A 115,343-nucleotide genomic window follows, 5' to 3' on the forward strand; every position below is an offset into this window, starting at 1 on the left:
TCGTCAGCGACAGCGGTCCGGCCGTCGCGAAGGCCATCGAGGGCCTGACCACGGAAGGCGCCCTCGGTCTGCTCTTCGCCGTCCTCGTCATCCTGGTCTTCCTGGCGTCGATCCGTTCGACGCTGGTGACGGCGGTCAGCATCCCGCTCTCCGTGGTGCTGGCGCTGATCGTCCTGTGGACGCGCGACCTCTCGCTGAACATGCTGACGCTGGGCGCGCTGACCATCGCGATCGGCCGGGTCGTCGACGACTCGATCGTCGTCCTGGAGAACATCAAGCGCCACCTCGGCTACGGCGAGGAGCGGCAGTCCGCGATCATCACGGCCGTGCGCGAGGTGGCCGGGGCGGTCACCTCCTCCACCCTCACCACGGTCGCCGTGTTCCTGCCGATCGGCCTGGTCGGCGGCATGGTGGGCGCCCTGTTCGGCGCCTTCTCGCTCACCGTGACGGCGGCCCTGCTGGCCTCCCTGCTGGTCTCGCTGACGGTCGTCCCCGTCCTGTCGTACTGGTTCCTGCGCGCCCCCAAGGGCACCCCCGAGGACGCCGAGGAAGCCCGCCGCGCGGCCGAGGAGAAGGAGGCGAAGAGCCGCCTCCAGCGCTTCTACGTCCCCGTGCTGCGCTTCGCCACCCGGCGCCGCCTCACCAGCGTGGCGATCGCGGTCGTCGTGCTGATCGCCACCTTCGCCATGGCTCCCCTGCTGAAGACCAACTTCTTCGACCAGGGCGAGCAGCAGGTCCTGACGGTCAAGCAGGAGCTGAAGCCGGGCACCAGCCTGGCCGCGACCGACGCCCAGGCGAAGAAGGTCGAACAACTCCTCGCCGCCACCGAGGGCGTGAAGGACTACCAGGTCACCATCGGCTCCTCCGGCTTCATGGCGGCCTTCGGCGGCGGCACCGACACCAACCAGGCCTCCTACCAGGTGATGATCGAGGACTCCGCCTCGCACAAGGACGTCCAGAAGCGGGTCGAGGACGGGCTGAAGAAGCTCGACGGCATCGGCACGACCACCGTCGCCGCCGGTGACGGCTTCGGCAGCCAGGACCTGAGCGTCGTCGTGAAGGCGGCCGACGCGGGGGTGCTGCGCACGGCAGCCGAGCAGGTCCGGGAGGCCGTGGCCGGCCTCGACGACGTCACGGACGTGACCAGCGACCTCTCGCAGAGCGTGCCGCGCATCTCGGTCAAGGCGAACGCCAAGGCCGCAGCGGCCGGCTTCGACGACCAGACGCTGGGCGCGGCGGTCGCCCAGGCGGTCCGCGGGACGACGGCCGCGAAGGCGGTCCTGGACGACACCGAGCGCGATGTCGTCATCACCTCGGCGAAGCCCGCCACGACGCTCGCCCAGCTCGAGGCCCTGCCCCTGGGCGCGGTGAAGCTCGGCGACATCGCCACCGTGGAACTGGTCGACGGCCCGGTCGCGATGACCCGCATCGACGGCCGTCGGGCGGCCACCGTCACCGCGAAGCCGACCGGCGACAACACCGGCGCGGTGAGTGCCGAGCTCACCTCGAAGCTCGACGCGCTGAAGCTCCCGGCGGGTGCCACGGCCGAGATCGGCGGGGTCTCGCAGGACCAGGACGACGCGTTCAAGAACCTCGCCCTGGCGATGCTCGCGGCGATCGCGATCGTCTTCATGCTGCTGGTGGCGACTTTCCGGTCGCTGGTCCAGCCGCTGATCCTGCTGGTCTCCATCCCCTTCGCGGCGACCGGCGCGATCGGGCTGCTGCTCGTCACCGGCACCCCGATGGGCGTCCCGGCGATGATCGGCATGCTGATGCTCATCGGCATCGTGGTGACCAACGCGATCGTCCTGATCGACCTCGTCAACCAGTACCGCAAGCAGGGGTACGGCGTGGTCGAGGCCGTGGTCGAGGGCGGGCGGCACCGGCTGCGCCCCATCCTCATGACGGCGCTGGCGACCATCTTCGCCCTGCTCCCGATGGCCCTGGGCGTCACCGGCGAGGGCGGCTTCATCGCCCAGCCGCTGGCGGTGGTCGTGATCGGCGGTCTGATCACCTCGACCCTGCTCACCCTGCTGCTCGTCCCGACGCTGTACGCGATGCTCGAACTCCGCAAGGAGCGCCGGGCGACGAAGCGTGCCGCGAAGCGACAGCCGGCGCAGCCCGAGAAGACCCCGGAACCTGCCGGGGTCTGACCCCGCAGCGCCGGTGCCCTTCCCCCGTACGGGTTCCCTATCCTGTGAACTCGAACTGCTCGGCGGGGGAAGGGGACCGGGGCGTTGGCGCTGCACAAGGACGACCCGAAGGCGCTCGGGGGGTACCGGATCGTGGACCGGATCGGATCCGGTGGCATGGGCGTCGTCTACCTGGGCCGGTCCCGTTCGGGGCGTGAGGTCGCCGTCAAGGTGGTGCACGCCCAGTACGCGGAGGACACGGTCTTCCGGGCCCGCTTCCGGCAGGAGATCGACGCCGTCCGCAAGGTGAGCGGTGCCTTCACCGCCCCGGTCGTGGATGCCGACCCGGAGGCCGAACGGCCCTGGATGGCCACCCAGTACGTGCCCGGACAGGCGCTCTCCGCCCGGATCCGGAGCGGCGGCCCGCTGAAGGGCGCGGAGCTGCGACGGCTGGCCCTGGGCCTGGTGGAGGCGCTGCGGGACATCCACCGGGCCGGGGTGGTCCACCGCGACCTCAAGCCCTCCAACGTCCTGATGGCGCAGGACGGCCCCCGGGTCATCGACTTCGGCATCTCCCGGGCCACCGAGAACCAGACCCTCACCGAGACCGGCCACGCCATCGGTACCCCGCCGTTCATGTCCCCGGAGCAGTTCAAGGACGCCCGGTCGGTCGGCCCCGCCTCGGACGTGTTCTCCCTAGGCGCGCTGCTGGTGTTCGCCGCGACAGGCCGCGGCCCCTTCGACGCCGACAGCCCCTACCTGACGGCGTGGCGGGTGATGCACGAGGAACCGAAGGTGGACGCGGTCGCCGAACCGCTGCGCGCGATCATGACCCGCTGCCTGGCCAAGGACGCCGGCGACCGGCCCGGACTCGACGAGCTGGCCGGGGAGTTCGCGGAGGCGCTGCCCGAACCGGCGGCGGGCGACATGGAGACGGTGACCCTGCGTCTGCCGCCCGCGCCCGAGGCGGGCGAGGAGCCGGGACCGGCCGCGGCCCCGCCCCGCACGGGCCGCCGCTCCCGGCTGCGTCGGTGGCCGGTCCTCGCCGGGGTGGCGGGCCTGCTGGCCGTGTCGCTCACCGGCTACCTCCTGTTCGACCCCTTCAAGGGGAACGACAAGGCGGCGGACTCGGACGTCACCGGCTCCGAGGCACCCGTCTGGGATCCGCTGCCCGACGGCTGGGAGCCCTGGCGGACCTCGGTGTTCGGGACCGCCGCGAGCGGGGTGAAGAAGCCGCTGGGCGGCGGGGCCTCCGACGGCGGCAACACCTCCCTGTCCTGCGCCATGGGGGAGGGTGCCCTGTACTGCGGCGGCAACGGCACCCTCCCGGTCCGCGTCGACGGGGCGACGGGCCGGCTCGTCTGGCGGGCCGACTCCCTGCCCTCGGGTGTGGGCCGGGAGAGGTACGACAGCACGGTCCTCGGGGTGCACGACGGCGTGCTGCTGGTCTCCCAGTCGGTCCGGAACAGCGCGGGCACCGACCAGAGCAGCACCGCCGTGGCCCTCGACTCCGCCACCGGCAAGCGGCTCTGGTCGCGCACGCTGAACGAGACGGGCCCTGTCGAACCCGCGGTCGTGGGCGATCTGCTGATGACCGCGGACGGCTACCGCGTGACCGCCCGCGAACTGCGCGACGGCACCACGCGCTGGACGGCCACCCTGCCCGTGGCGTCCAGCTACGGCTGCCGGTTCCACGATGTCGACAGCGTCCCGTACGCCGGCTGTGGCGACGCGGGTACGCCGTCGCGCACCGTGTTCTACGCCGTGGACCCGGCCGACGGCTCGACCCGGAAGGTGAGCGTGCCGGACGGCGACGCCGTCCACGTCGGCGCCGTCGGCGGCGATCTCGCCTTCGTGATGTACACCCCGCGGGACGCCGGGCGTTCCGCGGAGTCGGCGTACCGCGAGGTCCTGCTGATCGACCCGGACACCGGCGCCGTACGCACGAGGAAGCTGGCGGGCGACCCGCGCGGCGAGGTGGCGCTGGTGGGCGGAGTGCTCTGCTTCGCCTCCTCCGCGGGGCAGTTGGCCGCCCACTCGCCCGAGACGGGCGAGCGGCTGTGGCAGACCTCGACGACCCTTCAGCAGCCCGGCACACCCGTCGCCGACGGGCAGGGGCAGGCGGTGTTCGCAGCCAGCGCCTCCGGACGGGTCGCCGCCCTCGACCTCGGGACCGGCGACCTGCTGTGGGAGTCCCCCGCGCGGGCCGAGCAGGTCGTCGGGCTCGGCTACGACACGGCACGGGTGTTCCTCGACGAGGGCGCCCTGGTGGTGCTCAGCCCCGACGGGACCGTTTTCACGCTGGACCCGGCCCACCCCGACCAGGAGCCGCTGTCGGGGTGATCCGGGCTCCTGGCGTCCGGCCGGCCACGGCGGCAGGGGAGGGGCCGGGGCAGTGCGGCTACGGCAGGGCCAGCATCCGCTCCAGCGCCAGCTTCGCGAACGCCTCGGTCTCCTGGTCGACCTGGATCCGGTTGACCAGCTTGCCCTCGGCGAGGGACTCCAGGGTCCAGACCAGGTGGGGGAGGTCGATCCGGTTCATCGTCGAGCAGAAGCAGACCGTCTTGTCGAGGAAGACGATCTCCTTGCCCTCGGGCGCGAAGCGGTTCGCCAGCCGGCGCACCAGGTTCAGTTCCGTGCCGATGGCCCACTTCGAGCCGGCCGGGGCCGCCTCCAGCGCCTTGATGATGTACTCGGTCGAGCCGACGTAGTCCGCCGCGGCCACGACCTCGTGCCGGCACTCGGGGTGCACGAGCACGTTCACGCCGGGGATCCGGGCGCGGACGTCCTCGACCGAATCCAGGCTGAAACGGCCGTGCACCGAGCAGTGGCCCCGCCACAGGATCATCTTCGCGTCGCGCAGCTGCTCGGCGGTCAGCCCGCCGTTGGGCTTGTGCGGGTTGTACAGGACGCAGTCCTCGAGGGACAGGCCCAGGTCGCGTACGGCGGTGTTGCGGCCGAGGTGCTGGTCCGGCAGGAAGAGGATCTTCTCGCCCTGCTCGAAGGCCCACTCCAGGGCCCGCTGGGCGTTGGAGGAGGTGCAGATCGTGCCGCCGTGCTTGCCCGTGAACGCCTTGATGTCCGCGGACGAGTTCATGTACGAGACGGGCACGACCTGCTCGGCTATGCCGGCCTCGGTCAGCACGTCCCAGCACTCGGCGACCTGCTCGGCGGTGGCCATGTCGGCCATCGAACACCCGGCGGCGAGGTCGGGGAGGACCACCTTCTGGTCGTCGGACGTCAGGATGTCCGCGGACTCGGCCATGAAGTGCACACCGCAGAACACGATGTACTCGGCCTCTGGGCGGGCGGCCGCGTCCTTGGCCAGCTTGAAGGAGTCGCCCGTGACGTCGGCGAACTGGATGACCTCGTCGCGCTGGTAGTGGTGGCCGAGCACGAAGACCTTGTCACCGAGCTTCTCCTTGGCGGCGCGGGCCCGCTCGACCAGGTCCGGGTCCGAGGGCGAGGGCAGGTCGCCGGGGCACTCGACGCCCCGCTCACTCTTCGGGTCGGCCTCACGGCCGAGCAGCAACAGGGCGAGCGGAGTCGGCTGTACGTCGAGCTCCGTGGTCTGGGCGGTGGTCACGGCACGCACCCTTTCTACTTTTCGTCGATCTGACGTTATCTATCATAACCCGCTTCATGTCACTTTGACGATGGTCATCGCGTCGATGTGACGTGAATCCCGCGCCCCGGCCGACGCCGCTCCGCAGGGCGCTGTCCGCCGCTTCGCGCGTGTGCGAGCATGAAGGGCAAGAAGAGGAAAGAAGTGGAAACACGACTCCTCGGCGCGGAATGAATCCGCGGCCCCGACGGTTGGAAACGTCGGCAAGCAGTCTCCGTACAACCCGGGAGAGATGTAGATGTCCGTATCGGACGAGAAGACCACTGTCAGCGACGGCATCCTCCTGTCCGACGCCGCCGCGGCGAAGGTCAAGGCCCTGCTCGACCAGGAAGGCCGCGAGGACCTGGCACTGCGCGTCGCCGTTCAGCCCGGCGGCTGCTCCGGCCTGCGCTACCAGCTCTTCTTCGACGAGCGCTCGCTCGACGGGGACGTGGTGAAGGACTTCGACGGCGTCAAGGTCGTCACCGACCGGATGAGCGCCCCGTACCTGGGCGGCGCCTCCATCGACTTCGTCGACACCATCGAGAAGCAGGGCTTCACGATCGACAACCCGAACGCGACGGGCTCCTGCGCCTGCGGCGACTCCTTCAGCTAGGTCGCCCGTTCGCACCGCTGAACGACATGAAGGCGGCGGCCCCCTCCAACGGGGCCGCCGCCTTCGCGTTCGCGCCGCGCGAACCGCTGCCGGGCGTTACCGGACCTGCGGCAGCCGGGCGCCCGGCTTCTCCAGCGGGATCGCCGCGCCGTCCGACCCGACGACCTTCCGGCTGCCCAGCGACTCGTCCAGGTGCACGGTCTGGTGGTACTCCTTGGCGATCAGGATGCAGACCTTGTCCTTCCACGGCGTCTCGGTCACGGTGACCTTCACCTCGTCACCGCTCTCGGTCGCCGTGGCCTTGTAGTCGCCGCACACCCCGCCGGTGAAGCTCACGACCAGATCGTCGCCCTCGGCGGTGTAGCCGTCCACCTTCACGTCCCGCGTCCCCGACGAGGCGGTCGGCGACGGCGTCGGCGTCGCGGCGGACTTCAGATACGCCGGCTCCACGGCCGGCTGCGTCACCGTGTAGCCGCCCGCGACCCCTGCGGCCTGCACGTCGAACAGCCAGGACGGGACGAGCACCTGCCGTCCGCCCGAGGTGTGCGGAGCCAGCCCGAGCACCGCGTCCTCGACCGTCGCCGTCTGCGCCTGGGGGGCCGCCGTGGACGCACCGCACGGACTCTCCAGCCGGTCCTTCAGCGGCACCGGACTGGCGCAGCCGCCGATGCCCATCCGGTGGTCCGTCCCCGGTGCCGCGTTCAACGCGTCCAGCGCCTCCCGCGCGCTCAGCACGGGGTACGTGTCGCCCTTCACGGGCGGTTCCAGCTGCCCGTTCCCGCCGACCACCGCACCCTGGGCGTCGACGCTGATCCCGGTCGTCCAGCCGTAGGTGGGCAGCTCGCCGAACACCGGGTCGGCGTTCACCACCCGCTGGCTCCCCATGACCTGACTCGCGTCCACCCGGGCGCCGTCCTGTCCGACCGCCTCGAGAACCGGCGCCGCCGCCTTCTTCGCGGCCGCCTCGCTCACCGGGGCGCCGGATCCGGCCAGGGGGGTCACCGTGCACTTGTCGGTGCCGGCCGTGCAGTTGTCGGTGCCGGGCGCGTACCGGGTGAACGTCCACATCCCCGGCGCCTGCCGGTTCACCCGCAGCACCGGGCCGGAGCCGTCGTTCCCGGCGCCGACCTTCCACGCCTCGCCGTCGACGACCGGCGTCCCCTCGGCCCCCAGCGCCTTCGCCAGCCGGGCCACCTCGTCCTTCGTGACCTCGCCCTTCGCCCAGTACACGGGCGCGGAGCCGGGGCCGTCGGGAAGGGTGCCGGCGGCCTTGTAGGTCACCCCGTAGGGGTTCGGCTCACCGGGCGCGATGCCGCTCGTACCGCCCTCGGGGGTACTCGTATCCGTACCCGTACCCGTGGAGTAGCCGTCCAGGAGGAGCGCCGCGGGCGTGCCGTCACCGGACGGTGAACCGGCGTCGGCACCCCCACCGGAGCCGCCGACCGTACTGGAGGTCAGATAGGCCCCGCCCCCGCCCACCAGCAGCACGGCGGCCGCGACGGAGGCGATGAGAACGGGGGAGCGGCGGCGCGGGCCGGCCGGGGGCGCGTCGGCGGCCACCGGCCCGACGACGTGCTCGTCCGGCCCCTCGCCCGCGCCGGAGCCGGAATCGGCCGGCACCTCACCGACCTCGGCCCCGACCTCGGCGCCGACGCCGGCCTCGGACGCGGCGGCCCGCTCACCGGCGTCGCTGCCGGTGTCCGTGGCGGTGGTGTCCGCGGTGCCGGTGCCGGTGCCGGTGGCTGCGGTGTCGGTGTCCGCGGTGGTGTCGGCCTCGGAAACGGCGGGAGCCCCGGCATCGGAGCCGGCGGGAGTGTCGGCAGGGCCGGCCTCCTCGTCCGGAACGCCGGCCTCCGTGGCCGGCGCGTCCTCGGCCCGCGCCTCCTGGACCTCGGTCTCCCGGACCTCGGCCTCGGCCGTCTTTGAACCCGTCTCCTCCGGCTCGCGCGCGGCGTCGTCGTTCTCGGGTCGCTCGGTGTTCACCGCATCGCTCCTTCGGCTGCCCTGCTGGCGTACCCCACATCCCCTTTACGGGGGACGGCGATGGGACGCGACGGGGGAGCGCACGGTTCCCTCCCGAGCGCCGTTCCGAAGGAAAACGAGGGTTTACCCCTAGTTGCCGTAGTCCGGCATCGCCTCCAGGAGCCGCGCCGACGTCGCCGGAACGATCACGCCGAGGATGAGTGACGGGGAGACCGGACGGGAAGTGATCTTCTCGGGGGCGGCCCAGTGCCGAGCCATCCGGGCGCCGTCACCGCGCAGCGACGCCAGGTCGCCGTCGAGGTCGGCCGGAGCGGGGGCGTGGACCTTGAGGTTCGTCATAGCCGAACCGTATGCACGCCGGAGGCCGCGAAGAAAGATCTACTATCGGGTAGTTTCGGCTGCTTCAGTGGCGCGGGTCGACCGGGTAGCGTGAACTGTCAATCCCCCTCCCCTCAGGAGAGTCCACGCCGTGCGCATCGCAGTCACCGGCTCCATCGCCACCGACCACCTCATGACGTTCCCCGGCCGCTTCGCCGACCAGCTCGTCGCGGACCAGCTGCACACGGTCTCGCTCTCCTTCCTGGTCGACAACCTGGACGTGCGCCGGGGCGGCGTGGGCGCGAACATCGCCTTCGGCATGGGTCAGCTGGGGACCGACCCGATCCTGGTCGGCGCCGCGGGCGCGGACTTCGACGAGTACCGGGCCTGGCTCGACCGGCACGGCGTCGACACCGGGTCGGTCCGTATCTCCGAGACCCTGCACACCGCCCGCTTCGTGTGCACCACCGACGCCGACCACAACCAGATCGGCTCCTTCTACACCGGTGCGATGAGCGAGGCCCGCCTCATCGAGCTGAAGACCGTCGCCGACCGGGTGGGCGGCCTGGACCTGGTCCTGATCGGCGCCGACGACCCGGAGGCGATGCTCCGGCACACCGAGGAGTGCCGTACCCGCTCGATCCCCTTCGCGGCCGACTTCTCCCAGCAGATCGCCCGAATGAACGGCGACGAGATCCGGATACTGCTGGAGGGCGCGACGTACCTGTTCTCCAACGAGTACGAGAAGGGCCTCATCGAGTCCAAGACGGGCTGGACGGACGCCGAGATCCTCTCCAAGGTCGGCCACCGCGTCACCACCCTCGGCTCGCGCGGCGTCCGTATCGAGCGGGCCGGCGAGGACCCGATCGAGGTCGGCTGCCCGGAGGAGGAGGCCAAGGTCGAGCCCACGGGCGTCGGTGACGCATTCCGCGCCGGCTTCCTCTCCGGCCTGGCCTGGGGCGTCTCCCACGAGCGCGCCGCGCAGATCGGCTGCATGCTCGCCACCCTCGTGATCGAGACGGTCGGCACCCAGGAGTACCAGCTGCGCCGCGCCCACTTCATGGACCGCTTCACCAAGGCCTACGGCGACGAGGCCGCCACCGAGGTCCGCAAGCACCTGGCCTGACTCAGGACAGCCGGCGGACCACATAGGCCGAGCCGCGGTCCGCCGGCTCCTCACCGACGTACTCCTGGTCCCGCATCTCGCACCAGGCGGGGATGTCCAGACGGGCCGCCTCGTCGTCGGACAGCACCCGCACCGTGCCCCCGACCGGCACCTCCCCGATGACCTTCGCCAGCTCGATGACGGGAATCGGACACCGCTTGCCCAGCGCGTCCACGACGAGCTCCTCGCCGCGTACGGCGGCAGCGGTCGGCGCGACGGGCGCCCCGAGCTTCTCCCGCACCCCCGCCACCGCCCCCGGCAGCACGGCGAGGAACCGTTCGACATCCTCCTCGGCGACGCCCGTCGGCAACGAAACCCGCACGTTTCCCTCACTCAGCACCCCCATCGCCTTCAGCACATGGCTGGGCGTCAGCGTGCTGCTGGTGCAGGACGACCCGGAGGAGACGGAGAACCCCTCCCGGTCCAACTCGTGCAGCAGCGCCTCCCCGTCGACGTACAGACAGGAGAAGGTGACGATCCCCGGCAGCCGCCGCAGCGGGTCCCCGACGACCTCCACGTCCGGTACGACGGCCGCCACCCGCGCCCGGATCCGTGCCGTCAGCTCCCGCAGCCGTACCGCCTCGGCCGCCGCCTCCGCCCGCACCGCCCGCAGCGAGGCAGCCGCGGCCACGATCGCCGGAATGTTCTCGAACCCGGCCGCTCGCCCCGACTCACGCTCGTCCACCGGCCCTTGGACGGCGAACCGCACCCCCTTGCGCACCGCGAGAAGCCCCACCCCGGACGGCCCGCCCCACTTGTGCGCGCTCGCCGCCAGCAGCGACCAGGGCCCCTCCACCGGCCCCCAGCCGAGCGACTGCGCCGCGTCCACCAGCAGCGGCACCCCCGCCTCCCGGCACAGCTCGGCCACGGCCGCCACCGGCTGCTCGGTCCCCACCTCGTGGTTGGCCGACTGCAGACAGGCCAGCGCGGTGTCGGCCCGCAGGGCGTCGCCGTACGACTCGACGGCGACGGCACCGGTCCTGACCACCGGGACCCGGGTCACCGCCCCGCCCTCCGCCTCGAACGCCTCTGCCGAATGGAGTACCGAGGAGTGTTCGACGGCTGACACGATCAGGTGACGCCCGACCCGTCGGCGCCCGGCCAGCGCGCCCGCGATCCCGGTGTGCACGGCCCGCGTTCCGGAAGCGGTGAAGACCAGTTCGTCCGGCCGGCAGCCCACCGCCTCGGCGGCCGCCTCCCGGGCGGCGTCCAGCAGCATCCGCGCCCGCCTCCCCTCCCGGTACAGCCGGGCGGGATCGGCCCACCCCTCGTCGAGCGAGGCCAACAGGGCCTGGCGGGCCACGGGATGCAGGGGAGCGGCGGAAGCGGCGTCGAAGTAGGACACACGGCAACGGTAGAGCGCTGGTGAGGCCGGCACCCCAGGGACGCGGGGAACTGCGCGACAGGCCACAGCAGGCCCGCAGCCGCCACACATGCCGCATTGACGAGCTATTAGGCGCTATCAGACGCTCATCCCACCCCTTCGGGGTGACCCGCGGCGCGTATGCCACCCTCCCCGCGAACCCCCGGAAGGCGTCGGCTAGGGTTTGGTCCGCATAAACATCCAAACCCCTGCCCGACGCAGGGCGGCGACCGACCCGCGAGAAGGCAGGCCGCAGCCAACCGCGCGGGCGAGACTCTCGGGAAGGCGCTACGTGAGTCCCAACGGCTCCGACCGCTCGCCGCGGCGCCCGATGCGGCGGAAGCTGCTCCAGGCAATGACCGCGGGCCTGGTCCTGGCGACCGCCACCGGTTGCACATACAAGGACTTCCCCCGCCTTGGTATGCCCACCCCGGTCACAGAAGAGGCTCCGCGGATCCTCTCCCTGTGGCAGGGATCCTGGGCAGCCGCGCTGGCCACCGGCGTGCTGGTGTGGGGCCTGATCCTGTGGAGTGCTTTCTTCCACCGGCGCAGCCGCACCAAGGTCGAAGTTCCTCCGCAGACCCGGTACAACATGCCCATCGAGGCGCTGTACACGGTGGTTCCGATCATCATCGTCTCGGTGCTGTTCTATTTCACGGCCCGTGACGAGTCGAAGCTGCTGAGCCTCGACAAGAAGCCCGATGTCACGGTGAACGTGGTCGGCTTCCAGTGGAGCTGGTGCTTCAACTACATCGAGAACGTCGACGGTTCCGACGGGAACGCGAAGACCGACAAGAACCTGGCCGCGATCCCGGACCGGTTCAAGGCGGACTTCCCCGACAACGCCGGCGGCGTCTACACCTGCGGTACTCCCGGTGAGCGGAACCCGCAGACCAACAACCCCGGCCCGACCCTCTGGCTCCCTGAGGGCAAGACGGTCCGCTTCGTCCTCACCTCGCGTGACGTCATCCACTCCTTCTGGGTGGTGCCGTTCCTGATGAAGCAGGACGTCATCCCGGGCCACACCAACTCCTTCCAGGTGACCCCCAACAAGGAGGGCACCTACCTGGGCAAGTGCGCCGAACTCTGCGGCGTCGACCACTCCCGGATGCTCTTCAACGTGAAGGTCGTCTCCCAGGAGCGCTACGAGCAGCACCTCAAGGACCTCGTGAAGAAGGGGCAGACCGGTTACGTTCCCGCGGGCATCGAGCAGACGAGCCACGAGAAGAACCGGGAGACGAACAACCTGTGAGCATCCTCAACGAACCCCAGGGTGCCTCCGCAGCTGAGGACTCGTACGAGAACGAGCTGCCGGTCAGGCGCAAGCAGCCCGGCAACGTCGTGGTGAAGTGGCTGACGACCACCGACCACAAGACCATCGGTACGTTGTACCTGGTCACGTCGTTCGCGTTCTTCTGCATCGGTGGCGTCATGGCGCTCCTCATGCGCGCCGAGCTCGCCCGACCGGGCTTGCAGATCATGTCGAACGAGCAGTTCAACCAAGCGTTCACGATGCACGGCACGATCATGCTGCTGATGTTCGCGACGCCGCTGTTCGCCGGCTTCACGAACTGGATCATGCCGCTCCAGATCGGCGCGCCGGACGTCGCCTTCCCGCGGCTGAACATGTTCGCCTACTGGCTCTACCTGTTCGGCTCGCTGATCGCCGTCGCCGGTTTCCTCACCCCGCAGGGTGCGGCCGACTTCGGCTGGTTCGCCTACGCCCCGCTGTCGGACGCGGTCCGCAGCCCGGGTATCGGCGCCGACATGTGGATCATGGGTCTGGCCTTCTCCGGCTTCGGCACCATCCTCGGCTCGGTCAACTTCATCACCACGATCATCTGCATGCGCGCGCCCGGCATGACGATGTTCCGGATGCCGATCTTCACCTGGAACGTCCTGCTGACCGGTGTCCTGGTCCTGCTGGCCTTCCCGGTCCTGGCGGCCGCGCTGTTCGCCCTGGAGGCGGACCGCAAGTTCGGTGCCCATGTCTTCGACGCGGCCAACGGCGGCGCGTTGCTGTGGCAACACCTCTTCTGGTTCTTCGGCCATCCAGAGGTGTACATCATCGCCTTGCCGTTCTTCGGGATCATCTCCGAAGTGATCCCGGTGTTCTCCCGCAAGCCGATGTTCGGTTACATGGGCCTGATCGCGGCCACCATCTCGATCGCCGGTCTCTCGGTGACGGTGTGGGCGCACCACATGTACGTCACGGGTGGCGTGCTGCTGCCGTTCTTCTCCTTCATGACGTTCCTCATCGCCGTGCCGACGGGCGTGAAGTTCTTCAACTGGATCGGAACGATGTGGAAGGGCTCACTGTCCTTCGAGACACCGATGCTGTGGGCGACGGGCTTCCTCATCACCTTCACCTTCGGTGGTCTGACCGGCGTCATCCTGGCCTCGCCGCCGATGGACTTCCACGTGTCCGACTCGTACTTCGTGGTGGCGCACTTCCACTACGTCGTCTTCGGCACCGTCGTCTTCGCGATGTTCTCCGGCTTCCACTTCTGGTGGCCGAAGTTCACCGGCAAGATGCTCGACGAGCGCCTCGGCAAGATCACCTTCTGGACGCTGTTCGTCGGCTTCCATGGCACCTTCCTCGTCCAGCACTGGCTGGGCGCCGAGGGCATGCCGCGTCGGTACGCCGACTACCTGGCGGCCGACGGCTTCACCGCCCTGAACACGATCTCGACGATCAGCTCGTTCGTCCTCGGTCTGTCCGTGCTGCCGTTCTTCTACAACGTGTGGAAGACCGCCAAGTACGGCAAGCCGGTCGGCGTCGACGACCCGTGGGGCTACGGCCGCTCCCTGGAGTGGGCCACCTCCTGCCCGCCGCCGCGCCACAACTTCCTCACCCTGCCGCGGATCCGCAGTGAATCCCCGGCGTTCGACCTGCACCACCCCGAGATCGCCGCGCTCGAGCAGCTGGAGCACGCCGGCCACGGTGCCAGTGCCATCTCGGGCAGCAAGGAGGCCGGCAAGTGAAGATCCAGGGCAAGATGTTCGTCTGGCTGAGCGTCTTCGTCCTCGTCATGGCGATCGTCTATGGCGTGTGGTCGAAGGAGCCGGCCGGTACCACGGCCCTCTTCCTGGCCTTCGGCCTGTGCATCATGATCGGCTTCTACCTGGGCTTCACCGCCCGGCGGGTCGACGCGGGCGCGCAGGACAACAAGGAGGCGGACGTCGCGGACGACGCCGGCGAGCTGGGCTTCTTCAGCCCGCACAGCTGGCAGCCGCTGTCGCTGGGCATCGGCGGCGCCCTGGCCTTCCTGGGGGTCGCTGTCGGCTGGTGGCTGCTGTACTTCTCCCTGCCGCTGATCCTCATCGGTCTGTGGGGCTGGGTCTTCGAGTACTACCGCGGTGAGAGCCGCACCCAGTAGCACGCACTGAACACAGGCTGAGCCCGGACACTCCGTCAGGAGGGTCCGGGCTCACGCTTTTGCCGCAACGGTGCTCCTCCGTCCGTGTCACTCAGCGCGCCGCGGCCGACCCGGCTCCCTAGCGTGAAGCCATGAGCCACGAACCCCGCCCTCGCACCGTCGTGGGCTGCACCCTGCTGGTGATCGCCCTGGGCGCGGTTGCAAGCGCCTGCGGCTCGGACGGCAACCCGCTCTCCGCGCGTCCCTACGACGCGACGGACCAGATCTCCTTCAACAACCTCGGTGGCGACGGGAAGAAGTCCGACCCGGACAAGCCCCTGGAGGTCACCGCGCAGGACGACGACCGCATCACGGACGTCACCGCCGTGGACGGCGCAGGCCGTTACGTGGCGGGCGAACTCGCCGCCGACGGCAGCCGCTGGCACAGCACCGAGCCGCTGGCGGCGAACGCCCACTACACGGTCCGCGTGAGCACCGAGGACGACGACGGTGCCCCCGGCCGCCGGGTGCTCACCTTCGACACCGGCAAGCCCACCTCCAAGAAGCGCCTGGGCGTCGAGTTCGGCCCCGACGCGGGCGAGTACGGCGTCGGCCAGCCCGTCACCGCCAAGCTGGACCAGCCCATCAAGGACCCCGCCCAGCGGGCCGTCGTCGAACGCGCCCTCAAGGTCGACTCGACGCCGTCCGTGCAGGGTGGCTGGCACTGGGTGGACGACAAGGAACTCCACTACCGGCCGCAGGAGTACTGGCCCGCCCACGCCAGCCTCCGGGTGCACAGCAACCTGGACGGCATCAAGATCAGCGACCGGCTGTGGGGCGGTCCCACGAAGGACCTCAAGCTCACGATCGGCGACCGGGTCATCGCCGTCACCGACGCGTCGTCGCACTCCATGACGGTCTTCAAGAACAACGAGGAGATCAACCAGATCCCCGTCACCACCGGCAAGCCCGGCTTCGAGACCCGCAACGGCGTCAAGGTCGTCCTGGGCAAGGAGTACTTCGTACGGATGCGCGGCACCACCGTCGGTATCGCGGAGGGCTCCTCGGAGTCCTACGACCTGCCCGTGTACTACGCGACCCGCGTCACCTGGAGCGGCGAGTACGTCCACGCGGCCCCCTGGTCCGTGGGCTCCCAGGGGTACGCGAACGTCAGCCACGGCTGCACCGGCATGAGCACGGGCAACGCCGAGTGGTTCTTCGACAACATCCGCCAGGGCGACGTCGTCCAGGTCGTCAACAGCTACGGCGACACGATGGAGACCTTCGGCAACGGCTTCGGCGACTGGAACCTGGACTGGAAGAAGTGGACCAAGGGCAGCGCGCTGACGGGCGGCAAGCAGAAGGCGGAGCAGGACACGTCGAGACTGCGGCCCGCTGCGGTGTAGGCACTGCCGGGAGCGCGGCTGCCGGGGGCGCGGGGAACCCCACGCCCCTGTGCCCCCGCTAGGCGCTCTGTGTAAGGCTCTTGCGCCGCATCAGGGACGCCAGGGCCGAAGCGAACTCCACGGGCTCCACAGGCAGCGTCACAGCCGCGTCAGCGCGGCTCCAGGTGGCGAGCCAGGCGTCCTGGGGCCGCCCGATGAGCAGAAGCACCGGCGGGCACCGGAAGACCTCGTCCTTGATCTGCCGGCACAGCCCCATGCCGCCCATGGGCGCGGCCTCGCCGTCCAGGACGACGACGTCGACGCCGCCCCTGTCCAGCTCCCGCAGCACCGCCGCATGCGTCGCGCACTCCAGGAACTCCACCACGGGGACGTCCGGCGCGGGCCTGCGCCCGGTCGCGAGCCGGACCTGCTCGCGGGTGTTGGCGTCGTCGCTGTAGACCAGCACCGTGGCGGTCGCCTGCATGCTTCCTCCGTGACATCAGCGTCGTACGGACAGAACCGATGCCGCGGATGCTACTCCCTTGAACACGTCGTCAACACCGCTTGGAACACCACTTCGATGGGCCATACGGGCAGTACACACGGTGCGAACACTCCGAACGGCACCCCCCGGAGTGAGGGCGGGATAAGGGACCGACATAATGTCGGTCGTGGCGACAGCAACGACAGTAGAAACCGGGCACGCGCACCCGTCGGTCAATCGGCCGAACCTCACCAGTGTCGGAACCATCATCTGGCTGAGTTCCGAGCTGATGTTCTTCGCGGCCCTCTTCGCGATGTACTTCACCCTGCGATCGGTGACGGGTCCTGATCACTGGAAGGAAATGGCCGAGGCCCTGAACTTCCCGTTCTCGGCCACCAACACCACGATCCTGGTGCTCTCCTCGCTCACCTGCCAGCTCGGCGTCTTCGCCGCCGAGCGCGGGGACGTGAAGAAGCTCAGGATGTGGTTCATCGTCACCTTCATCATGGGTGCGATCTTCATCGGCGGTCAGGTCTTCGAGTACACGGAGCTGGTGAAGAAGGACGGGCTCTCGCTCTCCTCCGACCCGTACGGCTCGGTGTTCTACCTGACCACCGGCTTCCACGGCATGCACGTGACGGGCGGCCTCATCGCCTTCCTGTTCGTCCTCGGGCGCACCTACGCGGCCAAGAGGTTCACCCACGAGCAGGCGACCGCGGCCATCGTCGTGTCCTACTACTGGCACTTCGTCGACGTCGTCTGGATCGGCCTCTTCGCCACGATCTACATGATCAAGTAGCCGGGCACGCTCGCTCCCGCACATACCAAGCATCGACGCAGAAGATCCTGACACCGGGGTAATCCGTGAAAAAGCTCTCCGCACGACGACGCCATCCGCTGGCGGCGCTCGTCGTCCTACTCCTCGCGCTGGCGGCTACCGGGGGGCTGTACGCCGCGTTTGCGCCCGCGAGCAAGGCGCAGGCAGACGACACCGCCCAGTCCCTCGCCATCGACGAGGGCAAGAAGCTCTACGCCGTTGGCTGCGCAAGCTGCCACGGCACCGGCGGTCAGGGGACCTCCGACGGCCCGAGCCTGGTCGGCGTGGGCGCCGCGGCCGTCGACTTCCAGGTCGGCACCGGGCGCATGCCCGCTGCCACCTCCCAGGGCGCCCAGGTGCCCTCGAAGAAGGTCATCTACACGCAGGCCGAGATCGACCAGCTCGCCGCGTTCATCTCCTCCCTGGGCGCCGGTCCGTCCGTCCCGACCGACGCCGAGTACGGCCCGGAAGGTGCGGACATCGCCAAGGGTGGCGAGCTGTTCCGCACCAACTGCGCGCAGTGCCACAACTTCACCGGCAAGGGCGGTGCCCTCACCAAGGGCAAGTACGCTCCGACCCTCGAGGGCGTGGACCCGAAGCACATCTACGAGGCCATGCAGACCGGCCCGCAGAACATGCCTTCCTTCCCCGACACCACCCTGTCGGAGCAGAACAAGAAGGACATCATCGCGTACCTGCACGCGGTCAACAGCGACGAGACGAACAACCCCGGTGGTCTGGAGCTGGGCGGCCTCGGGCCGGTCAGTGAGGGCCTGTTCGCGTGGATCTTCGGTCTCGGTGCCCTGATCGCGGTAGCCGTCTGGGTCGCCGCTCGGACCGCAAAGGCCAAGAAGTCATGAGTAGCCAAGACATTCCAGAAGAGAACCTGCCTGCTGAGCAGGGCCACGCGCACGGCAGCGCCGTAGGCGTCGCGGACGAGCAGAACCCGTTCGCGGACCCGGGGCTGCCGCCTCACGAGCATCGCATCCAGGACATCGACGAGCGGGCCGCCAAGCGGTCCGAGCGTGCGGTCGCCTTCATGTTCACGCTGTCGATGCTCGCCACGGTCGGCTTCATCGCCTCGTACGTGGCGATCCCCGCCGACAAGTCGATCTTCGTGTTCCCGATCGGCCACCTCAGCGCGCTGAACTTCGCGCTGGGTCTGACGCTGGGCACGGCGCTGTTCACCATCGGCGCCGGCGCGGTCCACTGGGCCCGCACCCTGATGTCCGACGTGGAGGTCGCCGACGAGCGGCACGCGATCGCCGCGCCCCCCGAGGTCCGTGCGAAGGTCCACGCGGACTTCAAGCAGGGTGCCAAGGAGTCCGGGCTCGGCCGTCGCAAGCTGATCCGCAACACGATGTTCGGCGCGCTCACCCTGGTGCCGCTGTCCGGTGTCGTGCTGCTGCGCGACCTCGGCCCGCTGCCCGAGGACAAGCTGCGTCACACGCTGTGGGCCAAGGGCAAGCTGCTCGTCAACATGAACACGAACGAGCCGCTGCGTCCCTCGGACGTCGCCGTCGGTTCGCTCACCTTCGCCAAGCCCGAGGGCCTGGAGGAGCACGACGAGGAGTTCCAGAACGAGATCGCCAAGGCGGCCCTGATGATCGTCCGGCTCCAGCCGGACAACATCAAGGACAAGCAGGAACTCGACTGGTCCTACCAGGGCATCGTGGCGTACTCGAAGATCTGCACCCACGTCGGTTGCCCGATCTCGCTGTACGAGCAGCAGACGCACCACGTGCTGTGCCCCTGCCACCAGTCCACCTTCGACCTCTCCGACGGTGCCCGAGTGATCTTCGGCCCCGCCGGCCACGCCCTGCCGCAGCTGCGCATCGGTGTGAACGACGAGGGCTATCTCGAGGCGCTCGGCGACTTCGAAGAGCCCGTCGGTCCTGCTTTCTGGGAGCGCGGATGAGCACGAACGAGAACACCGAGAGCAACGAGTCCCGCGACCGCGGGAAGGCTCCGGCGGGCGAGCGGATCGCCGACTGGACCGACGGCCGGCTGGGGATCTACTCCCTGGCCAAGGCCAACATGCGCAAGATCTTCCCCGACCACTGGTCGTTCATGCTGGGTGAGATCTGCCTCTACAGCTTCATCATCATCATCCTCACGGGTGTGTACCTGACGCTGTTCTTCCACCCGTCGATGAACGAGGTGGAGTACCACGGCAGCTACGTCCCGCTCCAGGGACAGCTGATGTCCGAGGCGTTCAGCTCGACCCTGCACATCTCGTTCGACGTGCGCGGCGGTCTGCTCATCCGGCAGATCCACCACTGGGCGGCGCTGATCTTCCTCGCCGGCATGTTCGTGCACATGATGCGGGTGTTCTTCACGGGCGCGTTCCGCAAGCCGCGTGAGATCAACTGGCTGTTCGGCTTCCTGCTGTTCGTCCTCGGCATGTTCACCGGTTTCACCGGTTACTCGCTCCCGGACGACCTGCTCTCCGGCACCGGTGTCCGCTTCACCCAGGGCGCGATCCTGTCGATGCCGATCGTCGGCACGTACATCTCGATGTTCCTGTTCGGCGGGGAGTTCCCGGGCCACGACTTCGTGGCGCGGTTCTACTCGATCCACATCCTGCTGCTGCCGGGCATCATGCTCGGGCTCGTGGTCGGCCACCTGATCCTGGTCTTCTACCACAAGCACACGCAGTTCGCGGGCCCCGGAAAGAGCAACAAGAACGTCGTCGGCATGCCGCTGCTGCCGGTGTACATGGCCAAGGCCGGAGGCTTCTTCTTCCTGGTCTTCGGTGTCATCGGGGTCATCGCGGGCATCGCGCAGATCAACCCGATCTGGGCCATGGGCCCCTACCGTCCGGACCAGGTGTCCACCGGCGCCCAGCCCGACTGGTACATGGGCTTCGCCGAGGGTCTGATCCGCTTCATGCCGGGCTGGGAGATCAACATCTGGGGCCACACCCTGGTCCTGGGCGTGTTCATCCCGCTGGTCCTGTTCGGTGTTCTGCTCGCGATCCTCGCGCTCTACCCCTTCATCGAGTCGTGGGTCACGGGCGACAAGCGCGAGCACCACATCCTGGACCGGCCGCGCAACGCCCCGACGCGCACCGCGCTGGGCGTCGCCTGGGTCACGATGTACATGATCATGCTGGTCGGCGGTGGCAACGACCTGTGGGCCACCCACCTCCACCTGTCGATCAACTCGATCACCTGGTTCGTCCGGATCTTCTTCATCGCCGGACCGGTCATCGCGTACATCGTCACCAAGCGGATCTGCCTCGGCCTCCAGCGCCGGGACCGGGACAAGGTGCTGCACGGTCGCGAGACCGGCACCATCAAGCGCCTGCCGCACGGTGAGTTCATCGAGATCCACGAGCCGCTCAGCCAGGAGCAGCTGCACACCCTCACGGCGCACGAGCAGTACGAGCCGGCCGCGATCGGCGCCGCCGTCGACGAGAACGGCGTCGAGCGCAAGGTGCAGGGCAAGGAGAAGCTCCGCGCCAAGATCAGCGGGGCGTACTTCGGTGAGGACCAGCAGATTCCGAAGCCCACCGCCGAGGAGTACAAGGAGATCACGAGCGGCCACGGCCACCACTGATCGCTGAGGCGTCGCCACGCCACAGGAAAGGGCCCCGTCCGGTCTTCGGACGGGGCCCTTTGCCGTGCCCACGGGCTGGATAGGGTGGGGTGCACCTTGTCACGAGGTGCGCGACGGCACACGACGTACCCGATGTACCCGACGAACACGACGACACACGCAGGAGCGGCTATGAGCGCTGTGACCCCCGCTGGAGGCGACACCGCGGCGGGCCGTTCCTGGCCCGAGGTACTGAACGGTCTGCTGTACGGTCGCGACCAGGACGCCGACGCCACGTTCTGGGCGCTGGACCGGATCATGCGCGGCGAGGCGACCGACGCGCAGATCGCCGGGTTCGTGGTGGCGCTGCGGGCCAAGGGCGAGACCGTCGCGGAGATCAACGGGCTCGTCCGGGCGATGTACGAGCACGCCAACCTGATCGAGGTGCCCGGCCGGACCGTCGACATCGTCGGCACCGGCGGCGACGGCGCGAAGACGGTCAACATCTCCACGATGTCGGCGATCGTCGTGGCCGGCACGGGCGCCACGGTCGTCAAGCACGGCAACCGGGCGGCGTCCTCCGCGTCCGGCGCCTCCGACGTCCTGGAGAAGCTCGGCGTCAATCTGGAGCTGACCCCGCGGCGGGTGGCCGAGGTGGCCCAGGAAGCCGGGATCACCTTCTGCTTCGCGATCAAGTTCCACCCGGCGCTGCGTCATGTGGGCGCCGCGCGCGGCCAGTTGGGCATCCGCACGGTGTTCAACGTGCTCGGCCCGCTGACCAACCCCGCCAAGGTGCGGGCCCAGGCGGTCGGGGTCGCGGACCCGCGGATGGCGCCGGTCGTCGCGGGCGTCTTCGCCGAGCGCGGCAACTCGTCCCTGGTCTTCCGGGGCGACGACGGCCTCGACGAGCTGACCACGACGGCCACCTCCCATGTGTGGGTCGTCCGCGACGGCAAGGTCACCGAGGAGACCTTCGACCCGCGTGACGTCGGGCTCGAGCTGGTCCCGGTCGAGGCTCTGCGGGGCGGGGACCCGTCGTACAACGCGGAGGTCGCCCGCCGCCTCCTGGAGGGCGAGACGGGCCCGGTGCGGGACGCCGTGCTGCTGAACTCGGCGGCGGCGCTGGTGGCCCTGGAGCCGGGCTCCGGGACCCTTGCCGGGCAACTGCGCGACGGCATGGACAAGGCGGCCGAGTCGATCGACTCGGGTGCGGCCAAGCGGGCGCTGGAGCGCTGGGTCGCCGCCACCCGGGCGTGACGCCCCACCGCTGACGGCCGTCCCGCGATCCGGACACGGGTTGCGGGACGGCGATCACTTCACGTACGTTCCTGTATCAGGTCATGAGTGACAGTCATGAGGCCCCGGCCGACTGTCCGGCAACCCTCCGTCCGTGGCGGGGTGCCCCGGGTGAAGACCAGGTCGTAGGCAGCGAGGTCTACGGCAAGCGCGGACCCCTCGCACTCTTCTGAGTGAGTACCGCCAGGGGTCCTGGTCGTCGAGGGAGCCTTCCGTGAGCAAGCGAATGCGATAGGGCGTAGAGCCCCGCCTCCGCACACCCCTTTCACCTTCCTCCGTGCTCGAGCCATGTCCGCTCGCACGGCGGTTCCCCCTTGCCTCTCACGGGAGTTCGCCATGTCTGTCTCCACCGCTGCCGCCACCCGTACCGTTTGTGCACCGCTGCCCGTTCTCGGCCGGGATGTCACGGTCCCGCTCGTCACGGGCGGCGAGGTCACCTACGCGGCGCTCGACTACGCGGCCAGCGCCCCCGCCCTCCAGCGCGTCTGGGACGACGTGGCGGCCTACGCCCCGTACTACGGCAGCGTCCACCGGGGCGCCGGCTACCTCTCGCAGCTGTCCACGGACCTCTTCGAGAACGCCCGCAGGACGGTGACCGAGTTCCTGGACTGCCGCCCCGACGACCAGCTGGTCTTCACCCGCTCGACGACGGACTCCCTCAACCTGCTGGCGCGGGCCCTCCCGGCCGGCTGCCAGGTCTTCGTCTTCGAGACCGAGCACCACGCCTCGCTGCTGCCCTGGCAGGACGCCCGGGTCACCTACCTGAACGCCCCGCGCACCCCGCGCCAGGCCGTCGAGACGCTGGAGCGGGCCCTCGCCGACCGTGACCCGCACGGCCCGGCCCTGGTCTGTGTCACCGGCGCCTCGAACGTCACCGGCGAGCTGTGGCCGGTGCGCGAGCTGGCGGCCGCCGCGCACGCCCACGGCGCCCGGATCGTCCTGGACGCGGCCCAGCTGGCCCCGCACCACCCGGTCTCCGTGCGGGAGCTCGACGTCGACTGGGTCGCCTTCTCCGGTCACAAGCTGTACGCGCCCTTCGGCGCCGGCGTGCTGGCCGGCCGCGCCGACTGGCTGGTGGCGGCCGACCCGTACCTCGCCGGCGGCGGCGCCAGCCGCAAGGTCACGCGGCGCGAGGACGGGGGAGTGGACGTGGAGTGGCACGAGAGCGCCGCCCGCCACGAGGCCGGCTCCCCGAACGTGATCGGCGCCTACTCCATCGCCTCGGCGTGCAAGGCCCTCACCGAGGCGGGCTTCGACAGCCTGGTCGCCCGGGAGGAGTGCCTGATCGCGAAGGTGCGGGCCGGTCTGGCCGAGGTCCCGCAGGTGAAGGTGCTGTCCCTGTTCGGCGACGACGCCCCGCGGGTCGGCGTGATCTCCTTCGTCGTCGAGGGCTGGAACAGCTCCCACTTCGCCGCCGCCCTCTCCGCCGAGTACGGCATCGGGGTCCGCGACGGCCTCTTCTGCGCCCACCCCCTGGTCCGCACCCTGCTGGGCAGCGACCCCCAGACCCAGGGCGAGTGCGGCGCCCCCGAGGCGGCTCCCGGCGAGAAGTCCCTCAACGCGATCCGGGTGAGCTTCGGCGCGGGAACCCCGGACGAGCACGTGGAGCGCTTCGTGAACGCGGTGCGCGAGCTGGTGAGCGAGGGCGCGCAGTGGCAGTACCGGACGGAAGACGGCCGCTGCGTGCCCGCGGTCTGAGCGACGGTCCGCCGGAGGCGGTGTTCAGCCGGTCAGGAGTCCAGCCCGATCGCGAACGCCGCCTCCAGGTCGTGCTGCGAGTAGGTGCGGAAGGCGACGTGCGTGTCCGTGCCCTCCACCCCGGGGATCTTGCTGATGCTGCCCGGGATGACCTCCGCCAGGTCCTCGTGCTCCTTCACCCGCACCATGGCGATCAGGTCGTACGTCCCGGTGACGGAGAAGACCTCGCTGACGGAGTCCAGCGAAGCGATCCGCTCCGCGATCTCGGGAATCCGGTCCACGCTGGTCTTGATGAGGACGATCGCGGTGATCACGGCTGGTTCTCTCCCTCGGGGGCCGGAGCTGGGGCGGGCTTCACTCTAGTCGCCCGCCCGTCACCCGCCGCCGCCCCTTCGAGGCCGTCCTTCGGGCCCGGCTTCCTCCCGAAACGGGCCCACGCGTAGAGGAGCCCCAGGCCGAAGCCCACCAGGTGCGCCAGATAGGCCACCCCCGGCCCCTGGGCGGCCCGCCCCGCCGCCACCCACTGCAGGGCCGCCCAGAAGGGCAGCACGACCCACGCGGGGAAGCGCAGCGGCAGGAAGAACAGGAGCGGCAGGAGACTGGTCACCCGCGCCCGGGGGAACAGGTACAGAAACGCGCCGAGGACCGCGGAGATCGCTCCGGAGGCGCCGACCAGGGACTGCGACGACTCGGCGTTGGCGGCGGCGTAGCCCAGCAGGGCCAGGTAGCCGCAGCCGAGGTAGAAGAGCGTGAACTCGACGCGGCCCATCCGGTCCTCGGTCATCGTCCCGAAGACGTAGAGGAAGAGCATGTTGCCCAGCAGGTGCACCCAGCTGCCGTGGACGAAGAGAGCCGTGGCCGGGGTCAGGGCGGCCCGTGGCGCGCCCTCGAAGAGCTCGCCGGGCACCACGCCCCAGCGCCGGAAGTAGGCGCGCTGTGCCGCCAGCAGCTCGTCGCCGGAGCCGTACGCCGGATTGAAGCCCGAGGCGGGCCCGATCAGGAAGATCAGGCAGCACAGGGCGATCAGTGCGTAGGTCACCGGCGCCGGGCGGTTGCGGACCACCCTGCCGACCGTCCCGTTCCAGTCGCCGATCATGAGAACAAAGCATGACGTAATCGGACGCACTCGTCCGGACCGCCTCGCCGCCGCGGACGGATGGGCGGCGAGTACCCGCCAGGCCGTAGGGTTACGAGCCATACGCGCGGGGGAGCCTCCGGCCCGACCCCGGCAACCGGAAGCACGACACTAGAAGGAAGCGGATAGCCACGATGACGGTTCCCCTGCCGACCGCCGCGACGCGGTGGCGCTGCACGCTCTGCGGCAACCTCACGCGGTTCGACGTGACGCGCTCGTCGAAGGTCGTCGAGTACGTGCACCTCGACCTCGCCGGTGAGCCGAAGGTCGAGGAGCGCGAGGTGGTCAGTGAGACCATCGAGTCGGTGCGGTGCCGCTGGTGCAACGCCGTGGACCAGGTGGAACTCGTGGATCGGCCGGGCGCCGGTTCCTGACGATGGGGGTCCCCCGCTCGAGCGAAGCCGAGAGTGGGCGAGGCCCGCACAGTATTGGGGTGTGACGGATGGTGGAGAGCGCAGGCGGGGGGCCGGGCGACGGCGCCGCCGAGATGCTCGACCGTCCGCTGCCGGACGGCGTGCGGCGCAGGGTCGTACAGATCGTCTCCGACGGCTTCGGCGGGCTGACCGTCGGCGAACTGCCCGTCCAGTTGCGGCAGTACGCCCGGTTCGCACCGAACCGGCGGGCGAAGTTCGCGGGCAACGCGATGGCCGCCGCGCTGGAGACCGATCCGCTCTTCCGGCAGCGCATCGCCGAGAAGTTCAGAGAGGCCCAGCCGGAGCTCGCCGGCGCTCTCGACTCCGGCTCGCCGACCCCGGCCGCGGACCCGCACGAAGTGGCGGCCGCGGCCTATGTGCTGCGGCCCACCGGCTGGGTGAAGCTGGTCACCGCGGCCGGTGAGGAGGCCCAGCGGGCGGACGCCGAGCGGGCCGGCGAGGAGAGCCGGGCCGAACTGGAGCGGCTGCGCGAGGAGCTCGACCGGGCCCGTGAGCAGTCCCGGGCGGGCACCGAGGGGCTGCGCGCCGAACTGGACGCCGCGAAGAAGGAAACGGAATCGCTCCATCGCAAGCTGCGTTCGGCCCTCAGTGACGTGAAGCGGGGCGAGGCCGCGCTGCGCAAGGTGCGCGGCGAGCTGGAGACCGTGCGCGCCGAGGGGCAGACCCAGGTGTCGGCCGCGGAGAGCGAGACCCGGCGGCTGAAGGCGCGGCTCGGCGAGGTGGAGGCGGCGCTGGAGGCCACCCGGCGGGCGGCGCGCGAGGGGCGCAGCGTCGAGGACATGCGGGTGCGGCTGCTGCTGGACACGGTGCTCGACGCGGCCCAAGGGCTGCGGCGGGAACTGGCGTTGCCGCCGGTGTCGGTGCGTCCGGCGGCAACCGTCGACGCGGTCGAACCGGGACGAATGACCCCGAAGGACATCGCCACGCGTGCTCTGTCGGAGAACGATCCGGCCATTCTCGACCAGTTGCTCGCGCTGCCCCAGGCCCATCTCGTCGTCGACGGCTACAACGTCACCAAGACCGGCTATCCGCAGATGCCGTTGGAGAAGCAGCGGCTCCGGCTGCTCGGGCAGCTCTCGCAGCTCGCCGCGCAGACCGGCGCCGAGGTCACCTGTGTCTTCGACGGGGCCGAACTGGCCGCTCCGGTGCTGCTCGCGCCGCCGCGAGGGGTGCGGGTGCTGTTCTCCAAGCCGGGTGTCACGGCGGACGAGCTGATCCGTCAGCTGGTGCGGGCCGAGCCGCCGGGCCGGCCGGTCATCGTCGCCTCGACCGACCGTGAGGTGGCCGACGGGATCGCCAAGGCGGGTGCCCGACCGGTGGCTTCCGCGGTACTTCTGAAGCGGCTGTCCTAAACGTCGAAGTTCCAGGTTTATTGCCCGAATTGGCGGGATCGTCACGCAACGTAGCGTCAATCGAGCATGACTACACGTGAGTTGATTGAAAAAACTGCGTTGCGTGGTGGGTTTTTTTCTCCTGAGGATTTGAACTGATCACGGCGAGGTCACTAAGGTCAGGGCTCGCATCTCCAAACGGGTGATCACTCAAAAGAAGGAGCCCGTCTCCGTGGCGTCCCACCGTCGACCGAAGCAGCCGAGTCGCGCACGCGTGACCGTGCTGACCACCGCAGCCGCCGCTGCCGTCGTACTGAGCTCGCAGGCCGCCAACGCGGCGCCCAGCGAGAAGCTCACCAAGGACGAGGTCAAGACCAAGGTCGACAAGCTCTACGAGGACGCGGAGCAGGCCACCGAGAAGTACAACGGTGCCAAGGAGAAGCAGGAGAAGCTCCAGAAGGAGATCTCCACCATCCAGGACAACGTCGCTCGCGGTCAGGCCGACCTCAACGAGCTGCGCGACTCCATGGGTCTGGCGGCCGCGGCCCAGTACCGCACCGGGTCCATAGACCCCTCCCTGCAGCTGCTCCTCTCCTCGGACCCGGACGACTACCTGGACAAGGCGTCCGCCGCCGACCAGCTCAGCGCCCAGCAGGTCGAGGCGCTGAAGAAGATCCAGGAGAAGCAGCGCGAGCTCGCCCAGGAGCGCAGCGAGGCCTCCACCAAGCTCAAGGACCTCGCCACCACCCGCACCGAACTGGGCAAGAAGAAGAAGGAAGTCCAGGCCAAGCTCACCGAGGCGCGCAAGCTCCTCAACACGCTGACGGCCAAGGAGCAGGAGTCCCTCGCGGCCGCCGACGCCCGCGCCAGCCGCGACGCCGGCGACCGGGTGGACCTCGGCGACTCCCCGACGGGCTCCGGCCGGGCCATGGCCGCCTTCCAGGCCGCCCAGAGCCAGCTCGGCAAGCCCTACCAGTACGGCGCCACCGGCACCGCCACGTACGACTGCTCGGGTCTGACCTCCTGGGCCTACGCCCAGGCCGGCGTCTCCATCCCGCGCACCTCGCAGGCGCAGGCCAACGCCGGTACGCGCATCTACTCCCAGAGCGCCCTCAAGGTCGGCGACCTGGTCATCTTCTACGGCGACCAGCACCACGTCGGCTTCTACGCGGGCAACGGCCAGGTGCTGCACGCCCCGCGCACCGGCACCGTCGTGCGCTACGAGTCGATCAACAACATGCCCTTCCAGTTCGGCGTCCGGATCTGATCGGTCCCCGGACCGGGACACCATGCCGCCCGAACGGGCGAATTACGACAACGAGAAGTGACCCCACGCCCCGCCGGTGACCTGCGTCAGCGGCGGGGCGTCACTGTGCGTTGCCGCCGAGGTCTTTGGCCGACCCCCCACCTCGGGGCTACTGTCTGCCGCGTTTCCCTGTCCGCCAGCGGAAGGAGCGCGGCATCCCGTGGGGTCCCATCGCCGCCTTGCACAGTCCGGGTTCGACCGGGGCGCCACCAGCGCCCTGAGCGTGCTGTCCGTCGCGGCCGCCGCACTCGGCGCCGTGTCCGCCGTACCGGCCACGGCCGCTCCGCACGACGACACCCGCGCCGAGGTGGACCGTCTCTACGAGGAGGCCGAGAAGGCCACCGAGGCCTACAACACGGCCGACGAGCGCGCCGACACCCTGCGGGGGCAGGTCGGTGTGGCCCAGGACCACATCGCCCGGCAGCAGGAGCGCATCAACGGCCTGCGTGAGCAGCTCGGTTCGCTGGCCGGTGCCCAGTACCGCTCCGGCGGCCTCGACCCCTCCCTGGCGCTGCTGTTCTCCGACGACCCGGAGGAGTACCTCGCCAAGGCGTCCGTCCTCGACCGGATCACCGCCCACCAGGCCGGCGAGCTGAGGGAACTCCAGGGCGCCATGCGGGAACTCACCCAGGAGCGCGCCGAGGCCGCGGGCCAGCTCGCCGAACTGGAGAAGAGCCGCAAGGCCGTGGTGCGGCACAAGCGGACCGTGGAGCAGAAGCTCGCCAAAGCGCGGCAGCTGCTCAACGCCCTGCCGTCCGCCGAACGCGCCGCCTTCGACCGGGCCTCCCGCTCCGGCCGGGACACGATGTCCGACCTGTCGGGCGCCGTCCCGGCCTCGGGCCGTGCGGGCGCCGCCGTGGCCGCCGTGCGCTCCGCGCTCGGCAAGCCGTACGTCTGGGGCGCCAACGGGCCCACCGGGTTCGACTGTTCGGGCCTCATGCAGTGGTCGTACGCGCAGGCCGGGATCTCGCTGCCGCGCACCTCGCAGGCCCAGGCGCACGCGGGCCGGCGGGTGCCGCTCTCGCAGGCCCGGCCCGGCGACATCGTCACCTACCGCTCCGACGCCAGCCATGTCGGCATGTACGTCGGCAACGGTCAGGTCATCCACGCCCCCTATCCGGGTGCGCCGGTGCGTTACGACCCGGTCGGGATGATGCCGGTCTCGTCCGTCACCCGGCCCTGAGCGGAGCCCGCGCGGGGCCGCCGCCGTACGATCGGGAGGATGGCTGGTCGAGGGCGGGCGCGCGGACCCGGGGTCCTGGGGCTCTGTCTGCTGCTCGTCTCGCTCCTCGGCTGTCTGGTCGGCTGCGGCGGGCGGGCCACGTCGGACCAGGCGAAGGCCGATGTGCAGCGGGTCCTCGACCGGCGGGCCGCCGCGGTCCTGGACCATGACCAGGGTGCCTACGCGGCCACCGGCGCCGCCACCGGGTACGCCGCGGTGCGGGCCGTTCCGCTGGCGGCCTGGTCGTACCGCGTGACGGCGCTCCACCGCAGCGGGGACACCGCCACCGCCGACGCCGAACTGAGCTACCGCGTCGACGGCTACGACAAGGCCCCGGTGACCACGGCCCGCGTGCTGCGTCTGACCCGTGACGGGGCCGGCCGGTGGTCGGTGGCCTCGGACAAGCCCGCGACGAAGGCCGGTCAGCAGCTGTGGGACCAGGGCACGGTGCGTGTCGTACGGGGCGCGCACAGTCTGGTGCTGGGGGTCGGGCAGTCCGAGGCGCGGCTGCGGTCCTTCGCCGACCTGGCCGACGACGCCGTCCCGGAGGTCTCGGCGGCCTGGGGCACCGGCTGGGCGGGGCACCTCGTCGTCCTCGTACCGAAGTCGCTTGAAGGCATGGCGGGGCTGCTCGGCTCGCCCGCCTCCTCCTACCGGGGGATCGCCGCGGTCACCACGGGCGAGACGGGCGGCGGGGCCTGGACGCCCGCGGACCGGATCATCGTCAACCCGGACGCGTACGGCATGCTCGGCCGGGTCGGCCGGCAGGTGGTCCTCACCCACGAGGCCACCCATGTCGCGACCCGAGCGCACACCAACGCGGCCACCCCGCTGTGGCTGTCCGAGGGGTACGCCGACTGGGTGGGCTACCGCGGCACCGGCCGTACCCCCGCCGAGGTCGCCCCGGAGCTCCAGCACGCCGTCACGGACGGCGCCGTCCCGGCGGCGCTGCCCACCGACGGCGACTTCGGCTTCTCCGGCGACGCCGACCGGCTCGCCCAGGCGTACGAGGGCGGCTGGCTGGCCTGCCGGATGATCGCCGAGCGGTGGGGCGAGGTGAAGCTGGACGCGTTCTACCGGGCCGTGGGGGAGCACCGGGAGCGGCCGGGGGCGGTGGAGGGCGCGCTGAAGAGCGTGCTGGGCACCTCCCTCGCGGAGTTCACCGCGGACTGGCAGGGCTATCTGAAGATTCAGCTCGCCTGAGTCAGCTGCTCGATCGCCTCGCGCAGCCAGGCTCGCTCCGCCTCGCCCGTCGCCCGGGCGACCCGCAGCATGCCCTGCCGGAACAGGTCCCCGGTCTCCTCCGCCCGTACGGGCTTGCCCTCGGCGTAGAAGAAGCTCGTGGGCGTCTCGAGGAAGTCCAGCCGGCGCCGTAGGACGGCTGCCTGCTCCCCTCGGTCGGGCAGGTGCCGCAGGAACGCCAGGACCGTGTTGAAGCGGACGTGGTCGGTGATCTCCGGCTGCCGGGGGTGACGGAGGCGTTCCAGCAGGTCCGCCCGGCCCTCGTCGGTGAGGGAGAGCACCCGGCGGGGGGCCGCGCCCGCGCCGTCCTCCCGGTGCTGGTCGAGCTTGCCCGCGGTGACGAGACGGGTGATCGCCGGATAGAGCGCGCCGTCGCTGACCGGGCGGACATGGCCGGTCAGCGCCTTGATCCGCTCCTTCAGCTCATAGCCGTGCAACGGCTCTTCGGCCAGGAATCCGAGGATCGACAGCTCGAGCATGGCCCTCCCTTGCGGACACGATGACGCCATGCTACCTCTTATCGAGCTACCTCGTTTAGAGGTAACTCGACAAGAGGCAATCCGTTCGGAGGCAGCGCGTTCGGAGCTGCTTCGTTCGAGGGGGATCCGTCATGACCGCTCATCGCACGCAGCTCGTCTCGCTCGCCCGCCCCGTCTACTTCTCGCTGCTCGCCTCCGTCGCCGCCGGGATCATCAACACGGTCTGGGTGTCCCGGCTCGGCGGGCCCGCGGTGGCCGCCGTCGCGGTCGCCACCAACGCCGAGAACGTGCTGCTCGGGGTCGCGCTGGTCTTCGCCTCCGGGACGACGGTGCTGGTCGCACACGCCAGAGGGGCACGGGACCCGGGGGCCCTGCGGGCGGCCGTGCGGGGCGGCTGGGCGCTGTGCGCGGTGGTCACGCCGGTCGTCGCGGGCGGGGGCTTCCTGCTGCGTGAACCGCTGGCCCGGCTGGTCCTCGGCGGGCACGGCGGCCCCGCCCTGCCCCTCGCCGTCTCCTACTTCGCGATCTCGATGCCGGGCATCGCCGTCTTCTTCGGCCAGCAGCTCGTGGACGGCATCCTCAAGGGGGCCGGGGACACCAGGACCCCGATGCGGCTGGCGCTGCTCGCGAACGGTCTGATCCTGGTCTGCGACCCACTGTTCATCCACCGCTACGGCGTCCGGGGCGCCGCCGTCTCCACGGTGCTGTGCCGTTGCGTGGCGCTCGGGGCCGGACTGCTGGCGCTGCGGCGCGACGCCGTGCTGCGGACGGCCGCCGGGGTGGCGCCCGCGCTCTCCACCGGCGCCTCGCTGCGGCGCACCCTGACGACCGGGCTGCCGATGTCGGCCGACTTCACCCTGCGCCAGGGCGGCGCGCTCGCCCTGGTCGCCGTGGTGGCCCGGCTCGGCGTGACGGCGGTGGCCGCCTACTCGATCGCGTACAAGGTCATGTACGTGGCGACCATGGCCTTCTACGCCGTCCGCCAGGCCGCCTCCATCCACACCGCGCACACCCGGGGCGAGGGCCGGGAGGAGCGCCGGGCGATCGGGCGGCAGGCCGTGCTCGTCTCCGGGACCGTCGGCCTCGCGGCGGCCGTGCTGCTGTGCGCGACGGCCCCCTGGATCATGGCCGCCTTCGGCGCCGGGCCCGCCGTGGCCCGTGAGGGCGTGCTGTTCCTGCGCTGTGCCGGGCCGTATCTGCTCCTCATGGCCGGGTTCATCGCCCTGGGCGGGGTCTTCGAGGGAAGCGGGGGCGCGCCCGTGCTGCTGCGGGTGACCGTGCTCGGCACGGCCGTCCAACTGCCGTCGGCGTACGCGCTGTCGGGGCTCGGGCTGCCGGGGGTGTGTCTGGCGCTGGCGCTCGGCATGGCGGTGCAGTGCCTGGTGGTGGGGGTGGTGCTGCGGCGGGCGTGGCCCGGGCGTCAGGGCGAGACCGCGGGCTCGCTGGTGCGGGCGGCCTGACCGGCCGGGGGAGCGGGGACGGCGCCCGGCACCGTCGAGCGCCACAGCCGGACGGCCGCGACGATCGTGGCGGCCACCAGCAGGCCGTTGCGCAGGAACAGGAGGCTGACGCCGAGCGGGCTGCTCGTGACGACGTCCGCGAAGAAGACGGGGAACTCCAGCACCGTCACGAAGGACGCGGCCAGGACCAGGACGGCGGGCAGGGCCATACAGCCGGCACGGAAGCACAGGCAGACCGCCGCGAGCCCGATCAGCCACACCAGGTACTGCGGGCTGATCACCCGGCTGGTGACGGTGAACAGCAGGACCGCCGTGAACGCCGCCTCCGCGAGCGTCTGCGGCGCGAAGCGCCTCGCCGTCAGCCGCCACAGCAGCAGCCAGCCGAACGTGACCGCGGTCAGCCCCAGGGCCACGTCGCTCACCACGCCGACGTACGGGCCGAGGAACTCCAGCGAGCCGTAGTTGAGCAGCACCCGGCCCTGCCAGCCGAACTGCCGGGCCACATGCAGGGCGAGCGCGCCCAGCGACTCCACCTCGGTGCCCCGGTCGCGCTGGAAGGTCAGAAAAGCGAAGGCGCCGGGCATGGTCAGGGCGAACAGCGCGGCCAGCGCGCCGACGGTCACCACCGCCGCGCCCCAGGCCCGCCTGCGCACGGCGCCCGCCAGCAGCAGCACGGGCCACACCTTCAGCAGCACCGCGAGACCCGTCAGCGCGCCCATCATCCGGGGCCGCCGGACGCCGGCCACCAGCGCGGCGACCGCCACCGCCGTCACCATCACGTCGTAGCGGGAGTAGACGGTGGGGCCTAGCAGGGGGACGCCCGCCACCCACATCCAGGCGCCGCGCAGCGACCGGCCGGGGCGCAGCCCCGTGTTCAGCAGCAGCATGAGGACGGCCAGGTCGGCGAGGAAGGCCAGGACGAAGAAGGCCGACGCGTAGTCGAGGAAGGGCAGCAGGCCGGGGGAGAGGATCGCGAGGGCGGCGGCGGGCGGGTACTGCCAGGTGACGTCGGCGGCCGGGAACGTGCCGCCGCTCAGCACCTCGTACCAGCCCTGATAGGTGACGGAGATGTCGCTGGTGACGTCCGGGCCGGGGAAGAGGAACACCTTGAAGACGAAGAGCAGCAGCGCGAGCCGGGTCACGCCCCAGGTCGTCAGCAGGCATGTCAGGGGCCGTCCCGCGGCCGTCGTCTCCATGGCCCACATGATCTCCCGCGGGGCTGTGAAGCGCGGTCGGGCGCGGCTGTGAATGGCGTTTGGATAAGGTCGGCTGCGATGCACAAGACCCTGATCGTGACGAACGACTTCCCGCCCCGCCCGGGCGGCATCCAGGCGTTCCTGCACAACATGGCGCTCCGGCTCGACCCCGACCGACTCGTCGTCTACGCGTCCACCTGGAAGCGTTCACGCGAGGGTGTCGAGGCGACGGCCGCCTTCGACGCCGAGCAGCCCTTCACCGTCGTGCGGGACTCCACGACGATGCTGCTGCCGACGCCCGGGGCGACCCGCAGGGCCGTCGGGCTGCTGCGGGAGCACGGGTGCACGTCGGTGTGGTTCGGGGCCGCCGCGCCGCTCGGGCTGATGGCGCCGGCGCTGCGCAGGGCGGGCGCCGAGCGGCTGGTGGCCACCACCCACGGGCACGAGGCCGGGTGGGCGCAGCTGCCCGCCGCCCGGCAGCTGCTCGGGCGGATCGGCGAGAGCACGGACACGATCACCTACCTCGGCGAGTACACCCGCTCGCGGATCGCGACCGCGCTGAGCGCCGGGGCGGCCGGGCGGATGGTGCAGCTGCCGCCGGGCGTCGACGAGAAGACCTTCCACCCGGGGTCGGGCGGCGAGGAGGTGCGGGCGCGGCTCGGGCTGACCGACCGGCCGGTGGTGGTGTGCGTGTCGCGGCTCGTGCCGCGCAAGGGCCAGGACACGCTGATCCTCGCCATGCCGCGGATCCTGGCCGCCGAGCCGGAGGCGGTCCTGCTGATCGTCGGGGGCGGGCCGTACGAGAAGGATCTGCGCAGGCTCGCCCACGAGCGCGGGGTGGCGAACGCGGTGCGCTTCACCGGTCCGGTGCCCTGGTCGGAGCTGCCCGCCCACTACGGCGCCGGGGACGTCTTCGCGATGCCGTGCCGGACGCGACGGGGCGGACTGGACGTCGAGGGGCTCGGGATCGTCTATCTGGAGGCGTCGGCGACCGGGCTGCCCGTCGTCGCCGGGGACTCGGGCGGGGCGCCCGACGCCGTGCTCGACGGGGAGACGGGGTGGGTCGTGCGGGGCGGTTCCCCGGCCGACGCGGCCGAGCGCATCGTCGCCCTGCTCGGGGACGCGGAGCTGCGCCGCCGGATGGGGGAGCGCGGGCGCGCCTGGGTGGAGGAGAAGTGGCGGTGGGACCTGCTGGCGGAGAAGCTGAAGACGTTGCTCTAGCTTTGGCGACCGACAACTTTGGCGACCGACAACCGCGGCCGGGTGAAGGGGCATTCGAAGCCGTAGGTCACCGACGGCTCGCTGGTGCCGGGCGCCAGCGCGGTGAACCCGTTCGTCACCATCACCATCACCGTCACCGCCCTCGCCGAACGCACGACGGCGCGGGTCCTCGTGGAGGACACCGCGCCATGACGCTTCGTCAGGAGATGCTGAACAGCCGCTACCTGGCGTAGATCGCCTCGATCTCGCCCGCGTAGTCCTTCGCCACGACATTGCGCTTGAGCTTCAGCGACGGCGTGAGGTGGCCCGAGTCCTCCGTGAACTGGGCGGAGAGAATACGGAACTTCCGCACCGATTCCGCCTTCGACACCGCGGCGTTGCCGTCGTCGATCGCCGACTGGATGGCGGCCTGAAGGTCGGCGTCCCCGTGCAGCGACGCAGCGGTCGAACCCGCCGGCTTGCCGTGGTCGGAGGCCCAGCGGCCCAGGAACTCCTCGTCGATGGTGACCAGCGCGCCCACGAACGGCCGTCCGTCGCCCACCACCATGCACTCCGCCACCAGCGCGTGCGCCCGGATCCGGTCCTCGATCACGGCCGGCGCGACGTTCTTGCCGCCCGCGGTGACGATGATCTCCTTCTTGCGCCCGGTGATCCGGAGGTAGCCGTCCTCGTCGAGGGTGCCGATGTCACCGGTGTGGAACCAGCCGTCGGCCAGCGCCTCGGCGGTCGCGGCCGGGTTGTTCCAGTACTCCTTGAAGAGGTGCTCGCCGTGCAGCAGCACCTCCCCGTCGTCCGCGATCCGCACGACCGAGCCGGGCAGCGGCTGACCGACCGTGCCGATCTTCTGCCGGTCCCAGGGGTTGAAGGCGGTGGCGGCGCAGGACTCCGTCAGGCCGTAGCCCTCCAGGACGGTGAAGCCGATGCCGCGGAAGAAGTGACCGAGGCGCTCGCCCAGCGGGGCGCCGCCGGAGATCGCGTACTCGCCCTTGCCGCCGAGGACCGCGCGCAGCTTGCTGTAGACGAGCCGGTCGAAGACCTTGTGCTTGATCTTCAGCTTCAGCGGCGGGCCCGCCGGGAGCTCCAGCGCCTTGCTGTAGGCGATCGCGGTGTCGGCCGCCTTGTCGAAGATCGCGCCCTTGCCGTCCGCCTGCGCCTTGGCGCGCGCCGAGTTGTAGACCTTCTCGAAGACCCGCGGCACGCCCAGGATGAGCGTCGGGCGGAAGGCGGCCAGCTCGTCGGTGAGGTTCTTGATGTCCGGGACGGTGCCCAGCTTGATCGGCGCCATCATCGGGGCGATCTGCACCAGCCGGCCGAAGACGTGCGCGAGCGGGAGGAAGAGCAGCACGCTGCACTCGCCCGTGCGGAACAGCGGCCGCAGCCGCTCCACGACGTTCCCGCACTCGGCGAAGAAGCTGCGGTGGGTCAGCACACAGCCCTTGGGGCGGCCGGTCGTACCGGACGTGTAGACGATGGTCGCCGGGTCGTCGGCCTTGGCCTGCGAGCTGCGCTCCTCGACGACCGCGTCGGAGACGTCCCTGCCGAGCCGCCCGAGCTCCTCGACACCCCCGGCCTCGATCTGCCAGACGTGCTTGAGCGCCGGCAGCGACTCGCGCACCGACTCCACGGCCGCCGTGTGGCTGTCCAGCTCGACGACGACGGCGGTCGCGCCCGAGTCGGAGAGGATCCACTGCACCTGCTCCGGGGAGCTGGTCTCGTACACCGGCACGGTGACCGCGCCGGCGCACCAGATCGCGAAGTCGAGCAGCGTCCACTCGTAGCGGGTGCGCGACATCAGGCCGACCCGGTCGCCGGGCTGGACGCCGGAGGCGATGAGGCCCTTGGCGGCGGCGTGCACCTCGGCCAGGAAGGCGGTGGCCGTCACGTCCTGCCAGACGCCGCCCACCTTGCGGGCGATGACGGCGACGTCGGGATGCTGCGCGGCGTTTCTGCGGACGATGTCGGTCAGATTGCCGTCCGCAGGGACCTCGTACAAAGCCGGAAGGCTGAACTCGCGCAAGACTGCTGCTCCTCATAGGGCGCCGGCGCCACGACGTTGTGTGCTGCGACGATGCGGTCCAAGGCTCGGGACTGTGCTCGGGACCTCGGCGGATCTCGATGGTTGAAATCCTGAGCACGACTGGACTGCCCGGACGTTACCCGTCGGTATGGCGTCTTCGACAGGGGGGTCCGGCGAGATGTTCGCTGCGTCACACAGATTGGTGTTTCCCGGCCGACAGTAGTCCACCGCTTTACTGACTGGCCAGTAACCGGTATCCCGATCGCCACTGTTCACGTATGCCGCACACGCCTACCCTTGATCGCCATGGCATCCACACCGCCCGGAAACCGCCGGACACGCATCCACGTGGTCAGCGACGTGCACGGCAACGCGCGCGAGCTGGCCCGGGCCGGAGAGGGCGCGGACGCACTGATCTGTCTGGGCGACCTGGTCCTGTTCCTGGACTACGCCGACCACTCCCGCGGGATCTTCCCCGACCTCTTCGGGGTGGAGAACGCCGACCTCATCGTCGAACTGCGCACCGCCCGCCGCTTCGAGGAGGCCCGTGAGCTCGGCGCCCGGCTGTGGGGCGGCATCGGCGGCGACCGGGCGGCGCTGATCGAGCAGGCGGTCCGCAAGCAGTACGCCGAGCTCTTCCCGGCGTTCCCGAGCCCGACGTACGCCACCTACGGCAACGTCGACATGCCGCGGCTGTGGCCCGAGTTCGCCGGGCCCGGCACGACCGTCCTGGACGGCGAGCGGGTGGAGATCGGCGGCCGGGTCTTCGGCTTCGTGGGCGGTGGTCTGAAGACCCCCATGCGCACGCCGTACGAGATCAGCGACGAGGAGTACGCGGCGAAGATCGAGGCCGTGGGCGAGGTGGACGTGCTGTGCACCCACATCCCGCCGGAGGTGCCGGAACTCGTCTACGACACCGTGGCCCGCCGCTTCGAGCGGGGCAGCCGGGCGCTGCTGGACGCCATCCGCCGCACCCGGCCCCGCTACGCGCTCTTCGGGCACGTCCACCAGCCGCTCGCCCGCCGGATGCGGGTCGGCGCGACCGAGTGCGTGAACGTGGGGCACTTCGCGGGCAGCGGGAAGCCGTGGGCGCTGGAGTGGTGACCGAGCGACGACCCGACGCCGTCCGGACGGTCTCCTGACTCCGGGTGACGGCGGCAGGTCGGGCGCGCGGTAGCCTTCACGCTGCACACACGTGCGCGGCGGCTGGCGCACGGTGTCCTCTTCTCTACCTTTACCGGCCCGCATCTGGAGGAGCCACAGCGATGGCGGAACACACCAGCTCGAGCATCACGATCGAGGCGGCACCGGCTGAGGTCATGGCGGTGATCGCCGACTTCGCCCGCTACCCGGACTGGACCGGAGAGGTGAAGCAGGCGGAGGTCCTCGAGACCGACGGGCAGGGCCGCGCCGAGCAGGTCCGCCTGGTCATGGACGCCGGAGCCATCAAGGACGACCAGGTCCTCGGCTACACCTGGACCGGCGAGCACGAGGTGTCCTGGACGCTGGTGAAGTCCCAGATGCTGCGCCAGCTCGACGGCTCCTACCTCCTCAAGGCGGCCGGCGCGGGCGCCACCGAGGTCACCTACCAGCTGACCGTGGACGTCAAGATCCCCATGCTGGGCATGATCAAGCGCAAGGCCGAGAAGGTCATCATCGACCGCGCACTGGCCGGCCTGAAGAAGCGAGTGGAGTCGGGCGAGGCCGGCTTCGAGGCGCCCGGGAAGTAGCGCCGGCCGCGGGACCCGGGAGTCGGCGGGTACGGGGGCGGGGCGAGGAGGTCGGGGGGCTGCCCCGACCTCCGTTACGGTTCACCCTCATGCGCACCATCCTGATCACCGGCCCTGGCGGCAGCGGACGCACCACCGTGGCGGCCGCCACCGCACAGCGCGCGGCAGCGGAAGGCACCCGCACCCTCGTCCTCAGCGCCGACCGCACCGACACCCTCGGCGCGGCGCTCGGAGTGCGCACCGGGGCGAGCCCCGTCCCGGTCGCCCCGCGCCTCACCGCCTGGCGCCCCGACGCCACCGCCGGCTTCCGGGACGACCTCGCCGGTTTCCAGGACCGTGCCTCCACCGTCCTCGACCTGCTCGGCGCCTCCCGGCTCGACCCGGAAGAGGTCACCCCCCTCCCCGGCGCCGAGGAGCTGACCCTGCTGCGCGCGCTGCGGGACGCCGCCCTCGCCGACGGCGGTGACCTGCACGAACTCCTCGTCGTCGATCTGCCGCCGGTCTCGCAGGCCCTCGCCCTGCTGGCCCTCCCGGAGGAGCTGCGGCGCTATCTGCGCCGACTGCTCCCGCCGGAACGACAGGCCGCCCGCGCCCTGCGCCCGATGCTCGGCCGTCTCGCCGGGGTGCCGATGCCCGCCGAGTGGCTGTACGAGACGACCGCCCGCTGGGACATGGAACTGGCCGCCGTCGCGGCCGTCCTCGCCGACCCCGGTACCGCCGTACGCCTGGTCGCCGAGCCGGGACCGGCCGGCGCCGACGCCGTCCGCGACGCCCGCCTCGGCCTCGCCCTGCGCGCCCTGCCCGTCGAGTCGCTCGTCGCCAACCGCGTCCTGCCGGAGGCGGCGGGTGACGACGGCCTGCTCGGCCGGTTCGTCACCCAGCAGCGCAAGACCCTGGGGGAGTGGGGCGAGGCGGCCCGTCCCGTCGCCCACCTCGGGTACGACCCCCGCGGCGCCGACGACCTCGCCGCGCTCGCCGTGCCCGCCGTCAACCCGGCGACCTCCCCGGTCGAGTGGCCCGTGGCCGACCGGCTCGCCGAGGACGGCGTGCTCGTCTGGCACCTCCCGCTGCCCGGCGCCATACGCGACGAGCTCGACCTCATCCGGCGCGGCGACGAACTCGTCGTCACCGCCGGGCCGTTCCGTCGTATCGTCGCGCTGCCCTCCGTGCTGCGCCGCTGCACCGTCGACGGCGCCGCGCTGCGCGACGGCGAGCTGTGCGTGCGGTTCGCGCCGGATCCCGGGCTGTGGCCGCGCACCCACTGAACGGCGTTCCGCCGTTCGGGTAACGTCGTAGGGACGAGCCGTCATCAGGCGTCGTCGACCAGGAGTCACAGGAGTCCGCCATGAGCGAAGAGCGCCCCACGCCCGACGCCGCCGGGGAGCCCGCCGGGACATCAGGGTTCGACGAGCAGCCCCGCGCGACCGACGCCGACGCCTGGGCCACCGCCGCCGCCGAGGACCTGGCGGCGGAGAAGGCCCGCCGCCGTGCCCAGGACGACCGGCCCCCGGGCTCGGCCGCCGAGGAACTGCGCAAGCTCGTCGACGCCGTCGGCGACAAGCTGTCCTCGCTCCAGTCCCCGCTGCTCGGGGCGGTCGCCGGACCGGCCGCCCAGCAGGTGGTCCGCCAGGTCGTCGAGCAGGCCAAGGCCGCCGTGGAGCCCGTCATCGAGCGCAACCCGGACGTCTTCGACCACCTCGCGGCCGCCGGCACCGAACTCCTCGCCGCATACCGCTCCGCCGTCCAGACCCAGGAACAACGCTGGACGACGGGATCGAAGGACCCGGGGAACACCCCGCGCGATCAAGGTCGCGACGGCGACGACACCGGTCCCGGCCAGCGCATCGACTTGGACTGAAGCCCTCCGGGGGCAGGGCCTCGGGTACGGTTGGCCGTAGCGGGGCTCGACCGAAACTGAGGGATTCATGGGACTCACCATCGGCGTCGACATCGGCGGCACGAAGATCGCGGCCGGCGTGGTCGACGAGGAAGGCAACATCCTCTCGACCCACAAGGTGCCGACCCCGGGCACGCCCGAGGGCATCGTGGACGCCATCGCCTCCGCCGTGGAGGGCGCGCGTGCCGGGCACGACATCGTCGGTGTCGGCATCGGCGCCGCCGGCTATGTCAACCGCCAGCGCTCGACGGTCTACTTCGCGCCCAACATCGACTGGCGCCAGGAGCCGCTCAAGGACGAGGTCGAGGCCCGCGTCGGTCTCCCCGTCGTGGTGGAGAACGACGCCAACGCCGCGGCGTGGGGCGAGTACAAGTTCGGCGCGGGCAAGGGCCACCGCAACGTCATCTGCATCACCCTCGGCACCGGCCTCGGCGGCGGCATCATCATCGGCAACAAGCTGCGCCGCGGTCACTTCGGCGTCGCGGCCGAGTTCGGCCACATCCGCATGGTGCCGGACGGTCTGCTGTGCGGCTGCGGCTCGCAGGGCTGCTGGGAGCAGTACGCCTCCGGCCGCGCCCTCGTGCGCTACGCCAAGCAGCGTGCCAACGCGACCCCCGAGAACGCCGAGATCCTGCTGTCGCTGGGCGACGGCAACCCCGACGGCATCGAGGGCAAGCACATCTCCATGGCCGCCCGCCAGGGCGACCCGGTAGCGGTCGACTCCTACCGCGAGCTCGCCCGCTGGGCCGGCGCCGGTCTCGCCGACCTCGCCTCCCTCTTCGACCCGTCCGCCTTCATCGTCGGCGGCGGTCTCTCCGACGAGGGTGAGCTGGTCCTCGACCCGATCCGGAAGTCGTACAAGCGCTGGCTGGTCGGCGGCAACTGGCGCCCGGTGGCCGATGTCATCGCGGCCCAGCTGGGCAACAAGGCGGGCCTGGTGGGGGCGGCGGACCTGGCAAGAGAACCCGACCCGATCATGTAGTCGTACTGCGCATTGCTGCATATCGCGTCAACACGGGGGCCGCTCGCGGCCCCCGTTCGCTTTTCCGGACGTACGGGACGCGGCGGCGTATCTTGATCGCTATGCCGACGACCTCGCCGCTACCCAACTCCCGCACCGAGCCCGACGGTTCGGCCGTCATCCGGGTCCTCAGCTACAACATCCGCTCCCTGCGGGACGACACCGGGGCCCTGGCCCGGGTCATCACGGCCTGCGCCCCCGACCTGACCCTGGTCCAGGAGGCACCCCGCTTCTTCCGCTGGCGCAAGAAGCTCGCCCGACTCGCGGCCGCCTCCGGCCAGGTGATCCTCACCGGCGGCGGCACGGCGGCCGGCCCGGCGGTCCTGTGCTCGCTGCGGGCGACCGTCGAACGCACCGAGGACCTCCTGCTGCCGCTCACCCCCGGCGAGCACCGCCGGGGCCTCGCGACCGCCGTGGTCCGCTTCGCCGGTGCCCGGCTCGGCGTGGCCGGCTGCCACCTCGGTCTGACGGCCGCCGAGCGCTACGAGCAGGCGGGCATGCTGCTCGACCGTCTCGCCGGGATGGGCGTGGAGCACGCGGTCGCGGGCGGCGACATCAACGAGAGCCCGGGTGGCCGCACCTTCGGCCGCCTGGCCACCGCGCTCCAGGACTGCCGCGCCGTCGCCCCGTGGGGCGCCGAGGACAGCTTCCCGTCCACCGGGCCGGACCGCCGCATCGACGGGATCTTCGTGACCAAGGGCGTGGAGGTGCTGGGCTGCGGGGTGCCCATCGGGCTCCCCGGAGTCACCGGGAGCGACTTGAGGGCGGCCACGGACCACCTTCCGGTCCTCGCCGCCCTCAGGATCCCCGCGGACCGGCCCTAGACGACCGCTCCCCGCCCCGGATCCCCGTCCTCCTCGTCGTCCGTGCGCATCCGCATCACCAGTGTGGCGAAGCCGCCGAGGAAGCCGCCGATGCCGACGGTCGACAGCCACCACGTCATCTCCCAGCCCAGCAGTACCGCGAGCAGGAGCAGCAACGGCCCGCCGATCACCCCGAGCCAGGCGAACTTGGCCGTGGTGTCGGCGGCGGGCAGCGGCGGCGGCTCCGGCGGGACGAAGTGACCCTCGTCGTCCCCGTCGAAGTCCTCCTCCGCGGCCTCGGGCGCCGTGTGGTCGCGCGGGCCGACACCGGGCGCGAAAGCGATCGAGCCGCCCAGCGGCTTGGCCGGTTCCTTCTCCTCGCCGGACTCCTTGGCGGGGTCCTTCACTGAGTCGTTCGCGGGGTCCTTCGAGGGGTCCTTCGCGGGTTCCTGGTCGGATTCCGCCCCGGACTCCTCGTCGTTCGTCCCGACCTCGAGCAGCGCCAGGTCCTCGACCGACTTGAACGGCTTGGCGCCCGGCGGGTCCGCCGGTTCCTCGCCGTATCCCGCGACGATCGCCGCCCACGCGGCGGCCTCGTCGAAGGGCACGCTCTGCTCCTCCGACGCGCGGCCCTCCCGGCCCTCCGGGCCGTCCCGCTCGTCCCGGTTCTCCCGGTCCTCACGGTCGGAGTCGTGCTCAGCCACCTACGGCCGTCCCTTCCTTGCCGACACTGGGCGCGATCCGGGCGATGAACGCGTAGCTCTCCTCGAAGATCCGGTCCGCATCGTGGTCCAACGTTGCCACGTGGTAGCTCTGTTCCAGCAGGATCTCGGTCACGTCGGTCGACGACACCCGGCCGAGCACCCGCGCCGAGTCGGCGGCCGGTACGACATGGTCCTGGACGCTGTGCAGAAGCAGCAGCGGCTGGGTGACCTGCGGCAGTTCGCCATCGATCATCCGCAGGAAGGTGCGCAGGGAGTGCGCCGAGTGCAGCGGCACCCGGTCGTACCCGCTCTCCAGCACGCCCTCCTTGGCGATGTCGCTGGTGATGCCCTTCGTCGTCCGGACGAGATGGCGGGCCACCGGAAGGGCGTACGCGGACAGGCCGTGCACCCTGTTCGCCGGGTTGACGACGATGACGCCCTCCACCCCCTCCCCGTGCTTCGCGGCGAGCCGCAGGGCCAGCGCGCCGCCCATCGACAGGCCGGCCACGAACACCCGGGAGCACCGGTCGCGCAGGGCGCGCAGCTCGCGGTCCACCTCCGCGTACCAGTCCGGCCAGCCGGTCAGCGCCATGTCCTCCCAGCGCGTGCCGTGTCCCGGCAGCAGCGGCAGCGAGACGGTCAGGCCCTGCCCGGCCAGGTAGCGCGCCCAGGGGCGCAGCGACTGCGGGGAGCCGGTGAAGCCGTGACAGAGGAGCACCCCGACCTCTCCGCCCTCATGGCGGTACGGCTCGGCTCCAGGAAGGACCGGCACCTCGGTCTCCTGTCTTCGTCTGTTCTTCGTGGGAGGGACGTGTCCTTCACCGTACGCGACCGCACTGACACCGACCAGGGTCGTCGGAGCCTTTGCGGCCACTCCGGGTTAAGGTCTGAGCGACACAAACAGGAGGCACTCGCTTGTTGTACGGCGCGATGAAGGTCGCTATCGGGGGACCGCTGAAGGTCACCTTCAGGCCCTGGGTGGAAGGCCTCGAGAACATTCCCGCCGAGGGCCCCGCGATCCTGGCGAGCAACCACCTGTCCTTCTCGGACTCGTTCTTCCTGCCCGCGGTCCTCGACCGCAAGGTGACCTTCATCGCGAAGGCCGAGTACTTCACCACGCCCGGTGTGAAGGGCCGGCTGACGGCGGCCTTCTTCAAGGGCGTCGGACAGCTCCCGGTGGACCGCTCCGGCGGTCGCGGGGCCGGCGAGGCGGCGATCCGCAGCGGCGTGGAGGTGCTCGAGCGGGGCGAGCTGTTCGGCATCTACCCGGAGGGCACGCGGTCGCCCGACGGCCGGCTCTACCGCGGCAAGCCGGGCGGCCTCGCGCGCGTGGCGCTCGCCACCGGGGCGCCCGTGATCCCGGTCGCGATGATCGACACCGAGAAGATCCAGCCGCCCGGGAAGGTGCTGCCGAAGGTCATGCGGCCCGGCATACGCATCGGCAAGCCGCTGGACTTCTCCCGGTACCAGGGCATGGATCACGACCGCTTCGTGCTGCGCGCCGTGACCGACGAGGTCATGTACGAGATCATGAAGCTCTCCGGCCAGGAGTACGTCGACATCTACGCGACCGCCGCCAAGCGGCAGATCACGGAGGCGGCGAAGGCCGAGAAGGAGGCGGAGAGGGCCGCGAAGGCGGCGCTCGCGCAGGCCGAGAAGGACCAGGCCAAGAAGGACAAAGAGCAGTAGTCCGGCGGTCGGTGGGCGGCAGTCGGTAGTCGGGGCCCGGGGGCGGGGGACGGATGGCCAGGCGCGAGAGAGTCATCAGGATGTCGGTCGAGCTGCCGCTGTGGCGTGCGCTCGCCGGCTATCGGGTGCTCACCATGCTGTACGCGGTGGGTTTCTTCGCCACCGCCTACGACGGGTTCGCCCGGCCCTGGGTCGCCGTCGGCTACTACTGCGTCCTGTTCGTCTGGACGGTGGCCACCCTGCCCAAGGTCGCGAGCGCGGCGAGCTGCACCAAGCGCTTCCTCGCCGCCGACCTCACCATCGCGCTCACCGGCATCCTGCTCACCACCGTGGCCGACACCCACGAGCGCATCCAGTCGGGCGGCCCGACGCTGCCGTCGATATGGACCGCCGGCTCCGTCCTGGCGTTCGCCATCAAGGGCGGCTGGCGCTGGGCGGCGTTCGCGTCCACGGCTGTCGCGGTCGCCAACCTGGTCGAGCGCGGTACCCCGGCCCGCGACACCATCCACAACGTGATCCTCGTCTGGGTCGCCTCCATCGCCATCGGCTACGTCGTCGAGGTCGCCCGCGCCTCCGAACGCACCCTGGCCCGCGCGCTGGAGATCGAGGCCGCGACCCGGGAGCGGGAGCGGCTCGCCCGGGACATCCACGACGGCGTGCTCCAGGTACTGGCCATGGTGCAGCGGCGCGGCGCGGTGCTCGGCGGTGAGGCGGCCGAACTGGGCCGGATGGCCGGGGAGCAGGAGGTCGCGCTGCGCACCCTGGTCGCCGGCGGCCTGGTGCCCGTCTCGCGGGTGTCGCAGGACGCGGCCGAGGGCGCCGTCGTGCAGGTGGTGGAGGAGCCGGCGGAGCAGACCGGTCCGGTCGACCTGCGCTCGCTGCTCGCCCCCTTCGCCGCCGCCCGCGTCAACCTCGCCGAGCCGGGCGCCCCGGTGCTGCTGCCCGCGCCCGCCGCGAAGGAGCTGGCCGCGGCGGTCGGGGCCGCCCTGGACAACGTACGCAGACATGCCGGGGAGGACGCCCGGGCCTGGATCCTGGTGGAGGACGAGCCCGACGAGGTGATCATCACCGTGCGGGACGACGGGCCGGGCATCCCCGAGGGGCGGCTCGCGCAGGCCGAGGGCGAGGGGCGGCTCGGGGTCGCCCAGTCGATCCGGGGCCGGCTGCGTGACCTCGGCGGCAGCGCCGAGCTGATCTCCACCCCGGGGCAGGGCACGGAGGTCGAACTGACGGTGCCGAAGGAGAAGAACGTGCGGCGGGGGAAGGCGGAACAGCGATGAGCAGTCAGCAGGATCCGATCAGGGTCATGGTGGTCGACGACCACCCCATGTGGCGCGACGCCGTCGCCCGGGACCTCGCCGAGGCCGGCCTCGACGTGGTCGCCACCGCGGGCGACGGAGAGCAGGCCGTGCGCCGGGCCAAGGCCACCACGCCCGATGTGCTGGTGCTGGACCTGAACCTGCCGGCCAAGCCCGGCGTCCAGGTCTGCAAGGAGGTCGTCGCCGCGAACCCGGCCCTGCGGGTCCTTGTGCTGTCGGCGAGCGGTGAGCACGCCGACGTGCTGGAGGCGGTGAAGTCCGGTGCGACCGGCTATCTGCTGAAGTCGGCTTCCACGGAGGAGCTGTTGGACGCGGTGCGCCGCACGGCCGTCGGCGACCCGGTGTTCACCCCGGGCCTGGCCGGGCTGGTCCTCGGCGAGTACCGCCGGCTGGCCTCGGACCCCGGCCCCGCCGCGGGTGGCGGCGACGAACCGAACGCGCCCCGGCTGACCGACCGGGAGACCGAGGTGCTGCGGCTGGTGGCCAAGGGCCTGAGCTACAAGCAGATCGCCGAACGCCTCGTCATCTCGCACCGCACGGTCCAGAACCACGTCCAGAACACCCTCGGCAAGCTCCAGCTCCACAACCGGGTGGAACTGGTCCGGTACGCGATAGAGCGCGGCCTCGACGACGAGTGACGAAGGCCGCTCGCGGCGGCGGCCAATTCCCCGGCGATTCACCGGAATTGAATCTGCCGAGCCATATCTGTGTGACCTGGATCACCATTACCGTGACCTTCGTCGGCCAACCGCGGCGAAGGGACACTTCCATGCGCGTCGGAGTACTGACCGGGGGCGGGGACTGCCCCGGCCTCAACGCCGTCATCCGGGCGGTCGTCCGCAAGGGCGTCCAGGAGTACGGCCATGAGTTCGTCGGATTCCGCGACGGCTGGCGGGGCCCCCTGGAAGGGAGGTCGATCCGCCTCGACATCCCCGCCGTGCGCGGCATCCTGCCCCGCGGCGGCACGATCCTCGGCTCCTCGCGGACCAACCCCCTCAAGGAGGAGGACGGCATCCGCCGGATCAAGGACACCCTCGCCCGGCAGCGGGTCGGGGCCCTCATCACCATCGGCGGCGAGGACACCCTCGGGGTGGCGGCCCGGCTCTCCGACGAGTACGGGGTGCCCTGCGTGGGCGTCCCGAAGACCATAGACAACGACCTGTCCGCCACCGACTACACCTTCGGCTTCGACACCGCCGTGGGCATCGCGACCGAGGCCATCGACCGGCTGCACACCACCGCCGAGTCCCATATGCGAGTCCTGGTCGTCGAGGTGATGGGCCGTCACGCCGGCTGGATCGCCCTGCACTCGGGCCTGGCCGGCGGCGCCAACGTCATCCTCATCCCCGAGCAGCGCTTCGACATCGAGCAGGTCTGCGCCTGGGTGACCTCCCGCTTCCGGGCGTCGTACGCCCCGATCGTGGTCGTCGCCGAGGGCGCGATGCCCAGGCACGGCGACGTGGTGCTGAAGGACGGGTCGCTGGACTCCTTCGGGCATGTCCGGCTGTCCGGCGTCGGCGAGTGGCTCGCCAAGGAGATCGAACGGCGGACGGGGAAGGAGGCCCGCACCACGGTCCTCGGCCACGTCCAGCGCGGCGGCACGCCGAGCGCCTTCGACCGCTGGCTCGCCACCCGCTTCGGCCTGCACGCCATCGACGCCGTCCACGAGGGCGACTTCGGCACGATGGTCGCCCTGCGCGGCACGGACATCGTCCGCGTACCGATCGCCGAGGCCACCGCGAAACTGAAGACGGTGGACCCGGAGCTGTACACGGAGGTCGGCGTGTTCTTCGGCTGAGGCGCTACCGGGCCGGCCGCTACCGGGCCGGCCGCTACCGGGCCGGCCGCTACCGGGCCGGCCGCGGTTCGGCGCACACTCGGGCCATCAACTCCCGCACCACGGCAGCCCCGTTCAGCGTCAGCACCGACTCCGGATGGAACTGGACCCCGGCGACCGCGTTCATGGGAGCGCCTTCGGCGCGCGCCGGCCCGCGCAGCGCGTGCACCTCGCCGTTCGCGGCCCGGCTCACCTCCACCCCGTGCGCGGCCAGCTCCCGCAGGCTGTCGTCGTCGCACAGCGCCACGAAGCTGTTGTAGAACCCGACGGTCTCCGCCCGCCCGAACAGGTCCACGGTCGTCTGCGCCCCCTGGTACGGCACCTGCTTGCGTACGATGTCCAGCCCCAGCTCCGCCGCGATCAGCTCGTGCCCGAGGCAGACCCCGAGGACACCGTGGCGGTGCTCCCGGATCACCCGCGCGGTCAGCCCCCGCAGCAACCGCATCTTCGGGTCGGTCAGGTCGGACGGGTCGCCGGGGCCGGGGCCCAGCACGACCGGCCCCTCGTGCGCGAGCACCGACTCCGTCAGCCCGGGTTCGTCGTAGCGCCGGACGCTCACCTCGAGACCGCTCGAGCGCAGCACATGCGCGAGCATCGCGGTGAAGGTGTCCTCGCCGTCGACGACGAGCGCGTGCCCGGTCAGCTCCTGCGTCCGCTCCTGCATCCGCAGCCAGAACGGCGCCAGCGACGCCCGGCGCCCGTCCAGCGCCGCCCGCACCCGGGGGTCGTCGGCCAGCCGGGGCCGCGCGCCGCCCGTCCGCGGCCTGCCCGGCCGGACACCGAGCGCGGCCAGCACGCCCGCCGCCTTCGCGTGCGTCTCCGCCACCTCGCCCGCCGGATCCGACCCACGGACGAGCGTGGCGCCAACCGGCACCCGCAGCCGCCCGGCCGCGTCGATGTCGGCGGTGCGGATGAGAATGGGGGAGTCGAGGGTCTGCGCCCCGCCCGGGTCCCGGCCCAGCAGCGCCAGCGCGCCGGCGTAGTAACCCCGCCCGACACCGTCCGGCCCGAGGGGCTCGTACCGCTCGATGACCCGGCAGGCGTTCTGCACGGGCGAGCCGGTGACGGTCGCCGCGAACATGGTCTCCTTCAGCACCTCCCGCACATCCAGCGAGGACCTGCCGCGCAGTTCGTACTCCGTGTGCGCGAGATGCGCCATCTCCTTCAGCCGGGGTCCGATCACCACCCCGCCCATGTCACCGACGGTGCACATCATCTTGAGCTCCTCGTCGACGACCATCGACAGCTCCTCGATCTCCTTGCCGTCGGCGAGGAAGTCCAGCAGCCGCTCGGGCGTCGGGCCCTCCGCCGGATACCGGTACGTCCCGCTGATCGGGTTCATCACGACCGTGCCGCCCGACATCCGCACATGCACCTCGGGGCTCGCTCCCACCAGCGTCCGGTCCCCGGTGTGCACGACGAACGTCCAGTAGGCGCCCCGCTCGCCTTCGAGGAGCCGCCGGAAGAGGGCCAGCGCGTCGGCCCGGCCGAACCCCGGGATGCGCCCCCGGTAGGTCCGCCGGATCACGAAGTTGGCACCCTCGCCCCGGCCGATCTCGTCCCGCAGCACCCGCCCGACGATCTCCGCGTACTCCTCGTCGGCCACGTCGAAGCCGCCGTCCTCGACCCGCACGTCCCGGGCCGGCAGCCGGTCGAGGGCGTCCGCCAGAGGCAGGACGTGACGTTCCTCGGGAACCAGCACCGCCAGCGGGGTGCCGTCGTCGCGGACGTCGAAGCCGCGCTCGCGGATCTGCCGGAAGGGGACGAGCGCCAGGCACTCCTCGGGCAGGTCGGCGAGCCGTTCGTACGTGGCGACCGGGCCGAGCAGTACCTCCACCGTGTCCGCGTCATGGCCGGGCGTGCGGCGGCGGAGCAGGGCGAACGGGCGGTCGTCGTGGAGTAGCTGTGCCAGGTCCATGGGTTCGGTTCCTCTTCCGTCGATCTCGATCTCGATCTCGATCTCGATCGATGTCGGTATCGGTGAGGAACGGCCCCGGACACGCCGAAGGCCGCCCCTCGGGCGGCCTTCGCGAAGTCTTGCGTACGCGCAGTTCAGTGGGCCGCCGGATGAGCGGTCCACCACCAGTTCTGGGTCGAAAGCGCGAACATGCGACGCACCCTACCCCACGCGCACCTGAGCACAGGGGCGTCTCACCTGTCGAGCCGGGCGAAAACGACTCGACACGACCCCGTAATGTTGAGGGCGTGACCGTGAACGCTAAGACCAGCGCCAGCGCTGGCAACACCTGGCGAGACCTGCCCGCGGCGCAGCAGCCCGAGTACCCCGACACCGAGGCTCTGCGCGCAGTGATCGCGGAACTCGAGTCGTATCCGCCGCTCGTCTTCGCGGGCGAGTGCGACCAGCTGCGCGCCCGGATGGCGGCCGTCGCCAAGGGAGAGGCGTTCCTTCTCCAGGGCGGCGACTGCGCCGAGGCGTTCGACGGGGTGTCCGCCGATCAGATCCGCAACAAGCTCAAGACGCTGCTCCAGATGGGCGCCGTGCTCACGTACGCGGCCTCGGTGCCGGTCGTCAAGGTCGGCCGGATCGCCGGCCAGTACTCCAAGCCGCGCTCCAAGGGCACCGAGACCCGCGACGGCGTGACCCTGCCGACGTACCGCGGCGACTCGGTCAACGGCTTCGCCTTCGACGAGGCGTCCCGTGTCCCGGACCCCGAGCGCCTGAAGCGGATGTACAACGCCTCCGCCTCCACGCTCAACCTGGTGCGCGCCTTCACCACCGGCGGCTACGCCGACCTGCGCCAGGTGCATGCCTGGAACCAGGACTTCGTGAAGCAGTCCCCGTCCGGTCAGCGCTACGAGCAGCTCGCCCGCGAGATCGACAACGCGCTGAACTTCATGCACGCCTGCGGGGCCGACCCGGAGGAGTTCAAGACCGTCGAGTTCTTCTCCTCGCACGAGGCGCTGCTGCTCGACTACGAGTCCGCCCTGACCAGGGTCGACTCCCGCACCGGGCGGCTGTACGACGTCTCGGCGCACATGGTGTGGATCGGTGAGCGCACGCGGCAGCTGGACCACGCGCACATCGAGTTCGCCTCGAAGATCCGCAACCCGATCGGCATCAAGCTCGGCCCGACGACCACGGCCGAGGAGGCGCTGCAGTACATCGAGCGCCTCGACCCCGACCGCGAGCCGGGCCGGCTGACCTTCATCGTCCGCATGGGCGCCGACAAGGTCCGCGACAAGCTGCCCGAGCTGGTCGAGAAGGTCAGCGCCTCGGGCGCGACCGTCGCCTGGATCACCGACCCGATGCACGGCAACACCTACGAGGCGGCCTCGGGTCACAAGACCCGCCGGTTCGACGACGTGCTCGACGAGGTCAAGGGCTTCTTCGAGGTCCACAAGGCGCTCGGCACCCACCCGGGCGGCATCCACGTGGAGCTGACCGGCGACGATGTCACCGAGTGCGTGGGCGGCGGCGACGAGATCTTCGTCGACGACCTGCACCAGCGCTACGAGACGGCCTGTGACCCCCGCCTGAACCGCAGCCAGTCCCTGGACCTGGCCTTCCTCGTGGCGGAGATGTACCGGGACCAGTGACCTTCCGGTCATGGAGGTGGGGCGCGGATCACATACGATCCGCGCCCCACTCCACTTTTGCGTCCGTCGACCGCCGGGTAAGGTTAGGTTAGCCTTATTGATCTCGGCGGGAGGTGAATCCGCGTGTTCGTATGCAGCTGCTTCGGTGTGACCGAGGCGCAGGTCCAGCAGCACGCGGACAACGGAGCCTGCACCCCCCGCCAGATCGCCTCCGCCTGCAAGGCGGGCACGGACTGCGGGTCGTGCGTCCGTCGTATCCAGGCGATCCTCGGCCGGGGCACCATTCCGCGCCGCGACCTCGCCGACCGGGGCAGGCCGGTCCTCACCGGACTCGAGGAGTACGAAGACCTCGAGGAAGCCGCCTAGCCAGGGGCCTCAGCTCTCCGGCTGCTCGATCAGCTGCGCGAGGTACAGCGCCTCACCGAGCTTCTCCACCAGGTCGAGCTGTGTGTCGAGGTAGTCGATGTGGTGCTCCTCGTCCTCGAGGATCGACTCGAAGATGTTCGCGGACGTGATGTCACCCTTTTCGCGCATCACCTTGATTCCGCGCTTCAGCCGGTCGATCGCCTCGACCTCGACCTGACGGTCGGCCTCGAACATCTCCTTGACCGTCTGCCCGACCCGCACATGGAAGAGCCGCTGGTAGTTCGGCAGCCCGTCCAGGAACAGGATCCGGTCGGTGAGCACCTCGGCGTGCTTCATCTCGTCGAACGACTCGTGCCGGGTGTACTTGGCGAGCTTCGTCCAGCCGAAGTTCTCCTGCATCTTGGCGTGGAGGAAGTACTGGTTGATCGCGGTGAGCTCGCCGGTGAGCTGCTCGTTGAGGAACTCGATGACCTCGGGGTCGCCCTGCATCGCAGAGGCTCCTTCCACGTGGGGAATCGGGGTGGGGGAATCGGTGAGGCTGCCGCCGAATGATTGCACCGGTGCCGAAGATCGTCCAGTAAGTGCGTACTTAGTAAGTTAGTGCATGCTTAGTGGCAGTTGCCCGATTCGGGATATGCCCGGTCATGGCTGGTCATGTGCACCGTCCGGGGTCTGTCAGGATGGAGTCATGGGTCAGCCGGTGGAGCGCGAATCTGGAGAAGAAGCAGTGTCCGAGCTTCCGCCGGGACAGCGACTGCAGCGGGGATGGCCCGTCACGCACTACGGCCCGGTGCCCAAGTTCCGGCCCGAGCGCTGGGAGTTCAGGGTCTTCGGCGCCACCGCCGACGGTGAGAAGCGCTGCTGGAACCACGAGGAGTTCACGGCCCTTCCGTACGCGTCCGTCGTGGCCGATCTGCACTGCGTGACGAAGTTCAGCATGCTCGGCGCCGAGTGGGGCGGGATCCCGGCCCGCACCATCCTTCAGAGCGCTCCGCCCGCCCCGAACGTCACCCATGTGATGGTGTGGGCCGAGTACGGCTTCAGCTCGAACCTGCGCCTGGCCGACTTCGCCGCCGAGCGCACGATCTTCGCCACCCACAAGGACGGCGAGCTGCTCACCGCCGAGCACGGCTTCCCGCTGCGGCTGGTCGTCCCGCACCTCTACGCCTGGAAGGGCCCCAAGTGGGTCCGCGGCGTCGAGTACATGACCGCCGACCGCCGTGGCTTCTGGGAGGAGCGCGGCTACCACAACCTCGGCGACCCGTGGAAGGAACAGCGCTACTCGTACCAGGAGGGGCCGGGCGACGGCCCGGAGCTCTGACTTCCCCCCGGAGTCTCCCCCCGGAACTCTGTTCTCTCCGGAACTCGATCTCCCCGGTAGGCGTCAGCCGTCCCGGAGCTTCTTCAGCCGCTCCACGTCCGCCGCGTGCCCTTCCTTGCCGCCGGGCGTCTCGATGATCAGCGGTACGCCCGCGGTGGCCGGGTGGGTCATCAGTGACCGGAACGGGTCCTCGCCGATGTGACCCGCGCCGATGTTCTCGTGCCGGTCCTTGTGGGCGCCGACCACGTCCTTGGAGTCATTGGCGTGGATCAGCTTCAGCCGGCCCTCGCCGACCGTGTCCACCAGTAGATCGAGGGTCTGGTGCATACCGGCCGGGCCGGTCAGATCGTGCCCGGCCGCGAAGATGTGGCAGGTGTCGAGGCAGACGCCCAGCTTGGGATGGGCGTCCAGCGCCTCGAAGTACGGCCCGAAGTCCCAGGTCCGGGAGCAGAGCGAGGCGCCCTGGCCGGCGGTGGACTCGAGCAGCAGGAACGGGTCGTCGTCGTGGGTCAGCTCGTCCAGCAGCGGCAGCAGGTACTCCCGCACCTGCTTCAGCGCCACCGACCGGTCCCGCCCGCCCGTCGCGCTCCCCGTGTGCACGACCACGCCCAGGGCGCCGATCTCCCGCCCGCGGCGCAGCGAGTGCCGCATCGACTCCACCGACCTCTCGGCCGTCGCCTCGGTGTGCGAGCCGAAGTTGATCAGGTACGGCGCGTGTACGTAGGCCGGGACCGACTGCGCCGCGCACGCCTCCCGGAAGGCCTCGTCCTGTCGCGGGTTGCCGACCGGAGTGGCCCAGCCGCGCGGGTTGGCGACGAAGACCTGGACCGTCTCGGCGTCGAGGTCGTGCGCGTACGACATGCCCACGTCGTGCAGACCGCCGGCCACGGGGACGTGACCGCCGATGGGGTTGCGGGAGGGGAGAGGGGCTGGAGAACTCACCCGTTCAGGGTGTCATGCCCCGCGCACCGCCCCGGCACCGCCCGGTCACCGGATGGTGATCGTGATCGTCGATCCCTTGGGCGCCGTGTCGCCGCCGTCCACGGACTGGCTCTTCACGGTGTCGCCGAAGAGCCCGAGCAGCCCCCGGTCCTCCTCGACCTCGAACCCGGACTGCTCCAGGAGTGACTTGGCGTCGTCGACGCTCGCGCCGACCACGTCCGGGACCTCGACCATCTCCGGTCCCTTGGACAGCGTCAGTGTCACCGTGTCGCCCTCGGCGGCCTCGGTGCCCTCCTCCGGGGTCTGTGTGGCGACCCGGCCCTTGTCGAACTCGGAGTTGACCTGCTCGGTGGCGACCTTCACCTTCAGACCGGCCTCCTCCAGCTCGGCCCTGGCGTCGTCCACGGCATCGCCGGTGACGTCCGGGATGGCGACCGGGGCGCCCTTGCTGACCACGATCGACACCGCCGTGCCCGCGCGGCGCTTCGTGCCCGCCTCCGGGTCGGTGCTGATCACGAAGCCCTTGATGACGTCCTCGCTGAACTCCTGGGTGACCAGACCCGGCTCCAGGCCGTCCGTCTTCAGCAGCTCCTCGGCCTTGTCCTGCCGGGAGCCCGTCACATCCGGCACCTTCACGATCTCCGGGCCGTCGGAGACGGTGAGCGTCACGGAGTCGTGCTTGCGGATCCGGGCGCCCGGATCGGGGTCGGTGTCCATGACGGTGCCGCGCTTCACGGTGTCGCTGTGCTGGTGCCGCACCTTGCCGACCTCGAGGCCGGCGGCCTCCAGCCGGGTCCTGGCCTCCGCCTCCTTCTGCGTCAGCACCGCGGGGACCTTGGTGAACTGGCCGGAGTTGATGTACCAGACACCGGCGCCCACGCCGAACACCAGCAGGACGGCGGCGACGAGCGCGAGCACCCCGCGCCGGGGCCGTGCGGTCCGGCGCCGGGGCGGCAGGGGCGGCCCGCTCTGGAAGCGAGAGGTGCGGTTGAGCGGGTCCTCGCCGTCGGCGGGGTCGTCGTCGTTGACGGGCAGCGGACGGGGCACGGTGAGCGAGCGCGGGATCACGCTCGTCCTGTCCTCGGCGTTGTCGTGCCCTGCGGAGACGGCCTGCGGCGGCACCGCGTCCAGCTGGTCCACGCTGAGCGGAGCACGCGCCTCCCGTACCAGCCCGAGCAGCGCGACGGCGTCGTACGGCCGGACGTCGGGGGTGCGGGCGGTGGCCGACGCCACGAGCTCGTCCAGCTCGAAGGCCATCCCGGGGACGAGGGCCGACGGCGGCGGGACGTCCTCGTGGAGGTGCTTGTAGAGCACGATCGCGGGGGAGTCGCCGTCGTGAGGTTTCTCACCGGTGAGCATCTCGTAGAGCACCACCCCGCACGCGTACACGTCGACGCGGGGGTCGGCGGCGCCGGGCTGCTCGATCTGCTCGGGGGCGAGATAGGCGACGGTGCCGAGCACGGCTCCCGTGGTGCTGGTCACGGTGTCGACGGACCGCACCAGCCCGAAGTCCGCGACCTTGACCCGCCCGTCGTCCCCTATGAGGACGTTCTCGGGCTTCATGTCCCGGTGCACGAACCCGGCCCGGTGCGCGGCGCCGAGCGCGGCCAGCACGGGCTCCAGGATGTCGAGCGCGGCCCGCGGCTGGAGCGCCCCGCGCTCGCGCAGCACGTCGCGCAGCGTGCATCCGGCGATGTACTCCATGGCGAGATAGACGTACGACCCATCGGCACCCTGATCGAACACCTGAACGACATTCGGGTGGGCGAGCCGGGCGACCGACTTCGCCTCCCGGATGAACCGCTCGACGAACGCCCCGTCGGCGGCGAGCGCCGGGTGCATCACCTTGAGCGCGAGCACGCGGTCCAGGCGGGTGTCCACGGCCCGGTAGACCGTGGCCATCCCGCCGACCGCGATCCGCGCCTCTACGCGATACCGGCCGTCGAGCAGCTGCCCGACCAGAGGGTCCTGAAGGGTCGTGTCCACGCAGGTGAGTGTACGAGCCGCCGCTGACACCTCCGCCGGTTCCACCGCGATCGCAGCGCGACTGGAGCCGACCTGTGACGCAACCCACGGGTCCCGCGACTCCCGTATCCGGAGACCGGACGGTAGCGCGGCGGAGGTCAGAACGCGGGGCGCTCGGGGTCCAGCACGGCCCGGCCCTCCACGGGCGAGGACGCCTCCGCGAAGTAGCGGGGCGGGATCCGTCCGGCGAGCCGGGCCAGCCTTCCCGCCTCGACGCCGGCCCGCATGGCCGACGCCATCCGCTCGGGGTCGCGCGCCCGCGTCACCGCCGACGCCAGCATCACCCCGGCGCACCCCAGCTCCATCGCCAGCGCCACGTCCGAGGCGGTGCCCGCCCCCGCGTCCAGGATCACCGGCACACGCGCGTGCTCGACGATCAGCCGGAAGTTGTGCGGGTTGCGAATGCCCAGCCCGGAGCCGATCGGCGAGCCCAGCGGCATCACCGCCGCGCATCCCACGTCCTCCAGCTTCCTGGCCAGCACCGGATCGTCGTTCGTGTACGGCAGCACCGTGAACCCGTCGTCCACCAGCGTCTCCGCCGCCTCCAGCAGCTCGATCGGGTCCGGCAGCAGCGTGCGCTCGTCGGCGACGACCTCCAGCTTGATCAGATCGGTGCCCAGCGCCTCCCGCGCGAGCCGGGCCGTCAGCACGGCCTCCCCGGCGGTGAAACAGCCCGCCGTGTTCGGCAGCACCCGGATACCGAGCCGCTCCAGCACCGACAGCACGGAACCGTGCACCGAGGGGTCCACCCGGCGCATCGCGACCGTCGTCAGCTCGGTCCCGGACGCCACCAGCGCCCGCTCCAGCACCTCCAGGCTGGGCGCACCCCCCGTGCCCATGATCAGACGGGACGAGAAGGACCTGCCTGCGAGGACGAAGGGATCGTCGGCCATGGCTCAGCCCCCCTGGACCGCGGTGAGGACTTCCACCCGGTCACCGTCGCGCAGCGCCGTGGACGGCCACTGCGCGCGCGGGACGACGGTCTCGTTGAGCGCGGCGGCCACTCCGGAGGGCGCCGGCGTCAGGGACCGTACGACGCTGTCGAGGGCCGTACCGGCGGCGAACTCGCGCCGCTCTCCGTTCACCGAGACCTGCACGGGGGCGTTCTCCCGGGCGTTCCCCCGGGCGTTCTCCTGGGCGTTCATGCGGGCTGCTCCGAGAGTGCGGCGGCGCCGAAGCGCCGGGGCGTGAAGGGACGGGCCTCGTCCGGGAGCTCCCCGGTGGCCAGGGCGTGCGCCATCGCGTCACCCGTCACCGGCGTCAGCAGCACGCCGTTGCGGTAGTGGCCGGTGGCCAGCAGCAACCCCGCCAGCGCCGTCGGCCCGAGCAGCGGCGCGTTGTCCGGGGACCCGGGCCGCAGCCCCGCGCGCGTCTCCGTGAGCGGCAGCTCGGTGATCCCGGGGACCAGCTCATGGGCGTCGCGCAGCAACTCGTACACGCCCCCCGCCGTCACCGTGGTGTCCCAGCCCAGCTCCTCGCTGGTGGCGCCCACGACCAGCTCGCCGTTCTCCCGGGGGACCAGATAGACCTGGCTGCCGCGCACCACGGCCCGCACGGTCCGGCTCAGGAACGGCGCGTACCGCGGCGGCACGGTCAGCCGCAGCACCTGGCCCTTCACCGGCCGTACGGGGGGCAGCACGTCCTGCGGCACCCCCGCGAGCCGACCGCTCAGGCTGCCGCCGGCGAGCACCACCTGCCCCGCCTCCAGGGCCGTACCGTCCGGCGTGACGACCCCCGTGGCACGCTCGCCCACGACGGACAGCCGCTCGGCCCGTACGCGGTGGAAGGCCACCCCGGCCCGCTCGCACGCGGCCACCAGCGCCGCGGTCAGCCGCCGCGGGTCGATCTGGTGGTCGCCGTCGACCCGCAGCCCGCCCCGCGCCCCGGGCGCCAGCAGCGGCTCCAGGCGCCGGCACTCCCGCCCGGACAGCCACTCCGACTCCAGCCCCGACTGCTGCTGAAGTGCGTGCAGTTCGCGCAGATGGGCGCGGTCGTCGGAGTCCAGCGCGACCGCGAGCGTGCCGCAGCGCCGGTAGCCGAGGTCGTGCCCGGTCAGCTCCGTCAGCTCGGCCGCGAACTCCGGATAGCGGCGGGCGGAGGCCAGGTTGAGGCCGAGCAGGGTCTGCTCGCCGTGGTGCAGTTCCGTGACGGCGGCCAGCATCCCGGCCGCCACCTGGGCGGCCCCGCCGCCCGGTGCCGGGTCGACCACCGCCGTGGCGAAGCCGCGCTGCGCGGCCCGCCAGGCCGTGACCAGCCCGATGATCCCGCCCCCGATGACGAGGACGTCTGACGTACGTGGAGACGACATGGGCGTCCAGCCCCTCCCTTCGCCGGCATGACCCGGATCAGGTTCGACGGTCGGAGGCCGCCAGCCTCCCTCTCAGCCCGGTGCGTCCGGACTCCCGCGTGTGCTCTAGGTTGGCCACCCTAGCCCGTGGTCCGGCGCCTCTGTAAGGGAGCCTTTCGTCATGCCCCGCTCGTTGGACGGCCTCGTCCTCGCGCCCGTCGCCGACCAGGCCCCGGGCCAGGTCGGCACCCGAACCCGCTTCACGTACCACGAGCGCGGCGGCGAGATCTGGGCGGAGTACGCGGGCGGTGACGTCGTACGCGGGCATCTGGTGGGTACCCGGGAAGGGGACCGGCTCGACTTCCGGTACGTACAGCTCAAGCACGACGGGACGACGTCCTCGGGGCACTGCGTCTCGACGGTCGTGGAGCTTGGCGACGGACGGGTGCGGCTCGAGGAGAGCTGGGCGTGGGAGTCGCAGGAGGGCAGCGGCACCAGCGTTGTGGAGCAGGTCACGGCGCACGACGGCTGACTGACGATTCGTCAGCCGCCTAAGGTGATCAGGTGAGCGAGCAGAGGCAGGAAGAAGGCGGTCCGTCCGGGCGGCGCGTGGTGGTCGTCGGCGCGGGCATGGCCGGGGTGCAGACCGCCGTGGCCCTACGTGAACAGGGCTTCGACGGCAGGGTGACGCTGATCGGCGCGGAGCCCCACCAGCCCTACGACCGGCCCCCGCTGTCCAAGGCCGTCCTGCTCGGCAACGCCGAGGGCTCCGCCTTCGACGTCGACTTCGAGGGCCTCGGCATCGAGCTGGTGCTAGGCCGCGAGGTCGGCGGCCTTCGCCCCGCCGACCACGAGCTGGACACCGAGGCCGGGCCCGTCCCCTACGACGTCCTCGTCCTCGCCACCGGCGCCGAACCGATCCGGCTGCCCGGCGCCGAGGGCGTGCCCGGCGTGCACCTGCTGCGCACCCTGGACGACGCCGAACGGCTGCGGCCCGTACTCGCCCGGCAGCACGACATCGTGGTCGTCGGCGCCGGCTGGATCGGCGCCGAGTTCGCCACGGCCGCGCGGGAGGCCGGCTGCGCGGTCACCGTCGTCGAGGCCGCCGGCCGGCCGCTGGCCGGGGCCCTGCCCGCCGAGGTCGCCGCCCCGATGGCCGCCTGGTACGCCGACAGCGGCATCGAGCTGCGCACCCACGCGCGCGTGGAGCGCGTCGAGCCAGGTGCGGTCGTCCTGGAAGACGGCTCCCGGCTGCCCGCAGGCGCCGTCGTGGTGGGCATCGGCGCCCGCCCCGCCACCGCATGGCTGGCCGGCTCCGGCGTCGCGCTCGGCGCCCACCGTGAGGTCGTGGCCGACGTCCATCTGCGGACCTCCGTGCCCGATGTGTACGCGGTCGGCGACTGCGCCTCCTTCCCTTCGGGGCGGTACGGCGAGCGGCTCCTCGTGCATCACTGGGACAACGCCCTCCAGGGACCGCGCACGGTCGCGACGAACATCGTCGGCGCCGCCACCGACGAACCCCTGGCCGTCTACGACCCCGTCCCGTACTTCTGGTCCGAGCAGTTCGGCCGCTTCGTCCAGTACGCCGGACACCACGCCGACGCCGACCGCGTGCTGTGGCGCGGCGACCCGTCGGGACCCGCCTGGTCGGTGTGCTGGCTGCGCGGGGACCGGCTGGTCGCCCTGCTGGCCGTGGGCCGGGCACGCGACCTCGCCCAGGGCAAGCGGCTGATCCAGGCGGGCACACCCATGAACCCCCGGCTCCTCACGGACCCGGCGAGGCCTTTGAAGGCGGCGACGGCGGCGGCCTGAGCACCTGGTCGGACCGGCCCGGTTTCCGACTGTCAGCGGCAGATGGCAGGCTTGTTCCCGTGACCGAGATTGACGCAAAGACCGATGCTCTCGTCCCCGCCTGGCTCACCGTGCCCGACATCGCGGAGATGCTCGATGTCGACGTGATCCGCGTCCGGCAGCTGATCAAGGACGGACAGCTCATCGCCGTACGCCGAGGCGAGAACCGCGCGCTGCACATCCCCGCCGCCTTCATCGACGAGGACAAGGTGGTGAAGGGCCTGGTCGGGACCCTGACCCTGCTGCGGGACGACGGCTTCAAGGACGAAGAGATGCTCGAGTGGCTCTTCACCCCCGACCCGAGCCTGCCCGGCACCCCCGCGCAGGCCCTGAGTGAGAATCGCGGCACGGAGGTGAAGCGCCGCGCCCAGGCGCTCGCCGTCTGACCCGCGTATTCGGACCGACACACGCGGCGTACGGGGGCGCCCGCTCCCGTACGCCACCGCACTGGGGGGACCTTCGTATGCCCGACACCGCCCGCACCGGCCTGGCCGGCGCCCTGCTGTACCTCTGCACGGACGCCCGCACCCGCCAGGGGGACCTCCCGGAGTTCCTGGACGCGGTCCTCGCGGGCGGTGTCGACATCGTCCAGCTGCGCGACAAGGGCATCGAGGCGGCCGAGGAACTGGAGCACCTCGAGGTGTTCGCCGACGCCTGCGCCCGGCACGGCAAGCTGCTCGCGGTCAACGACCGCGCGGACGTCGCCCATGCGGCCGCCGCCGACGTGCTCCACCTCGGCCAGGGCGACCTGCCGGTCCCCGCGGCCCGCGCGATCCTCGGCGACGAGGTCCTCGTCGGCCGCTCCACGCACTCGGAGGCGGAGGCCGGGGCCGCCGCCGTCCAGGAGGGTGTCGACTACTTCTGCACCGGCCCGTGCTGGCCCACCCCCACCAAGCCCGGCCGGCCGGCCCCCGGCCTCGACCTGGTCCGGCACACGGCCGCCCTCGGCACCGACCGTCCCTGGTTCGCCATCGGCGGCATCGACCTCGGCAACCTGGACGAGGTGCTGACGGCGGGCGCCCGCCGGGTCGTCGTCGTCCGGGCGATCACGGACGCGGACGACCCGGGTGCCGCGGCGGCGGAGTTCGCGAAGCGGCTGCGCGAGGCGTGATCCGGCCGGCCCGGCCGGTACTTCCGGCACGGCCGGCATGTCTGGTACGGCTGTCCCAAGGGGTGGACAACAAGTCGACAAACCGGGCAAATTTCCCGCATCGGGTTGGGGGACCGCCCACCCCTGACTAACCTGCGGGTATGGCCCTAGGAACCGCATCCACCAGGACGGACCGCGCGCGCACCGTGCGCGACATCCTGGCGACCGGCAAGACGACGTACTCGTTCGAGTTCTACGCGCCGAAGACGCCCAAAGGCGAGCGGAGCCTGTGGAACGCGCTGCGCCGGGTCGAGGCGGTCGCCCCCGACTTCGTCTCGGTGACGTACGGCGCCGGCGGCTCCACCCGGGCGACCACGGTCAGGGAGACCCAGCAGATCGTCGGCGACACCACCCTCACGCCGGTCGCGCACCTCACCGCCGTGGACCACTCCATCGCCGAGCTGCGCAACATCATCGGCCAGTACGCCGACGCCGGGATCCGCAACATGCTCGCCGTGCGCGGCGACCCGCCCGGCGACCCCATGGGCGCGTGGGTACCGCACCCCCAGGGCCTGACGTACGCAGCCGAACTCGTCCGGCTCATCAAGGAGTCGGGCGACTTCTGCGTGGGTGTCGCGGCCTTCCCCGAGATGCACCCGCGCTCCGGCGACTGGGACACGGACGTCACGCACTTCGTCGACAAGTGCCGGGCCGGCGCCGACTACGCCATCACGCAGATGTTCTTCGAGCCCGAGTCCTATCTGCGGCTGCGCGACCGCGTCGAGGCGGCCGGCTGTGTGACTCCGGTCATCCCCGAGGTCCTGCCGGTGACGAGTGTGAAGATGCTGGAGAGCCTGCCCAAGCTCAGCAACGCCCACTTCCCGGCCGCCCTGAAAGAGCGGATCCTCACAGCCAAAGACGATCCGGCCGCTGTACGCTCCATTGGCATCGACTTCGCCACGGAGTTCTGCGCACGGCTGCTGGCCGAGGGAGTGCCCGGACTGCACTTCATCACGCTCAACAACTCCACGGCGACGCTGGAAATCTACGAGAACCTGGGCCTGCACCATCCGCCGCAGGCCTAGACCGGTCGCATTCACATACGACACACTGCGTAGCGGCCACTGGGAGAGGGGCGTACATGGGCTGGACGGTCCTCTACATCGCGTTTGGCTTTGTCGCGCTGTGGCTGCTCGGCGAGGTTCTGCTGCAGTACAAGGCGCGGCTGCGCTGGCGGTTGCTGGCCTTCGTCGGCTTCCTCGGCGTGGTCCTCGGTGTCCTGATCCCGTCGGTCGTCGTCATCGCGCTGGGCGCGGCCGCCTTCGCGGTCGGCCAGACCTACGTCACGCTGTCGTTCCGGCGCGGCTTCGCCGAGGGCTGGGCCTTCCGGCGCGGGGACGCGGACACGGACGGTGAGGGCGGTGCCGTCACCAAGCGGCGCCGCGGCAAGGCCGAGCGCAAGGACCCGACGCTCGAGGTCTCCGGCCTGGAGGCGGGCGAGGCCGGTATCGGCTCCGATGCGCAGTACGGCACCGACGACGTGGCGTTCGGCCAGGACAGGAACGCCTTCGGCGACAAGAACGCCTTCGGCGACGACGACTACGACCGGGACGACGTCTTCACGCCCGCGGCCCGCGGCGCCGACCCCTCGGCCGCCGAGACCACGTCCGTGTACGAGCCGCAGCCCCTGCCCGACGACACCGGCTCCTACGGCATATACAGCGACACCGCGTACGCGGCCGCGGGCGGCCAGGGCCAGTCGCAGGGCCAGCCCCAGGACCAGTACGCGACGGCCGCCCAGGGCACGGACCAGAACTACGGGTACGACACGTACTCCGGGTACCACCAGCAGCAGTACGGCTACGACGCCACCGGCGAGCAGCAGTACGCCGCCTACTCCGACCCGTACATCGGCACCCAGACCTACGGCGGCGGCTCCTACGACGCCGGCTACGGCCAGCAGCAGTACGGGCAGCAGCAGTACGGGCAGGAGCAGTACGGCACCGGCGGCTACGGGGAGACCCCGGCCGGCGGCGTCTGGGTCCCGCAGCAGCGCAGCACCGACGACCCGCTGGGCGGCGAACTCCCGCCCGAGCAGCAGTACCCGTACCAGGGCGACGGCCAGCAGCAGCACGGCCAGGGCACCGGCTACGACGAGCAGTATCGGTTCTGACGGCCGCGTCTTCCCGGGAACGCCTGTTGTCGGGGCCGCCGCCGGGAAGCCCGGTGGCTCACTGCGAGCCCCGGAACTGCGGGCCCTCCACGATCAGTCCGGACACCAGTGCGCCCGACATGCCCGCGTGCGGCAGCCCGCCGCCCGGGTGCGACCAGCCGCCGACGGTGAACAGCCCTTGCAGGCCTGTGGAGTTGGCGGGATGCAGCAGCCGACCCCCGGCCGCGGCCAGTGCCGGCGCCGGGACCGCCCCGCCCGCCGCACCGGTCTCCCGCGCGATGTCGGCGGGGGTGCGCACCTCGCGCCACAGGACGCGCTCGCGCAGACCGGGGACGGCTCGCTCGGCGGCCGCGACCAGCGCGTCCACGTGTGCCTCCTGAATCTCCGTGCCCGCGGGCACCACCGCACCGAGCGTGACCGCCTCGTGGGCGCCGTCCGGGACCAGGGCAGGGTCGTCGGGCCGCAGAACCGTCACCGTCGGCCGCGCGGGCACTGACGGCGCCGTACCGAAGAGGCTCTCCAACTCGCCGTCACGGTCCACCGAGTGCGCCACCGTCCGGTGCGCGGTCCCCTCCGGCCGGGCGCCGCGCAGCGCGAGCAGTACGGTCAGCCGGCTCGGCAGGCCCTGCTGGGGCGCGACCTCGCCGTCCGCGCGGGCGGGCAGACCGCCGATGCTGCCGGGGGCGACCACGAAGTCCGCCTCCCGCACCTCGCCGTCGGCGAGTTCCACGCCCACCGCCCGGCCGTCCTTCTCCAGGATCCGGGTGACCTCGGCGCCGAGGACGAACTCCACCCGGCGGGCCAGGCACCGCTCGTAAACCGCGCGGGCCAGCTCGCGCATCCCCCCGCGCACGTACCAGGTGCCGAAGGCGTGCTCCATGTACGGCAGCACGGCCGCGCTCGCCGGGGTGACCCGCGGGTCCAGGCCGTACGTGAGCGCGTGGTCCTCGAGCAGCGCGGTGAGCCGGGGGTCACGCAGCTCCCAGGCGCCGACCTCGGCGAGGGTGCCCGCCCGACGGGTGCGCAGCAGGCGCTTGTGCGGGACCGCCGGGTAGGGCTCGCGGGCGGCCAGCACCGACCAGTCGTCCCACAGGGGCTCCTCCAGGAGCGGACGGCGGGTGCGGTCCCAGGCCTCGCGGGCCCGGACCAGGAAGTCGCCCCAGCGCTGCCCGGCCGGCGCCCCGAGCGCCGCGTCCAGCGCCGCGACGACCCCCGCGCGCGAGGCGTTCGGCAGCGCCACCTCGGTGCCGTCCGCGAAGACGTGCCGTGCGGACGGATCGACCTGGACCAGCTCGACGCAGGCCTCCAGCGGCTCCTTGCCGGTCTTGACGAAGAGGTCACGGTAGACGGCGGGAAGGGGCAGCAGACCGGGACCGGTGTCGAAACCGAACCCGTCCCGCTCGAAGCGGCGCACCGCTCCGCCGTACGTCTGCGTACGCTCGTACACCGTCACCCGGTGGCCCGCGACGGCCAGCCGGGCGGCCGCCGTCAGCGCGCCCATCCCGGCGCCGATCACCGCAATCCCTGCCATGCCTGCGACTTTATCGGCCGCCACCGACAGTCACGCCGTCAGCCCGGTGGCGGCGGCCACGGGAGCCGGGCGAGGCGGCGTTCCTCCCGCCGCTGCGCCCTGCGCCGCAGGAACCGGCGGATCCGCGAGACGAGGAGGAAGAGCACCGCCAGACCTGCCAGCAGCAGCGCCCCCGCGATGATCGCGGCCGCTTCCGGGTGGAACATCGCGAACGTCACGATTCCGGCGACCCCGAGATCCTCGGCCAGGCTCACGATCACGTTGCTGAACGGCTCCGGCGAGGAGTTCACCGCCATCCGGGTGCCGGCCTTGACGGCGTGGCTGGCCAGCGCCGTCGAACCGCCGAGCAGGCCGGCCGCCGCGTCGGAGAGCGAACCGCTCTGCCCGGCGAGCACCGCCCCGACCCAGGCTCCCGCCGCCGGCCGGACGACCGTGTGCACGGAGTCCCACGCCGAGTCCACGTAGGGGATCTTGTCGGCGACCGCCTCGCACAGGAACAGGAGGCCGGCGGCGATGAGCACCTCGGGCCGCTGGAGCGTCTCGGGGACGTCCTCGCTCAGCCCGGTCGCGCCGAACACGCCGAGCAGCAGCACCACCGCGTAGGCGTTGATGCCGCTGGCCCAGCCGCTGGTGAACACAAGGGGGAGTACGGACACGGACGCGATCGTAACCAGTCGGCCGCGCGGCGTCCTGGGGATGAGTGCGCAGAGCTGAGTACGCGTACCTAGTGAGTGAGTTGAGTACGCGCGCGGATGGGGGCGGACCTGCGCGAACGAGACAGTGGTGGCACGGAAAGAGGCGCGGCTCCGGCACCGGCGACACGGGGCGCCGGAACGGAGCGGCCCTCGATCCGCTCCTTCCGCCGGCCGGTTCGGCGGGAGTGAGGCGCGGGGGGCACCCCGGGGGAACGACCGCACGGGGGAACAACGGGGGAGGGAACGGGGGAACGGGGGAGCACGAGGAAGCGCCGGTTCGAGGCGGCCCACGGGGGACGGGGCCACCGCGGACCGGCGCTTTCGTGTGCCCACGCGCGCGTGGCGCGGTTCGGACCCGCACCACGCGCGCGTGGGCTACCGGTGACCGCTCACCCGTCCCTGGAGCAGCCGGGACAGCGCCGAGTGGACGTCGTCCAAGGAGCGCTCCGGCTGGAAGGCCTGCCAGTCCAGCGCGGCCACCAGCACCATGCCCACCAGGGCGGCCGCCGTCAGCGGGACGTCGATCTCGTCGCTGAACTCGCCGTTCTCGACGCCCTCGCGCAGCACCCCCTCGACGACGGCCACCGCCTCCTGCCGGACCACCATGAGGGTGGACTGCCAGGCACGGTTGGTGCGCCACAGCTCGGCCACGTAGAGCTGGGTGAAGGACGGGTAGCGGTCGATGAAGACGAGGCCCGCGCGGACCATCGCGTCCAGGGCGTCGACCTTGCTGCCGCCGTCCCGCGCGGTGCGCTCGGCCGCCTCCCGCAGCGAGGCGGTGAGGAGGCCCACGCCGTGCCTCAGCAGTTCCTCGAAGAGGACCGACTTGCTCGCGAAGTTGTAGTAGACCGTGCCTTTCGCGACGCCGGCCCGTTCGGCGATCTCGTCGACGGTCGTCGCGGAGAAGCCCTGCTCGGCGATGAGCGTGACGGCTGCCTCGTAGAGCTTCTGCCGGGTGGCCTCGCGGCGGGTGCTGCCGCCCGGGGTGGTGCTGCTTTCCATGGTCCTGATTGTCACAGGAACCCGGCCTGCCGGACGCCGGATCCTCACAGGCTCAGCTCCGGGTGCAGCCGGTCCAGTGTCCACACCTGGCGGCGGCGCGCCGACAGGGCGGTCAGCGCGAGGGCTCCCGCGGTGAAGGCGACGAGCACCACGCACGCGTGCCACACCGGTGTCAGGCCGCCGCCCGTGATGAGCCTCCTGAGCGCGTCGACGACGTGACTCATCGGCAGGTAGGGGTGGATCGCGTTGAAGAAGCCGGGGCTGGTCTGCACCGGATAGGTGCCGCCCGCCGACGTCAACTGCAGCATGAGCAGGGCGAGTACGAGGATCCGGCCCGCTGCCCCGAAGCGCGCGTTGAGCCACTGCACGAGGGCCGCGAAGCACGCCGTCACCAGGAACAGGAAGCCCACCGTGCCGGCCGCCCGCGCCATCTCCAGGCCGATCGCCCAGTGCAGCACGGCCATCAGGGCCGTCGTCTGGAGCACCCCGATCGCGACCACCGGCAGCCAGCCCGCCAGCGCGATCCGCCACGCCGGGGCGCCCGCGGCGAGCGCGCGCCGGTTCATCGGCGCGATCAGCATGTACGCCACCATCGCGCCCACCCACAGCGACAGCGGGATGAAGTACGGGGCGAAGCCGGTGCCGTAGTTGGGCGCCTTGTGCAGGTCCTTGGAGGCGAGCTGCACCGGGTCGGCCATGACGGCGGTGCGCGCGTCGCGCTGCTGCGTGTCGTAGTCGGGGATCTGTTCGGCGCCGTCGTGCAGGCCGTCGGCGAGCTTTCCGGAGCCGTCGGAGAGCTTGAAGATGCCGCCGTTGAGGTCCTGGGCGCCCGTTTCGAGCTTGGTGACGCCCTCGTCGAGGTCGACCGACCCCGTCTTGGCCGTGCCGAGCCCGGTGTGCAGCTTCTTGGCTCCCTTGGCGACCTTCGCGGCGCCCGTGTTGAGTGCGTTGACCTTGGTCACGGCGTCGTCGAGGTCCTCGGAGAGGTGCGGGGCGCTGTCGGCGAGCGACTGCGCCTGCTTCTGGAGGGTGGCGAGGTTCGTGCGGAGCGTCTTCAGGTCGCCGTCCTGGTCGGCGATCAGCGTGTTGAGGTCGTCGGCGACCTTCGCCACGTCGGCGGCCGCGTCCTTGGCCTTCTTCAGGTCGGCGCACGCCGGGTCGGGCAGGACCGGCGTCTCGCAGCGCGCCTTGTGGACGGCGGCGAGGGTGTCCGAGCCCGTGTGGGCGCCCTCGGCGGCGGTCGGCGCCAGCTTCACCAGGGTGGCGAGGTTGTCGCGGATCACCTTGGCCGAGTCGGCGACCAGTTGGGCGGTGTCCCCGATGGTCTTCTCGTTGTCCTTGACGAAGGGCCCCAGCGTGTCGGCGACCCCGTTGACCTTGTCGGCGAGCGTCTGGGTGCCGTCCGCGACCTTCTGCGAACCGTCCTCCAGGTCGTCGGCGCCCTTGTCGAGCTTCTTCAGGCCCTTCGCCAGCTTGCCGCTGCCGTCCTTGGCGTCGCTCAGCCCGTCGGCGAGGTCCTTGGAGCCCTTCTCGGCCTTCCCGATGCCGCCGGTGAGGTCGTCGGCCCCGTCGGCGGCCTTCGCGGTCGCCCCGTGGATGTCGGAGAAGGAGACGAAGATCTTGTCCAGGAAGGACCGTGAGGTCTTCGTGGACGCGGCCGTGCGCACCTCGCTGAAGACCGTTCGCGAGATCTGTCCGACGATGTAGTTGTTGGCGTCGTTGGTGCGCACCTGGAGGGCGCTCGTCTCGGGCGAGTCGCCCGCGCTGGAGGCGATCCGCCCGCTGAAGTCGGCCGGCATGGTCAGCGACAGGTAGTACCTGCCGTCCTCCACGCCCGCGCTCGCCTCGGCGGCACTCACCTCGTGCCAGTCGAAGACCTCGCTGTCGCGCAGGCCCTTGGTGATGTCGTCCCCGGCGGTGATCCTCTTGCCGTCGGCGGTGGCGCCCTTGTCGTCGTTCACGAGGGCCACGGGAATGCGGTCCAGGCGCCCGTACGGGTCCCAGAAGGACCACAGGTACAGCGCGCCGTACAGCAGGGGCAGCAGCAGGAGCGCGACGAGGGCGGCCCGGGGAAGTCTGCCCCGGCCGAAGCGCCGCAGCTCAAGCGCGGCCAGTCTCGGCGATCGCATCCGTCTTCTCCTCTTCCTGTTCGGACCCGGTGGGCTCGGTGGACCCGGTGGGCTCACCGGACTCGGTGGGCCTGGCTGTCGTTCGGGCGGGTTCGGCGGCGGGTTCGTCGGAGGAGTCGATGCCGTCCTCTTGGCCACGGGCCTCGACGGCGTCCTCCCGGTCAGGGGCCTCGTCGGCCTCCTCCCGGTCGAGCGGGGCGGCCTGCGGGCCGGTGGAGACCGTGACCGTGCCCTCGGGGGCCTCGCCGCACACGGCGAGGACGGTCGTCCCCGCCTCGGTGAGGGATCCGAGCAGCGCCCAGACCTCCCCCCGCTCGGCGTCCGTCAGCTTCAGGTCGATGTCGTCGACACCGAGCAGCCCGGGGCGTCCGATGAGCGCCAGCGCCACGGACAGCCGCAGTGCTTCGAGGCGCTCCAGATCTCGGACGGCGGTCCGTGAACCCTTGGGCAGGGCCTCCCGGTCGAGCCCGGCGGCGGCGAGCGCGGTGTCGATCCGCAGCCCCACCTCGGCCGCCCGCTCCGCGCGTGGTCGCAGCAACTCCCGTACGGGGCCGCCGAACCGCCGCTCCAGCAGCGCCCGTTCGCGCAGGTGCTCCCCGACGGTCAGGGCCGGGTCGAGGTCGGTGACGCCGGCGACGTGCGCGAGCGCGCTGACGCGCCGCACGGCGGCCAGTTGCTTCGGCAGCCGTGCCCCGCCCACGGTCGCCGTCCCCTCGGTGGCCTTCATCCGCCCGGTGAGGGCGAGCAGCAGACTGGTCCGCCCGGAGCCGGACGGCCCCTCGACGGCGATCAACGAGCCCGGCTCCGCGTCGAGGCCGATGCCCCGGAACGCCCATCCGCGAGGGCCTCGGAGCCCGAAGCCGTCGGCGGTGACACCGACTCCGTCCACAGGTCCCCCTGATTGACGACTATTTGAACTGACTGGTCAGTGCAAAAACTAGCCCGAACCTTCGATCGAAGCAAAAGCCCAGGTCAGAACGGATTGTCAGTGCCATACCCCACGATGGGCACATACGGCAACCCGTATCAGGGCGTGCCGTCACACAGACGACAGGAGGTTCGTCATGGCCACCTACCACGCAGCCGCCGCAAACCGGCGCCGCGCCGCCGGCCCTGCCCCCTCACTGAACGGCCCGGCGAGCGATGTGCACCCCGTGCTGCGCCGCACCACGGCCCCGCCCGCCGCCCTCGACCTGCTCGCCCAGGCCCGCGCCGGGCTGGACGAGGCGGCCGTCCTCGAAACCCCCAACGAGCGCTACGCCACGGCGCATCTGGCGGCCCTGCGCACCGCGGCGGCCGTGCTCGCCGCCCGGGGCCGCCCGGATCCCGCCCCGCGCCGCCGGGCCCGCATCCGGAGCGCCTGGGAAGTGCTCCCCGAGATAGCGCCCGAACTCACCGAGTGGAGCGCGCTGTTCGCCTCCGGGGCCCGGCGCCGTGCCCGGGCCGAGGCCGGCATCCAGGGCGCGGCCACCCGCCGGGACGCCGACGACCTGATTCGCGACGTGGCGATGTTCCTCCGCCTCGTCGAACGCATGCTGGTGCTCCAGCCGGTCCTCCCGCAGCCGCGCCAGGAGGGCGACGACCCGGACGGCTCCGGTGCGGGGCGCGACCTGCCGGACGCGGGCTGACATGCCCGCCGCCGGGGCGTACCACCGTGACCGGGCGAAGGCGCCGGAGGCAATAGGGTGGAAGACGCCTGAAGCCTTCCCTCGGCCCACCCCGCCCCGCCCGCGCACCGGGCCGGGTCGGATCGGGCCGGGAAGGCAGCCCGTTCGCTCCGCCGCGCAAGAGGCGGTGCCGCGCCGAGGAGTCAACTGCCGTGTCGGACCCGATGCGCCCGCCCGTCTCCCACCCCAGCCCGCACCCGACGCCGCTACGCTCCGACCCCCCTCGGCCCCGCGCCGCCCTCCGTACGGCCGTGGTCTGGGAGGTCCTTCAGGACGCCCTCGAGCGCCGGGTCAAGACGACCGGGCGTGAGTCGCTCGACGTCCTCGACACCGGCGGCGGCAGCGGGAACTTCGCGGTGCCCGTCGCCCTCCTCGGGCACCGGGTCACCGTCGTCGACCCCAGCCCCAACGCGCTGTTCGCCCTGGAGCGCCGCACCGCCGAGGCCGGCGTCGCCGACCGCGTGAAGGGCGTCCAGGGCGACGCCCACGGGCTCTTCGACGTGGTCGAGCGGGGCGGCTACGACGCGGTCCTGTGCCACGGCGTCCTGGAGTACGTGGACGACCCGGCCGAGGGCGTCCGCAACGTGGTGGCCGCGCTGCGTTCCGGCGGCGTCCTCAGCCTGCTCGCCGCCGGCCTCGGCGGAGCCGTGCTCGCGCGTGCCCTCGCCGGCCGCTTCAAGGAGGCCCGGCAGGCCCTCACTGGCCCGGACGGCCGCTGGGGCGAGGGCGACCCGGTGCCGCGCCGCTTCACGGCCGAGCAGCTCACCGCCCTGGTCGAGGGCGCGGGCCTGCGGGTCGGGTCGGTGCACGGGGTGCGGGTCTTCGCCGACCTCGTCCCCGGTGTGCTCGTGGACACCGAGCCCGGTGCCATGGAAGCCCTGCTGAAGCTCGAGGAGGCCGCCGCCGAACTCGCCGCCTTCCACTCCGTGGCGACCCAGCTTCATGTGCTGGGGGAGACGCAGGGGGCCGACGGGAGCTGAGCGCCTCCTGGGGCGCACCGCTGATCAGGGCCTTGGCAGCGCATGGAGTACGCCACAGGCCCCCCGTTCGGGCGCAGTGCGCCGTATGATCGAGGGAGACCGCCCGGCATGACGGGTCGGCTCCTGGGGAATGGAAACCTCAGCGGGCCGGGACGTCCATGACGGGCTCCGGTTGGCCAATTGGCGTAGAGGGGCGGGTTTCACGGGGGCGATTCCCTGCCTATCCTGAAGGGACCCCCCGGGTCGCCCCGGCGACTGCACGATGAGGAGGACTCCGTGCCGCTCTCGGAGCACGAGCAGCGCATGCTCGAGCAGATGGAGCGAGCGCTGTACGCCGAAGATCCCAAGTTCGCGTCGGCGCTCGAGGGAAGCGGGCTGCGTACGTACACCCGGCGGCGGGTCTACCAGGCGGTCGCAGGCTTCCTCGTGGGTATCGCGCTCCTCATGGCCGGTATGGTCGCCAAGCAGGTCTGGCTGAGCGTGGTGGGCTTCCTCGTCATGCTGGGCTGCGCGGTTCTCGCCGTGACCGGCTGGCGCAAGGCACCCAAGCCGGGCGAGCAACCCGCGGCAGGCGCCGCAGGAGCCCCGGGTACCCCGCACAGTCGTGGTCAGGGTCGGCAGAAGCGCTCCATGATGGACCGGATCGAGCAGCGCTGGCAGCGCCGCCGTGACGAGCAGGGCGGTCACTGACCGCAGCACCACCCCCATGCGAAGAAACGTTGAGGGGGCGACCACCCGGCCGGGTGGTCGCCCCCTCAACGTTTCGGTTTCGCCGTCCCGGCCGCGCGCTTCCCCGGCTCGTGCAGAGCCACTGCAGGCCGCGCAAGCCGTGCGAGCCCTGCGGACCCCTGCGTGGCCGGTGCTCGGCACGGACCGGCCGGTGCTCGGCACGGACCGGCCGGTGCTCGGCACGGGCTCGGCACGGACTCGGGCCTGGCTTGCGCGGGGCTCGGGCCGAGCTCGGGCCCACCCGGACGCCGGCTCGGCCCTTTCTCAGCCGCTCTGCTCCTGGCTCTGCGGCCCGGACGGACGGCGCACGAGAGTCGCCAGACGGGCTGCCCAGGACGCCTTGAGTGCCGTCCAGCGGTCGTTGAGGTCCCAGACCGCGCGGATGGCCGAACGCGGTGCCACGACGGCACGCACGCGCGTGGTCCAGCCGACCCGCTCGCGCAGGGCCCCCCGCACCTTGCGCACCTCGTCGGCCAGGCCGCCCTCGGCCCTGGGCTCCGGAGCGAACAGCACCTGCTCCACGGCGCCGGCGACCCGGTGCACCGAACGGCCCACCGTCTCGTCCAGCTCCCCGATCCGGACGATCCGCGCGGCCGCTCGCCGCGGGGTCAGCGCGTCGTCCGGCTCGATGCCGTAGTCCCAGGCCGAGTCGGTGAGCTCGCGCCACACCGCCAGCACATGCTCGACGGCCGCCTCGCCGGCCTCCTGCGGCGGCACGTCCAGCAGCACCGCCGGACCGGGGTCGCCCGGCTGCCGGCCGTCCCCGCCCGCACGGCCGTCCTTGCGCCCGCCCGGAGGTGCCCCGGCGGGCGAGGAGGCGGAGTGCTGGGCGGACGCCAGCCGCACCGCACGTCGTCTCAGCCGCCACAGCATCGGCAGCAGCGGCAGGGCGAGCCCCGCCGCCCCCAGCAGTGTCCAGCCGGCGACCTCGTACCAGGGGGTACCGCCGCCGTCCTGCTCCGTCGGGTCCAGCGGCAGCGCGGCGGCGCAGCCCTCGATCTTCTTGTCCTGGGCCGAGCAGCTGGTGCTCGCCGACGGCTCGGTCGAGGGCGCCGCGTCCGCCGAACGGGAGGCCTGCGGCAGGTCGGGAACGGCCTCGCCCGAACTGTCCGGCAGCGTGTACGTGGGCGTCGTGCCCCGGGTCGGGGTCGGCTCGAAACGGGTCCAGCCGACGCCCTCGAAGTACAGCTCCGGCCAGGCGTGCGCGTCCTTCAGGCCCACCGCCAACGAACCGTCCGCCTGCGGGGAACCCGGCGCGAATCCCACCGCGACCCGCGCCGGTATGCCCAGCGTGCGGGCCATCGCCGCCATCGCGAACGAGAAGTGGACGCAGAAGCCCTGCTTGTCCTTCAGGAAGCGGGCGATCGCGTTGGGGCCGCTGCCGACCTCGACCTCGGTGTCGTACTCGAAGCCGCCCGTCACCGCGAAGTAGTCCTGGAGCGCGACCGCCTTCTCGTAGTCGCTGGTGGCGCCCTTGGTGATCTCCCGGGCCTGCCGCGCCACCACCGCGGGCAGGGAGTCCGGGACCTTGGTGTAGGTGCTCTTCACGGAGCCGGGCGCCTCGGGCGCCGAGGCCAGCTGCTCCGCCGTCGGCTGCACATCGAGGCTCGTCACCTGGTACGTCTTGCCGCTGGTCTTCTGGCCGTGGTCGCCGACCAGGGTCATGCCGACCGGCTCGTACCGCCAGTTGCCCTTGATCTGCACGCTGCTCGGCGGGTACGGCATCGGCAGCCAGTCCTGGCCGTAACCGGCGGCGGCCGCGATCCGGGTCGTGACCTCCGTGCGCTTGACGTCCTGACCCAGACCGGTGGGTGAGGGGAACTCGTCCGGTACGGCGATGATGTGACGCTTCGCCGGCTTCCACGTCGTGCCGTCGAAGTCGTCCAGCGACACGATCCGCAGGTACATGTCCGAGATGTTGCTGGTGGTGGTCCGCAGGGTCAGGACCGTGCGGTCCTCGTCCACGTTCAGGCTGTCGCGCAGCGACACCAGCGGGTTGACCGCGGAGATCGTGCCCCCGCTGCCGTTGCCCGCGCCGACGCCGGTGCCCGCCCCGTCCAGCAGGCCGCCCTGTATCGCCGGCAGCGGCAGGAGCGGCACCACGAGGGCGACACCCAGCGCGGCCATGCCGATGCGGCGGCCGGTGCGCACCGGGGCCACCGGGCCGGACTGTGCGCCCGGACCGCGCGGTGCCCCGCCGAAGACCCGGCCCCACTGCGAGAGCCGTTCCCGGCCCTCGGCGAGCAGCAGCATCAGATAGCCGGCCGCGGCGACCAGGAACCACAGCCAGTCGGTCACCCCGTCGGACAGGCCCGCGGCGACCGAGTACAGCGCCAGCAGCGGCAGGCCGGCCGGGGCGGCGTTGCGGTAGGTCACCGCGAGGGTGTCCACCGCCAGGCCGATCACCAGCACCCCGCCGATCACCATCAGCCGGATGCCGTCGGACAGCGGGGCCGGGATCGCGTACCGCCCCACGTCGTCGGTGCCCGTCTGGAGCAGGTCACCGAAATGGCGGAAGGCCTCCGGGCCGGGGATCAGGCCGGCGAGGGCGTGCTCCCGGGCGAAGAGCAGGGTCAGCAGGACCAGCGTGACCAGGGTCTGGGCGGCCACGGTCAGCGGCCGGGCCAGCGGCACCCGCCGGGTCGCCGCGCCCACCCCGGACTGGATGGCCAGCAGGAACGCCGCCTGGAGGAGCCAGGTCGCCGGGGTGACAAGGGGCAGCAGGGCGCACGAGGCCATCAGCGTCGCCGCCGCCGAGCACAGCGTCAGTCGGGCCCGCCCGCTCATGACCATCCCTCCCCGCCGCTCGTCGTCATCACGCCCGCCCGCTCGCGGTCCGCCTGGCGCCACAGCTCGTTCAGCGGAGCGCCCCGCGGCACGCTGAGGGCCGTCCAGCCCGCCTCGCGCAGCATCCGCAGCCGCTCCTCCTGCCTGTTCATCGGATCGGAAGCGCCGTTCGGTTCACGCGCCCAGCTGTCGCCGTCCAGCAGGAAGGCGACCGCGCCTCCGCTGCGCTGGCGCATCTTCGCGGCCACCGCCGCCTGCTCCTCGTCGAGATCGCCGAGGAAGGCCACCAGCAGTCCCTCGTTGCCGCCGCGCAGCACGTCGTAGGCCCGGGACAGGCCCGTGCCGTCGGAGTGGTCGACCACCGCCAGGGTGTCCATCATCAGCCCGGCAGCGTCCGCCGACTCCTGGCTCGCGCCGGCGAACCCGTCGGAGCCCTCACCGGGCACCGAGTTGCCCGTGTCCGTCAGCAGCCGCACCGAGAAGCCCCGCTCCAGCATGTGCACCAGCACGGACGCGGCGCCCGAGACCGCCCATTCGAAGGCGGAGTCCGGGCCCGCGCCCTGGTAGGAGAGGCCCCGGGTGTCCAGCAGCACCGTGCAGCGTGAGCGTTGCGGCTGCTCCTCGCGGCGCACCATCAGCTCGCCGTAGCGGGCGGTCAGACGCCAGTGCACCCGGCGCAGGTCGTCGCCGTAGCGGTAGCCGCGCGGGATCACGTCGTCCTCGCCGGCCAGCGCCAGCGCGCGCAGCCGTCCGTCGCCGTACCCCTTGGCCTCGCCGCTCAGGCGGACCGGGGGGAGTGGCTCCACGCGCGGGATCACGGTCAGCGTGTCGTAGGTGGAGAAGGCCCTGGTGAGTTCGCACATGCCGAAGGGATCGCTCAGGCGCAGTTGCAGCGGGCCCAGCGGGTAGCGGCCGCGCAGGTCGGAGCGGACCCGGTAGGACACCTCGCGGCGGCCGCCCGCCTCGACCCGGTCCAGGACGAACCGGGGACGCGGACCGAGCACGTACGGCACCCGGTCCTGGAGCATCAGCAGGCCGGTGGGCAGCCGCGAGACGTTGTCCATCCGCAGGTGGACCCGTGCCTCGCTGCCGGCGGGCACCCGCGCGGGAGAGAGCCGACGGCTGCCGGCGACCCGGTAGCGGGTGCGGTAGACGACGGCCGCGCAGATCAGCGGCAGCGCGGCCAGCAGCAACCCGACCCGCAGCAGGTCGGGCTGTCCGAGCACATAGGCGCAGATGGCGGCCGCGATGCCGGCGGCGAGGAAGGAGCGGCCGCGGGTGGTCAGACCGGCCAGGGCCGTGCGTGCGCCGCCCTTCTCGCCCTTCTCCCCGTGGCCCGTGGACGGCTGCCCGGTGCCCCCGGCGGTCATCACAGCCTCCGCGACTGCTGCTGGCCGTACGCCTGTGTGCCGTGGCCGAGTCCGTAACCGTGCTGCTGGGGGCCCGCGGGCACCGAGGTGCGCTGGATGATCTCCTCGACGACCTGCTCCGCCGTGCGGCGGTTCAGCTGCGCCTGCGCGGTGGGCAGCAGACGGTGGGCCAGGACGGCCACGGCGAGGTTCTGCACGTCGTCCGGGAGCGCGTAGTCCCGGCCGCTGAGGGCGGCGGTCGCCTTGGCCGCGCGCACCAGGTGCAGCGTCGCGCGCGGGGAGGCGCCGAGTCTGAGGTCCGGATGGGTGCGCGTGGCGGAGACCAGGTCGACCGCGTAACGGCGGACCGAGTCGGCGACGTGGACACCGCGGACGGCGTCGATCAGCTTCACGATCTCGTGGGCGTGCGCGACCGGCTGCAGGTCGTCCAGCGGGCTGACCCCGCCGTGGACGTCGAGCATCTGGAGCTCGGCCTCCGGGCTCGGGTAGCCGATGGAGACACGGGCCATGAAACGGTCGCGCTGGGCCTCGGGCAGCGGGTAGGTGCCCTCCATCTCGACCGGGTTCTGGGTGGCCACCACCATGAAGGGACTGGGCAGCTCGTACGTCGTCCCGTCGATGGTGACCTGGCGCTCCTCCAGCGACTCCAGGAGCGCCGACTGCGTCTTGGGCGAGGCGCGGTTGATCTCGTCGCCGATCACGATCTGCGAGAAGATCGCGCCCGGCTTGAACTCGAATTCCCGGCGCTGCTGGTCCCAGATGGACACCCCGGTGATGTCCGAGGGCAGCAGGTCGGGCGTGAACTGGATACGGCGGACCGAGCAGTCGATGGACTTCGCCAGCGCCTTGGCCAGCATCGTCTTGCCGACGCCCGGCACGTCCTCGATCAGCAGATGCCCCTCGGCGAGGAGCACGGTCAGCGAAAGCCGTACGACCTCGGGCTTGCCCTCGATCACTCCCTCCACCGAACTGCGGACACGCTCCACAGTGGCGGTCAGATCTGTGAGGCTCGCTCGCTCGTCATAGGTCGTCACCCGGCCCTCCTCGGCCCAAACTTTCTCCGGGCCGACGCTCTGTGCGGCAAACCGGCCCACCCCGAATCACGGACGCCGTGCACGAACTGCTCAGCGTGACGTCACACCCGCATTCTTGCTGCCGTTACCGATTCGTGTCACTCGCCTGTGGACAACTGTCCGCGTTATGTCGGTGTTATGACTATTTGGGCGTCCGAGGTGCGGAAATCAACAGCGAAACGACAGCGAACGACGGCGTCCGTGAACGGTCGCACAGGGTCGCGGGCGCGCTTACGCGGGGTCGATCTCGCGCAGCAGGCCCGTCTTCACGTCGAACACGAAGCCGCGCACGTCGTCGGTGTGCAGCAGGAACGGGGAGGTGCGCACCCGCTGCATCGACTGCCGTACATCCTGGTCGACGTCCCTGAAGGCCTCCACCGCCCAGGCCGGACGCTGGCCGACCTCCATCTCCAGCTCGCTGCGGAAGTCCTCGGTGATCGCCTCGAGGCCGCAGCCGGTGTGGTGGATGAGGACGACGCTGCGCGTGCCCAGCTTGCGCTGGCTGATGGTGAGCGAGCGGATCACGTCGTCGGTGACCACGCCGCCGGCGTTGCGGATCGTGTGGCAGTCGCCGAGCTCGAGGCCGAGCGCCGCGTGTAGGTCGAGGCGGGCGTCCATACAGGCCACGACCGCGACATGCAGAACGGGGCGGGCGTCCATGCCGGGGTCGGAGAAGGCGGCCGCGTACCGCTCGTTCGCCTCGACGAGGCGGTCGGTGACGGTGTCGTCGGATATGGCGCCTTCGGGCCGTGCGGGAACCGATGCAGAAGTCGTCATACCGATGACGGTACTGGTCACGTGCGTTCTGGGCCTGCTGTGAGAACGGAAAAAGAGTGTCATCACGTGCTCTTTGTGAGGTAAGCCACAGAGGAGGCGGGGAGGGGGATCCCGTCGGGCCGCGCCGCGCAGGCCGGTTGATTGACCGCGAGACACCGTGGACTAAAGTGACGCGAAGCGGGAGGCGACGATCTCCCTGCTGGACTGAACCCCGTGAGACCCCGGCCCGGCCGCCGGAGATCTCCCCGCGGCGCCGGCAGGCCTTCCCTTCCTCAGGGGGCGGGGACCCGGCGATGCGTACACCCGCCGGATCTGAGAGGGCCCCTTGAGTCACAGTCGACACGTCCCGGTGATGCTCCAGCGGTGCCTGGACCTGTTGGCCCCCGCCCTCCAGCGGCCGGGATCGGTGGTGGTCGACTGCACGCTCGGCCTCGGCGGCCACAGCGAGGCCCTGCTGACGCAGTTCCCCGAGGTCCGGCTCGTCGCCCTCGACCGCGACAAGGAGGCGCTGCGCCTGTCCGGTGAGCGCCTCGCCCCGTTCGGCGACCGCGCCACCCTCGTGCACGCCGTCTACGACGAACTGCCCGACGTACTGGACCGGCTCGGCATCGCGCGCGTGCAGGGCGTCCTGTTCGACCTCGGCGTCTCCTCCATGCAACTCGACGAGGCCGACCGCGGCTTCGCCTACGCCCAGGACGCCCCGCTCGACATGCGGATGGACCAGACGACCGGCGTCAGCGCGGCCGAGGTCCTCAACACGTACCCGCCCGGTGAACTGGTGCGGATCCTGCGGGCGTACGGCGAGGAGAAGCAGGCCAAGCGGATCGTCTCCGCTGTGGTGCGCGAGCGCGACAAGGAGCCGTTCACCAACAGCGCGCGGCTCGTGGAGCTGATCCGCAACGCCCTTCCCCAGGCCGCCAAGCGCACCGGCGGCAACCCCGCCAAGCGCACCTTCCAGGCGCTGCGCATCGAGGTCAACGGCGAACTCTCCGTCCTGGAGCGGGCGATCCCGGCGGCGGTGGAGGCGATCGACGTGGGCGGGCGGATCGCCGTCCTGTCGTACCAATCGCTCGAAGACCGGCTCGTGAAGCAGGTGTTCGCGGCCGGTGCCGCCAACACCGCGCCACCCGGGCTGCCGGTCGTCCCCGAGCGCTACCAGCCCCGGCTCAAGCTGCTCACCCGCGGTGCCGAACTTCCCACCGAGGAAGAGATCGCCGAGAACCGGCGTGCCACCCCGGCGCGCCTGCGCGGGGCCGAGCGAATCAGGGAGTCCATCGAATGACGGGCGTGAGCCGAGGGTTCGGAATTCCGACCCGGGGGAGGCCGAGTGAGTAGGAAACCCGAACTGAAGGGGAGGGCCGCCCGGCTCGCGCGGCTCTTCCCGGCCGGCCCGCGGCAGGCGGCCCGCACCCCGTTCGTCCTCCTCGTCGTCCTTCTCCTGGGCGGCGGTCTCATCGGACTGCTCGTGCTGAACTCCGCGCTCAGCGAGGGCTCGTTCAAGATGGACGATCTCCAGAAGGACACCAAGAGCCTCACCGACGAGGAGCAGGCGCTCCAGCGGGACATCGACTCCTACTCCGCCCCCGACGCCCTCCAGCGCCGCGCGCGCGAACTCGGCATGGTCCCCGGCGGAGACCCGGCCTTCCTGAACCCCGACGGCACCGTGAAGGGCGTCCCCTCGCCCGCCGCCCAGCAGTCCGTGCAGGAGGCTCCCGCCGCGGTACGGCCGCCGGAGGCCCTCCTGCTCTCCCAGACGATCGAGGCGCCGCCGTCCCCGGCGACATCCCCGCCGAGCACCCGTTCCGAGCCGACCGAGCCCCCGGCCCCGAGCGCCGCCCCGACCGAAGCCATCCCCGAGACCCCCGGCAGGTGACGGAAGTGTCCGACAGGGAACCGCCGCGCCGGCGCGTGCCCGGCCCCGCCCGGCCCTCCCGCCCCGTGTCCGCCCAGCGGCGGCCGGGCCCCGGCGCCCGTCCCGCCCGCCGCCCGACCGCACCCGCTCCGCGCCCCGCGGCGCAGCGTGCCATCCGGCTCGGCAGCCCCCGCCCGCGTCTGCGGATGGTCGGCCTCGCGCTGGCCCTGGTGCTGATCGCCTTCGTCGTCCGTCTGCTCCAGGTGCAGGCCGTCGACGCGAGCACCTATGCCGCCAAGGCCGAGCAGAACCGGTACGTCGGCCAGGTGCTGGCCGCCGAGCGGGGCGAGATCACCGACCGCGCCGGGGTGGCCTTCGCGACCAGCGTGGACGCCTACGACATCACGGCCGACCCCACGATGTTCACGCGCGCGCAGCTGAAGGTCGACGACGCCCCCGAGCAGGCGGCCGCCCTCCTGGCGCCGATCCTCGGCCAGGAGCAGTCCGCGCTCGTCAAGAAGCTGCGGCCGAAGGACGCGAGCCTGCGTTACGTCAAGCTGGCCGGCCGGCAGACCCCGCAGGTCTGGAAGCAGATCAAGGACCTGAGGTCCGCCCTGTCCACCAAGGCGGAGACGGACAAGTCCACCGTCAACGTCCTCGCCGGCGTCTTCTCCGTTCCCAGCAGCAAGCGCGTGTACCCCAACGGGAACCTCGCCGCCGGGATACTGGGCTGGGTCAACGCCGACGGCAAGGGCGGCGGCGGTGTCGAGCAGCAGCTGAACGCGACCCTGACCGGCAAGGACGGCAAGATCCGCTACGCCCAGTCCGGCGGTCGCCAGGTGCCCACCGTGGGCTCCACCGAGACCCCCGCGGTGCCCGGCTCCGACGTCGAGCTGACGATCGACCGCGACATCCAGTGGGCCGCGCAGAACGCCATCACCGAGCAGGTGGAGGAGTCCCGCGCGGACCGCGGCTACGTCATCGTCCAGGACAACCGCACCGGCGAGATCCTCGCCATGGCCAACTCGCCCGGCTTCGACCCGGGCGACCTCTCGCAGGCCAAGGCCGCGGACATGGGCAACGCCTCCGTCCAGGACGCCTACGAACCCGGCTCCACGGCCAAGGTCATGTCGATGGCCGCCGTGCTGGAGGAGAACGCCGCCACACCGCTGACGCATGTCACCGTGCCCAACCGGCTGCACCGCGGCGACCGGCTCTTCCAGGACGACATCGACCACGCCACCTGGTACCTCACGCTCAACGGCGTGCTCGCCAAGTCCAGCAACATCGGCACCATCCTGGCCACCGGCCAGCTCGGCAGGACGCAGGCCCAGGCCAACCAGGTGCTCTACTCGTACCTGCGCAAGTTCGGCATCGGCAGCCAGACCGGACTCGGCTTCCCCGGCGAGACGAAGGGCATCCTGGCCCAGCCCGGCAAGTGGTCGACCTCGCAGCAGTACACGATCCCCTTCGGCCAGGGCATGTCGCTCAACGCGCTCCAGGCGGCCTCGGTGTACTCGACGATCGCCAACGGCGGAGTCCGTGTGGAGCCCACCCTGGTGCGCGGCACCAAGGGCCCGGACGGACGCTTCACCCCCGCCGAGGCGCCCGCGAAGACCCGGGTCGTCAGCCAGAAGACGGCGAAGACCCTCGCCCAGATGCTGGAGTCGGTCGTGGACGACGAGGAGGGCACGGGCGCCAAGGCGCGGATCCCCGGCTACCGCGTCGCGGGCAAGACCGGTACCGCCAACCGGGTAGATCCGGCCACCGGCACCTACAAGGGGTACACCTCCTCGTTCGCCGGGTTCGCGCCCGCCGACAACCCCCGGGTCACCGTGTACTGCGCCATCCAGAACGCCACCAAGGGCAGCTACTTCGGCGGCCAGATCTGCGGTCCCGTCTTCAAAAAGGTCATGGAGTTCGCCCTGAAGACCCTCCAGATCCCACCGACCGGCGCCAAGGCCGCGAGCCTCCCGGTCTCCTTCACTCCCTGACCGTCCCGCACCGCCCGCCTCCGACCCCCGCCCGTCACTGTTCAGCGCCGAGCAAGCCAGGAACCAGCCCGTGACCATGATCACTCCCGACCCCGGGACCCCCGCGCCGCCCGCATCACCGTCCGCGGCCCCGCCCTCGCTTCGCCCGCAGGCGGGTACGCCCGGTACGCTCACCGCCGTGCCACACGCTGATCAGTCCCAAAACCCCCAGAAGGGCGCTTCCGTGACATATCCGGGACCGCCGCGACCGGCCCAGGTCTCCGCAACACCCCTCGCGGAGCTGGCCGATCAGCTGGGTGCCGAGCAGCCGGGAAGCGCCGCCGTCGAGGTCACGGGCATCACCCACGACTCGCGCGCGGTCCGCCCCGGCGACCTGTACGCCGCTCTGCCGGGCGCCCGCCTGCACGGCGCCGACTTCGTCACCCAGGCCGCGGGCCTGGGCGCGGTCGCCGTCCTGACCGACCCCACCGGCGCGGAACGCGCCGCCGCGATCGGCCTGCCGGTCCTGGTGGTCGACGATCCGCGCGGACGGATGGGCGCACTGGCGGCCACGATCTACGGAGACCCGGGCCGCGACCTGCTCCAGATCGGCATCACCGGCACCTCCGGCAAGACCACCACCGCGTACCTCATGGAGGGCGGCCTCAAGCCGGTCAGGTCGACCGGACTGATCGGCACCGTCGAGACGCGCATCGGCGACGAGCGGATCAAGTCCGAGCGCACCACCCCCGAAGCCACCGACCTGCAGGCGCTGTTCGCGGTCATGCGCGAGCGCGGTGTCGAGGCGGTCGCCATGGAGGTTTCCAGCCACGCCCTGGTCCTCGGCCGGGTCGACGGCTGTGTCTTCGACGTCGCCGTCTTCAACAACCTCAGCCCGGAGCACATGGAGTTCCACTCCGGCATGGAGGACTACTTCCAGGCCAAGGCGCAGCTGTTCACCCGGAAACGCAGCAAACTCGGCGTGGTCAACTTCGACGACGAGTACGGCCGTCGGCTGATCCGGGAGGCGGAGGTCCCGGTCGTCAGCTTCTCGGCCGAGGGCGACCCGGACGCCGACTGGCGCGCGGTCGACGTCGAGATCGGTCCGCTGGACTCGACGTTCACCGTCCTCGGCCCGGACGGGGTGCGGGTCGCCGCCAGGGCGCCGCTGCCGGGTTCCTTCAACGTGGCGAACACCCTCGCCGCGATCGTCGCCCTCGCCGTCGCCGGCATCGACCCGCGGACCGCCGCCGACGGTGTCGCCGCGGTACCGGGCGTGCCGGGCCGGCTGGAGCGTGTGGACGCCGGGCAGCCCTACCTCGCGGTCGTCGACTACGCCCACAAGACGGACGCCGTCGAGTCGGTCCTGAAGGCCCTGCGCAAGGTCACCAAGGGCCGGCTGCACGTCGTCCTCGGCTGCGGCGGCGACCGGGACCGCACCAAGCGCGTCCCGATGGGCGCCGCGGTGGCCCGGCTCGCCGACACCGCCGTACTGACCTCCGACAACCCCCGCTCCGAGGACCCCCTCGCGATCCTCGCGACGATGCTCCAGGGCGCGGCGTCCGTGCCCGCGCACGAGCGCGGTGAGGTCCTGCTGTTCGAGGACCGGGCCGCCGCGATCGCCGCGGTCGTCGGCCGCGCGCACGCCGGGGACACCGTGCTGGTCGCGGGCAAGGGCCACGAGCAGGGCCAGGACATCGCCGGGGTGGTCCGTCCGTTCGACGACCGCCAGGTGCTTCGCGAAGCTATCCAGCAGACCCAGGGATGAACTTGTGATCGCCCTCTCCCTCGCCGAGATCGCAGCAGTCGTCGGCGGGCAGACCCACGACATACCGGATCCGTCCGCGGAAGTCACCGGACCGGTCGTCCGGGACTCCCGTGAGGTGGTGCCCGGCAGCCTCTTCGTCGCCTTCGTCGGCGAACGCGCGGACGGCCACGACTACGCGGCCCAGGTCGTCGAGGCGGGCGCGGCGGCCGTACTGGCCTCGCGCCCCGTCGGCGTCCCCGCGATCGTCGTGGACGACGTCCAGACGGCGCTGGGCGCCCTCGCCCGGCACGTCGTGCGGAAACTCGGCGCGACCCTCGTCGCGCTCACCGGCTCGGCCGGCAAGACCAGCACCAAGGACCTCATCGCACAGGTCCTGCGGCGCAAGGCGCCCACCGTCTTCACACCGGGATCGCTCAACAACGAGATCGGGCTGCCGCTGACCGCCCTGTCCGCGACCGAGGAGACGAAGTTCCTCGTGCTCGAGATGGGCGCCCGCGGGATCGGTCACATCCGCTACCTCGCCGATCTGACGCCCCCGAAGATCGGCCTCGTCCTCAACGTCGGCACCGCGCACATCGGCGAGTTCGGCGGTCGCGAACAGATCGCACAGGCAAAGGGCGAGCTCGTCGAGAGCCTGCCGCCGGCCGGTGAGGGCGGCGCCGCGATCCTCAACGCCGACGACCCGTTGGTACGGGCCATGGCCTCCCGTACGAAGGCGAAGGTGGTCTTTTTCGGAGAGTCCGGCGAAGCGGACGTACGGGCCGAGAACGTGCGACTCACGGACAGCGGACAGCCCTCGTTCAGCCTTCACACACCCTCCGGGTGCAGCGACGTGACCATGCGCCTGTACGGTGAGCACCACGTGTCGAACGCGCTCGCAGCGGCCGCCGTCGCCCATGAGCTGGGCATGTCCGCGGAAGAGATCGCCACCGCGCTCTCCGAGGCGGGCTCCCTCTCCCGCTGGCGGATGGAGGTCACCGAGCGCCCGGACGGCGTGACGATCGTCAACGACGCCTACAACGCGAACCCCGAGTCCATGCGAGCCGCTCTGCGCGCGCTCGCGGCCATGGGCAAGGGGGGCCGGACGTGGGCGGTGCTCGGCAAGATGGCCGAGCTCGGGGACGAGGCGCTCGCCGAGCACGACGCGGTCGGACGGCTCGCCGTCCGGCTCAATGTCGGCAAGCTCGTCGCGGTCGGGGGCAGGGAAGCCGCCTGGCTGCAACTGGGCGCATATAACGAGGGTTCGTGGGGTGAGGAGTCGGTGCACGTGTCCGACGCACAGGCGGCGGTCGACCTGTTGCGCAGCGAGTTGCGCCCGGGGGACGTCGTACTCGTGAAGGCGTCCCGTTCGGTCGGCCTCGAGAGCGTCGCGCAGGCGTTGCTCGCGACCGGCACCGAGGGTGAGGTCGCCGCCCGATGATGAATCAGATCCTGTTCGCGGGTGTGATCGGCCTCTTCCTGACGCTGGTCGGTACGCCGCTGCTGATCAAGCTGCTGGCGCGCAAGGGCTACGGCCAGTACATCCGCGACGACGGCCCGCGCGAGCACGCCAGCAAGCGCGGTACGCCGACGATGGGCGGCATCGCCTTCATCTTCGCGACGATCGCCGCGTACTTCCTGTCCAAGGTGATCACCGGCAAGCCCCCGACCTACTCGGGTCTGCTGGTGCTCGGCCTGATGACGGGCATGGGTCTGGTCGGCTTCCTCGACGACTACATCAAGATCGTCAAGCGGCGTTCGCTGGGTCTGCGGGCCAAGGCGAAGATGGCCGGCCAGCTGATCGTCGGTATCGCCTTCGCGGTGCTCTCGCTGCAGTTCTCCGACTCGCGCGGCAACACCCCGGCCTCCACGAAGCTGTCGTTCATCACGGACTTCGGCTGGACGATCGGCCCGGTGCTGTTCGTCGTCTGGGCGCTGTTCATGATCCTCGCGATGTCCAACGGCGTGAACCTGACGGACGGTCTGGACGGCCTCGCCACCGGCGCCTCCGTCCTCGTCTTCGGCGCCTACACCTTCATCGGTGTCTGGCAGTTCCAGGAGTCCTGCGCCAACGGCGAGACCCTGACCAACCCCAGCGCCTGTTACGAGGTACGCGATCCGCTGGACCTCGCGGTCATCGCGTCCGCACTGATGGGCGCCTGCCTCGGCTTCCTGTGGTGGAACACCTCGCCCGCCAAGATCTTCATGGGCGACACCGGTTCGCTGGCGCTCGGCGGTGTGCTCGCGGGCCTCGCGATCTGCTCCCGCACCGAGCTGCTGATCGCCCTCCTGGGCGGCCTGTTCGTGCTGATCACGATGTCGGTCGTCATCCAGGTCGGCTCCTTCAAGCTCACCGGCAAGCGGGTCTTCCGGATGGCGCCGCTTCAGCACCACTTCGAACTCAAGGGCTGGTCCGAAGTCCTGGTGGTGGTCCGTTTCTGGATCATCCAGGGCATCTGTGTGATCGTCGGACTGGGCATCTTCTACGCGGGATGGGCAGCGGACAAGTGACCGACTGGCAGGGGAAGAACGTCACCGTCGCCGGGCTCGGCGTCTCCGGCATCCCGGCGGCCAAGGTGCTGCACGGGCTCGGCGCGAAGGTCACCGTCGTCAACGACGGAGACGACGCACGCGCGCGTGAGCAGGCCGCCGAGCTGGAGGCGCTGGGCGTCACCGTGCGCCTCGGTGACGGGGCGACCCTGCCCGAGGGCACCGAACTCATCGTCACCGCACCCGGCTGGAAGCCCGACAAGCCGCTGTTCACGGCGGCCCACGAGGCCGGGGTACCGGTCTGGGGCGACGTCGAACTCGCCTGGCGGCTCAGGGAACTGGACGGCCGCAAGGCCGCCCCCTGGCTGTGCGTCACCGGCACCAACGGCAAGACGACCACCACCCAGATGCTGGCGTCCATCCTGAAGGCGGCCGGCCTGCGCACGGCGGCCGTCGGCAACATCGGTGTCTCCCTGCTGGACGCCGTCCTCGGCGAGGAGCCGTACGACGTCCTCGCCGTGGAGCTCTCCAGCTACCAGCTGCACTGGGCGCCCTCGCTGCGCGCCCACTCGGCCACCGTCCTGAACCTCGCCCCCGACCACCTCGACTGGCACGGCTCCATGGAGGCGTACGCCAAGGACAAGGGCCGTGTCTACGAGGGCAATCAGGTCGCCTGCGTCTACAACGTCGCCGACAAGGCCACCGAGGACCTGGTACGGGAGGCGGACGTCGAGGAGGGCTGCCGGGCGGTCGGCTTCACCCTCGGCGCCCCCGCGCCGTCCCAACTCGGCGTCGTGGACGGCATCCTGGTCGACCGCGCCTTCGTCGAGAACCGGCAGCAGAACGCCCAGGAACTCGCCGAGGTCTCCGACGTCCGCCCGCCAGCCCCGCACAACATCGCCAACGCCCTTGCCGCGGCGGCCCTCGCGCGCGCCTTCGGGGTGCCCGCCAAGGCCGTACGGGACGGCCTGCGGGCCTTCACGCCGGACGCCCACCGCATCGCCCACGTGGCGGACGTGGACGGCGTCGCGTACATCGACGACTCCAAGGCGACCAACACGCACGCGGCGGAAGCCTCGTTGGCGGCCTACGAGTCGATCGTCTGGATCGCGGGCGGACTGGCGAAGGGCGCCACCTTCGACGAGCTGGTCGCCAAGTCGGCGAAGCGGCTTCGCGCGGCGGTGCTCATCGGCGCCGATCGCGCCCTGATCCGTGAAGCCCTGGCGCGACACGCCCCGAAAGTACCCGTCGTCGACCTCGAACGGACGGACACTGGGGCGATGCTCGCGGCTGTCCAGGAGGCTCGGCGCCTCGCCGTCGAAGGCGACACGGTGCTCCTCGCCCCGGCCTGCGCCTCCATGGACATGTTCGTCAACTACAACCAGCGCGGTGACATGTTCGCCCAGGCGGTTGGCGAACTCGGAACCTGACCCGGCCGCCTGCCGGGCGACCTTGGGAGGGACGCGTGGGACCGTCACGGCCGACGTACGGCGCGGCAGCCGGGTACAGCGGCTGCGCCGCGCACCGAGGAGCAGCGGATGCCCGGTAGCCGTACCGGGCGTCCGCCTGTCCAGCGGACCGTCCGCAGACCCGCGACAGCCACCCGCCCGCTCCGCGACAACCCCGTACGGCGGCTCCACACGCGTGCGCAGAAGGCCTGGGACCGGCCGCTGACCGCGTACTACCTGATCTTCGGCGGCAGCCTGCTGATCACCGTCCTGGGCCTTGTCATGGTCTACTCGGCCTCCCAGATCACCGCGCTCCAGATGTCGTTGCCGGGATCGTTCTTCTTCCGCAAACAGTTCCTGGCCGCCTCCATCGGGGCCGCGCTGCTGCTGGTCGCCTCCCGGATGCCGGTGAAACTGCACCGGGGACTCGCCTACCCGATCCTCGCGGGGGCCGTCTTCATGATGGCGCTGGTGCAGGTGCCGGGGATAGGGATGTCGGTCAACGGCAACCAGAACTGGATCTCGCTCGGCGGCTCCTTCCAGATCCAGCCCAGCGAGTTCGGCAAGCTCGCGCTGGTGCTCTGGGGCGCCGATCTGCTCGCCCGCAAACAGGACAAGAAGCTGCTCGCGCAGTGGAAACACATGCTGGTGCCGCTGGTGCCGGTCGCGTTCATGCTGCTCGGGCTGATCATGCTCGGCGGCGACATGGGCACGGCGATCATCCTGACGGCGATCCTGTTCGGGCTCCTGTGGCTGGCGGGGGCGCCCACGCGGCTCTTCGTCGGGGTGCTGTCGATCGCGGCGACCCTCGGTGTGATCCTTATCAAGACCAGCCCGAACCGGATGGCCCGCCTGCAGTGCATCGGCGCGACCGACCCGGGCCCCGGCGACGCCTGCTGGCAGGCCGTGCACGGGATCTACGCCCTGGCCTCCGGCGGGATCTTTGGCTCGGGGCTCGGTGCGAGTGTGGAGAAATGGGGCCAACTGCCCGAAGCCCACACCGACTTCATCTTCGCCGTCACCGGCGAGGAACTGGGTCTCGCGGGGACGCTGTCGGTACTCGCCCTGTTCGCGGCTCTAGGCTATGCGGGTATCCGCGTGGCCGGACGCACGGAGGACCCCTTCGTGAGGTATGCCGCGGGAGGCGTGACCACCTGGATCACCGCTCAGGCAGTGATCAACATCGGTGCGGTGCTCGGCCTGCTGCCGATCGCCGGCGTCCCGCTCCCGCTGTTCTCCTACGGGGGTTCCGCCCTGCTGCCGACCATGTTCGCCATCGGGCTGCTGATCGCTTTCGCACGCGACGAGCCCGGTGCGCGGGCGGCGCTTGCGATGCGGCACCCCCGCTTTGGTAGAAAGCGGGGGGCTGGGGGCTCCGCTTTCGACCGGAGCCCCCGGAGATGGAACACGATGCGACGGCGTGCCTCGGCGGCGCGTCCGTCCGGAGAGCGGTGAATTTCGGTGCATGTCGTACTCGCTGGTGGGGGGACCGCCGGCCACATCGAGCCCGCGCTCGCCCTCGCGGACGCCCTGCGCAGGCAGGACCCCACTGTGGGGATCACGGCACTGGGCACGGAGCGCGGTCTGGAGACCACGCTCGTTCCGCAGCGGGGCTACGACCTCGCGCTGATCCCCGCCGTCCCGCTGCCGCGCAAGCCCACCCCCGAACTGATCACCGTCCCGGGCCGGCTGCGCGGCACGATCAAGGCCGCCGAGCAGATCCTGGAGCGCACCAAGGCGGACGCGGTCGTCGGCTTCGGCGGTTACGTGGCCCTGCCCGGCTATCTGGCCGCCAAGCGGCTCGGCGTCCCGATCGTCGTCCACGAGGCGAACGCCCGCCCCGGCCTGGCCAACAAGATCGGCTCGCGCTACGCGGCCCGGGTCGCGGTCTCCACGCCCGACAGCAAGCTGCGGGACGCCCGCTACATCGGCATCCCGCTGCGCCGCTCCATCGCCACCCTGGACCGCGCGGCCATGCGCCCCGAGGCCCGGCACATGTTCGGGCTCGACCCCAACCTGCCCACCCTGCTGGTCTCCGGCGGCTCGCAGGGCGCCCGCCGGCTCAACGAGGTCGTCCAGCAGGTCGCGCCCTGGCTCCAGCAGGCCGGTATCCAGATCCTGCACGCGGTCGGCCCGAAGAACGAACTGCCGCAGGTGCAGCAGATGCCGGGGATGCCCCCCTACATCCCGGTACCGTACGTGGACCGGATGGACCTCGCGTACGCCGCCGCCGACATGATGCTCTGCCGCGCGGGCGCGATGACCGTCGCCGAACTCTCCGCCGTCGGGCTTCCGGCCGCCTACGTCCCGCTGCCCATCGGCAACGGCGAACAGCGGCTGAACGCCCAGCCGGTGGTCAAGGCGGGCGGCGGACTGCTGGTCGACGACGCGGAACTGACCCCCGAGTGGGTCCGGGAGACCGTCCTGCCCGTCCTCGCCGACCCGCACCGGCTGTACGAGATGTCCCGCGCCGCCAGCGAGTTCGGCCGCCGGGACGCCGACGAGCTGCTCGTCGGCATGGTGTACGAGGCGATCGCCGCCAGTCGTGCACGCCGTTAGGAAACGCGTCGGCGAGTGAGCCGAAGGGGCGCGTCGGTGTCGAGGGGTCGGGCCCGCCAGGGCCCGAAGGGCTGAGCACGGCCGGGCTCTCGACACCGGCTGCGGCGCCCCGGAGGTGAACCGGGCCAGGAAAGGGAGTGTGCGTGGCCGGATCCGCCACCGCCGAGCGCGGTGCACGCCAGCAGGAGTCGTCCGGCCCGCCCCTCGTCCGGTGGTTGGGGCCGCGCCGACTTCGTACGATCATCATTCTCGCGCTGGCCGTCGTGCTCCTCGGTGCGGGCACCGGCTGGGTGCTGTACGGCTCGCAGTGGCTGAGGGTGGAGCGGGTCTCCGTGTCCGGCACGCAGGTGCTGACGCCGCCGCAGGTGCGCGAAGCCGCCGCCGTACCGGTCGGATCGCCGTTGGTCTCGGTCGACATCGACGCGATCGAGGCCCGGCTGCGTACGGAACTGCCCCGAATTCACTCGGTCGACGTGGTGCGTTCATGGCCCCACGGAATCGGCCTGAAAGTGACGGAGCGTACGCCGGTTCTCCTCGTGCAAAAGGGGTCGAAGTTCGTGGAAGTGGACGACGAAGGCGTCCGTTTCGCCACGGTTTCCGAGGCTCCTAAAGGCGTCCCGATGCTGGAAATGGCCGTTTCCTCCTCGCGTTCGGCCGCCGCGAGCCTGCGCCGCTTCGGCGAGGCCAGGCTGGTGCGGGAGGCGGTGAAGGCGGCCGGTTCCCTGCCCGCCGGCGTCGCGCGGGCCACCCGGGTCGTCAAGGTCCGTTCCTACGACGACATCTCGCTGGAGTTGAGCGGCGGCCGCACGGTCGCGTGGGGAAGTGCCGAGAAGGCCGCGGCGAAGGGCCGTACACTCACCGCTCTCATGAAAGCCGCCCCGGACGCCCGGCACTTCGATGTCAGCGCTCCCACCGCCCCTGCGTCAGCGGGGAGTTGACGCACGTCTGCGCAGGCCAGCACCCTGGTTGGGCAGTGACACGCCTGATCACATAGGGTGAAAAGAAAAACGGGAGGTTCGGCGTGTTCGTTGAACGGGCGCCACTTGTCGACTTAGTGTCCTGTTCAGAAGACTCCAAGGAACAGACACACTGGTAACCCTAAACTTCAGCGTTAGGGTTCGGGTCGGCGAAACGGACCGGCCCATTCGGCATCAGTCGTCGGATCGCATCACCTGCGAGGCGACGACACGTAACTCGAGGCGAGAGGCCTTCGACGTGGCAGCACCGCAGAACTACCTCGCAGTCATCAAAGTCATCGGTGTCGGCGGCGGTGGTGTCAATGCCATCAACCGGATGATCGAGGTCGGTCTCAAGGGCGTCGAGTTCATCGCCATCAACACCGACGCGCAGGCGCTGTTGATGAGCGACGCCGACGTCAAGCTCGACGTCGGCCGTGAACTCACGCGCGGACTCGGCGCCGGCGCCAACCCGGCCGTGGGCCGCAAGGCCGCCGAGGACCACCGCGAGGAGATCGAGGAGGTCCTCAAGGGGGCCGACATGGTCTTCGTGACGGCCGGAGAGGGTGGCGGCACCGGCACCGGCGGCGCGCCCGTCGTGGCCAACATCGCACGCAACCTCGGCGCCCTCACCATCGGCGTGGTCACCCGCCCCTTCACCTTCGAGGGCCGGCGCCGCGCCAACCAGGCGGAGGACGGCATCGCCGAACTCCGCGAAGAGGTCGACACCCTCATCGTCATCCCCAACGACCGACTGCTCTCCATCTCGGACCGCCAGGTCTCGGTCCTCGACGCCTTCAAGTCGGCCGACCAGGTCCTGCTCTCCGGTGTCCAGGGCATCACCGACCTGATCACCACCCCCGGTCTGATCAACCTCGACTTCGCCGACGTGAAGTCGGTCATGTCCGAGGCCGGTTCGGCCCTCATGGGCATCGGCTCGGCCCGTGGCGACGACCGCGCGGTGGCCGCCGCCGAGATGGCGATCTCCTCGCCGCTCCTGGAGGCCTCGATCGACGGCGCCCGGGGCGTCCTGCTCTCCATCTCCGGTGGCTCCGACCTCGGCCTGTTCGAGATCAACGAGGCCGCCCAGCTGGTCAGCGAGGCCGCGCACCCCGAGGCCAACATCATCTTCGGTGCGGTCATCGACGACGCCCTCGGCGACGAGGTACGGGTCACCGTCATCGCGGCCGGCTTCGACGGGGGCCAGCCCCCGGCCCGCCGGGAGACCGTCATGGGCTCGTCCTCGTCCTCGGCACGGCGCGAGGAGCCCACTCCGGTGCGGCAGCCCGAGAGCCGGCCGTCCTTCGGTTCGCTCGGCAGCGTGACGCCCAAGGAGGAGACGCAGCCGGCGCCCGAGCCGGTGGCCGACCTGCCGGTCTCGCCGCCGGTGCCGCCGTCGCGGTCCTACTCGGACAGCGCGGCCGAGGAGCTGGACGTGCCGGACTTCCTGAAGTGATAGGACAGCGCGAGAGCGAGAGCGGCGCGCACTTCGCCTTCACCGACCGGTGGGGCGGGGTGAGCGCCGCTCCGTATGAGGAGCTCAACCTCGGCGGAGCGGTCGGCGACGACCCCGACGCCGTACGCGTCAATCGTGAACTGGCCGCCAAGTCGCTGGGTCTGGACCCCGGCCTGGTCGTCTGGATGAACCAGGTGCACGGCAATGACGTCGCCGAGGTCGACGGACCGTGGACCACCGGGCTCACCCCGCCGGTCGACGCTCTGGTGACCGCGACCCGTGGGCTCGCCCTCGCCGTGCTGACGGCGGACTGCGTGCCCGTCCTGCTCGCCGACCCCGTCGCCGGGGTGATCGCGGCGGCCCACGCCGGGCGGCCCGGCATGGTCAAGGGGATCGTGCCGGCGGCGATCGACGCGATGGAGTCGCTCGGCGCTGTCCCCTCCCGGATCGTCGCCCGCACCGGACCCGCCGTGTGCGGGCGGTGCTACGAGGTGCCGGAGGCGATGCGCGCCGAGGTGGCCGCCGTCGAGCCGGCGGCGAGCGCCGAGACGAGCTGGGGCACTCCCGCCGTCGACGTGATCGCCGGGGTGCACGCTCAGCTCGAGCGGCTCGGGGTGCACGACCGGGAGCGGTCGCCGGTGTGCACACGGGAGTCGAACGATCACTTCTCGTATCGCCGCGACCGCTCCACGGGGCGACTCGCGGGATATGTCTGGTTGGACTGATGGGGCATGACGGACCGTAAGTACGAACTCACCGCAAACCTGGCGAAGGTGGAGGATCGGATCGCCGCCGCCTGCGCGGCCGCGGGCCGCGCGCGGGAGGAGGTGACCCTGATCGTGGTCACCAAGACCTACCCGGCGAGCGATGTGCGGCTCCTGTCGGAACTCGGTGTGCGCCATGTCGCCGAGAACAAGGACCAGGACGCGGCGCCCAAGGCGGCCGAGTGCGCCGGGCTGCCGCTGCGGTGGCACTTCGTCGGCCAGTTGCAGACCAACAAGGTGCGCTCCGTGGTCGGTTACGCGGATGTGGTGCAGTCCGTCGACCGGGCCCGGCTGGTGACGGCCCTGTCGAAGGAGGCCGTGCGGGCCGGGCGCGAGGTGGGCTGTCTGCTGCAGGTGGCGCTCGACGCCGGGGCGAGCGAGCGGGGCGAGCGGGGCGGTGTGGCCCCGGGCGGTGTCGAGGAGTTGGCCGCTCTGGTCGCCGGATCGCAGGGGCTGCGACTTGACGGACTGATGACCGTCGCACCTCTGACCGGGGAGTACGCCGGGCGCCAACGCGAGGCCTTCGGGCGGTTGATGGATTTGTCGACTGACCTGCGCCGAGCCCATCCGGCTGCGAACATGGTGTCGGCAGGGATGAGTGCGGACCTCGAGGATGCCGTGGCGGCCGGAGCGACACATGTACGCGTCGGCACTGCGGTACTCGGAGTCCGCCCCAGGCTCGGGTAACGTCGCCAGGAAGTCGGACCACAGCAGAAAATATGGTCATTACCGCCGAAGGGCGGACACAAGGGCCACGTGGATCGCGGGACTTGGCAGTTGAAAGTCGATCCACCACAGAGCGGAGGACTCAGAGAATGGCCGGCGCGATGCGCAAGATGGCGGTCTACCTCGGCCTCGTGGAGGACGATGGGTACGACGGCCGGGGATTCGACCCCGACGACGACTTCGAACCCGAGCTCGACCCGGAGCCCGAGCGGGACCACCGGCGACACGAGCCGTCCCACCAGTCACATGGTGCGCATCAGTCCCAAAGGGACGAAGAGGTGCGAATCGTGCAGCCGCCGGCGCCGCGTGAGCCGGTGGCTCGTTCCGCTTCGCTAGGCGCGGAATCCGGGCGTCCGGCGCGCATCGCGCCCGTGGCATCCATCACACAAGAACGTCAGTCCCTGGAGAAGAACGCACCGGTGATCATGCCCAAGGTCGTGTCGGAACGAGAGCCGTACCGGATCACCACGCTTCACCCCCGGACCTACAACGAGGCCCGTACCATCGGGGAACACTTCCGTGAGGGCACCCCGGTGATCATGAATCTGACTGAGATGGATGACACAGACGCAAAGCGACTTGTCGACTTTGCGGCCGGTTTGGTGTTTGGTCTTCACGGCAGCATCGAGCGGGTGACGCAGAAGGTGTTCCTGTTGTCGCCTGCTAACGTCGATGTCACGGCGGAGGACAAGGCCCGCATCGCAGAGGGCGGGTTCTTCAACCAGAGCTGAGACGCTCGACCGGAAACGGCAGTACAGAGAAGCACGGAACAGGGGAGAGGGAAGCACCGAACATGAGCGTGGTCCTGGATGTCGTCTACATCGCGCTGATGGTCTTCCTCATCGTGCTCATCTTCCGGCTGGTCATGGACTACGTCTTCCAGTTCGCCCGCTCATGGCAGCCCGGCAAGGCGATGGTGGTCGTTCTGGAGGCCACCTACACTGTCACCGATCCACCGCTCAAGCTTCTGCGGCGGGTCATCCCGCCGTTGCGTCTCGGGGGCGTGGCGCTCGACCTGTCCTTCTTCGTACTGATGATCATCGTCTACATCCTGATCTCCATCGTGAGTCGGCTGTGAGCGATGTGAACTACCGTCTTGCCGATGCCGAAGACTACGTTGAGGTGAAGAGATGCCGTTGACCCCCGAGGACGTGCGGAACAAGCAGTTCACGACCGTCCGCCTCCGAGAAGGCTATGACGAGGACGAGGTCGATGCCTTCCTCGACGAGGTCGAAGCCGAACTGACCCGCCTGCTTCGTGAGAACGAGGACCTGCGGGCCAAACTGGCCGCGGCCACGCGCGCTGCTGCCCAGAACCAGCAGAACATGCGCAAGCCGCCCGAACAGGACCAGCCGCAGGGTGGCATGCCCCAGCAAGGTGGCATGCAGCAGGGCGGTATGCAGCAAGGCGGTATGCAGCAGGGCGGTATGCAGCAGCAGGGCATGCCCCAGCAGGGGATGCCTCCGCAGGGCATGCCGCAGCAGGGTATGCGAGGCCCGGGCGCCCCGGTGCCCGCCGGCATATCGGGCCCGCCGCAGCAGCAGATGGGTGGCCCCATGGGTGGCCCGCCCCAGCTGCCGAGCGGTGCGCCGCAGCTGCCCGCCGGTCCCAACGGCGGTCAGGGTGGTCCGCAGGGTCAGGGTCCGATGGGCCAGGGTCCGATGGGGCAGAACCCCATGCAGCAGCAGATGGGCCAGGGCCCCATGGGTCAGGGTCCGATGGGTCAGGGCCCGATGGGTCAGAACCCCATGCAGCAGCAGATGGGTGGCCCGATGGGCGGCCCCATGGGTGGTCCGATGGGCGGCCCCGGTCAGGGTCCCGGTGGCGACAGCGCCGCTCGTGTCCTGTCGCTGGCCCAGCAGACCGCCGACCAGGCGATCGCCGAGGCCCGTTCCGAGGCCAACAAGATCGTGGGTGAGGCGCGTTCGCGTGCCGAGGGTCTCGAGCGGGACGCCCGTGCCAAGGCCGACGCCCTGGAGCGGGACGCGCAGGAGAAGCACCGCGTCGCGATGGGCTCCCTGGAGTCCGCCCGCGCCACGCTGGAGCGCAAGGTCGAGGACCTGCGTGGCTTCGAGCGCGAGTACCGCACGCGTCTGAAGTCCTACCTCGAGTCCCAGCTGCGTCAGCTGGAGACCCAGGCCGACGACTCCCTCGCTCCGCCGCGCACTCCGGCCACGGCATCGCTGCCGCCGTCCCCGGCGCCTTCCATGGCTCCGGCCGGCGCAGGTGCTCCGTCCTACGGCGGCAACCCGGGCATGGGTGCTCCCAGCCCGGCCGCCCCGTCCTACGGCGGGCAGCAGCAGATGTCCCCGGCGATGACCCAGCCGATGGCTCCGGTGCGGCCGCAGGGCCCGTCGCCGATGGGCCAGGCTCCCTCGCCGATGCGTGGTTTCCTCATCGACGAGGACGACAACTGACGGCCTGTAGTACGCCTTAGGCGTCGGCAGCGTTCAAAGGGCGGGACCCCGGATCACCATCCGGGGTCCCGCCCTTTTTACGCGTGTTGACGGCGATCATGCGCGTGACTGCCCCCGTGAGGCCGCCGGGCACTCCGCGCGCCGGACATGCGGAGGGCCCGGCCCCCTAGGGGAACCGGGCCCTCGCGGAGGTGCCTTACGCCTTGCGCAGGCGGAACGTCAGCGTCAGGGCGTCGTCCGTGAACGGGGCGCCGTAGGTGTCGTCCGCCTCGCCCTGGGCGAAGTCCGTGGCGAGGACCTCGTCGGCGATGAGGCCGGCGTGGCCGGACAGGGCGTCGGTGGTCGCCGGGTCGGTCGCGGTCCAGCGCAGCGCGATGCGGTCGGCGACGTCGAGGCCGCTGTTCTTGCGGGCCTCCTGGATCAGCCGGATCGCGTCCCGGGCCAGACCCGCGCGGCGCAGCTCCTCGGTGATCTCCAGGTCGAGGGCGACCGTCGCGCCGGAGTCGGAGGCGACCGACCAGCCCTCGCGCGGGGTCTCCGTGATGATGACCTCGTCGGGGGCCAGGGTGATCGTCTCGCCGTCGACCTCCACCGAGGCCGTGCCCTCGCGCAGGGCGAGGGAGAGCGCGGCGGCGTCGGCGTTCGCGACGGCCTTGGCCACGTCCTGGACGCGCTTGCCGAACCGCTTGCCCAGGGCGCGGAAGTTGGCCTTGGCGGTCGTGTCGACCAGGCTGCCGCCGACCTCGGAGAGGGACGCCAGCGACTCGACGTTGAGCTCCTCCGTGATCTGCCCGTGCAGCTCGCGGTCGAGGGCGTCGAAACCGCTCGCGGCGATCAGGGCGCGCTTCAGGGGCTGGCGGGTCTTCACGCCCGACTCCGCGCGGGTGGCGCGGCCCAGCTCCACCAGACGGCGGACCAGGACCATCTGCTTCGACAGCTCCGGGTCGATCGCGGCGAGGTCGGCCTCCGGCCAGGCGGCCAGGTGGACGGAGTCCGGGGCGCCCGGGACGACCGGCACGACGAGGTCCTGCCAGACCCGCTCGGTGATGAACGGGGTCAGCGGGGCCATCAGCTTGGTGACCGTCTCGACGACCTCGTGCAGGGTGCGCAGCGCGGCCTTGTCGCCCTGCCAGAAGCGGCGACGGCTGCGGCGGACGTACCAGTTGGACAGGTCGTCGACGAACGCGGAGAGCAGCTTGCCTGCGCGCTGGGTGTCGTACGCCTCCAGAGCCTGCGTCACCTGGTCGGTGAGCGCGTGGAGTTCGGAGAGCAGCCAGCGGTCCAGGACCGGGCGGTCGGCCGGGGCCGGGTCGGCCTCGCTCGGCGCCCAGCCGGACGTACGGGCGTACAGGGCCTGGAAGGCGACCGTGTTCCAGTACGTCAGGAGCGTCTTGCGGACGACCTCCTGGATCGTGTTGTGGCCCACGCGGCGGGCCGCCCACGGGGAGCCGCCGGCCGCCATGAACCAGCGGACCGCGTCGGCGCCGTGCTGGTCCATCAGCGGGATTGGCTGAAGGATGTTGCCCAGGTGCTTGGACATCTTGCGGCCGTCCTCGGCGAGGATGTGGCCCAGACAGACGACGTTCTCGTACGACGACTTGTCGAAGACCAGCGTGCCGATGGCCATCAGCGTGTAGAACCAGCCGCGGGTCTGGTCGATGGCCTCGCTGATGAACTGCGCCGGGTAGCGGGACTCGAAGAGGTCCTTGTTCTTGTACGGGTAGCCCCACTGCGCGAACGGCATCGAACCCGAGTCGTACCAGGCGTCGATGACCTCCGGCACGCGCGTGGCCGTCCGCCCGCAGTCCTCGTGCGGGCAGGCGAAGGTGACCGCGTCGATGTACGGGCGGTGCGGGTCCAGCTCGGACTGGTCGGTGCCGGTCAGCTCGGTGAGCTCCGCGCGGGAGCCGGCGACGGTGAGGTGGTCGTCCTCGCAGCGCCAGATCGGCAGCGGGGTGCCCCAGTAGCGGTTGCGGGAGAGCGCCCAGTCGATGTTGTTGTTCAGCCAGTCGCCGTACCGGCCGTGCTTGACCGTGTCCGGGAACCAGTTGGTCTTCTCGTTCTCCTGGAGGAGGCGGTCCTTGACGGCCGTGGTGCGGATGTACCAGGACGGCTGCGCGTAGTAGAGGAGCGCGGTGTGGCAGCGCCAGCAGTGCGGGTAGCTGTGCTCGTACGGGATGTGCTTGAAGAGGAGGCCGCGCTGCTGGAGGTCCTCGGTGAGCTTTTCGTCCGCCTTCTTGAAGAAGACACCGCCCACCATCGGGACGGACTCCTCGAAGGTGCCGTCCGGGCGTACCGGGTTGACGACGGGCAGGCCGTAGGAGCGGCAGACCTTGAGGTCGTCCTCACCGAAGGCGGGGGACTGGTGGACCAGACCGGTGCCGTCCTCGGTGGTGACGTACTCGGCGTTCACCACATAGTGGGCGGGTTCCGGGAACTCCACGAGCTCGAACGGACGTTGATAGGTCCAGCGCTCCATTTCGGCGCCGGTGAAGGTCTGGCCGGTGGTCTCCCAGCCCTCGCCGAGCGCCTTGGCGACCAGCGGCTCGGCGACGACCAGCTTCTCCTCGCCGTTGGTCGCCACGACGTAGGGGACCTCGGGGTGCGCGGCCACGGCCGTGTTGGAGACCAGTGTCCAGGGGGTCGTCGTCCACACCAGGAGGGCGGCTTCGCCGGCGAGCGGACCGGAGGTGAGCGGGAAACGGACGTACACGGAGGGGTCGACGACCGTCTCGTAGCCCTGGGCCAGCTCGTGGTCGGACAGACCCGTGCCGCAGCGCGGGCACCAGGGGGCGACGCGGTGGTCCTGGACCAGCAGGCCCTTGTTGAAGATCTCCTTCAGCGACCACCAGACCGACTCGATGTACTCGGGGTCCATCGTGACGTAGGCGTCGTCGAGGTCGACCCAGTAGCCCATGCGGGTCGTCAGCTCGGAGAACGCGTCGGTGTGGCGGAGCACGGACTCGCGGCACTTGTCGTTGAAGGCGGCGATGCCGTACGCCTCGATGTCCTGCTTGCCGGAGAAGCCGAGCTCCTTCTCGACCGCCAGCTCCACCGGGAGGCCGTGGCAGTCCCAGCCGGCCTTGCGGGCCACGTGGTAGCCGCGCATGGTGCGGAAGCGGGGGAAGACGTCCTTGAAGACGCGCGCCTCGATGTGGTGGGCGCCCGGCATTCCGTTGGCGGTGGGCGGGCCCTCGTAGAACACCCACTCGGGGCGGCCCTCGGACTGCTCCAGGCTCTTGGCGAAGATCTTCTGCTCGCGCCAGAAGTCGAGCACCGCGTGCTCGAGGGCGGGCAGGTCGACCTGGGCGGGCACCTGGCGGTACTGCGGCTGCGTATTCAACGAGCTTCCTCCGGCGGACATACTGCCTTCCGTCGGAGGGACGAGAGCCGACTTGCCTGTCTACGCCATGTGCGGCGCGCTCCCGCGGTACCACCCTCCTTGGCCCTCCGGTGCACTTCACGCGCCGGTGAGCCCCCTCATTGGGGTCGCGATGCCGGTTCTACTGGCCCTCGCCTGTCGGCTGCGGCTTTCTTCCGGCGGCTCCGGGGTGATCTTCACGTCGCGCTCGCCCCCGGGCTTCCACCGTCCCCGGGTCGCTCTGGGCTGCGTACGCCGCTACTCGTCCCCATCCACACTTTTCGCTCCGCCCAGTGTACGGCTCCCCGACGACAGCGGCCGACGGGTTTTCGGGGGCGCGGGACCCGGCCGAGGACCGAGTCCGGAGTGACCCGAATGGTGGCTGTATGTGATGGTATGTGCGTTCGGATTCCGGGATGTCCGGCTCGGCGGATTACCGGGCGGGGAGCTGGGCACAACGGATGCAGGCTTGCCGCGAGGCGGGCGAATCGAGCGGTGCGCCCCGTTGCCGCGGGCTCCAAGTCGATTTATCGTCCCAGCACGATTCGCGTGCAAGATCACAATATGTGAAGGGGCCGCGGCCATGGTGGCGAAGAAGACCGCCGTACAGCAGTCGGCGTCCGGCAGCTCCACGAGTGCCTCCGGTGCCTCCGGCGGCGCGGCCAAGGACTCCAGGGCCGTGAAGTCGGTGCGGTCCGCGACGGCCGGAGCACCGAAGAAGGCCGCGGCCGGGAAGGCGGCTGCCGAGGAGGCCGTGGCCCGAAGACCTGAGGAGGGGGCGGCGGCGGAGGCCGAGGCGGCGGAGCCGGTCGAGAGGGACGGACCTGCCGGGAAGGCGCCCGCCGCGAAGAGGAGCGCCGCGAAGAGGGCGGTGAAGAAGGCGGCCACGGACGCGGTGGTCGCCACGAAGGCGGTCACCGGGAAGTCGGCTGCCAAGAAGACGGTCGCCAAGAAGACCGCGGCCAGGAAGGCGGCCGCGGCGGAGACGACGACCGCGAAGAAGCCGGCTGCCAGGAAGGCGGCCACCAAGAAGGTCACCGCCGAGAAGGTCAGCGCCGAGGAGGCGACGGTCGAGAAGATCGCCGGCGCCGAAGGCGTGACCGGGACGAGTGCGGGCAGGAAGAGCACGGCCAAGAAGGTGGGCGCGGCCTCGGCCGCGGAGCAGACGGGAGCCACGACTGTGGTTGCGAAGAAGACTCCGGGTACGGCCACTGCGGCGAAGACCGCTGTTCCCAAGGCGCGCCTCGCGGCGGTGGAGCCCGGCGAGCTCGCGGTGCGCCCCGGCGAGGAACCGTGGACGCCGCAGGAGGTCGAGGAGGCCCGTGCGGAGCTCCAGTCCGAGCAGGGGCGGCTGCGGGCGGAGCTCGCCTCGTCCGAGGCGGCCCTGACGGGGCTGATGCGGGACTCGGGGGACGGCGCGGGCGACGACCAGGCGGACACCGGGACGAAGAACATCACGCGAGAACACGAACTGGCGCTGGCCGCCAACGCGCGCGAGATGCTGATCCAGACCGAGCACGCCCTGGAGCGGCTGGACGCCGGCACGTACGGCCTGTGCGAGAACTGCGGCCAGGCCATCGGCAAGGCCCGGATGCAGGCCTTCCCGAGGGCCACGCTGTGCGTCGAGTGCAAGCAGAAGCAGGAGCGCCGGTACTGATCACCTGGCGGTCGGGGGGTGTGCCGTACCCTCGTCCTCAGTCAGGTACCTAGGTTGAGGGACTCACGTGGCAGAGGCGGAGCGCGTCATCGGTACGCCGGACATCCCAGAGGCGGGATCCGAGCCGGAGCAGTCGTCCGGCCCGGACGGGCAGGAGAGCACCGAGGCGCGGCCCAGGGGCAAGCGCCGGATCGCCGTGCTCTTCACCGTCGCCACGATCGCGTACGTGATCGACCTGGTGAGCAAGATGCTCGTGGTCGCCAAGCTGGAGCACCACGCGCCGATCGAGATCATCGGGGACTGGCTGAAGTTCGAGGCCATCCGCAACGCGGGCGCGGCCTTCGGCTTCGGTGAGGCGTTCACCATCATCTTCACGGTGATCGCGACGGCCGTGATCGTGGTGATCGCCCGGCTCGCCCGCAAGCTCTACAGCCTGCCCTGGGCGATCGCCCTGGGGCTGCTGCTGGGCGGCGCGCTGGGCAACCTCACCGACCGGATCTTCCGCGCGCCGGGCGTCTTCGAGGGCGCGGTCGTGGACTTCATCGCCCCGAAGCACTTCGCGGTCTTCAACCTCGCGGACTCGGCGATCGTCTGCGGCGGCATCCTGATCGTGCTGCTGTCCTTCAAGGGCCTGGACCCGGACGGGACCGTCCACAAGGACTGACCGCCCGGCGGTTGTCCACAGGGCCGTACGGCGGTACCGGAGCCGTCCGGCATACTCGACGGGTGAGCACGATTCCCGAGACCCGCACCCTGCCCGTGCCGGACGGCCTGGAGGGCGAGCGCGTAGACGCCGCCATCTCCCGCATGTTCGGCTTCTCCCGTACGAAGGCCGCCGAGCTGGCTGCGGCGGGGAAGGTCACGGTCGACGGCTCGGTGGTCGGCAAATCCGAGCGGGTGATCGGCGGGGCCTGGCTGGAGGTCGAGATGCCCCAGGCTCCGGCGCCGGTGCAGATCGTCGCCGAGCCGGTCGAGGGCATGGAGATCGTGCACGACGACGACGATGTGGTCGTGATCGTCAAGCCGGTCGGCGTGGCCGCGCACCCGTCGCCCGGCTGGAGCGGGACGACCGTCATCGGCGGGCTCGCCGCCGCCGGGTACCGCATCTCCACCTCCGGTGCCGCCGAGCGCCAGGGCATCGTGCACCGGCTGGACGTCGGCACCTCGGGGCTGATGGTGGTCGCCAAGTCGGAGCGGGCGTACACGTCGCTGAAGCGCCAGTTCAAGGAGCGCACGGTCGACAAGCGCTACCACACGCTCGTCCAGGGCCACCCCGACCCGACCAGCGGCACGATCGACGCGCCCATCGGCCGGCACCCGCACCACGACTACAAGTGGGCGGTCACGGCCGAGGGCAAGCCGTCCGTCACGCACTACGACCTGATCGAGGCCTTCCGCGCGGCCTCCCTGCTGGACGTGAAGCTGGAGACGGGCCGTACGCACCAGATCCGCGTCCACATGGCCGCCCACCGCCACCCCTGCGTCGGCGACCTGACGTACGGCGCCGACCCCACGCTGTCCAAGCGGCTGGGCCTGACCCGGCAGTGGCTGCACGCGGTGCGGCTGGGCTTCGAGCACCCCGGGGACGGGCAGTGGGCGGAGTTCGCCAGTGACTACCCCGAGGACCTGGCCAAGGCCCTGGAGCAGGTCCGCGAGGAGACCTACGGATGAGCGGGCCGCACGGGTACACGGTGCGGGTCGCCGAGGACCCGGCCGACCGGGAGGCGTGCTTCGCGGTGCGCAAGGAGGTCTTCGTCGGCGAGCAGGGCGTGCCCGAGGACCTGGAGTACGACGCGCACGACGCCAGCGCCGTCCATGTGCTGGCGGTCCGGGAGGACGGGCTGCCGCTCGGCACCGGGCGGCTGCTGTACGGCGAGGCGGTCGCCGACCGGACCGGCGGCGACCTGTCGGTCGGCTCGCTGGGGCGGCTCGCCGTGACACGCGAGGCGCGCGGGCTGGGTGTCGGGGTGGCGCTGGTGCGGGCCATCGAGGAGGCGGCACGCGCGCGGGGGCTCGTGGCCGTGGACCTGCACGCACAGACCCGGGCGCTGGGGTTCTACGAGCGGCTGGGGTACGCGGCGTACGGGCCGCAGGACATGGAGGCGGGGATTCCGCACCGGTCCATGCGGCGTTCTCTGTAGCGGAGGGTGGTCGTGCGACGCTGGAGGTCTGGATGTTCTTGATCGTCTAGACCCGGAGCGCTGACCGTGGACCAGCTGGCCCTGTTGTTCGTCCTGTTGCTCGGGGCCGTGGTGAGCGTCCCGGTCGGGGACCGGTTCGGGTTGCCCGCGCCGGTGCTCATGACCCTGCTCGGGATCGTCCTCGCGGTGCTCGACTTCGTTCCCAACGTGGACATCCCGCCGGACCTGATCCTGCCCCTGCTGCTGCCGCCCCTGCTGTACGCGGCGGTGCGGCGGACCTCGTGGCGGCAGTTCGCGGCGAACGTGCGGCCGATCTTCCTGCTGGCCGTCGCGCTGGTGTTCGTCACGACGGTGTGCGTGGCGGCCGTGGCCCACACGATCGTGCCGGGGCTGCCGATCGCCGCGGCCGTGGCGCTGGGCGCGCTGGTCGCGCCGCCCGACCCGGTGGCCGCCACCGCGGTGGCCGGACAGCTCGGGCTGCCCCGCCGGCTGGTGTCCATCCTGGAGGGCGAGGGGCTGTTCAACGACGTGACGGCCATCGTGCTCTACCACGTCGCGATCGCCGCGGCCGTGAGCGGGTCGTTCTCGCCGTGGCAGGCGGGCCTCGACCTGGTGCTGTCCGCGGTGGTGGCGGTGGCGGTGGGTGTCGCGCTCGGCTGGGGCGCCAACAGGCTGCTGGACGTCCTCGGGGACACGACGTTGCAGATCGGTCTGACGCTCCTGGTGCCGTACGCCTCGTACGTGCTGGCGGAGGAGTTCCACGGGTCCGGGGTGCTGGCCGTCCTGACCACGGCCATGTTCCTCGCCGAGTACGCCACCGACCCCGACGACGTGCTGACCCGGCTGGCCGGCCACACCTTCTGGGACATCATCGACACCCTCGTCACGGGCGTCGCGTTCGGGCTGATCGGCCTGGAGCTGCACAACGCGATCCGGACGGCGTCCGGGCGGTGGGGGGAGATGCTGGGCTGGGCCGGGGTGATCGTGGTCGTCGTGGTCGTCGTACGGCTGCTGTGGCTGCTGCCGGCGACCTGGCTGACGCAGCGGCTGCACGCAAGACAGGACCACCTCGAGGACATTCCGACGAACTGGCGGGAGACCCTCGTCATGTGGTGGGCCGGGATGCGCGGGGTGGCCTCCGTGGCGCTGGCGCTGGCCGTGCCGCTGAAGACCGACGACGGCGGGCCCTTCCCCGACCGGGACGAGATCATCTTCATCGCGTTCGGCGTGATCATGGCGACCCTGGTCCTCCAGGGACTGACCTTGCCGTGGCTGGTGAAACGCCTCGACGTGCAGGCGGACAGCGACCGCGAGAAGGAGTTCGAGAAGGAGCTCGCGGTGCGGGCCGCGAAGGCGGCGAAGCAGCGGCTGCGGGAGATCGAGGCCGAGGAGGACCTGCCGGAGGAGCTGTCCGAGCAGATGCTGCGGCGGGCCTTCGACATCGGGTTGCGGATCAGCCCCGACGTCGGGGAGGACGAACGGCGGGAGGGCCACGACCAGCGGGTGCGCAGGCTGAAGCGGGTGCGGCGGATCCAGGGGGAGATGCTGAGCGCGGCCCGGCACGAGGTGGTCGCGGCGCGCAGCGAGCCGGGCGCCGATCCGGAGATCGTGGACCGGGTGCTGCGGCATCTGGACGTGCGCAGCCTCAGGTGAGGCGACCGGACCGGCCGGCCGGCCTTCCGCGGCCGCCCGGTTCATGACAGTCGCGTAAACCGTCATGACCCCTGTCGGTACTGCTCGTTACGCTCGGACCATGGCACGCAATGTGGTGATCAGTGGAGGCGGAACGGGGATCGGGCTCGCCGCGGCGCGGGTCTTCGCCGCGGACGGGGACCGGGTGCTGCTGCTCGGGCGGCGGGCGGAGGTGCTGGAGAAGGCCGGGGTGGCCGGGGCGCTCACCTACGCCGCGGATCTGAGTGAACCGGAGCAGGTGCGGGGGGTGGCCCGGTTCGTCGAGGCGGAGTTCGCCACCGTGGACGTGCTGGTGCACAGCGCCGGGGGCGCCGGGCACCTGGAACCGCCGAGCGACAGTGCGGATCCGCTGGACCGCGTCGCGCACCACTGGACCGTCAACTTCCGTAGCAACACCCTCAGCGCCGCCCTGCTCACCGAGGCCCTGAAGGACCGGCTCGCCTCGCCGGGCGGACGGGTGCTGTTCGTCAGCTCGATCGCCGCCTACCGGGGGTCGGGCAGCGGGGCCTACGGCGGCGCCAAGGCCGCGCTGCACCCGTACGCCCGGGATCTCGCCCGGGAGTTGGGGCCCCGGGGCATCACCGCGAACCTCGTCGCCCCGGGATACGTCGAGGACACCGGGTTCTTCGGGGACGCCATCGAGCCCGCGCGGCGCGAGCGGCTCGTCGGCGAGACCTTCACCGGGCGCGCCGGGACGCCCGGGGACATCGCCGCCACACTGCACTGGCTGGCCTCCCCGGGCGCCGGTCACGTCACTTCGCAGGTCGTCCAGGTCAACGGGGGTGCGGAGCGCGGGAACTGACGCTCAGCGGCCCGTCCGCGGCGGCTCGTGGACGCGCCGGGCCGCACCGTCGGGGGAGCGGGACTGGCCGGGCAGGCGGCCCGGGGGCAGCGCCGCGTCCGCCGTGTTGACCCTCGGGAGCGCGTACGGGTGCTCCTTGGACAGCCAGCGGATCATCTCCTCGCGGACCCTGACCCGCACCGTCCAGATGTCGTCGGCGTCCTTCGCCGTGACCAGGGCCCGCACCTGCATGGTGTTGGGCGTGGTGTCGGTGACGTCGAGCCCGCAGGCACGGCCGTCCCAGGCCGGGCAGTCGCGCAGGATGTCGCGCAGCTTCTCGCGCATCGCCTCCACCGGCGCCGCGTGGTCGACGTGCCAGTAGACGATGCCGGTCATCTGCGGGGTGCCGCGCGACCAGTTCTCGAAGGGCTTCGAGGTGAAGTACGAGACCGGCATCGTGATCCGGCGCTCGTCCCAGGTCCGCACGGTCAGGAAGGTCAAGGTGATCTCCTCGACCGTGCCCCACTCGCCGTCCACCACGACCGTGTCGCCGATGCGCACCATGTCGCCGAAGGCGATCTGGAAGCCGGCGAACATGTTGCTCAGGGTCGACTGGGCGGCCACACCGGCGACGATGCCGAGGATCCCGGCCGAGGCCAGCAGGGAGGCGCCCGCCGCGCGCATGGCGGGGAACGTCAGCAGCATCGAGGCCGCCGCGACCACCCCGACGACGGCCGCCACCACCCGCATGATCAGCGACACCTGGGTCCGCACCCGCCGGACCCGGGCCGCATCGCGGTGCACACGCGCGTAGCGGGTGTACGACGTCTCGACGATCGCCGCCGCGATCCTGATCACCAGCCAGGCCGCCGAGCCGATCAGCACCAGGGTGAGGAACTGGCCGATGCCGGTCCTATGGTCCTCCAGCAACTGCGCGGCGTCGTACGACCCTCTCAGCAGGGCCGCGCACAGCACGAGCTGATAGGGGATGCGGCCACGGCGCAGCAGACCCCACAGCGGGGTCTCGGGGTGCCGCAGGTCGGCCTTGGACAGCAGGCGGTCGGTGGCCCAGCCGATGAGGACTGTCAGCACAACCGAGCCGCCGACCACGATCACGGGGCGGAGCAGGTTCTCCATGCCTTCGAACGTAACCGGGTCGGAGGGGTCCTGAACATGCGGTTTCTGTGAGGAGGCGCACGCACGGCGTTGTCAGTGCAGGCTGGCACCATGGGCACATGAACATCATGCTCTTTCACTCGACCTATGGTCCGCGGCCCGCGGTGCGCGCCGCGGCGGACCGGCTGCGCGCCGCCGGGCACGAGGTGTGGACGCCGGACCTCTTCGAGGGCCGCACGTTCGACACGGTCGAGGAGGGCATGGCGTACAACGAGGAGATCGGCAAGGACGAGCTGCTGAAGAGAGCCGTCCTGGCCGCCGCGCCCTACTCGGAGCGCGGGCTGGTGTACGCCGGGTTCTCGCTCGGTGCGTCGATCGCCCAGACCCTCGCCCTCGGCGACGCCAGGGCGCGCGGCCTGCTCCTGCTGCACGGCACCTCGGACCTGGCGCCGAACGTCTCGGTGGACGGCCTCGCGGTGCAGCTGCATGTCGCGGAGCCGGACCAGTTCGAGACCGACGACTGGCTGAGCGCCTGGTATCTCCAGATGGGCAGAGCGGGCGCCGACGTGGAGGTCTACCGGTACGCGGGAGCCGGGCACCTGTACACCGACCCCGAGCTGCCCGACTACGACGAGGAGGCGGCCGAGGCCACCTGGCGGGTGGCGCTCGGCTTCCTCGAGTCGCTCTAGAAGGATCCGGAGCTCCGGAAGGAACTAGACCGGGTCTAGACCGGGTCGTAGGTCCGCTCCACCTTCTGCGTGCCGCTGCGCGTGCGGTACGAGCGGGACCAGGCGGAGGTCGCCGTGGTGGTGGTGCGGTCGGACAGGACGTAGTAGTCCATCTGCGCGCGCTCGGCCGTGATGTCCAGGACGCCGTAGCCGTGCCGGTCGGTGTCGACGAAGTGGACGTGCCGGTTGGCGGCCCGGATGACCGGGGCGGCGATCGCGGTGAGCGTGCCCTCCGGGACCTTCACGATGTCGTCGAGGTTGTCGGAGGTCACCGAGGTGACCACGAACTCCGTGGCGGCCGAGGCCGACAGCGGGTAGGTCCCGGCGTCCACCGGCACGTCGTTGGCCCACGCCATGTGGATGTCACCGGTCAGGAAGACGGTGTTGCGGATGGCGTGGGAGCGCAGGTGGGCCAGGAGTTCGCGGCGGTCGTCGGTGTAGCCGTCCCACTGGTCGGTGTTGAGGGCGATGCCCTCCTGGGGCAGGCCGAGCAGCTTGGCGAGCGGCTTGAGCAGGTCCGCGGAGAGCGAACCGATGGCGAACGGCGAGATCATCACCGAGTTGCCGACCAGCCGCCAGGTGGTGTCGGACGCCTTCAGCCCGGCCTTCAGCCAGTCGAGCTGGGCGCGGCCGGTGAGCGTGCGGTCCGGGTCGTCGACGGTGCCGTTGCCGACGGCGACCTGTTGCGAGCGGAAGGACCGCAGGTCCAGCAGGGACAGATCGGCGAGCTTGCCGAAGCGCAGCCGGCGGTAGGTGGTGCCGGCGATGGCCGGCCGGACGGGCATCCACTCGAAGTAGGCCTGCTTGGCGGCCGCCTGACGGGACGACCAGGCACCCTCGGCGCCCTCGGTGTGGTTCTCGGCTCCCCCCGACCAGGTGTCGTTGGCGAACTCGTGGTCGTCCCAGATCGCGACGACCGGCGCCTTCGCGTGCAGGGCCTGGAGGTCCGGGTCGGTCTTGTACTTGCCGTGCCGGGTGCGGTAGTCGGCGAGGGTGAGGATCTCGTGGGTGGGCGCCGTCTGCCGGACGACGGTCCCGCGCGTGCCGTACTCGCCGGTGCCGTACTCGTAGATGTAGTCGCCGAGGTGCAGCCAGGCGTCCAGGTCGCCGCGGGCCGCGAGGTGACGGTACGAGGAGAAGTAGCCGGCCTCCCAGTTGGCGCAGGAGACCACGCCGAAGCGCAGGCCCGGCACGGCCGCGTCCGCCGCCGGCGCGGTGCGGGTGCGCGCCACCGGGGAGTCGGTGCCGCCGGCCGAGAAGCGGAACCAGTAGTCGGTGGCGGGCGCGAGGCCGCGGATGTCGGCCTTGACGGTGTGGTCGGTCGCGGCGGAGGCGGTGGTGGAGCCCTTGGCGACCACGTTCGTCAGCGCCTTGTCCGTGGCGACGACCCAGCTCACCTCCGTGGCCGGACCGAGCCCGGAGCCGGGTATCGCCTCGGCGGTGGGCGTTACCCGGGTCCACAGCAGGACGCCGTCGGGCAGCGGGTCGCCGGAGGCGAGGCCGTGCAGGAAGACGGGGGCCTCTGCGGCACGGGCCGGCAGCGCGGCGGCGAGCGGGCCGGCCAGCACGGCGGTGGCGGCCACGGCCTTCAGTGCCGTACGGCGGCGCGGGGACAGCGAGTTGGGGCGCTCTGACGAGGTGTCGGCGCTCTCGGAGGATCTGTATCGACTGGTCACGGACGATCAGATTACTGACCAGTACGACAAAAGAGCGGGCGAACTCCCAAAAGTTCGCCCGCTCTTCCTCGCAGTGTCGGATCAGATGCCGGTCAGCCCTTGAGCGCCGCTTCGATCGCCGTGGTGAAGTCGGCGACCGTCATCGGGGCGTTGCCCTGCCCGTCGGAGCCGGTGAGCGTCTTGCCGTCCATCTTCAGGGTCGGGGTACCCGTGACGCCGCTCTTGTCGAACGTCTTGGACATCTCCAGCGCCCACCGGTCGTAGGTGCCGTTCTTCACGGCGCTCTGGAACTTCGCGTTGCCCTTCAGCGCCGAGACCGTGTCCGCCACCTTGATCAGGTAGGAGTCGTCCTTGAACTTGTCCTCGGTCTCCTCGGGGTGGTACTTCGCCGAGTACATCGCGGTCTTGTACTCGAGGAACGCCTCGGGGCTGACGTTGAGCGCGGCGCCCAGGGCGCTGAGCGCGTTCTTGGAGCCCTCGCCGGTCAGGCTGCGGTCGAGGAAGGTCGCGCCGACGTACTCGATCTTGAACTTGCCGGCGTCGTAGTCGCTCTTCACCGTCGCGCCGACGGTCTGCTCGAACTGGGCGCAGACCGGGCAGCGCGGGTCCTCGTACATCACGAGCGTCTTCTTGGCGCTCGCCTTGCCCATGACGACCGTCGTGCCGTTCTTGCCGCTGGTGTTGGCCGGCTTGACCAGCTTGGCCTTCGCCGCGTCCTCCCAGTAGCCGGGCTTGTTCGCCTGGACGACGGCGTAACCTATGCCGCCCGCCAGGGCGAGCACGCCGACGACCGAGCAGGCGACGATGATCTGGCGCCTGACCTTGGCCCGCTTGGCCTCGCGCTCACGCTCGATGCGCAGCCGCTCCCGGGCCGCCGTCTTCGACGCAGCGCTGTTCCGCTTGCTCATGGTGTTCTCCAAAGGGACGCGCACGTGTCGTACGCGGAAGTTCGTGTGAGGACTGAGGGACTGCGGTGGTGCTCAGGTGCCTGGGCCTGCGCAGACGTGCGGGCCTGTTCAGACCGCGGCGGGCGAGCACGGCGGTCCACGCCGTCCCAAGGAGTGCACGAGAATCCGCTCGCGGACGGTGGTCGACCGGCGGGTGGGCCGCGGCAGGCGGCGGGCCGCCGGGGCGCGTCGTACGGTCACGGCGGCGACGGCCAGCAGCAGCGGCCGGAAGGTCGTCGCGGTCGCGGCGCGCAGCAGCTGGGCCAGCGCCCGCTCGCCCCGGCGCAGCCAGGCGGCCGCGATCAGGCCGACGCAGACGTGCGCGCCGAGCAGCAGCCACGCGGCGGCCGGGTCCGGGTGGGCGAGGAGCCCGCCCAGCCGGTCGGTGTCGGTGCCGGTGACCTGGGCCAGCGGGGTACCGACGGGTGTGCCGTCGCCGCACAGCACGTCCCAGCCGACCGAGGCCAGCGGGCCGGCGACCGGGCCGCCCGCACGGCCGTAGCAGACGTGCTGGCCGGTGGTGAAGACGGTGTCGGCCGCCAGCTCCAGCGGGATCAGCAGGGCGGCGATCCGCCCGAAGCCGCATTCGCGGCCGGCGAGGACGTACGCGAGGGCGAACACGGCGGCCGCGACGGCGGCCACCGTGTTGAGCGGCAGCGGGGCCCGGGACAGCAGCACGTGCGACGCGGTGCTGAGCGTCACGACGCATGCCGTGAACAGCGCCGCGCGTACGGCTCTGAGGCGGGTCCCGGATATGTCCATAGCGGAGGAGAGTGTGTCACGTGCTCCTGTAGGAGACCCCTAAAGGGTCCCTGTGAGAAGGCGGACCGTTAGAGACCTGGAATCCGGCCGTTGCGGAACAGGTCGACGAAGATCTGGTGGTCGGTACGCGCGCGTGCGCCGTACGTGTGCGCGAAGTCGACCAGGAGCGGCGCGAAGCCGTCCTCGTCGGCCGCGATCGCCGCGTCGATGGCCCGCTCGGTGGAGAAGGGCACCAGGGACTCGCCGGAGGTGTCGTCCGCCGCCGCGTGCATCGTGGCCGTGGCCCGGCCCAGGTCGGCGACGACGCCCGCGATCTCCTCCGGGTCGTCGATGTCGCCCCAGTCCAGGTCGACCGCGTACGGCGAGACCTCGGCGACCAGCTGCCCGGCGCCGCCCAGCTCGGTCCAGCCCAGCCACGGGTCGGCGTGCTGCTGGAGGGCGCGCTGGGAGATCACCGTGCGGTGGCCCTCGTGCTGGAAGTAGTCGCGGATCGCCGGGTCCGTGATGTGCCGGGAGACGGCCGGCGTCTGGGCCTGCTTGATGTAGATCACCACGTCGTTCTCCAGGGCGTCGCTGTGGCCCTCGAGGAGGATGTTGTACGACGGCAGACCGGCCGAGCCGATACCGATGCCCCGGCGGCCGACGACGTCCTTCACGCGGTAGGAGTCCGGGCGGGCCAGGGAGGTCTCCGGCAGGGTCTCCAGATAGCCGTCGAAGGCCGCGAGCACCTTGTAGCGGGTGGCGGCGTCCAGCTCGATGGAGCCGCCGCCCGGTGCGAAGCGGCGCTCGAAGTCACGGATCTCCGTCATCGAGTCCAGCAGCCCGAAGCGGGTCAGGGAGCGCGCGTCACGCAGCGCGTCGAGCAGCGGGCCCTGCGCGGTGTCCAGGGTGAAGGGCGGCACCTCGTCGCTCTTGGCGCCGGTGGCCAGCGCGTGGATCCGCTCCCGGTACGCGCCCGCGTACACCTCCACCAGCTCGCTGATCTGATCGTCACCGAGCGCCTTCGCGTACCCGATGAGGGCGATGGAGGCGGACAGGCGCTTCAGGTCCCAGGTGAAGGGGCCGACGTACGCCTCGTCGAAGTCGTTGACGTTGAAGATCAGCCGGCCTGTCGCGTCCATGTACGTGCCGAAGTTCTCCGCGTGGAGGTCGCCGTGGATCCACACGCGCGAGGTGCGCTCGTCCAGGAACGGGCCGCCCCGCTTCTCGGCGTCGAGGTCGTGGTAGAAGAGGCCCGCGGTACCGCGGTAGAACGCGAACGCCGAGGCCGCCATCTTCCGGAACTTCACCCGGAACGCGGCCGGGTCGGCGGCCAGGAGCTCGCCGAACGCGGTGTCGAAGACGGCGAGGATCTCCTCGCCGCGGTGCTCGTCGTTGAGCTGCGGAACCGACATCGCTGGGTGCCTCCTGGTGCATGACATGTACGACAGCGCTTCTGTCGCATCCAACGGGCGGGGCCGGGCGAAAGTGCCCGCGGCCCCACCGTGAAGGTACGTGGGGAACGAGCCCGGGTGTCAGTCGCGAGGCATAGACTTCGACGCTGTCCCCCGATCCGTCCGTAACCGGTGGGACACCCGTTGCCGTTTGTTTCCCTTGGAGGCCGCAGCCGTGTCAAAGCCGCCGTTCACGCACCTGCACGTCCATACCCAGTACTCGCTGCTGGACGGTGCCGCGCGGCTGAAGGACATGTTCGACGCGTGCAACGAGATGGGCATGACCCACATCGCCATGTCCGACCACGGCAACCTGCACGGGGCGTACGACTTCTTCCACACCGCGAAGAAGGCCGGAGTCACCCCGATCATCGGGATCGAGGCGTATGTCGCCCCCGAGTCGCGGCGCAACAAGCGCAAGATCCAGTGGGGCCAGCCGCACCAGAAGCGCGACGACGTCTCCGGTTCCGGCGGCTACACCCACAAGACGATCTGGGCGGCCAACGCGACGGGCCTGCACAACCTCTTCCGGCTCTCCTCGGACGCGTACGCCGAGGGCTGGCTCCAGAAGTGGCCCCGGATGGACAAGGAGACGATCTCCCAGTGGTCCGAGGGCCTCATCGCCTCCACCGGCTGCCCCTCCGGCGAGCTCCAGACCCGGTTGCGCCTCGGCCAGAAGGAGGAGGCGCTGAAGGCGGCGGCCGACTACCAGGACATCTTCGGCAAGGACCGGTACTTCCTGGAGCTGATGGACCACGGCATCGAGATCGAGAGCCGGGTCCGTGACGGCCTCCTGGAGATCGGCAAGAAGCTCGGCATCCCGCCGCTGGTCACCAACGACTCGCACTACACGTACGCGCACGAGGCGACCGCGCACGACGCGCTGCTGTGCATCCAGACCGGCAAGAACCTCTCCGACCCGGACCGCTTCCGCTTCGACGGCACCGGCTACTACCTGAAGTCCACGGACGAGATGTACGCCATCGACTCCTCGGACGCCTGGCAGGAGGGCTGCGCCAACACCCTCCTGGTGGCCGAGCAGATCGACACCACCGGCATGTTCGAGGCGAAGAACCTCATGCCGAAGTTCGACATCCCCGACGGCTTCACCGAGGTCACCTGGTTCAAGGAGGAGGTCCGCCGGGGCATGGACCGCCGCTTCCCGGGCGGCGTCCCCGACGACCGGCAGAAGCAGGTCGAGTACGAGATGGACGTCATCATCCAGATGGGGTTCCCGGGCTACTTCCTCGTCGTCGCCGACTTCATCATGTGGGCGAAGAACCAGGGCATCGCGGTCGGTCCCGGGCGTGGCTCCGCGGCCGGCTCGATCGTCGCCTACGCGATGGGCATCACCGACCTCGACCCGATCCCGCACGGCCTGATCTTCGAGCGGTTCCTCAACCCCGAGCGCGTCTCCATGCCCGATGTCGACATCGACTTCGACGAGCGCAGGCGCGTCGAGGTGATCCGGTACGTGACCGAGAAGTACGGCGCCGACAAGGTCGCCATGATCGGCACCTACGGCAAGATCAAGGCGAAGAACGCCATCAAGGACTCCGCGCGCGTGCTGGGCTACCCGTACGCGATGGGCGACCGCCTCACCAAGGCCATGCCCGCCGACGTCCTGGGCAAGGGCATCGACCTCAACGGCATCACCGACCCCTCGCACCCGCGCTACAGCGAGGCCGGCGAGATCCGCGCGATGTACGAGAACGAGCCGGACGTCAAGAAGGTCATCGACACCGCCAAGGGCGTCGAGGGCCTGGTCCGGCAGATGGGTGTGCACGCGGCCGGCGTGATCATGTCCAGCGAGCCCATCGTCGACCACGCCCCGATCTGGGTACGGCACACGGACGGCGTGACCATCACCCAGTGGGACTACCCGCAGTGCGAGTCGCTCGGCCTGCTGAAGATGGACTTCCTCGGCCTGCGCAACCTGACGATCATGGACGACGCCGTCAAGATGGTGAAGTCCAACAAGGGTCTCGACCTCGACCTGCTGGCCCTGCCGCTCGACGACCCGAAGACCTTCGAACTCCTCCAGCGCGGTGAGACCCTCGGCGTCTTCCAGTTCGACGGCGGCCCCATGCGCTCGCTGCTGCGCCTGATGAAGCCCGACAACTTCGAAGACATCTCCGCCGTCTCGGCGCTCTACCGTCCCGGCCCGATGGGCATGGACTCGCACACCAACTACGCCCTCCGCAAGAACAAGCTCCAGGAGATCACCCCGATCCACAAGGAGCTCGAGGAGCCGCTCGAAGAGGTCCTGGCGGTCACCTACGGCCTGATCGTCTACCAGGAGCAGGTGCAGAAGGCCGCCCAGATCATCGCCGGGTACTCGCTCGGCGAGGCCGACATCCTGCGCCGCGTGATGGGCAAGAAGAAGCCCGACGAGCTGGCGAAGAACTTCGTCCTCTTCCAGGAGGGCGCCAAGAAGAAGGGCTACAGCGACGAGGCGATCAAGGCCCTGTGGGACGTGCTGGTCCCCTTCGCCGGCTACGCCTT

Annotated in this window: 102 protein-coding genes and 2 riboswitches (2 of these 104 only partly in view); of the genes, 67 read left to right on the forward strand and 35 right to left on the reverse strand. The window is 71.1% G+C overall.

Annotated features, from left to right (window positions below; all coding sequences use genetic code 11):
* A protein-coding gene (locus OG933_RS31290; RefSeq protein ID WP_405630142.1) for an efflux RND transporter permease subunit crosses the window boundary here: on the forward strand, positions 1–2,153 show its 3' portion. It extends 952 nt beyond the left edge of the window; 2,153 of the gene's 3,105 nt are visible here — the last part of the coding sequence; its start codon lies off the left edge, out of view; its stop codon occupies positions 2,151–2,153.
* 84 nt (positions 2,154–2,237) lie between these two features.
* On the forward strand, positions 2,238–4,475 hold the full coding sequence (locus OG933_RS31295; protein WP_405630143.1) for a protein kinase domain-containing protein: 2,238 nt from the start codon (positions 2,238–2,240) through the stop codon (positions 4,473–4,475).
* 58 nt (positions 4,476–4,533) lie between these two features.
* Here the strand turns inward: OG933_RS31295 and nadA are convergent, their stop codons facing one another.
* Positions 4,534–5,718, reverse strand: a complete 1,185-nt coding sequence (nadA, locus tag OG933_RS31300) for a quinolinate synthase NadA (RefSeq protein ID WP_405630144.1) — start codon at positions 5,716–5,718, stop codon at positions 4,534–4,536.
* A gap of 277 nt (positions 5,719–5,995) precedes the next feature.
* Between nadA and OG933_RS31305 the strand changes: the two genes are divergently transcribed.
* Positions 5,996–6,352, forward strand: coding sequence for an iron-sulfur cluster assembly accessory protein (locus OG933_RS31305; protein ID WP_015033024.1), 357 nt, complete (start codon positions 5,996–5,998; stop codon positions 6,350–6,352).
* 96 nt (positions 6,353–6,448) lie between these two features.
* Here the strand turns inward: OG933_RS31305 and OG933_RS31310 are convergent, their stop codons facing one another.
* Together OG933_RS31310 and OG933_RS31315 are read right to left on the reverse strand one after the other, a co-directional pair.
* Positions 6,449–8,335: a hypothetical protein gene (locus tag OG933_RS31310; RefSeq protein WP_405630149.1), complete on the reverse strand. Its 1,887-nt coding sequence runs from the start codon at positions 8,333–8,335 to the stop codon at positions 6,449–6,451.
* Between the two features lie 129 nt (positions 8,336–8,464).
* On the reverse strand, positions 8,465–8,674 hold the full coding sequence (locus tag OG933_RS31315) for a hypothetical protein (protein WP_020130006.1): 210 nt from the start codon (positions 8,672–8,674) through the stop codon (positions 8,465–8,467).
* A gap of 130 nt (positions 8,675–8,804) precedes the next feature.
* Between OG933_RS31315 and OG933_RS31320 the strand changes: the two genes are divergently transcribed.
* Positions 8,805–9,779: a carbohydrate kinase family protein gene (locus tag OG933_RS31320; protein WP_020130005.1), complete on the forward strand. Its 975-nt coding sequence runs from the start codon at positions 8,805–8,807 to the stop codon at positions 9,777–9,779.
* Between the two features lies 1 nt (position 9,780).
* Here OG933_RS31320 and OG933_RS31325 read toward each other — a convergent pair whose 3' ends face one another.
* Positions 9,781–11,163: a cysteine desulfurase/sulfurtransferase TusA family protein gene (locus OG933_RS31325; RefSeq protein WP_405630151.1), complete on the reverse strand. Its 1,383-nt coding sequence runs from the start codon at positions 11,161–11,163 to the stop codon at positions 9,781–9,783.
* Positions 11,164–11,473: 310 nt separating this feature from the next.
* Here OG933_RS31325 and coxB point away from each other — a divergent pair, with 310 nt between their 5' ends.
* The 4 genes from coxB (at position 11,474) to OG933_RS31345 (ending at position 15,946) form a co-directional block, all read left to right on the forward strand.
* Complete coding sequence (coxB, locus tag OG933_RS31330; protein WP_020130003.1) at positions 11,474–12,433, forward strand: cytochrome c oxidase subunit II; 960 nt, start codon at positions 11,474–11,476, stop codon at positions 12,431–12,433.
* Positions 12,430–14,166, forward strand: a complete 1,737-nt coding sequence (ctaD, locus tag OG933_RS31335) for a cytochrome c oxidase subunit I (protein ID WP_054242816.1) — start codon at positions 12,430–12,432, stop codon at positions 14,164–14,166. Before coxB ends, ctaD begins: the two co-directional genes overlap by 4 nt.
* Positions 14,163–14,561 (forward strand): cytochrome c oxidase subunit 4, encoded by a 399-nt coding sequence (locus OG933_RS31340; protein WP_020130001.1) that lies wholly within the window; start codon positions 14,163–14,165, stop codon positions 14,559–14,561. Before ctaD ends, OG933_RS31340 begins: the two co-directional genes overlap by 4 nt.
* 131 nt (positions 14,562–14,692) lie before the next feature.
* Positions 14,693–15,946 (forward strand): Ig-like domain-containing protein, encoded by a 1,254-nt coding sequence (locus OG933_RS31345; protein WP_405630154.1) that lies wholly within the window; start codon positions 14,693–14,695, stop codon positions 15,944–15,946.
* Between the two features lie 58 nt (positions 15,947–16,004).
* On the opposite strand, the gene OG933_RS31350 is transcribed toward OG933_RS31345, so the two are convergent.
* Complete coding sequence (locus OG933_RS31350; RefSeq protein WP_362272428.1) at positions 16,005–16,409, reverse strand: hypothetical protein; 405 nt, start codon at positions 16,407–16,409, stop codon at positions 16,005–16,007.
* A 178-nt stretch (positions 16,410–16,587) separates the two neighbouring features.
* On the opposite strand from OG933_RS31350, the gene OG933_RS31355 reads away from it, so the two are divergent.
* From OG933_RS31355 to OG933_RS31380, 6 genes are all read left to right on the forward strand, one after another.
* Entirely contained in the window at positions 16,588–17,208 is a 621-nt protein-coding gene (locus OG933_RS31355; RefSeq protein WP_362528047.1) for a heme-copper oxidase subunit III, read from the forward strand.
* Positions 17,209–17,273: 65 nt separating this feature from the next.
* Entirely contained in the window at positions 17,274–18,086 is an 813-nt protein-coding gene (locus OG933_RS31360) for a c-type cytochrome (RefSeq protein WP_020129997.1), read from the forward strand.
* On the forward strand, positions 18,083–19,144 hold the full coding sequence (locus OG933_RS31365; protein WP_362528043.1) for a Rieske 2Fe-2S domain-containing protein: 1,062 nt from the start codon (positions 18,083–18,085) through the stop codon (positions 19,142–19,144). The genes OG933_RS31360 and OG933_RS31365 overlap by 4 nt, the downstream gene beginning before the upstream one ends.
* Entirely contained in the window at positions 19,141–20,787 is a 1,647-nt protein-coding gene (locus OG933_RS31370) for a cytochrome bc complex cytochrome b subunit (protein WP_362528039.1), read from the forward strand. Before OG933_RS31365 ends, OG933_RS31370 begins: the two co-directional genes overlap by 4 nt.
* Before the next feature lie 171 nt (positions 20,788–20,958).
* Positions 20,959–22,023 carry an anthranilate phosphoribosyltransferase gene (gene trpD / locus OG933_RS31375; protein ID WP_405630158.1) on the forward strand — a complete coding sequence of 355 codons (1,065 nt, stop codon included), beginning with the start codon at positions 20,959–20,961 and terminating at the stop codon, positions 22,021–22,023.
* 79 nt (positions 22,024–22,102) lie between these two features.
* Positions 22,103–22,219, forward strand: a riboswitch (SAM riboswitch).
* Between the two features lie 179 nt (positions 22,220–22,398).
* Entirely contained in the window at positions 22,399–23,760 is a 1,362-nt protein-coding gene (locus OG933_RS31380) for an aminotransferase class V-fold PLP-dependent enzyme (RefSeq protein WP_405630161.1), read from the forward strand.
* Between the two features lie 32 nt (positions 23,761–23,792).
* On the opposite strand, the gene OG933_RS31385 is transcribed toward OG933_RS31380, so the two are convergent.
* On the reverse strand, positions 23,793–24,074 hold the full coding sequence (locus OG933_RS31385; RefSeq protein WP_020129992.1) for an Lrp/AsnC family transcriptional regulator: 282 nt from the start codon (positions 24,072–24,074) through the stop codon (positions 23,793–23,795).
* Positions 24,071–24,856 carry a rhomboid family intramembrane serine protease gene (locus OG933_RS31390; RefSeq protein ID WP_405630164.1) on the reverse strand — a complete coding sequence of 262 codons (786 nt, stop codon included), beginning with the start codon at positions 24,854–24,856 and terminating at the stop codon, positions 24,071–24,073. Before OG933_RS31390 ends, OG933_RS31385 begins: the two co-directional genes overlap by 4 nt.
* A 173-nt stretch (positions 24,857–25,029) precedes the next feature.
* Between OG933_RS31390 and OG933_RS31395 the strand changes: the two genes are divergently transcribed.
* The 5 genes from OG933_RS31395 to OG933_RS31415 all read left to right on the forward strand — a co-directional run bounded on the left by OG933_RS31395 (position 25,030) and on the right by OG933_RS31415 (position 30,391).
* The gene (locus tag OG933_RS31395; protein ID WP_020129990.1) at positions 25,030–25,269 is read left to right on the forward strand and encodes a hypothetical protein; all 240 of its coding nucleotides are present in this window, start codon (positions 25,030–25,032) and stop codon (positions 25,267–25,269) included.
* Between the two features lie 68 nt (positions 25,270–25,337).
* The gene (locus tag OG933_RS31400; protein ID WP_362528026.1) at positions 25,338–26,681 is read left to right on the forward strand and encodes an NYN domain-containing protein; all 1,344 of its coding nucleotides are present in this window, start codon (positions 25,338–25,340) and stop codon (positions 26,679–26,681) included.
* 211 nt (positions 26,682–26,892) lie between these two features.
* Positions 26,893–27,927: a C40 family peptidase gene (locus OG933_RS31405; RefSeq protein WP_267020348.1), complete on the forward strand. Its 1,035-nt coding sequence runs from the start codon at positions 26,893–26,895 to the stop codon at positions 27,925–27,927.
* 199 nt (positions 27,928–28,126) lie between these two features.
* Positions 28,127–29,149, forward strand: a complete 1,023-nt coding sequence (locus tag OG933_RS31410) for an NlpC/P60 family protein (protein ID WP_362528022.1) — start codon at positions 28,127–28,129, stop codon at positions 29,147–29,149.
* 39 nt (positions 29,150–29,188) lie between these two features.
* Entirely contained in the window at positions 29,189–30,391 is a 1,203-nt protein-coding gene (locus OG933_RS31415) for a hypothetical protein (protein ID WP_405630169.1), read from the forward strand.
* Here OG933_RS31415 and OG933_RS31420 read toward each other — a convergent pair.
* The gene (locus OG933_RS31420) at positions 30,379–30,909 is read right to left on the reverse strand and encodes a PadR family transcriptional regulator (RefSeq protein ID WP_362272446.1); all 531 of its coding nucleotides are present in this window, start codon (positions 30,907–30,909) and stop codon (positions 30,379–30,381) included. The genes OG933_RS31415 and OG933_RS31420 overlap by 13 nt on opposite strands.
* 131 nt (positions 30,910–31,040) lie before the next feature.
* Between OG933_RS31420 and OG933_RS31425 the strand changes: the two genes are divergently transcribed.
* Positions 31,041–32,369, forward strand: a complete 1,329-nt coding sequence (locus tag OG933_RS31425) for an MATE family efflux transporter (RefSeq protein ID WP_405630172.1) — start codon at positions 31,041–31,043, stop codon at positions 32,367–32,369.
* On the opposite strand, the gene OG933_RS31430 is transcribed toward OG933_RS31425, so the two are convergent.
* Entirely contained in the window at positions 32,330–33,565 is a 1,236-nt protein-coding gene (locus OG933_RS31430; protein WP_405630175.1) for a glycosyltransferase 87 family protein, read from the reverse strand. The two genes, OG933_RS31425 and OG933_RS31430, sit on opposite strands and share 40 nt — an antisense overlap.
* A 78-nt stretch (positions 33,566–33,643) precedes the next feature.
* Between OG933_RS31430 and OG933_RS31435 the strand changes: the two genes are divergently transcribed.
* Complete coding sequence (locus tag OG933_RS31435) at positions 33,644–34,786, forward strand: glycosyltransferase family 4 protein (protein ID WP_362528011.1); 1,143 nt, start codon at positions 33,644–33,646, stop codon at positions 34,784–34,786.
* 220 nt (positions 34,787–35,006) lie between these two features.
* Here OG933_RS31435 and OG933_RS31440 read toward each other — a convergent pair whose 3' ends face one another.
* Positions 35,007–36,803: an AMP-binding protein gene (locus tag OG933_RS31440; RefSeq protein ID WP_362528008.1), complete on the reverse strand. Its 1,797-nt coding sequence runs from the start codon at positions 36,801–36,803 to the stop codon at positions 35,007–35,009.
* A 348-nt stretch (positions 36,804–37,151) separates the two neighbouring features.
* Between OG933_RS31440 and OG933_RS31445 the strand changes: the two genes are divergently transcribed.
* From OG933_RS31445 to OG933_RS31470, 6 genes are all read left to right on the forward strand, one after another.
* On the forward strand, positions 37,152–37,907 hold the full coding sequence (locus tag OG933_RS31445; protein ID WP_362528189.1) for a metallophosphoesterase: 756 nt from the start codon (positions 37,152–37,154) through the stop codon (positions 37,905–37,907).
* 161 nt (positions 37,908–38,068) lie between these two features.
* Positions 38,069–38,533 (forward strand): SRPBCC family protein, encoded by a 465-nt coding sequence (locus tag OG933_RS31450; RefSeq protein WP_362528004.1) that lies wholly within the window; start codon positions 38,069–38,071, stop codon positions 38,531–38,533.
* Positions 38,534–38,622: 89 nt separating this feature from the next.
* The gene (locus OG933_RS31455; RefSeq protein WP_362528001.1) at positions 38,623–39,798 is read left to right on the forward strand and encodes an ArsA-related P-loop ATPase; all 1,176 of its coding nucleotides are present in this window, start codon (positions 38,623–38,625) and stop codon (positions 39,796–39,798) included.
* Between the two features lie 80 nt (positions 39,799–39,878).
* Positions 39,879–40,391, forward strand: coding sequence for a DUF5304 domain-containing protein (locus tag OG933_RS31460; protein ID WP_267020358.1), 513 nt, complete (start codon positions 39,879–39,881; stop codon positions 40,389–40,391).
* A gap of 67 nt (positions 40,392–40,458) precedes the next feature.
* Positions 40,459–41,412 (forward strand): ROK family glucokinase, encoded by a 954-nt coding sequence (locus OG933_RS31465; RefSeq protein ID WP_020129975.1) that lies wholly within the window; start codon positions 40,459–40,461, stop codon positions 41,410–41,412.
* Positions 41,413–41,513: 101 nt separating this feature from the next.
* Entirely contained in the window at positions 41,514–42,275 is a 762-nt protein-coding gene (locus OG933_RS31470; protein WP_362527997.1) for an endonuclease/exonuclease/phosphatase family protein, read from the forward strand.
* On the opposite strand, the gene OG933_RS31475 is transcribed toward OG933_RS31470, so the two are convergent.
* Entirely contained in the window at positions 42,272–42,958 is a 687-nt protein-coding gene (locus OG933_RS31475; RefSeq protein ID WP_405630181.1) for a hypothetical protein, read from the reverse strand. The two genes, OG933_RS31470 and OG933_RS31475, sit on opposite strands and share 4 nt — an antisense overlap.
* Positions 42,951–43,730, reverse strand: coding sequence for an alpha/beta fold hydrolase (locus OG933_RS31480; protein WP_327182579.1), 780 nt, complete (start codon positions 43,728–43,730; stop codon positions 42,951–42,953). The genes OG933_RS31475 and OG933_RS31480 overlap by 8 nt, the downstream gene beginning before the upstream one ends.
* Positions 43,731–43,888: 158 nt before the next feature.
* Here OG933_RS31480 and OG933_RS31485 point away from each other — a divergent pair, with 158 nt between their 5' ends.
* From OG933_RS31485 to OG933_RS31500, 4 genes are all read left to right on the forward strand, one after another.
* Positions 43,889–44,647, forward strand: coding sequence for a lysophospholipid acyltransferase family protein (locus tag OG933_RS31485; protein WP_362528187.1), 759 nt, complete (start codon positions 43,889–43,891; stop codon positions 44,645–44,647).
* A 53-nt stretch (positions 44,648–44,700) separates the two neighbouring features.
* Entirely contained in the window at positions 44,701–45,927 is a 1,227-nt protein-coding gene (gene macS, locus OG933_RS31490) for a MacS family sensor histidine kinase (RefSeq protein ID WP_362527992.1), read from the forward strand.
* A complete protein-coding gene (locus tag OG933_RS31495; protein WP_020129969.1) occupies positions 45,924–46,604 on the forward strand; it encodes a response regulator transcription factor in 681 nt (226 codons plus the stop codon). The genes macS and OG933_RS31495 overlap by 4 nt, the downstream gene beginning before the upstream one ends.
* A gap of 131 nt (positions 46,605–46,735) precedes the next feature.
* Positions 46,736–47,764: a 6-phosphofructokinase gene (locus OG933_RS31500; protein ID WP_405630185.1), complete on the forward strand. Its 1,029-nt coding sequence runs from the start codon at positions 46,736–46,738 to the stop codon at positions 47,762–47,764.
* 49 nt (positions 47,765–47,813) lie between these two features.
* On the opposite strand, the gene OG933_RS31505 is transcribed toward OG933_RS31500, so the two are convergent.
* Both OG933_RS31505 and OG933_RS31510 read right to left on the reverse strand, forming a co-directional pair.
* On the reverse strand, positions 47,814–49,721 hold the full coding sequence (locus tag OG933_RS31505) for an anthranilate synthase family protein (protein WP_405630187.1): 1,908 nt from the start codon (positions 49,719–49,721) through the stop codon (positions 47,814–47,816).
* A 134-nt stretch (positions 49,722–49,855) separates the two neighbouring features.
* Positions 49,856–49,912, reverse strand: a complete 57-nt coding sequence (locus OG933_RS31510) for a trp operon leader peptide (RefSeq protein WP_078912442.1) — start codon at positions 49,910–49,912, stop codon at positions 49,856–49,858.
* A gap of 96 nt (positions 49,913–50,008) precedes the next feature.
* Here OG933_RS31510 and OG933_RS31515 point away from each other — a divergent pair, with 96 nt between their 5' ends.
* Both OG933_RS31515 and OG933_RS31520 read left to right on the forward strand, forming a co-directional pair.
* Positions 50,009–51,361 carry a class II 3-deoxy-7-phosphoheptulonate synthase gene (locus tag OG933_RS31515; protein ID WP_020129966.1) on the forward strand — a complete coding sequence of 451 codons (1,353 nt, stop codon included), beginning with the start codon at positions 50,009–50,011 and terminating at the stop codon, positions 51,359–51,361.
* A 123-nt stretch (positions 51,362–51,484) separates the two neighbouring features.
* Positions 51,485–51,727 carry a (2Fe-2S)-binding protein gene (locus OG933_RS31520; protein ID WP_362527984.1) on the forward strand — a complete coding sequence of 81 codons (243 nt, stop codon included), beginning with the start codon at positions 51,485–51,487 and terminating at the stop codon, positions 51,725–51,727.
* Positions 51,728–51,736: 9 nt separating this feature from the next.
* Here the strand turns inward: OG933_RS31520 and bfr are convergent, their stop codons facing one another.
* Entirely contained in the window at positions 51,737–52,216 is a 480-nt protein-coding gene (gene bfr, locus OG933_RS31525) for a bacterioferritin (RefSeq protein WP_020129964.1), read from the reverse strand.
* A 199-nt stretch (positions 52,217–52,415) separates the two neighbouring features.
* On the opposite strand from bfr, the gene OG933_RS31530 reads away from it, so the two are divergent.
* On the forward strand, positions 52,416–53,048 hold the full coding sequence (locus OG933_RS31530; RefSeq protein ID WP_362527981.1) for a sulfite oxidase-like oxidoreductase: 633 nt from the start codon (positions 52,416–52,418) through the stop codon (positions 53,046–53,048).
* A gap of 63 nt (positions 53,049–53,111) precedes the next feature.
* On the opposite strand, the gene OG933_RS31535 is transcribed toward OG933_RS31530, so the two are convergent.
* From OG933_RS31535 to thiO, 5 genes are all read right to left on the reverse strand, one after another.
* On the reverse strand, positions 53,112–53,990 hold the full coding sequence (locus tag OG933_RS31535) for a deoxyribonuclease IV (RefSeq protein WP_405630191.1): 879 nt from the start codon (positions 53,988–53,990) through the stop codon (positions 53,112–53,114).
* A 45-nt stretch (positions 53,991–54,035) separates the two neighbouring features.
* The gene (gene pknB, locus OG933_RS31540) at positions 54,036–55,976 is read right to left on the reverse strand and encodes a Stk1 family PASTA domain-containing Ser/Thr kinase (RefSeq protein WP_362527977.1); all 1,941 of its coding nucleotides are present in this window, start codon (positions 55,974–55,976) and stop codon (positions 54,036–54,038) included.
* A 137-nt stretch (positions 55,977–56,113) separates the two neighbouring features.
* The gene (locus tag OG933_RS31545; protein WP_020129960.1) at positions 56,114–56,908 is read right to left on the reverse strand and encodes a thiazole synthase; all 795 of its coding nucleotides are present in this window, start codon (positions 56,906–56,908) and stop codon (positions 56,114–56,116) included.
* Between the two features lie 3 nt (positions 56,909–56,911).
* Positions 56,912–57,112, reverse strand: coding sequence for a sulfur carrier protein ThiS (gene thiS / locus OG933_RS31550; protein ID WP_028806863.1), 201 nt, complete (start codon positions 57,110–57,112; stop codon positions 56,912–56,914).
* Between the two features lie 44 nt (positions 57,113–57,156).
* Positions 57,157–58,323 carry a glycine oxidase ThiO gene (gene thiO, locus OG933_RS31555; RefSeq protein WP_405630196.1) on the reverse strand — a complete coding sequence of 389 codons (1,167 nt, stop codon included), beginning with the start codon at positions 58,321–58,323 and terminating at the stop codon, positions 57,157–57,159.
* A riboswitch (TPP riboswitch) is annotated at positions 58,321–58,431 on the reverse strand. It overlaps the preceding gene by 3 nt.
* A gap of 52 nt (positions 58,432–58,483) precedes the next feature.
* Between thiO and OG933_RS31560 the strand changes: the two genes are divergently transcribed.
* The 6 genes from OG933_RS31560 (at position 58,484) to OG933_RS31585 (ending at position 63,416) form a co-directional block, all read left to right on the forward strand.
* Positions 58,484–58,834 (forward strand): hypothetical protein, encoded by a 351-nt coding sequence (locus OG933_RS31560; protein WP_020129957.1) that lies wholly within the window; start codon positions 58,484–58,486, stop codon positions 58,832–58,834.
* 32 nt (positions 58,835–58,866) lie between these two features.
* Positions 58,867–60,114 (forward strand): NAD(P)/FAD-dependent oxidoreductase, encoded by a 1,248-nt coding sequence (locus OG933_RS31565; protein ID WP_405630199.1) that lies wholly within the window; start codon positions 58,867–58,869, stop codon positions 60,112–60,114.
* Between the two features lie 59 nt (positions 60,115–60,173).
* Positions 60,174–60,539, forward strand: coding sequence for an Rv2175c family DNA-binding protein (locus OG933_RS31570; RefSeq protein ID WP_054242848.1), 366 nt, complete (start codon positions 60,174–60,176; stop codon positions 60,537–60,539).
* A gap of 77 nt (positions 60,540–60,616) precedes the next feature.
* Positions 60,617–61,264 carry a thiamine phosphate synthase gene (gene thiE / locus OG933_RS31575; RefSeq protein WP_405630202.1) on the forward strand — a complete coding sequence of 216 codons (648 nt, stop codon included), beginning with the start codon at positions 60,617–60,619 and terminating at the stop codon, positions 61,262–61,264.
* A gap of 140 nt (positions 61,265–61,404) precedes the next feature.
* Positions 61,405–62,328, forward strand: coding sequence for a methylenetetrahydrofolate reductase [NAD(P)H] (gene metF / locus OG933_RS31580; protein WP_405630204.1), 924 nt, complete (start codon positions 61,405–61,407; stop codon positions 62,326–62,328).
* A gap of 56 nt (positions 62,329–62,384) precedes the next feature.
* A complete protein-coding gene (locus OG933_RS31585) occupies positions 62,385–63,416 on the forward strand; it encodes a hypothetical protein (protein WP_405630207.1) in 1,032 nt (343 codons plus the stop codon).
* A gap of 58 nt (positions 63,417–63,474) precedes the next feature.
* Here the strand turns inward: OG933_RS31585 and OG933_RS31590 are convergent, their stop codons facing one another.
* The 5 genes from OG933_RS31590 to OG933_RS31610 all read right to left on the reverse strand — a co-directional run bounded on the left by OG933_RS31590 (position 63,475) and on the right by OG933_RS31610 (position 69,662).
* Positions 63,475–64,947 (reverse strand): phytoene desaturase family protein, encoded by a 1,473-nt coding sequence (locus OG933_RS31590; protein ID WP_405630208.1) that lies wholly within the window; start codon positions 64,945–64,947, stop codon positions 63,475–63,477.
* 38 nt (positions 64,948–64,985) lie between these two features.
* Entirely contained in the window at positions 64,986–65,603 is a 618-nt protein-coding gene (locus OG933_RS31595) for a DUF4126 domain-containing protein (protein WP_054242852.1), read from the reverse strand.
* A 414-nt stretch (positions 65,604–66,017) separates the two neighbouring features.
* Positions 66,018–66,644 carry a TetR/AcrR family transcriptional regulator gene (locus OG933_RS31600; RefSeq protein ID WP_020129949.1) on the reverse strand — a complete coding sequence of 209 codons (627 nt, stop codon included), beginning with the start codon at positions 66,642–66,644 and terminating at the stop codon, positions 66,018–66,020.
* A 44-nt stretch (positions 66,645–66,688) separates the two neighbouring features.
* Positions 66,689–68,773, reverse strand: coding sequence for a YhgE/Pip family protein (locus OG933_RS31605; RefSeq protein WP_405630211.1), 2,085 nt, complete (start codon positions 68,771–68,773; stop codon positions 66,689–66,691).
* Positions 68,745–69,662 carry an ATP-binding cassette domain-containing protein gene (locus OG933_RS31610; protein ID WP_405630214.1) on the reverse strand — a complete coding sequence of 306 codons (918 nt, stop codon included), beginning with the start codon at positions 69,660–69,662 and terminating at the stop codon, positions 68,745–68,747. The genes OG933_RS31605 and OG933_RS31610 overlap by 29 nt, the downstream gene beginning before the upstream one ends.
* Before the next feature lie 175 nt (positions 69,663–69,837).
* Between OG933_RS31610 and OG933_RS31615 the strand changes: the two genes are divergently transcribed.
* The 3 genes from OG933_RS31615 (at position 69,838) to OG933_RS31625 (ending at position 72,110) form a co-directional block, all read left to right on the forward strand.
* Positions 69,838–70,401: an SAV_6107 family HEPN domain-containing protein gene (locus OG933_RS31615; protein ID WP_020129946.1), complete on the forward strand. Its 564-nt coding sequence runs from the start codon at positions 69,838–69,840 to the stop codon at positions 70,399–70,401.
* Between the two features lie 191 nt (positions 70,402–70,592).
* The gene (locus OG933_RS31620) at positions 70,593–71,420 is read left to right on the forward strand and encodes a methyltransferase (protein ID WP_054242857.1); all 828 of its coding nucleotides are present in this window, start codon (positions 70,593–70,595) and stop codon (positions 71,418–71,420) included.
* Between the two features lie 276 nt (positions 71,421–71,696).
* Positions 71,697–72,110 (forward strand): DUF3040 domain-containing protein, encoded by a 414-nt coding sequence (locus tag OG933_RS31625; RefSeq protein ID WP_020129944.1) that lies wholly within the window; start codon positions 71,697–71,699, stop codon positions 72,108–72,110.
* A 303-nt stretch (positions 72,111–72,413) separates the two neighbouring features.
* Here the strand turns inward: OG933_RS31625 and OG933_RS31630 are convergent, their stop codons facing one another.
* The 4 genes from OG933_RS31630 to OG933_RS31645 form a co-directional block, all read right to left on the reverse strand.
* Entirely contained in the window at positions 72,414–74,936 is a 2,523-nt protein-coding gene (locus OG933_RS31630; RefSeq protein ID WP_362520137.1) for a DUF3488 and transglutaminase-like domain-containing protein, read from the reverse strand.
* Positions 74,933–76,306, reverse strand: coding sequence for a DUF58 domain-containing protein (locus OG933_RS31635; protein WP_385256033.1), 1,374 nt, complete (start codon positions 76,304–76,306; stop codon positions 74,933–74,935). Before OG933_RS31635 ends, OG933_RS31630 begins: the two co-directional genes overlap by 4 nt.
* Positions 76,306–77,340 (reverse strand): MoxR family ATPase, encoded by a 1,035-nt coding sequence (locus OG933_RS31640; RefSeq protein WP_020129941.1) that lies wholly within the window; start codon positions 77,338–77,340, stop codon positions 76,306–76,308. Before OG933_RS31640 ends, OG933_RS31635 begins: the two co-directional genes overlap by 1 nt.
* A gap of 270 nt (positions 77,341–77,610) precedes the next feature.
* Positions 77,611–78,219: a beta-class carbonic anhydrase gene (locus OG933_RS31645; protein ID WP_405630218.1), complete on the reverse strand. Its 609-nt coding sequence runs from the start codon at positions 78,217–78,219 to the stop codon at positions 77,611–77,613.
* Between the two features lie 262 nt (positions 78,220–78,481).
* Between OG933_RS31645 and rsmH the strand changes: the two genes are divergently transcribed.
* The 16 genes from rsmH (at position 78,482) to OG933_RS31725 (ending at position 96,544) form a co-directional block, all read left to right on the forward strand.
* On the forward strand, positions 78,482–79,438 hold the full coding sequence (gene rsmH, locus OG933_RS31650; protein WP_362267519.1) for a 16S rRNA (cytosine(1402)-N(4))-methyltransferase RsmH: 957 nt from the start codon (positions 78,482–78,484) through the stop codon (positions 79,436–79,438).
* Between the two features lie 45 nt (positions 79,439–79,483).
* Positions 79,484–80,029 (forward strand): septum formation initiator family protein, encoded by a 546-nt coding sequence (locus tag OG933_RS31655; protein WP_405630221.1) that lies wholly within the window; start codon positions 79,484–79,486, stop codon positions 80,027–80,029.
* Between the two features lie 5 nt (positions 80,030–80,034).
* Positions 80,035–82,002: a penicillin-binding protein 2 gene (locus OG933_RS31660; RefSeq protein ID WP_362520150.1), complete on the forward strand. Its 1,968-nt coding sequence runs from the start codon at positions 80,035–80,037 to the stop codon at positions 82,000–82,002.
* Positions 82,003–82,072: 70 nt separating this feature from the next.
* Positions 82,073–83,749 carry a UDP-N-acetylmuramoyl-L-alanyl-D-glutamate--2,6-diaminopimelate ligase gene (locus OG933_RS31665; RefSeq protein ID WP_405630224.1) on the forward strand — a complete coding sequence of 559 codons (1,677 nt, stop codon included), beginning with the start codon at positions 82,073–82,075 and terminating at the stop codon, positions 83,747–83,749.
* 4 nt (positions 83,750–83,753) lie between these two features.
* Entirely contained in the window at positions 83,754–85,169 is a 1,416-nt protein-coding gene (murF, locus tag OG933_RS31670; RefSeq protein ID WP_362520156.1) for a UDP-N-acetylmuramoyl-tripeptide--D-alanyl-D-alanine ligase, read from the forward strand.
* Positions 85,166–86,239, forward strand: a complete 1,074-nt coding sequence (gene mraY / locus OG933_RS31675) for a phospho-N-acetylmuramoyl-pentapeptide-transferase (protein ID WP_020129934.1) — start codon at positions 85,166–85,168, stop codon at positions 86,237–86,239. Before murF ends, mraY begins: the two co-directional genes overlap by 4 nt.
* Complete coding sequence (gene murD / locus OG933_RS31680; protein ID WP_405630228.1) at positions 86,221–87,648, forward strand: UDP-N-acetylmuramoyl-L-alanine--D-glutamate ligase; 1,428 nt, start codon at positions 86,221–86,223, stop codon at positions 87,646–87,648. The genes mraY and murD overlap by 19 nt, the downstream gene beginning before the upstream one ends.
* A gap of 108 nt (positions 87,649–87,756) precedes the next feature.
* Positions 87,757–89,121, forward strand: a complete 1,365-nt coding sequence (gene ftsW / locus OG933_RS31685; protein WP_362520162.1) for a putative lipid II flippase FtsW — start codon at positions 87,757–87,759, stop codon at positions 89,119–89,121.
* A gap of 6 nt (positions 89,122–89,127) precedes the next feature.
* Entirely contained in the window at positions 89,128–90,225 is a 1,098-nt protein-coding gene (gene murG / locus OG933_RS31690) for an undecaprenyldiphospho-muramoylpentapeptide beta-N-acetylglucosaminyltransferase (protein WP_028806861.1), read from the forward strand.
* Positions 90,226–90,368: 143 nt separating this feature from the next.
* The gene (locus OG933_RS31695; RefSeq protein WP_362520165.1) at positions 90,369–91,163 is read left to right on the forward strand and encodes an FtsQ-type POTRA domain-containing protein; all 795 of its coding nucleotides are present in this window, start codon (positions 90,369–90,371) and stop codon (positions 91,161–91,163) included.
* Positions 91,164–91,440: 277 nt separating this feature from the next.
* Positions 91,441–92,637, forward strand: a complete 1,197-nt coding sequence (gene ftsZ / locus OG933_RS31700; protein ID WP_327182546.1) for a cell division protein FtsZ — start codon at positions 91,441–91,443, stop codon at positions 92,635–92,637.
* Positions 92,634–93,362, forward strand: coding sequence for a peptidoglycan editing factor PgeF (gene pgeF / locus OG933_RS31705; protein ID WP_405630233.1), 729 nt, complete (start codon positions 92,634–92,636; stop codon positions 93,360–93,362). The genes ftsZ and pgeF overlap by 4 nt, the downstream gene beginning before the upstream one ends.
* 6 nt (positions 93,363–93,368) lie before the next feature.
* Positions 93,369–94,088, forward strand: coding sequence for a YggS family pyridoxal phosphate-dependent enzyme (locus OG933_RS31710; protein WP_362520172.1), 720 nt, complete (start codon positions 93,369–93,371; stop codon positions 94,086–94,088).
* 128 nt (positions 94,089–94,216) lie between these two features.
* The gene (locus OG933_RS31715) at positions 94,217–94,858 is read left to right on the forward strand and encodes a cell division protein SepF (protein ID WP_020129926.1); all 642 of its coding nucleotides are present in this window, start codon (positions 94,217–94,219) and stop codon (positions 94,856–94,858) included.
* A gap of 62 nt (positions 94,859–94,920) precedes the next feature.
* Positions 94,921–95,205 carry a YggT family protein gene (locus tag OG933_RS31720; RefSeq protein WP_020129925.1) on the forward strand — a complete coding sequence of 95 codons (285 nt, stop codon included), beginning with the start codon at positions 94,921–94,923 and terminating at the stop codon, positions 95,203–95,205.
* Positions 95,206–95,257: 52 nt separating this feature from the next.
* A complete protein-coding gene (locus OG933_RS31725) occupies positions 95,258–96,544 on the forward strand; it encodes a DivIVA domain-containing protein (RefSeq protein WP_362520175.1) in 1,287 nt (428 codons plus the stop codon).
* A gap of 196 nt (positions 96,545–96,740) precedes the next feature.
* Here the strand turns inward: OG933_RS31725 and ileS are convergent, their stop codons facing one another.
* The gene (ileS, locus tag OG933_RS31730; RefSeq protein ID WP_405630238.1) at positions 96,741–99,887 is read right to left on the reverse strand and encodes an isoleucine--tRNA ligase; all 3,147 of its coding nucleotides are present in this window, start codon (positions 99,885–99,887) and stop codon (positions 96,741–96,743) included.
* Positions 99,888–100,488: 601 nt separating this feature from the next.
* Here ileS and OG933_RS31735 point away from each other — a divergent pair.
* The 6 genes from OG933_RS31735 to OG933_RS31760 all read left to right on the forward strand — a co-directional run bounded on the left by OG933_RS31735 (position 100,489) and on the right by OG933_RS31760 (position 106,197).
* Entirely contained in the window at positions 100,489–101,562 is a 1,074-nt protein-coding gene (locus OG933_RS31735) for a TraR/DksA C4-type zinc finger protein (protein ID WP_405630241.1), read from the forward strand.
* Positions 101,563–101,629: 67 nt separating this feature from the next.
* The gene (gene lspA, locus OG933_RS31740) at positions 101,630–102,226 is read left to right on the forward strand and encodes a signal peptidase II (protein ID WP_362267498.1); all 597 of its coding nucleotides are present in this window, start codon (positions 101,630–101,632) and stop codon (positions 102,224–102,226) included.
* A gap of 62 nt (positions 102,227–102,288) precedes the next feature.
* Complete coding sequence (locus tag OG933_RS31745) at positions 102,289–103,233, forward strand: RluA family pseudouridine synthase (protein ID WP_020129920.1); 945 nt, start codon at positions 102,289–102,291, stop codon at positions 103,231–103,233.
* Positions 103,230–103,703 (forward strand): GNAT family N-acetyltransferase, encoded by a 474-nt coding sequence (locus OG933_RS31750; protein ID WP_405630244.1) that lies wholly within the window; start codon positions 103,230–103,232, stop codon positions 103,701–103,703. The genes OG933_RS31745 and OG933_RS31750 overlap by 4 nt, the downstream gene beginning before the upstream one ends.
* A gap of 66 nt (positions 103,704–103,769) precedes the next feature.
* Positions 103,770–105,356 (forward strand): Na+/H+ antiporter, encoded by a 1,587-nt coding sequence (locus tag OG933_RS31755; protein ID WP_020129918.1) that lies wholly within the window; start codon positions 103,770–103,772, stop codon positions 105,354–105,356.
* 100 nt (positions 105,357–105,456) lie between these two features.
* Positions 105,457–106,197, forward strand: a complete 741-nt coding sequence (locus OG933_RS31760) for an SDR family NAD(P)-dependent oxidoreductase (protein ID WP_142263772.1) — start codon at positions 105,457–105,459, stop codon at positions 106,195–106,197.
* Positions 106,198–106,200: 3 nt separating this feature from the next.
* Here OG933_RS31760 and OG933_RS31765 read toward each other — a convergent pair whose 3' ends face one another.
* Positions 106,201–107,313 carry a mechanosensitive ion channel domain-containing protein gene (locus OG933_RS31765; RefSeq protein WP_362520190.1) on the reverse strand — a complete coding sequence of 371 codons (1,113 nt, stop codon included), beginning with the start codon at positions 107,311–107,313 and terminating at the stop codon, positions 106,201–106,203.
* 98 nt (positions 107,314–107,411) lie between these two features.
* Between OG933_RS31765 and OG933_RS31770 the strand changes: the two genes are divergently transcribed.
* Complete coding sequence (locus OG933_RS31770) at positions 107,412–107,981, forward strand: dienelactone hydrolase family protein (protein WP_405630248.1); 570 nt, start codon at positions 107,412–107,414, stop codon at positions 107,979–107,981.
* A 35-nt stretch (positions 107,982–108,016) separates the two neighbouring features.
* Here OG933_RS31770 and OG933_RS31775 read toward each other — a convergent pair whose 3' ends face one another.
* From OG933_RS31775 to OG933_RS31790, 4 genes are all read right to left on the reverse strand, one after another.
* Positions 108,017–109,696: an alkaline phosphatase D family protein gene (locus OG933_RS31775; RefSeq protein WP_405630258.1), complete on the reverse strand. Its 1,680-nt coding sequence runs from the start codon at positions 109,694–109,696 to the stop codon at positions 108,017–108,019.
* Between the two features lie 92 nt (positions 109,697–109,788).
* Entirely contained in the window at positions 109,789–110,604 is an 816-nt protein-coding gene (locus OG933_RS31780; RefSeq protein ID WP_362520196.1) for a DsbA family protein, read from the reverse strand.
* A 108-nt stretch (positions 110,605–110,712) separates the two neighbouring features.
* Entirely contained in the window at positions 110,713–111,405 is a 693-nt protein-coding gene (locus OG933_RS31785; protein WP_405630261.1) for a hypothetical protein, read from the reverse strand.
* 68 nt (positions 111,406–111,473) lie between these two features.
* The gene (locus OG933_RS31790; RefSeq protein WP_054242885.1) at positions 111,474–112,799 is read right to left on the reverse strand and encodes a DUF2252 domain-containing protein; all 1,326 of its coding nucleotides are present in this window, start codon (positions 112,797–112,799) and stop codon (positions 111,474–111,476) included.
* Between the two features lie 214 nt (positions 112,800–113,013).
* On the opposite strand from OG933_RS31790, the gene dnaE reads away from it, so the two are divergent.
* A protein-coding gene (gene dnaE, locus OG933_RS31795; RefSeq protein WP_362520204.1) for a DNA polymerase III subunit alpha crosses the window boundary here: on the forward strand, positions 113,014–115,343 show its 5' portion. The gene runs 1,210 nt beyond the window's last position; only the first 2,330 of its 3,540 coding nucleotides appear in the window; it begins with the start codon at positions 113,014–113,016; its stop codon lies off the right edge, out of view.

Source organism: Streptomyces sp. NBC_00016, from assembly GCF_045040885.1.
Classification (GTDB): domain Bacteria; phylum Actinomycetota; class Actinomycetes; order Streptomycetales; family Streptomycetaceae; genus Streptomyces; species Streptomyces coriariae.

What these genes read in the sequence shown, in the direction of transcription:
- OG933_RS31305 (WP_015033024.1), top strand. Translation starts at nt 5,996, where the DNA reads ATGTCCGTATCGGACGAGAAGACCACTGTCAGCGACGGCATCCTCCTG.
- OG933_RS31315 (WP_020130006.1), bottom strand. Translation starts at nt 8,674, where the DNA reads ATGACGAACCTCAAGGTCCACGCCCCCGCTCCGGCCGACCTCGACGGC.
- OG933_RS31345 (WP_405630154.1), top strand. Translation starts at nt 14,693, where the DNA reads ATGAGCCACGAACCCCGCCCTCGCACCGTCGTGGGCTGCACCCTGCTG.
- OG933_RS31350 (WP_362272428.1), bottom strand. Translation starts at nt 16,409, where the DNA reads ATGCAGGCGACCGCCACGGTGCTGGTCTACAGCGACGACGCCAACACC.
- OG933_RS31355 (WP_362528047.1), top strand. Translation starts at nt 16,588, where the DNA reads ATGTCGGTCGTGGCGACAGCAACGACAGTAGAAACCGGGCACGCGCAC.
- OG933_RS31365 (WP_362528043.1), top strand. Translation starts at nt 18,083, where the DNA reads ATGAGTAGCCAAGACATTCCAGAAGAGAACCTGCCTGCTGAGCAGGGC.
- OG933_RS31370 (WP_362528039.1), top strand. Translation starts at nt 19,141, where the DNA reads ATGAGCACGAACGAGAACACCGAGAGCAACGAGTCCCGCGACCGCGGG.
- trpD (WP_405630158.1), top strand. Translation starts at nt 20,959, where the DNA reads ATGAGCGCTGTGACCCCCGCTGGAGGCGACACCGCGGCGGGCCGTTCC.
- OG933_RS31380 (WP_405630161.1), top strand. Translation starts at nt 22,399, where the DNA reads ATGTCTGTCTCCACCGCTGCCGCCACCCGTACCGTTTGTGCACCGCTG.
- OG933_RS31390 (WP_405630164.1), bottom strand. Translation starts at nt 24,856, where the DNA reads ATGATCGGCGACTGGAACGGGACGGTCGGCAGGGTGGTCCGCAACCGC.
- OG933_RS31395 (WP_020129990.1), top strand. Translation starts at nt 25,030, where the DNA reads ATGACGGTTCCCCTGCCGACCGCCGCGACGCGGTGGCGCTGCACGCTC.
- OG933_RS31400 (WP_362528026.1), top strand. Translation starts at nt 25,338, where the DNA reads ATGGTGGAGAGCGCAGGCGGGGGGCCGGGCGACGGCGCCGCCGAGATG.
- OG933_RS31415 (WP_405630169.1), top strand. Translation starts at nt 29,189, where the DNA reads ATGGCTGGTCGAGGGCGGGCGCGCGGACCCGGGGTCCTGGGGCTCTGT.
- OG933_RS31420 (WP_362272446.1), bottom strand. Translation starts at nt 30,909, where the DNA reads ATGCTCGAGCTGTCGATCCTCGGATTCCTGGCCGAAGAGCCGTTGCAC.
- OG933_RS31425 (WP_405630172.1), top strand. Translation starts at nt 31,041, where the DNA reads ATGACCGCTCATCGCACGCAGCTCGTCTCGCTCGCCCGCCCCGTCTAC.
- OG933_RS31430 (WP_405630175.1), bottom strand. Translation starts at nt 33,565, where the DNA reads ATGGAGACGACGGCCGCGGGACGGCCCCTGACATGCCTGCTGACGACC.
- OG933_RS31435 (WP_362528011.1), top strand. Translation starts at nt 33,644, where the DNA reads ATGCACAAGACCCTGATCGTGACGAACGACTTCCCGCCCCGCCCGGGC.
- OG933_RS31450 (WP_362528004.1), top strand. Translation starts at nt 38,069, where the DNA reads ATGGCGGAACACACCAGCTCGAGCATCACGATCGAGGCGGCACCGGCT.
- OG933_RS31455 (WP_362528001.1), top strand. Translation starts at nt 38,623, where the DNA reads ATGCGCACCATCCTGATCACCGGCCCTGGCGGCAGCGGACGCACCACC.
- OG933_RS31460 (WP_267020358.1), top strand. Translation starts at nt 39,879, where the DNA reads ATGAGCGAAGAGCGCCCCACGCCCGACGCCGCCGGGGAGCCCGCCGGG.
- OG933_RS31465 (WP_020129975.1), top strand. Translation starts at nt 40,459, where the DNA reads ATGGGACTCACCATCGGCGTCGACATCGGCGGCACGAAGATCGCGGCC.
- OG933_RS31470 (WP_362527997.1), top strand. Translation starts at nt 41,514, where the DNA reads ATGCCGACGACCTCGCCGCTACCCAACTCCCGCACCGAGCCCGACGGT.
- OG933_RS31485 (WP_362528187.1), top strand. Translation starts at nt 43,889, where the DNA reads ATGAAGGTCGCTATCGGGGGACCGCTGAAGGTCACCTTCAGGCCCTGG.
- macS (WP_362527992.1), top strand. Translation starts at nt 44,701, where the DNA reads ATGGCCAGGCGCGAGAGAGTCATCAGGATGTCGGTCGAGCTGCCGCTG.
- OG933_RS31495 (WP_020129969.1), top strand. Translation starts at nt 45,924, where the DNA reads ATGAGCAGTCAGCAGGATCCGATCAGGGTCATGGTGGTCGACGACCAC.
- OG933_RS31500 (WP_405630185.1), top strand. Translation starts at nt 46,736, where the DNA reads ATGCGCGTCGGAGTACTGACCGGGGGCGGGGACTGCCCCGGCCTCAAC.
- OG933_RS31505 (WP_405630187.1), bottom strand. Translation starts at nt 49,721, where the DNA reads ATGGACCTGGCACAGCTACTCCACGACGACCGCCCGTTCGCCCTGCTC.
- bfr (WP_020129964.1), bottom strand. Translation starts at nt 52,216, where the DNA reads ATGCAGGGCGACCCCGAGGTCATCGAGTTCCTCAACGAGCAGCTCACC.
- OG933_RS31530 (WP_362527981.1), top strand. Translation starts at nt 52,416, where the DNA reads ATGGGTCAGCCGGTGGAGCGCGAATCTGGAGAAGAAGCAGTGTCCGAG.
- OG933_RS31545 (WP_020129960.1), bottom strand. Translation starts at nt 56,908, where the DNA reads ATGGCCGACGATCCCTTCGTCCTCGCAGGCAGGTCCTTCTCGTCCCGT.
- thiO (WP_405630196.1), bottom strand. Translation starts at nt 58,323, where the DNA reads ATGTCGTCTCCACGTACGTCAGACGTCCTCGTCATCGGGGGCGGGATC.
- OG933_RS31560 (WP_020129957.1), top strand. Translation starts at nt 58,484, where the DNA reads ATGCCCCGCTCGTTGGACGGCCTCGTCCTCGCGCCCGTCGCCGACCAG.
- thiE (WP_405630202.1), top strand. Translation starts at nt 60,617, where the DNA reads ATGCCCGACACCGCCCGCACCGGCCTGGCCGGCGCCCTGCTGTACCTC.
- metF (WP_405630204.1), top strand. Translation starts at nt 61,405, where the DNA reads ATGGCCCTAGGAACCGCATCCACCAGGACGGACCGCGCGCGCACCGTG.
- OG933_RS31585 (WP_405630207.1), top strand. Translation starts at nt 62,385, where the DNA reads ATGGGCTGGACGGTCCTCTACATCGCGTTTGGCTTTGTCGCGCTGTGG.
- OG933_RS31590 (WP_405630208.1), bottom strand. Translation starts at nt 64,947, where the DNA reads ATGGCAGGGATTGCGGTGATCGGCGCCGGGATGGGCGCGCTGACGGCG.
- OG933_RS31600 (WP_020129949.1), bottom strand. Translation starts at nt 66,644, where the DNA reads ATGGAAAGCAGCACCACCCCGGGCGGCAGCACCCGCCGCGAGGCCACC.
- OG933_RS31605 (WP_405630211.1), bottom strand. Translation starts at nt 68,773, where the DNA reads ATGCGATCGCCGAGACTGGCCGCGCTTGAGCTGCGGCGCTTCGGCCGG.
- OG933_RS31615 (WP_020129946.1), top strand. Translation starts at nt 69,838, where the DNA reads ATGGCCACCTACCACGCAGCCGCCGCAAACCGGCGCCGCGCCGCCGGC.
- OG933_RS31630 (WP_362520137.1), bottom strand. Translation starts at nt 74,936, where the DNA reads ATGAGCGGGCGGGCCCGACTGACGCTGTGCTCGGCGGCGGCGACGCTG.
- OG933_RS31635 (WP_385256033.1), bottom strand. Translation starts at nt 76,306, where the DNA reads ATGACCGCCGGGGGCACCGGGCAGCCGTCCACGGGCCACGGGGAGAAG.
- OG933_RS31645 (WP_405630218.1), bottom strand. Translation starts at nt 78,219, where the DNA reads ATGACACTCTTTTTCCGTTCTCACAGCAGGCCCAGAACGCACGTGACC.
- mraY (WP_020129934.1), top strand. Translation starts at nt 85,166, where the DNA reads ATGATGAATCAGATCCTGTTCGCGGGTGTGATCGGCCTCTTCCTGACG.
- murD (WP_405630228.1), top strand. Translation starts at nt 86,221, where the DNA reads ATGGGCAGCGGACAAGTGACCGACTGGCAGGGGAAGAACGTCACCGTC.
- ftsW (WP_362520162.1), top strand. Translation starts at nt 87,757, where the DNA reads ATGCCCGGTAGCCGTACCGGGCGTCCGCCTGTCCAGCGGACCGTCCGC.
- OG933_RS31710 (WP_362520172.1), top strand. Translation starts at nt 93,369, where the DNA reads ATGACGGACCGTAAGTACGAACTCACCGCAAACCTGGCGAAGGTGGAG.
- OG933_RS31715 (WP_020129926.1), top strand. Translation starts at nt 94,217, where the DNA reads ATGGCCGGCGCGATGCGCAAGATGGCGGTCTACCTCGGCCTCGTGGAG.
- OG933_RS31720 (WP_020129925.1), top strand. Translation starts at nt 94,921, where the DNA reads ATGAGCGTGGTCCTGGATGTCGTCTACATCGCGCTGATGGTCTTCCTC.
- OG933_RS31725 (WP_362520175.1), top strand. Translation starts at nt 95,258, where the DNA reads ATGCCGTTGACCCCCGAGGACGTGCGGAACAAGCAGTTCACGACCGTC.
- OG933_RS31735 (WP_405630241.1), top strand. Translation starts at nt 100,489, where the DNA reads ATGGTGGCGAAGAAGACCGCCGTACAGCAGTCGGCGTCCGGCAGCTCC.
- OG933_RS31750 (WP_405630244.1), top strand. Translation starts at nt 103,230, where the DNA reads ATGAGCGGGCCGCACGGGTACACGGTGCGGGTCGCCGAGGACCCGGCC.
- OG933_RS31760 (WP_142263772.1), top strand. Translation starts at nt 105,457, where the DNA reads ATGGCACGCAATGTGGTGATCAGTGGAGGCGGAACGGGGATCGGGCTC.
- OG933_RS31765 (WP_362520190.1), bottom strand. Translation starts at nt 107,313, where the DNA reads ATGGAGAACCTGCTCCGCCCCGTGATCGTGGTCGGCGGCTCGGTTGTG.
- OG933_RS31770 (WP_405630248.1), top strand. Translation starts at nt 107,412, where the DNA reads ATGAACATCATGCTCTTTCACTCGACCTATGGTCCGCGGCCCGCGGTG.
- OG933_RS31780 (WP_362520196.1), bottom strand. Translation starts at nt 110,604, where the DNA reads ATGAGCAAGCGGAACAGCGCTGCGTCGAAGACGGCGGCCCGGGAGCGG.
- OG933_RS31785 (WP_405630261.1), bottom strand. Translation starts at nt 111,405, where the DNA reads ATGGACATATCCGGGACCCGCCTCAGAGCCGTACGCGCGGCGCTGTTC.
- OG933_RS31790 (WP_054242885.1), bottom strand. Translation starts at nt 112,799, where the DNA reads ATGTCGGTTCCGCAGCTCAACGACGAGCACCGCGGCGAGGAGATCCTC.